Below are 115,343 nucleotides of genomic sequence, written 5' to 3' on the forward strand. Positions count from 1 at the left end.
AAGACCAGCCACTGTTATCGGGTACAAACCACCATATTAGCGCGCTTAATCCACACATTATTATGGTTAAAAACAATACTGATAGCATTTTTGTCATACTATTTTTGCGCCTTTCTGATCGTGGCATTTAAACCGAACTTTACTTTCAATTCGTTATTTAATTTTCTTATTGCTAATAGATCGTTGCTGGCCTTAATTACCAGCTCAATACCGTGTTCATTTTGTTTAAGTGCCGTGCTGTACCCAGACTTATTGAGTATCGCGGCTAATTGATTTGCATCGGCTGAAGTCGAAAATACGGCAAGCAATATTTCCCAATCAACTTCATTCATATGACTGTGCATCATGCTTTCTTTTATTGAATTACCTGCATTTTCATTTTCAGCATCAATTTTCTGCTCAAGCGTATATTCATTTATCGACGCTGATGTTTTATCAATAAGCTGTGATTGGGCAATTATGGTTTGGCTACGGTTGTAGTACCAATATTCAGAAAATACATAGCCACTCACAATCAATAACCCAGCTAAGGCGGCCAGTTTTCTCATACTCCACATACGCCAAGGTTCTTTTTCAGTAGGCAAAGTTGGTGTTCTAGGTATTGGCAACACGCTTTCTGTGCGGTAATGCCTCAATACCTCATATACGCCAGACTTTATTTCATGCAAATCTGTTTCATCTTTGTGTCGATATCGACCTTTGAAACCCAACATCAATAAGACATATTGCAGCTCAATAAAATCAACTAATTTTGCGGGTTGTTCACAGGCTTTATCCAATAACTGGAAAAAAACTTCACCGCCATTTCTTTCTGAAAAGGTCTTACTCAACAATGAATGGTTTTCCCAGCGCGCCTTTTCACCCCATGTCGTGTACAAAATGGCTTCATCAAAGGCGGCGCAGAGCACAAAACAGCTTTTTTCGATGATACTGGGATGATAATCAAGATGAACACCTTTTTGTCGAAACGAAGCAATCGCATTGATAAGACTTTGCCTAAATCGATCGATATCCAGTGGAGAGCCTTGCCTTGGAATAGTCACTAAAATTCCAATTAACTCTGTCACGGCATTGAGTAAAGGGCTTCCATATATGTTTAACCCTTCGATCAAACGTTCAGCTCCGGTTAGATCGATCTTAAAAGACTCATGCACAGCTTCATTTTGCTCAAGGTTAAAGTTCGAACGTCGCATAACAACAGTCGGTTCTTCATTGAATAATCCGCTCATTGTTTACCTACCTAATCACATGGAATTCGACGTTAATATCTTCAATGCGTTCATCAATGTGCAACGCAATAGGTTCGTCTTTCTTAATGAGTGCTTGCCACAGTTCAGATTGAGTATCCACTTCAAAATATGCGGCGTCATGTTTGGATTTCAGCTCTGATGGAGCGTAAGGCAAGTTTCTGAGTGCAACACCAGACAATGCATTTCTCACTAATTCGGCGATTGCACTGTTACCAGCCAATTTTGCGGCTTTAGGAAAGTTTTCGCTTAAACGAGCAGAACCAAGGCTTGAGGTAACAACGAGCACAAACTGCCCTTGTTGATATAAACTTCTGTCCTTAATTAAGGTACGTAGCAAACGACGGCTCGCGAATAAATTAGTATCCCATTTTAAAGTGGTAACATTATCTATTTGCACTTCACGCAGCAGTACGAGTAACTCTGAGAATACCGTAGAGAAAATGCCATAAAGATCGTTAGTGTTCCACGCAAGAAACTCTTGAGGTAATTTCCCCTCTAAACCTTGCATTTGACCAACCATAGAGATGCATTCTTGATATAAATGTCTCGTAAGTAGCATACCGTCACCCAACCAGTGCTTTAGTTTTGGTAACCACCCACTTAATGCCTGTAACCACAAGTAATCACGCATTAATGTTTGATAGCTCTTACTACCACTTTCAGCTTGTATACGAATCGCTAAGGTATTCGCACGATATTGCATATGAGCAAGTACATCAGCCACACAATCTTTTAAATATGGTGAGACACCAAATTGTAAGCAGTTAGGCACAAACGCTTGATTTAAGACGACCCCACTTTCTGCTTTAAATTCACTGACTAGAGCCACTGGCAGTAATGTGTAATCTCTCAGTTCATCGCCTTCAAGCTTTAATGTCACGTTAGGTACCGCAAGATCTAAAGATATAGGCTCGCTTTGTTCACGACTGATATCAAATACCTGATGTTCAACTTGTGAATAACGTAAACGTTCATCGTCCCCTACGCTCACAGCGCCACTTCGTGAAACGGGCAAAGCAAGATAAACAAGTTTGCCATTAGTGTTCTTAGGGATATCAAGTACTAACTCTTCTTTAACCGTAAAGGGTGTACCGTCAGGGAATATACCTTTAGCGAGTCTTACTCCGACTTTTCCTACATTAAATAAAGCGGTATCAATCTCGAGTTGTGATAAACCATAGAAATTGGGCGCTACTTGGCTCGCATATTCACGGGTGAAATGCTCAAGGTAACGTTCTTGTTGTTGGAAATGTTGCGGGCTTAAGAACATCCCTTCACTCCAAACAATTTTTTTAGTATCCATTATTCTTCACCTGTAACAGAAAGACTTAAACCATCGATTTCAATCGTAATGGCTGTAGCACCTAGAATGATCGGTTGGAATAACGCTTTATTTTTTGCTTCTCGATAATCAGCAAAACCTGCAATCACTGCAATAAATTTGGTTTCCGCTCGCAGTGGTATTACTTCGCGTCGTTTTTCACCAGGCAATATGCTCTGTAAATGCCTTGATGAAAGCATCCCTGTTTTCAGTACGCCCTGTTCATCCGTGTATAGTTGGAGAAAGTCTGCACGACTAAATGCTTCGCTGTCTGCAAGTTGATATATGCGTAATTCAACCGGCGAAGACTTGCCTTTCACATTAGGATTAATATTCTGCGCCGCTTCAATGTTTACAATTAATTGTGAATGCAGTTCTACATCACCAGACCATAGACTCGATATGGTGCTGCACCCGCTTAACAAGTTAAGACAGGCAAACATTAATATAAATTTTTTCATGTTAGGTTTTTTCACCTGCATTTCGCTGTTGCCTCAAAGAATCTTGAAAATAGGCATGAAACTTGACCTGCCAATCTCTATTTTTCTGCTGCCGCTCAAAATATCGTTTATACATTTCCCAATATTTTGGTTTACCAGAAAACATGCTCGGTGACGAAATATCATTAAACATGCTTTCAATGTACTCAGGAGACATTTCTTTGAGTAAGCGAGTTATGGCCATTTCAATCGCTGTATCCGTTTGAGCTTTCATTTGCTCTTCAATATGCCTAAGTTGGTTTATGGCAAAGTTCATATCAAATTGTGAAAGTGATTGAACTGGGGCAGGTGCAGTTTGAGGTTCACGCATAGGAAAAGATAAAGACCCTTTCAAGTCTTCTTCTTTAAACGGATCATCATCAACACTATCAAAATTGGTAGAAAATGAGCTGTGTTGTTTTTCTTTTATTTCAGTGTCATTGAGGAAAGGATCGTCTTCAACGACATTATCAGTGGTAATGGTGAAGTTCACATCAGAATGTTGTTGCGATTGTCTCTGCTTCAATGTGGTTTGAGCCTTCATTGAATCATCAATAATGGTGTTTTCATCCGAGCTAAATGGATCATCGTCTAACTCACTATACTCTGAAGGCTGTTGCAGCTTCTGAGACCTTGCTGATTCAGGTGAAAAACAGGACACTAACAAACGATATTTCCCGATACTCAGAACATCACCATCGTTTACCGTCGATTGATTTCCTTTCCCCAATGGCTTATCCGAGCCATTGATGAATAAGCCATTAGTGCTGTTGTCTAATATCTGATAACCGCGGTTGGATTTGCGAATAATGGCATGTGTGCTTGAAATTGTACGTGTAGCATCATTCAATTGCATGACACTACCGTATCCACGACCGATTTCACCACCATTTTCAGGAAAGGCGGTTGTCCACTCTGAAATACTTTCACCGTCTGGTGAGCAAATTATTCTTATGGATAGCGACATGTTTATCACTCTTTACTAGTTAATTTCGATTGTGAATTTACCATTCTCGGAAAATACCTTCACAGCCTTAATAGGTTGAGCAAGACTCATTCTTTCGATACATTGATTCGCCATTTGTGGCATCAAGTTTCTATTGATGATCTGCTCAATCGCCCTTGCACCCGTTTCAGGTGAATTATTGAGTTTCACTAAATCATTGATGACGCTCTCGTCATATTCGAAACTGGCGGCATAATGTTGACGAACACGTTTTGCAATACGCGCCATTGAGAGTTGCGCAATTTGTGACATTTCGTCTTCATTAAGTGGAAAATATGGAACGATTGTTGTCCGGCCTAAAAATGCCGGTTTGAAGAAGCGCTGTAAATCAGGAAATATTTGCTGTGTTAAATCAGAAACTGACGGCCTTTTATCTTCACAGGCTGCAACAACCGCGCTGTCTGCTGCGTTTGAAGTCATAATGATGATCGTGTTTCTAAAGTCGATGTTGCGGCCTTCACTGTCTGAAATGCATCCTTTATCAAAAATTTGATAAAAAATATCGTGCACACCTGGATGCGCCTTTTCCATTTCATCAAGTAGTAATACGGAGTATGGGTTTTTTCTTACCGCCTCGGTCAGCACACCGCCTTTACCATAACCAACGTATCCAGCAGGAGAACCGAGTAGCATGGAAACTTTATGTTCTTCTTTAAACTCAGTCATATTGATGGTGGTAATATTTTTTTCACCGCCGTAAAGTTCATCTGTTAGTGCTAATGCTGTTTCTGTTTTGCCGACACCACTTGGCCCGCACATTAGAAATACGCCAACCGGTTTTCTTGGATCGGTTAAACCAGCACGGGACATACGAATCGCTTTTGATATTTCAGAAATAGGCGCTGTTTGACCTATTACCCGTTTACCGATAAATGATTCCAAACTCAGCAAACGATCAACCTCTTGCTTTAGCATGTTGCCAACTGGCACACCCGTCCAAAGCGAGATAACCTCAGCAATGGTTTGCTCTGTTACTTGTGGAATAACTAATGGCTGCTCTCCCTGAAGCTCTCTGAGCAAAGCCATTTTACTTTTCAATCTAGTTCGTTCTTCACTGTGTGTTACGTCTTCTCCATCATTAATTCTGCTGTCTAACTCAGTCTGAAGTGTAATGATTTCAGTCACTATGGCTTTCTCTTGCTCCCACTTTTCAGAAAGTCGTTTTTGCTCAGTCGAAAGTTCAGCTAATCGTTCTTGTGCTTTACCTAACTTCGAAGAATCAATCGACCATAAGGATTCTTCGTGAGAAATGGCTTTGATTTCATTTTCGGTATAGCGAATTTGTTCAACCAAGAATTCCAATTTTTGTGGGCACGCGCTTTGGCTCAATCCAATTCTTGAACAGGCGGTATCCAAAAGACTGATGGCTTTATCTGGAAGCTTTCTTTCAGGCAAATAACGGACTGAAAGCGAAACTGCAGCGGTGACAGCCTCTTGCATGACTTTCACGTTGTGATGAGATTCAAGACTATTTTTTACTCCGTTCAACATTTGAACAGCATCATCTTCACTGGGTTCATTAATTGCAACGAGCTGAAAACGACGTGTTAGTGCGGCGTCCGTTTCAAAATACTGTTTATATTCTGCCCAAGTTGTTGCCGCTATTGATCGGAACTCTCCCCGAGCTAATGCTGGTTTCAAAATATTGGCCGCATCATTTTGCCCAGCTGTACCACCAGCACCAATCAAGGTATGTGCTTCATCAATAAACATGATTATTGGTGTTGTGGATTGCTTAATTTCGCTGATAATATCTTTTAAGCGATTTTCAAATTCCCCCTTGATACTGGCGCCAGCTTGCAACAATGATAAATCAAGGCTTCTTAATTCAATATTTGCCAAAGAAGGCGGTACATTGCCATCGACAATTTGTTGCGCCAACCCTTCAACAATGGCTGTTTTTCCCACACCAGGGTCGCCAACAAGTATTGGGCTGTTTTGGCGCCGACGACACAAGATATCAATCGACTTTCTTATTTCTAAATTTCTGCCTGAAATTGGGTCTAGTTCGCCATTTCTAGCTACTGCTGTTAAATTTTTTGAATATTTATCTAAAGAAGGTGTATTAACACTAACGTCAGTATTGGAGCGACCAGCAATACTGCCATGATCAACTGGCAAAGGTGCAGTCTTATATTTATTCGACTGTGCCTTCAACCATTCTGATGATAAACCCTCAATCCAATTACTGAGTGAACCATTATAAGCACCTTGGGTAATACGCTGTTTTAGAACAAGTAAAAGATGATATTCGTTAATCGAGCCTTCTGAGTGATTTAATGATGCTAACATCCAAGCATCTTTCAGTAATTCAACTAAATTAGCTGAAAGCGATGGCGCTTCTTTGTTACCTTTAGAGAGCGAATTTAACGATTCATTTAAGCGCTCCAGTAAAGTGTTTTTATTGGTTCCGCTGTATTCAGCCGTTCGATGCCAACCCATTGCAGTTTCTTGCAACAATTTAAAGAACCAATGTTCCAGTTCGATGGAGTAATGTGAACGCGCTAGACACTCACCTGCTGCACTTTCTAAGCTTGCTTTCAGTTCGGGTGTGAGTCGTTTGACTAAGCTTTGTAATTCTACTGTTATCATAAAGTTCCCTAGTTCGCACTGAACGGCATTTCTACAAACTGCTGTATCATTCCACTGTTATCCATCCATGCTGTTTGCCCAATTTTGATATCATTATCAGCAGCACTTGACAGTTTAATTCGTGGTAAATAGCAGCTATTTACTTTCATATAGAGCTTAAATTTAAAGTTAATCCCCATGTACGATCTAACCATATGCTCAATAGCGGGTACCATATTGGGATCATTGTGAATTTTTAAGTAATTTTGGTAATCTTTCGGACAGATTTTTATTTTTAATTTTTGTCCTACTAAAGCTGCGTTTTTTCCAATAAGCGCATCACAACCAAGACGGTTATTTTGACCTGCACGACCTAATGAGGTAAGTGAGCAAGGCGTTAACGGTTGGTACTCAAGCCCTGAATGCTCAATCTCAAATGTTGATTGAAAATAATCAGTTAACATATTCTGCAATGTTACTGGACATGTTAGCTTAAGCCCCATGATTCCCGTGTATTGAATAAAATGGCTTTTCGGAATTGAGTCAATATCTTGATCCATCCCACTTAAGTTAGACAGCAAGCTGCTAATCGATTTCGCATCAGAATTCCAATCAAAACACTCCTCTTCCATTTGACTGGTCAGGTCGTGCTTAATTTCAGCTTGGCATTGCAATGAATAATATCGATTATTGAAACCGTTAAAAAAGTCTATGGAAGCTTCATCACCTAAATCAAACAATGATGAAAGTGCTTTTTTATACATACTTCTTGGTATCGAGCCATTGTTACCCGATAAAGCTGGCAGACCGGTTAACATTGTCCACCCCGAACGATCACTATGCTGTACATTCGTTACTTGGCTTTGATAATACGCAGGCAAGATTTCGCTACCAAAGCGAACTTTTGGCTTTATACCATCATGTTGAGCCATGTGCTTTATTAACTGCAAAGTACGCGCTAATTCAGCGCCATCACCAAGTTGGAGTTCTTTACCTATAAGAGACTTTTGCAACCCGCCCTCCTAGGAAATTGTAAGTAAGCTCGATCTTGGCCTTCAATTCTGATATCAACTTGGGTAAAGCTATTGAAGCCAGCAAAATACGAAAAAAATCTATCTAACATTCGACTAAACAAAGCGACACCACCGTTTACATCTGAGGTGTCTAATGTAACGGTAATTTTCGTACCATAGGCAAAGCAGCTTTTACCCGATACTCTGATAGGAGCAACAACCTGCTCTTGCTCTATATTCACAACAGATTCAATGTAGGCGCTATTTTGTGAGCTTTTATTATGGTTATACAAATAAAGGACATTTTTGAGTGTTCTTCTTGGGTGCTTGCTGCCTAAAATACTGTGGTAATTAAAATGTAAATGACATAATAGTGCCCATACACTTTGACTGATATCTTCGTTTCTAAATGGCAAAGATGGGCGTTTTAACAGTTGCATTTTTGCCGGAATCGTTAACGAATCTCTGCACTTAATTTGGCTTGAAATAGGCAGTTGCGACGCTTTATTTCCGTGTGTAGCTGTTGCTTGTATTGACCAAGTTCTTGTTTGTCCACGTGCGCTAACATGCTCTAAATCGGCGACTTGAAGTGAGCTTTCTAGTTGACCGTTTTCATGCATCTCTTGGTTTAACTGCCAACGTAACCCTGTTTCAGATGAGTGGTATTTCTCTCCATAAATTTTAGGAACCGTAACCACTTTCTCATCAGTTACGTCCAAAACTGTGTCCACGGAAAAGAGTTCAATGCCTTCAATTTGGGTGGAGTCGAGCACGATTGGATACTGTTTTTTAAAAAAATCGATAACCACTGGATCGGTAGTTGTTCGATGTAAATCCACCACTGGTGTGCAGAATAATGAGAAGTTATCAATCGACAGACTTCTCGCTAAATCGACACTCAGCTCATCCAAAAATAATTGCAGCTTGAAGGTATTGCCTTTCACTTCAGAAAGTGCATTTTTAAGATCAAATTTAAAACCATTAAACCGTTCTGCGAACATGAAAAACTCTGTCAACAAAACAAAACCACCGAAACTAGCCGCCTGTGACGGTAACACAGTATCTTTTTCGTCAAAACCAACAGGGCTCATCACCTGACGGCCGAGTAATATCGCTTGCTCATCATCAAAGACTGCAATTTCAGATACCGATTGTGATAACACATCATAAAGCTTCAATGCAGAATTGGTTTCACCTTTTAAATGCAGTTTTAGCGAATCGATATCAAGTTCAGCTATCGACATACCTTCATCTACGGTTTCAAACTTTATTTCTAACAAGGCTTTAGCCTGTTCTGCTTTTTTGGGTTTAGCAAAAATAAATGGCGCAAAATACACATTTGCTGACGCCATTTTGATTGGATAAAGCGTTACATCTTCAGTTGTCCGTAGGATGGCTTTAGTATCATCTTTGCCTTTAACATCAAACTCGGTTTGTGCTGGTATCACATGATTTGCACTCGCTGAATCATCAATCACAAAGTCCAACATGCTATAAGACGGTATTGCTCGTAAGTAATGTGGAAAAAGTATCCTTACGAGGCTTTCAGTAAACTCAGGAAAAGAGCCATCTAATCGATGCTGTAATTTGCCATTAAGTAGAGCCACACTTTCTATTAAACGAGCGATTTGTGGATCGTCTATACCATCTTTACTCAGCCCTAGCCCACTGGCGGCATTAGGATGTTTAGCCGCAAATAACGCTCCCTCTTTTTGAATAAAGCGAAGTTCTTGCTCAAAATAGGAAAGCAATGAATCAGACAAAATTTGACTTCCTTACATCAAGTTTATTTGAGCTAAAATTTAATACTGAATCGAATATGGTCGTTTCTGAGCCTGCTGCTGAATGCATAATTGCTGATATTCTGAACTGCAAATGATTAAATGTGCTTGATTTATTAGTCAATTCGAGTGACACCTGAGTGAGCCTTGGTTCATATAAACGGATCAATTCACTAATATCTGCCAATATAACTTCAACATTCGCCTTACTTTGTGAAGGCGTGAAATGACGAATACCAAGATGAACAATTGAACCTTGAATTGTTTCTACTTCCGTATCACTATAATCACGCCACAGCGGAGCTCGACTCGAAATTAATGCACAAACATTATCGATAATCGCATCTCGAATTGAATCTGTATCATCGTTAACCCATGTTTGGGTTAATTTAGCCATTATGCTCATAACGACTCACCGACTTCTTTACTTGAAAGGGATGTACTCAGTACTACTTGAGCATCCAAAATCTCATACTGATATTGAGGTTGAAGCGTGATTTGGCATAGATATCGTGTTTGATCTGCAGGATCAACTTTCATCAACACTTCACTGGACTTTAAGGGATACCTAGCCATGACAGAATCTTCGCCGTAATCCAATTCACTGATGTATTGCTGCAACCAACGCTCTAAACTCCGTTTGCAGTCGTTGACGCTATCATAGCCGCCGACTTGATCTCTGGTTTGGGCTTTTATGTAATGCCCAAAACGGCATGCCATTAAGTTTGTTTGCAACATCCCTAACACACGATCGGCTTCAGTAGGTGATTTCCAAACGGATTGATTACTAAAAAAGCCTTTTTGTTCTGTTAAATACAAACTGGTGAGCGGTATAAAACCTTTTTCTGACCAAAAACCATCTTCTTCACTGAAAATATCAACTTTTGCTTTTGTAGGAGTCTGGAATTCTTGATCAACAATAGCACCATAGTGACCTGTTTGATTGTATGATCGTAAGAAACCAAACCAACTTATTCTATCGAACTCTCTAATCACGTTAATCGCCATAAGATATGGACTATTGCCCCATAACGCGTTGGTATTTGTATTACTCTCATTAAACACAAAGCCGGCTGTATGATTTCTGTATGGCCCACGCAAGTAATATTCTGGTAAGACTAAATGCAAAAAACGCGATGAGAGTTTTTCACGCAATAAGCTCCACGACCGATAGTCATTGCTTTCTAAAATTCGACTGATACGTTTTCCGTCGTGCAAAAGCCTGTTCGGATCATCACCAAAAAAATATTCATCCACTCCAAGAAGTACCGGACATAAGGCTTTTTCACCTAATTCAGATAACAGTTGTAGTGTGTATAAGTCGTCATAGTCACAGTCGTCGACAAATTCAGGGTTAACTTTATGGTCAACAACAAGCAGTCCATAAGGTGTTCCACCTGCTGTATCAAGCTCTTTCGAATAAATTTTTCTAAAAAGCGATGTGTATTTAATATCAAACGATAAATTTAGATCCGCCGATATGCTGTTCCAATCAAAATCTAATACTTTAATTTTTACACGACGTTGCGAGACAGGGAGTTGAACTAAACTCTCCAGCCCAAGCCAGCTGGCTTCTAATCGTTTAAAGTTTTGATCTTGAATTACGGATGATAATTGAGAACTGATCGTGTTATCGAGCAAGGCAATAAGTTTTACGAGTGTTGCATGAAATCGTGTGTGATCCTGCGCCTGCGCACATTCATTTAACTTTAACCAAAATGGTGCTAAAAAAGGCAAGTCGTTTATCATCTATAACTTCAAATAGTCTTATTAACTCTCAGAAAAACAAGGATGCAAAAATGCACCCTTGCAGGAAAACTCGCTGTCGATTAACCCGGAATATTAGCAACCATACGCAGTGAGGTGCTCAGTTCTTCCATTTGCAACCACGGGCGTAAATAAGCTACAGCCGAATACGCACCTGGACGACCAGCTTGCTCTTCAACGGTTACTTTTGCTTCAACCAATGGATGACGAGCTTTTGATTCATTACCAATTGCATTTGGATTGACATACTGATGAATCCAAGTATTCAGCTCTTTTTCGACATCACTTGGCTCTAGATGCGAACCAATCCGGTCACGTCCCATTACTTTTAAGTACTGGGCAATTCGGCTACTTGCCATCGTGTATGGTAAACGGGCAGAAATGGCTGCATTAGCAGTAGCATCAGGATCTGTGTATGTTTTCGGTTTATGAGCCGTTTGCGCTCCCATAAATACCGCATAGTTACTGTTTTTATAATGTACTAATGGTAAGAAACCTAAATCACTGAGTTCTTTCTCACGTTCATCAGTTAAATTAACTTCTGTTGGGCATTGTTGGATTAAATCACCTGCTTCAGAGTTATAAGTAAAGTTTGGTAAGTTTTGAACTTTACCGCCATTATCCATGCCACGAATCGCTGTACACCAACCGAATTGAGTAAATGCTTGCGTCATCAACAAACCATGTTCATAGGCAGCATTGCTCCAAACAAAATCTTTGTCTGAAGTCACAATCGCTGAGCCATCGGCACGGGTTTCAAGCTCTTCAAAATCAAACGATTTAACTGGTACTGAGTTAGCCCCGTATGGAAGACGTGCCATTGTTTTAGGCAGTGTTAATGCAACATAGCGGGAATCATCACTGACTCTAAATGCATTCCAACTGGCATAAGCTGGAGAGTCAAACCCTGCGGCAACAGGCTTGCCGTCAGCAAAGGTTGAAAATGATTCAAAATCAAACATGCTAGCATTTGCCGCAGCAATAAATGGTGAATGAGAAGCCGCAGCTACTTCACCCATGTAACGAAGCAAAGCAACGTCTTCATCGCCGTAACCAAATTCGTAGTCACCAATCAAAGCACCATAAGGTTGACCACCAGCGGTACCAAATTCTTCTTGGTAAACCATAGTGAAAAAGCGGCTACGATCAATGGCTGGCGCATCCTCAAACTGCTCAAGCAATTCGTCTTTGGTGTAGTCAGCAAGTTTAATTTTTAGATCTGGGCCTAGTTCACTATTTTTAATCAGTTTTTGTAATCCTAACCAAGTACCTTCTAACTTTTGAAAGTCACTATTTTGAAGTACGTCTGATAACTGAGCCGAAATATTACGATCAATTGCTTTAATCGCTTTTTCTATTGTTAGTGTTAAGTTTTTATCCCATGTCACAGTGCCATCAAGCGCCTGTGCAGTAAGAATTGATAGTAATTCTTTTGTTGAATCAGCAGGTGTTTGAGCTGTCGCGGAAATAGCACGTTCAAGAATACTCGTTTGTTCAACGGTTTCTGCTGCTTCTGAAGCTTGTTGTTCAGTAGACATTATTCATCTCCCTCTTTTTTCACACCTAACTCTTCAGCCAAACCTTGGATGGCATCGGCGCTCTGAAGCACTTCTTTTAGTAGGCGTTCAAGATCACGAGAACGATCTGCTTTACTTAATAGAACCTTTAGTTGGTTACGGATTTCTACCAAATTTTTGAGAGGTTCGATTTTCTCAACCAGATTCTCAGGATGGAAATCTTTCATTGAGCTGAAGCTAAGATTAACTTCAAACTGGCTATCATCATTGGCAAGTTTATTGTCGACTTTAAATGATAATCTAGGATTAACTTGACCCATTACTGAGTCAAAATTGTCTTTATCAATTCCTGTGAACTCTCGTTCTTCCAAGTCAACCTTTTCTGACTCAGGTTTATGGCCAGAAAAATCACCGATAACGCCAACGACAAATGGCAGTTCTTTGGTTTCTACTGCTCCGTTTGTTTCCACATCGTAGGTAATGCTAACGCGGTTTTTGCTCACGCGCTTATGTTGTGAATTCAATGCCATGATTAATTCCCATTTACGATACTAATAAAAGTTAAGATGCTAAAAATAGGAGCATCGCAACGGCGAGGCTCCTAACTGTTTTATGTTACTGGTTACTTAGCACCAGATAGCAGCTTACCTTGTGGCAAGTTGTAAGTGACGATGCCACCTTCTTTCACTTCACCGCCTTCAAGCTCGTAGTTGTGTTTCTGTGAAATTTCAGTGTATGAAAGAGATACACTTTCACTAGGCTGAGAACCATCAGAACCCGTTACGTTGTAAGACACTAAGCGCGCTTGTGTAAGTTTGATTTGGAAATATAACTTTGCACCTGAACCGTCAGCTTCTGGTTTAGTGAAAGCTATTTCTACTGTTTTACCTTCTTTACCTGGGTTAAATAGGTATGAAAGTAAGTCTTCTGACGCCCCATCAACTTGCTTAGTTAAATTAACTTCAGACAATGCCACCATGCCCGCGTCGGCGTTATTACCATTACCGATATCCATTGCAACATTACGCACGCCACCCCAACTATATGAACGAACAGCGAACCAACCTGTACCGTCCAAACCTTCAACTGTGGCACCGCCTTTAACATCAACACCATCAATTCGCATATAGATACTAGCCATATATAAGTCCTTACTTCATTTATTTATGTTTGTTCTACCAACTCAACGCTGTTGATTTAGCAGGGCTCCCATTTTTAGGGTTTTGGTTTATTTGAGTATCAGCTCTTGGAACATCTGACACTGATGCTTCTACAGGTTTTGACCCAATTGTTGCGGCCACATTTGCAACCTTAGAAGCCGCTTTTACACCGCTGGATTGGTTCGAAATTTCAGGTAGTAATACCTGATCACTTTGATCCAACCCTGCTGTATTAAAAATTTTGTTGAGAAGACCACCTTCAGGCTCTTCCAGCATTTCTTTAAGTAAATCTGGCAGTGACATCCCTCCCCAACGGATAGCCTTTTCGATTAGGAAAGACACAGGACTGTGTGGTTCACTTTGTCGAAAGTAGTCAGAGATCTCTCGCAATTGATGCAATGCAACATTTCTATTAATACTATTCATTGCAGCGGTTTGAGACATATTTTGAGATTGTGTCATCATAATCTGCTGCTCCTGTTGAATAGCTTGTGTTTCCGTTGTAAGTTTTTCACTGCTGAGTTCGTCTTTGCTTACTTCATTTTTTAACTCTGTTTCTGTAGAGGACTCAGTATTCACTGCATTTTCCATTGCAGGCTTTAATCCAGTAAGGTATTGAATCGCTTTATCAAACTTACCAAGCAGTGTTTTCACAAAGTTAAAATTTGGAGACAATACTCCGGCGCTTTGACAATGTTTATCGCAAACTAGAGACATACGGTCGATTTCAACAATTGCTCGTTGCAAATTATTTAATTTTCTTTGAACCGTTGTTCTTTCCGCGCCCAATAACTGAGCGGCATTTTGTTTGATAAGTCCAATCTCGCCACGACGTTCTGCACTCTGATATTGATAAAAACTAATATCTCCAATTAAAGGCAGCATCAATACTGGCGCGTACAATAAGCAGCTTTCTTCACTGTCACCAAGCAATTGAAAAAAGGCTTTTGCTTTTGCTTTTGCCTGTTCGGCCGTATGCTCTTCTATCGAGTCGCCTTTTAGCTTTTCGATAGGCAGAACCGGATTTAAAACGCCCCAATTCGTGTCAAGCAGTTCTGCGAACCATTCCAGTGATTTTGTAAAACTTGCAACCGTTGAATCCATGAAAAGTTGAGACGCTAAAAACCAGCCAATCAGCTCGATATCACGGCTCGATTTACGAAATACTTGTAATAACTCATTGGCTAAAGCTGACCAATTTTCTGCGTTTTCTTCTTGCAAAACATCAAGTTCATTACCATCAGGGTTTTGACTGAGCTTTCGCAGTGATGTTTGCGCCAAATTAAAGGCATTACGTAGCTGTCTAAAAGCAGCTTTATCCCCTTTTATGTAATAACCGCAAAATGATTCATCATTGATTGGTTGTAATAGCTCTTGGCGTAAGTCTTCAGAAAACAATGGACATTCCTTACAATTCGTTTACGGGTTCATTCCAGCTAATGTTGCTTCTGCACTCGCCTGCCTTGCTCTTGAATCTTTAAATAGACCCGCTTCTGAGTCATGCAGTGCTGAAAGTGCAAGCCCTGCTGCCAATCTTTGCTCAGGAGTTTTAATCGCCCATTCTGGGATTACTGCAAATTCATGTCCGTCGAGCAATGCTTTGCCACCTGTTAACTCATCCAAGCGGGCATTGACGATGCCATCTTTGCTAGTAAATGCGATGCCATAACCATCGATATAATCCTGAACATAGGATCCTGAAAGTGATTTAAGTTTTTCTATGTAGCTCACACCCTTATCATATTTTTCTTGATACTTTTTCTTATGAACATCAGGGTTATTCAATGCATCTCCCGAGCTCAATAACTGAAGAAACTTTTGTGGATGCGCAACAAAGCCAGACCCCATTACCATTGCAGCTATAACCGGAGTAGTAACGACAACATTCTGAAACCAATACGAAAATTCTTTATGATTATTGATAAGCGCCGTTGCATCTCCTCGACGATCCCATTCCTTACTTGCCTTATTCAGCACTCGTTTAACTAATGCGAATTGGACAAGTCTATCTAAGGCATCAACAATGCGTTCAAGTATTCCTGTCACCAAACTAACAATAGAGCCTGCTCCTCCTGCAGCGTCACCAGCAGCTTCAAGCCCTATGCTTGTCATTCCTAATGCTGTAGATTTAACTCCACCAGCAATTCCTGTAATAGAATGACGCGCAAGCGCGTTAGCAATTATTGAAGGGTGCCCTCCTAGTAATTCAACACCTCGTCCAGCGTATAACTGAGTCACTAAATCTTTCGATTTTAAAATCGCCTGTTTAACGCCTGAATAAATATCAGCGGCACTTTGCAAATAGCCAAGCCCTGGAATTAAAGACGATAAATCTCCTGCAAATTCAGAAACAAGAAACATTCCAAACTCAGTTACCCATTCGGCAGAACCAAGTATTGCACCGTGAACTGACTTTACTTTTTCAATCAATTCGTGAAAAAAGTTAGATAACATCCCTTTAATTTTTTCAATTACTGCTGAAGTTGCCTCACCGATCACTGAAACACCGCTAACAAACTTTTTACCTGCAGCCGATTTTTTCAATAACTTTGCGGCAAAATTTTTCGCATCTGTTAAAGGTTCGGTATTGATTACAAAACTATCAACTAATGGAAGCGAAATAGAAACTTTGGCCATGTCTGTCTTCGCAAGAAAGTACATTGCTCCATATCTTGCATCAGCCATGCTTTTTAACTGAGCTTCTACTGCTGAATTATCAGCATTACCAAATAAAGTATTTTTTATACGGCGTTTGAAAACCTTAAACTGCATATTAATATTTCCTTAATTAGTAAATGCTATTTTATAGAATTGCACTGGCTGTTATATGAAAATGTTGTACAGAGAATCAAATGACGCCCTCTACAGTGTATAATCAAAGTTAAATTAACAGACCTCATGAAATACAAATATATTTCATACCACCCCAATATTTCAACATTTATAAATAGAGTTTAAAGTCTATTATCTTTTTATAAGCAACCAATTTGATTTGCGCACAAATAAAATATCAAGCAATATGAAACTCAAATAACAGTTGAAAAATTAATGAACTTTTAAAGTGAAGACTTTGATTTTAATTTTACTGTTACGCAACATCAACCGTCAAGAAAATAGTAAATCGACCCACTGTAAAACAACAACCTGAAATCACAAACCCCAAGCAAGATAACACAAGATGTTGATATTAAAAGAATATGCCAACCAAGTTAGTCAGAAATTTTATTAACTTAACCCATTATATAATTTTAAAACAAAAACTATATACTTTATAAGATTTTATTTATATCATCCCAATTGTTAGCTCAACATATATCAATGTTAAACTTACTGTCTTACCAACAAATACAAAACCTTAATTTGCGCACAAATAAAAATAAGAGTAAATATTCAAATTTGATTATTTTTCGCTCTATGCTTTGATTGTTTTTGACTCTATATTTTGTTGCCCCAATATTATTCAATATTTTATTATTGCAATTTCTTGACCTACATTTAAAATATTAACGTTTAATTTTTATAGCCATTGATATTTTTAGAAATAAAAAACAAATAACACTTATAACTTAACAGTCTTTAACTATCAGGGTAAACGCATGAATGTTTTTCGAGAAAAACCGTAGACTTTATAATCCGTCATTCCCGTGAAAATGGGAATCCAGTGACTTTGAGTATTCTAATATAAGGCACTAGATGACCGACATACAAAACTGTCGTTATTTCATTGCCTACTTTCGTGGAAATGACGAAATTACCACATGGAGTTGTGCATATATCACTCGTGCGGTTGCACTGATTTAACTATTAAGGAAGTTTATAAAATATGGCCAAAAGTCAGTTTTCAGCATCACCCCGACCATTAACTGCTAAAATTGATAGCAAAGGCCCCTATATCGCCACAAAGCTACTTTGTAAAGAAGCGATTTCTTCAACAAGTAAGCTTATTATTTCGATTGTTACTGAATCTGTTATTGATGACAACGTATTAGGGAAACCCATAAGCATAGATGTTAAATATAAAGATGAATCCCGCCAGTTTCATGGGCTTGTTCTCAGCATAGAACAAACAGAATACAGCCAAGAAAAAGAATTGTACTATTTTCAAATAGAAGCTTGTGATCCTCTGTCTTTGTTGGCATATCGAACTAATACCCAAATTTTTCAAAATTTAACGACTAAAAGAGTCATCGAAACTCTTTTAGAAGATGCTGACTTTAAAAGCTACGTTAAGCTATCAGTTTCAGGCTCTGGACAAGAGCTCGAATATTGCACACAGATGAACGAAAGCGATTTAGCATTCATGCGTCGATTAATGTCAATGGAAGGCTGGCACTACCGTTTAGATCACACAGGTTCTAAGCCTGTTGTCATCATATCAGATTCTAATCAAGGCTTCGAAAGCACTGATAAAAGTACTTTCTATTACAGAGATGGTTCAATTGAACCAGAGCGAGTTATCGTACAATGGCATCACAAAAACCAAATCGGCACAGCGAAAATTTCTATAGCCGATCATACCCAAGCGCTTGCTGAAGTATTTGAAAGCGATGAAAGGAAAAGCACTGCAACGGGCAACCTCACTAGCTTGACGAGTTATCAATTTGGACAAGGTTTAAATGAAAAAAGCGTATTAAGAAACTCTGCCAAGCTACAAATGGAAGCCTTGGATGTCGAACGATTATCTTCCAGAGTGGTTTCACGTATCGCTGTGCTTTCATGCGGCTCAAAATTTAAATTAGCCAAACATCCTATTTCTGAAACTAATCAAGAATACGTAGTAACTCAAATTACTCATAAGTTTGAACACTCCGAAACGGGTTCTCAAATTCAGTACCAAAACCAGTTTAAGTGTATTCCCCATTCAGTCACATATCGGCCTGCTTATATTTCTAAACCAACAGTCCAAGGTATACATAGCGCGACGGTTACAGGCCCGAACGGTGATGAAGTATATACAGATAAGGCCGGCCAGATTAAAGTTCAATTCCACTGGGATAAAACCGGCACAAATGATGAAAACACTTCTTGCTGGCTGCCTGTAACCCAAGGATTTGCCAGTAAAGGTTTTGGTATGCAGTTTCTACCTAGGATTGGTGATGAGGTGCTGGTGCAATATATTGATGGTAACCCCGATCGTCCTGTAGTGGTAGGGTCAATTTATAATAAAACCAATGAAGCACCATATTCAGAAGCCACACAGTGTGGAATAAAAACTCGTACAACACCTAATGGAAGTAGTGAAAAAGGCAACGAATTAAGATTTGAAGATCAAGAAGATAAAGAAGAAGTCTATCTGCGAGCAGAAAAAGATTTGCTCCTTGAAGTTAATAATGATTCCACCACCACCATTACAGGGCTGCAAGTCACAACGGTTGAAAAAACGTTAGACATGAGCAGTAAAGAAAATCTCACATTAAAAACCGAAAAAGACCTCTTAGCGAACAGCAAAGGAACACTAACAGCTTCAGCAGATAAAGACACAATAATTGAAGCCGGCTCTAATGCAGAAATCACGGCAAAGTCTTCGATAAAAGTGGATGGGCAAGAAGTATCTATAAGCGGTAAATCAAAAATAGAACTTAAAGTCGGCGCATGCACATTGGAAATCAGTGCCAGCGGCATAAAACTTGATGCGCCTCAAATAGAGATATCAGGCAAAGCCAAAGCTGAAATGAAAGCCGCGATGGTAACGATTGAAGGGCAAGGAAAAACAGACGTAAAAGGTGCAATGGTAACAATCGAAGGTAGCGCTATGACACAAGTTAAAGCAGGCGCGATGGTTCAAGTGAAAGGCGGAATAGCCATGGTAAATTAATGAAACTACTAAAAGTACCCTATGAAAAACCACAAGACATTTTTTCTCTATATGAGCCAAAACCAGAAATAGTAAAACTGAGTGAAAATGCAGAGTCACCCTATGATTTGATCACTGAGGCATCGAAAAATTCGCTTTTTTCAGATGTGATCATATTTCTCGCCCATGGACTTCCTGTTAGAGAAGCGGTTTGGTGGGCTGCAAATTGCGCCAGTTCAAGAACCGATTGGAATGAACACGAACAAAACGCAATTAGAGCAGCAAAAGCATGGGTTCACACTCCTGACGAAACAAGCAGGCGCTTCGCTGAAGAAATGGTTAAGTTAGCAGGCCTAGAATCAGGTGCCGGTTGGGCGGCACAAGCTGCTTTTTGGAGTGGTGGAAGTATGATTGAAGCTAGCGCACCAATTGTTGCACCACCAGCTTATATCTACTCTCAAGCTGTTGCAGGTTGCATAAACCTTACTGCTGTTCTTCCTGATGCTTCTCAAGCCATAGAAAGATATAAGACTTATCTAGATATAGGAATTAATATCGCATTCGGTGGAAATGGACAAAGTTAATGACACCTTAACCTCTAATTTTAAAAAACTATAGGAATTTAAATGTTTCCAGCAGCAAGAGCAACTGACATGCACGTTTGCCCAATGCAAACACCCGCAATTGTACCAATACCACATGTTGGAGGGCCGCTGCTTCCCATGCCTTCAACGGTATTAATTGGTAACTTACCTGCGGCTACAATGGGGCAAATGGCAGTATGCGTTGGACCGCCTGATAGCGTAATAAAAGGTAGTGGTACAGTACTATTCGGTAATATGCCTGCTGTAAGAATGCTAGACTCAACGGCACATGGTGGAACAATTATTTTAGGCTGGCCAACGGTTTTAGTTGGTGGTTAATTCGGAGATACCAAACTCTCCTGTTTTAACTCAGCCAGTCAGTCGCTTTTTTTGATTCCAAGGAGAGTTTGAACTGAATGTAGCGATATAAAGTTCTTCAACTTGAGTTCTTGCCCACTGCTCTTTTCGTAAAAACTTAAGAGAAGACTTAATAGACGGATCATTGCGAAAACAATTTATTTTAATTCGCTTCGCAAGACCATCCCAGCCCAAACGCTGCTCCAACTTTGTTACTACCATTTCTAACGTTATTCCATGCAATGGATTGTTCGCTTGCGTTATAGCCATTATTTTTCTCAATAAATTGTGTCGAAGTTACTCGTTGCAATCAAACCGTTGAAAGCAAGAGTTTGATTTGATTCAGATCACGGAAAGAGTTATTTTAACTAACTTTGCATCGGCAAAAAAGAAGAGAAATGCATAATCCTATATAAATCGGTTGAACGCAAAATTTAACTTTAATTTATTGAAGTTAAATACAAAATTAAACAACTCAAATTCACCCATCAGGTGAGTGTTGAACATTCATATACTTACCAAAATCACCGCTAGCTACGTTGAGATAATTTTGTGAAGTAATTTTTGCACATACATAGCTCTGAGTTGAGCATTTACGTTGCTGTCTCTGGTTTATGGCCATGTAATCGCTTGGCTGCGTATACGTTGAGACAAATCCCGCAACAGAATAAAGCGCTTCGTGGCGCTCCCTAGAAACATCAGTTGACTGCGTTCTCAAGCGTAGAAAAAATGGCTGATAATAAGGCGTAGCTTGCAGCAAGTAGTTATTCTACTTGCAAAAGTTACAACGCGGATAGCAGTCATTTTAGCAAGCTTGTGAGCGTAGAGCACTTCACTCATTGGGTGAAAGCCATGATGATAAAATCATCATATTGCTCAAACAGTTACTCATATACTCAGCGTTCAACTGATGATTTTAGGTTGAACAGATAAATGCTCAAATAGCACAAAATTTAATCCTGAAAGATCAACAGACCCTAATGCTTTATTTATAATATAGTTAATTGGTACAAATGGTATAAGCTACTTTTTTAGTTTATGCACTTGTCGCTTCAAACTGTGTGCTATTCCATTGAAATTTAAAGATATTAAAGCATCATAAAGTTGTTCTACTTTAACCCGTTCGAAATAAGGGGTAATTTTGTTAAGCAAACTCAACTTAGAAAAAGGAATTAATCTTCCATTTTCATCTTTCACATTCATATATACTGCTATTTTAACTAATTCTTCGGTCTTCATGTCAACAAAAATTTGAGTAAACTGTTCCTTACCAAGTGAAATGGCTTGGAGTTTCCAATTAGGATTTTGATCAGCAACACTTGGATATTGTGTTCTTGTTTGTGGATTTATGCCTTGTGGGTATTGAGCTTCAATACCCTCTGCAACTCCGTTAATTCCGTACTTTCTAAGTTGAAGGGTTAGTGTATGCCAGCTTTTTGGAGATACAAGATTTCGCTCATCACCATTAATCCAAGCATCTAAAATATATAACAATTTGAGACCTTGAGGGTATCGAGAAATTTGTGATATAGGAATACCAAGCGAACTCCCGAAGGTTTGAAAATTAACAATCTCATCGAGTAAAACTGATAGTCGCCCTAAATCAGTAGATTGAATAATCGCATTAGATGCCCGTTTTGGAGTAACTGCATCATCAACCTGCCTCACATTAGGAGCTGTATGTGATTCTCTTGTAGTTGAAAATGGCTGAGACTGTGTTCGTGGAACAATAGCCTTATTAACAGAACCATGAGGTTCGACATTTTGCATATGACTGGCTGTTTGACTCTGTTGCTCTGTTGCATATTCTCTACACAATCGTTCAAGTTTTTGTACTTTACCGCCTTCACCAATTTCTTGTAGTTTTTTCTTCAAATTTTTTAAGTTAAAACGTAGGCGATCAGAACCATATGACCCAACTTTCCATGCGTGAGGCATCCGTGTTGAAAGGTGTTCGAAATTGTTCGATACATAGGCATGCCCCACCATCCCAATTGCATTACACAATTTTGCACAACATTCATTCGAAAGACCATTAATAATCGTTCTAGCAATACTTTCTAACTTAAAATCATCCTTAACATCCCTTTCTAGTAAACCTTTTAATTGACTATCCTCTAATTCGTTAAGAGTTACGCTTGGCTTTGCTAGGGTTAAGGGTACTTCGGTTTCACCTATAACGGCTGGATACTGTTTAGAAACATCTTCAGCCAAGCCCAATTGTCCGATTTTATACAAAGCTTGTGCTAAAACATTAAAACACGGATATTTAGAGTGTGATAAAACTTGATCACAGCAATCTAACCAAGATTGAATCAAATCAAATAGATTACTTTTTTTATCAGCAATCCTTATTTGAGCTAACCCTAGCATTGCAAAGAGTTTGCAGTAATCATCAGGGCAAAGCTGACCTATTAAGTCACTAACACGACAAAAGTCACTTGAATCTAACAAAGTATTTGATGCTTTAGGGGTGACATGTTCAGGAATTTTGGCTAGCATTTCCCCAGCTTGAATAGATTGTGTTATGTATTGAGCCAGTCTGTTTTCATCAATGCCATTAAGCGCTACTATTAAGTTACTCCATGTCGGAACTCCAGTACAATTCAATACATTATCGGCTTTGCTTAACCAGCGATTTACTACGACCACTCTAAATTTCTCATCATCAATGTCTAATTTACTTAGTTCATCTACATTAATCCCTAAGTCAACGCCTAAAAGTAATAAAGAATCATATGGAAGTTCTCTTAATTGTTTGTGAACTAGAGGAAAATCATTAAGTGTTAACTCTTCAACTAAGGAACTAATTCTCTCCAAATCATTAGGAGCCTTAGATGCTGAGCTAGTTTGCTCTCCTGCATAAGGCATAAAGCGATCTGAACCATAAGCTGATACTGACATAGTGTCACTCCGAAACAATTTGATATTTTTCGTTCCAAATATGCATTACTCAGAGAGTAAGGCAAAGTGATAGGCTTCAAAATTGGAACGAACCAGAAAAAATTTACACAGATAACTAATCGTAATATAGAGACAATATGCTGAACCGCCCTTGAACCTAAAAACATCAGTTGACTGCGTTCTCAAGCGTAGAAAAAATGGCTGATAGTAAGGCGTAGCTTGCAGCAAGTAGAAACGAAGTAACGACAGTTTTGTATGTCGGTAGCCACTACTTGCTGCTATTCATGCCTTGCTATCAGTAATTTTTTCTGCGTATATGAACGCTCCCAACCGATTTATTTAGATTAAACTATCCAAGGTAAAGTAAGAAAACCAGCTAGAGTAAGCATCTCAGGAGGAACTTCCTAGATGGAAGAACAACAAAGCAAAAAGGCTACTCAATTGAGTAGCCTTTTCTTAATGTGGCGGAGGAGCAGGGATTTGAACCCTGGAACGGGATAAACCGTTGCCGGTTTTCAAGACCGGTGCATTCGACCACTCTGCCACCCCTCCGAACGCCGACAAAGATACTGATATTCAGATCCTTTGTAAACAAAAAAAACATTATTAATGGTTGAATGATTATTTAGCGTTCAAAATCTAAAGCTTAAAAAGCTAAAAATTAAATGCCACGCCCATTCGCATTACTGAAAGGGCGTGTTTTTCACTCAGTTTATTGCCAAAATATCACGCAACAAATCGGTAAGGCCTACGCCGACGTAGCGCCACAGCAAGTAACGTAACCAAGAAAATACCTCCAACAGAACCACCGCTTTTCTTTTGAGGTTTGGGTTCTGGCTCGTTTTCTGGCGGTGGAGTCGTTGTCTGAACATTATTGATTGTAACCTCAATTGTTTTGGGTGTGGGTCTTTTAAAACGACGAAGTTATCCACATCTGTATAACCTCTGTTTGGATTGCTTTTTGTGGAACCCATCAGATACGGGTAACAAATAAATGAGAAAATCTGAGGAGAAAAACGTTATTTATTGAGATAATAAGCCGACTAAAACTATTCTCAAAATAAAATGCCGATACTCGACCGAACACCGCTTAACTCCTCAGACAAATTCGAACTTCTCTTAAAAACTATCGCTTGCCAAGTGCATGGTGCAGTTTCTTCTCTTTCTGATGAATTTAATGTTTCTCGTAAAGCCGTTTACTCCGCTAAATATGCGGCTCAATCGGCACTAAAGTGCCTTGTTACTACCAACGACGAATCTGATGTCATTACATCTGTAAATGTTGACGTACCACATCTTCGCCGTTCTATTGTGGCTTTATCAATCACAGCACCTAACTCTATTCGAGCAATTGAAGAACAAATCCCACTCATTTATCCAGGCTGTAAAGTCAGTTACGGTTACATTCAAGGCGTTATCGTTGAAGCTCAAGAGCAGGCTAAGTTATTTAACGAAAAAGTGTCGCTATCAGCCATAAAGAGTGTGGCCATCGATGAGATGTTCAGCCAAGGTGACCCCGTACTTGCTGGGATAGATCTCGAAAGTGGTTATTTATTTTCACTCTCTCACGAACAAAAGCGTGACGGTGAAACTTGGGCACGAGTTTTAGGTGAAGCTAAATCACAAGGATTATCACCTCAGCACGTCGTTAAAGATGGAGCAAAAGGAATAGCGAAAGGCGTTAGCATGAGCTTTGAACATGCAGAGCAACGTGATGATGCTTTCCATGCGTTGTATATCGTAGGTAAGGCGCTGAGAAAGGTTGAACGTCGGGCGTACTACTACATTGATAAAGAGGCTAGTTTGGAAAAAAGATTGCATAAAGATGTATTCGATACAGAGAAAAAGCAGCAGGCAATGGTTGATTTCTTAGGCGTGCAAGCGAAATGTGAGCAAGCGATTGAGCAATATGAAAGTGGAACGAAAAGCAGAAATCATCTCCACCAAGCTTTGACCAGTATTTCCATGAAAACGGGTAGCCTCATGACGAAAAAACAGGCTGAAGCCTTGCTAACGAAGGCTGTTGATGGCTTAAAAAATACTGAGCATAAAGATGGCATCACCGCTGCTAGATACATAAAAAATCGTTTGAAAGGACTGACATTAGCAACTCAAGCACTTCACGAAAAGTTACTGAAACTTGGCGAACTTTATCCTCAAGAATGCGTTGAAGTGGCTTGTCGCTTCTCTGAACGAAAGCGCCAATTACGAAAAGCTAAACCTTGGAAAATAGCGCGGTATCAGAAAGAATTAGTTGGCAGTTATCAGTGGTTGCGACTCCGTTTAGGCAAGAGTGCCAGCGAACTTATGCTGCAAGTGGAAGCGTTGCATCAAACTCGCCACAGAGCATCAAGTGCCATTGAAGGATTTAATGCCACTCTACGGTCTTACCTTTATGTCCGTAAAGGAGTCAATCAAGGTTTCCTCGAGTTATTTAAAGCTTGGTACAACCTTCGCTCAAGACGCTGGGGGAAACATAAAGGAACTTCATCGTATCAGAATATCACAGGGAAAAAAGTTGATGACTGGCTAACAATGCTGAATTTTCCACCTTCGGATTTACACCACTAAGCACTCACAAACTTTGTGTGATTTACGGTAGCGGTTCAACTGAGGTTGAGCTGGCGATCTCTCTTTGATTTGTTACCTTTAAGACCTATGTTTTGATCAGTCCTGATTTTTTTAAAAATGCCACATTCAGTGACAATTTTTCTCATGGCTTTTTGTACTCCGCCCTTATCCATTGGTTGGTTAGAGTGGCTATGTTTACTGGGGAATAACCAATTGCGATGTCGATGTGTTTGCCAATAAGCTCGAAGTGCTGCAAGCGTTCTTCGAGGAAGTGGAACCAATCGGTCTTGACCACCTTTGCCGTCACGCACATGGACTTGCATACTGGCCTTGTCGATGTCACCGATTTGTAAATGAATGCCTTCATTGAGTCGAAGTCCTAGGCTGTATAATGTCAACAAGAACACTTGATATCTCAGCTGCTCGGTACGACTTATTATCAAAGCGACTTCATCAACGGATAACGTATCAGGTAATCGTTTTACCTGCTGAGGTTTAACAATATCGAGCCATTGCCACTTCTTATTGAGGGTGAACGCATAAAAGAATTGCAAGCCGTTACGGTCAACCTTGACGGTGCTCCATGAGTGCGAAAGTATTAATGCATTAAAATAATCTTTGAGTTCTTGGGTACAAAGGTTATCAGGACACCGACCGAAATGGTTGGCAATGCGCCTAACGGCACGACTGTAACTGTCAATCGTTGCCTTGCGCTTGCCTTGCAGTCGTAAGTTGGTAATATGTTGTTTATATAGAAAATCAAAACGTTGTTGTTCGTAGGGTGTCATAAAATACTCCTCAAGTTATCCAGCCACATGGCGGTAAGAGAAGTATTACTCAGAGCTTATAATGATATGATTAATTGTTGTTTAACCGCTGTTTCTGCCGCACAGCGGCTTCGTTCAACAAGCAAATCAACAGGACAAATACTGTTTGGCTTTTGTCGCTGCGCTCCAAAATTTTAGCCAAACACCATTTGCCCGTTATTTGGGCGTTATGCATTTCAATAAAGGGAAGTTATGAAGTCACTAAAAATTACATTTTCAATTTTGTTTATTTCTTTTTTAAGCGCATGTGTTTCAACAGACGTTTATATTCCAAATTCTAGTGACATGAAAAATGCTGATTATGGTTCTTATCCAAGCAATTACCAAGAGTTGGTAAAAAGCTATATGCAGCGTCGCTTAAAAGATCCTGAATCCGCTAAATATAGGTTCAAGGGTAAACCTATAAAATGGTATGAACCATCTCAAACATTAGCTACTACAGTTTTTAACTACCAATTAACTGTCTTTATAAACGCAAAGAACAGTTATGGTGGTTATGCTGGGGAAAGTGAATATCGTTTTAGCATTAAAAATGGTGTTATAACTAAGTGCTCTGATATAACAGAGGCATCAAGTGGTCGTATATCAAGTAACTGGCAATGCTAATTTATGTTGCATAGGTTATTGTAAACCAATGCATAACAAATAAGGATAGGCGTAGCGAAGCCTGCGCCTTATCCAGTTGTTGAACAAGCCCGGTGCCACTTATATATGCAAATATCTCTGATATGTTTTTAAGATTGGAGTGAGCCATTTCTCGACTCACTTTTTAAAAGGTGTAACTCATCCTTGATGGCGATCTTGCGATTCTTGTTACCATCAATACCTTGTTTCGTTTGATTGTCGTTTTTTGCTTATTTATGCCCTCTAAAATTAACCATTACATTATCCTTATTATTCGTTTCAATCGTATTTTCAGCCATAGCCGAACGGTCTAGTAATGCCTAAAAAGATCATAGGCTGCTGACAACAACGGCACAGGCATTGTGCTTTTTTCCGAGCGACTGGCTTTATAATGCTTAAATCCAACTTGTGCGCCATTATTAAACACAGCTGAATTTTCTTGAGCGTCTTGCTTGCTCCGCCATGCAGTAATCCATAATCTCTGACTCGCCGAAATCCTTTAGGGATGACGTGTTGCAGTATTTGCCACAAGAACTTAAGTGTCGGCAATGTCTTAATCTGTGTTTGTTTGGTTTCACTGTCGATGTAGCGAAAGCTAACGGTGTCATCGGCTACCTTAACGATATCTCTGTCGGGTAATACACCACGGTAAAGGTATCGAGACAGATACTTAAGCGCAGGCAAACCTTTACCCACATGGCGACAATTCACGACCCATTTTTTAGGGATTTTACTGGGCAGCTTAAGCTTGAGTTGATGGTTCAAGGCTTCGAGCATTCTTGCTCGCCAAACCTTGGCAAGGCTATCCGTATTAAACAGATAGTCTCCTTTATTTTTGCGCCATTCATTACGGCCTTTATGGTAGCCGCCAGCGGGTATTATCACGTGTATGTGTGGGTGAAATTGACGCTGGCGACCATGGGTGTGCAACACGCAGGTGAAACCGATATCGGCCTGCCAGCTTTTTTTATTGCGGCCAAAGTCTTTCAAAATACTGGCTACTACTGCGAACATGGCATCAAACACGGTTTGCTGATGTTGAAATGTCAACGCTCGCAACTGTGATGGCAAAGTGAACGTATCCATATAGTAATCGACAGGCAACAATTTCATTTGCTGACGATTAAGCCAATCTTGAGTCGTATTGTGTTGGCATAAATTACAGCTGCGATGACCGCAGGACAGTGGCAAGTCTTGATAACGATGACAGTCATCGCATTGCCATTGGCTGCAACCTTTATTGAAGGTCTTGCAACTGAGCATGGCATTCATGGCCTGATGGTGTTCATTGGTGAGCTTATGCTGATATTCAAGTTTAAAGGCGTCAAGGTGCTCAGATAATATGTCTACGAAGTGCATCACTTATCCCTCCAAGTGAGAGGAAGTGAGTCGGTTAAGTCATTAATGGTGTCTCTTGTAGATTGTGATTTAACTTCGGTCAGCTTGGTATAAATGAGTGTGGTGTTGAGGCTTTTGTGACCGAGCGCCACTTGAATGCTGCGTAGGTCAACGCCTCGCTCAAGAAGATGGGTTGCATAGCAATGACGTAAAGAGTGGGGACTGATTTTTTTTAAAAATGCCACATTCAGTGACAATTTTTCTCATGGCTTTTTGTACTCCGCCCTTATCTATTGGTTGGTTAGAGTGGCTATGTTTACTGGGGAATAACCAATTGGGATGTCGATGTGTTTGCCAATAAGCTCGAAGTGCTGCAAGCGTTCTTCGAGGAAGTGGAACCAATCGGTCTTGACCACCTTTGCCGTCACGCACATGGACTTGCATACTGGCCTTGTCGATGTCACCGATTTGTAAATGAATGCCTTCATTGAGTCGAAGTCCTAGGCTGTAAAGTGTCAACAAGAACACTTGATATCTAAGCTGCTCGGTACGACTTATTATCAAAGCGACTTCATCAACGGATAACGTATCAGGTAACCGTTTTACCTGCTGAGGTTTAACAATATCGAGCCATTGCCACTTCTTATTGAGGGTGAACGCATAAAAGAATTGCAAGCCGTTACGGTCAACCTTGACGGTGCTCCATGAGTGCGAAAGTATTAATGCATTAAAATAATCTTTGAGTTCTTGGGTACAAAGGTTATCAGGACACCGACCGAAATGGTTGGCAATGCGCCTCACGGCACGACTGTAACTGTCAATCGTTGCCTTGCGCTTGCCTTGCAGTCGTAAGTTGGTAATATGTTGTTTATATAGAAAATCAAAACGTTGTTGTTCGTAGGGTGTCATAAAATACTCCTCAAGTTATCCTGCCACATGGCGGTAAGAGAAGTATTACTCAGAGCTTATAATGATATGATTAATTGTTGTTTAACCGCTGTTTCTGCCGCACAGCGGCTTCGTTCAACAAGCTGAATAAAAATAAAAAATAACCTGATATATTGAATGGCAAGTTTCATCTAACCTGCCAATCTTTACATAGTTTAATTGCCTAAAAATTAAGCAAGAAGTTAAGTTTCTCTTATATTCTAGCAATCTAAACCTTATCATTTATAGATGAACACTTTATTTCATTATCTGGAAGCATGTTTTTGTGCAAATATCAAAGTAAACAATATGATAAAATTGTGATTATTTAAGAGACTAAACACGCTTCTTTTGGATTGGCTACATACGTTGCAAAACGCTATCCTCTAGGGTAAACGCATGAATATTTATCGAGCATAAAACGTAGACTTTATAGTCCGTCATTCCCGCTGAAAACGGGAATCCCAGTGACTTTGGGTATTCAAATATAAGGCACTAGACCTGACATTGAGCACATCTATTAAAAACCCAGAATTAATGAATGGTTACTCACTTTTGTGTTGTAAAAATGTTCACATTGGTTAATTTCAAGTAAAATATAGATAAAAGGTGATTTATTATTCACCCTTAACCACATAAGTATTTCGTGTGCGCAATGTCAGCTAGACCACCGACATACAAAACTGTCGTTACTTGGTTTCCAGCCTGCGCTGGAGTGAGGAGAACTCATCGGTATACTTTCTTCGGCAACTTTTCTAAATACCAGCCTGCGCGGTTATGGCTGTATAAAAGCCATACAGGTTAATGAGTTATTTCATTATAACTTTGGGTGAACTTGATGGGTAATTACATATAATCCATAATGGAAAGCTCATCCCCACGGTTCGCGGCATTTTTAATTAAAATGGTTTGTTGCTGAATCTCATATGCATTATCTAGTTGTTTGACTAACCTACTATCGACATCACTGCTTATTCTGCTCAGCATAATTGTTAATTCTGAGAGGGTAAATTCTTCAATACTAGCTAACAGCACCTCAACGTCTTCTTTACCCAGTTGAGGCTTGTCTAAAAGTGGGTTAGGGTTTGCTTCAGGCGGTAAATCTACAAATAAACTGCTGGCCCATTCCTCATCAAACTCAGTTAATTGCACAGGCGGATTATCCTTGCTTAACGAGGCCGTACTCCAAATGGCATCGTCATCCATCAAAGACAAAATAGCCTCATTTTCATCACCTTGGCCGTCGCTCGTTTCCATAGGCTCAGGCTCTTGCGCCGTGTCACTCGTTGTTGCACTATTCTGATGCCATGGAACGAGCGGTATGTTTTGGTACTGCACGGATGAACTTAATCTCTCTCTTAATTCGCTAGGCATGTCGGCGAGGGTATATTTCTCAACGAGCGCTTTTACTGTAGGGGTGCTCAAAGAGTCTGCATGATATACGAGACTGCGGCAGACTTTCTTGTTCAAATACAAGCCTTTTTGTACACACGTCTCAATGAAGCCCAAATCAAGCCAGCTTTCCTGCAATGTCTCCGTGTTGCCTGTGGCTGTTGGCGCTTGCTTTTGTGATAATCGTTCGTTTCGTCGTGTAACGTAAGTACTGACAACTCTTTGTTCATTGCTGTCAGCAAACTCAACCGGAAAGTCACTACTTAATGTATCAATAAACAAAGAAAGCTCATCGGCAGACCAATTGCGAATAGTGATATTTTTTGGACGACTTTGGCTTAACTGAGGAAATGGCAGCTCAATCACTTCCTCATCAATATTGAGCAGCGTCATTTGAGCTTGAGTTATATGGTAAGGAGTCGGGGCGCTGGCAAAGGATAAGCTGAACCAATAACAAAAAAGTACCATGGGGCAATCTGTTTTTTTTGCTAGTGTATCAATGCATAATGTGACCCCTTTTTCAGTATCCATACTGTTAGTGGATACACTAAACGTCACAGCATTTAATGTTGTAGGATGCTTTACTGGCAAGACTAACCCTCTGGTGGCCAGCCCCAAATTCAGTGTGTTCATGGTTTTCACTTTGGGTTTTACGGTCGTGTTTAGATACTGACCGTAATCTTTCCCTGCTAGGCAAAGGGTATGAAATTTCTTAGCTGGTAATGACATTGATAATTGATATAGGTCATTAGCGGTACTGAACACTTGGCATAACACCCGGCAACAGTTGGTATCGTTAATCAATTTCTTAGTTTCAGGCGTAGGTGAAAGCAGGCAGGCCGCAATTAAATACGCCTGAATCTGATTCACATCTTCATCCTCAACGCCCTTTAGGACGACAGGATACAATGTCTTATCCCATTGTTCTAATGTGGGACGTGAGCGAGTTACCCTGCAAAAGTGAAAGTAATGGCTTACACTCTTATGGCTCAGGTCTTTCAAATCAAGCGCACTGGATAGAATGGTTTTATTGAATGGCTGACTTAGCAATCGTGCCCAATAGGAAGATTCACTCACTTTCTCAGCGCTCGTAGGGCGACTTCCCTCTGGGCAAGGCGCATTTGCAAAGAACAATTTTAATCCCAGCTGACCGTTGGCAAAACTGATTTTACCGAGCACGCTCAATATCCCTTGATGGCTTTCTATTGCGCATGGGAATGTTAATTCTGGTATTTTTTTTGAACTCAACGAGCAGTAGTTACGCAATTTTTTCAGCATCTCAGGCTCACCTTTAATGGCCAATGCCAGTGCTTTTAGCGATGCTAATTCATCGTTATCTTGAAAATGAGTGAGCAATTTGGCGACAGGTGAACAGGAAAAAGCCTCTTTTACGGCTAAAAAGGATGATTGTTTCCATTCCTGAGCGCAGAGTTGCAGTAGTTGATCGTCAGGTTTACCATCAATGCTTAATAAAGACAGCAGCTTAGCTACCTCATCCTCTGTCGGCGGCAACGAGAAAATCGCAAAGACACAAGCTAATCTGAGAAGGTGGAACCGACCGTTTTGTTTCAGATCAGGGTTTTCAAGCAAGCAAAACCAGCCGTCTGCCTTATCTGGTCGACTCATCACCTTAACTAATAACAACCTATACAAGGGCAGATTTAATCTGCCACCCTCCTGCAGCTGCGGTAGTTTTAGTAACTCAATAATGCGTGCCATTATCGCTTGGTCAGGCAAACCACGGCCATGAAATATCGACGACAGGATCTTAAGCAGCGGCAGACTTAATCTGCCTCCCTCCTGCAGCTGCGGTAGTTTTAGCAACTCAATAAAGCGAGTCATCGCCGTTTTGTCAGGCAGGCCGCAGCGATGAAATATCGACGACAGGGACTTGAGCAGCGGCAGACTTAATCTGCCATATTCTTGCAGTTGAGGTAGTTTGAGTAACTCAATAATGCGATCTATTGTCGCTTCGTCAGGCAGACCGCGCCGACTAAGTATCGACGACAGAGATTTGAGCCGCGGCAGACTTAGTCTGCCGTCTTCTTGCAGCTGCGGCATTTGTAGCAGCTCAATAAAGCGAGTCATCGCCGCTCCGTCAGGCAGACCGCGGCCACAAAGTATCGATGACAGGGATTTAAGGCGCGGCAGATTTAATCTGCCACCCTCATGCAGCTGCGGAAGTTCCAGCAGCTTAATAAAGCCACTCATCGCCGCTTCATCAGGCAGACCGCGGCCATTAAATATCGACGACAGGGATTTGAACAACGGCAGGCTAAGTCTGCCGTTTTCCTGTAGCAGCGGCAGTTCCAGCAACTTAATAAAGTCACTCATCGCCGCTTCGTCAGGCAGACCTCGACCATGAAATATCGACGAAAGGGATTTGAGTAACGGCAGGCTTAATCTACCGCCCTCTTGCAGCTGCGGCAATTTCAACAGCTCAATAAAGCGCATCATCGTCACTTCGTCAGACAGACCTCGTCCACTAAATATCGACGACAAGGATTTGAACAGCGGGAGGTTCAATCTGCCGCCCTCCTGCAACTGCGGCAGTTTCAGCAACTCAATAAAGCGCCTCATCGCCGTTTCGTCAGGTAGACCGCAGCCATGAAATATCGACGACAGGATCTTGAGCAGCGGCAAACTTAATCTGCCACACTCCTGCAGCTGCGGTAGTGTTAGCAACTCAATAATGCGATCTATTGTCGCTTCGTCAGGCAGACCGCGGCGACTAAGTATCGATGACAGGGATTTGAGGCGCGGCAGACTTAATCTGCCGTCTTCTTGCAGCTGTGGCAGTTGCAGCAACTCAATAAAGCGCATCATGGCCGCTTCGTCAGGCAAACCGCGGCCACAAAATATCGACGACAGGGATTCAATTCTCGGCAGACTTAATCTTCCATCCACTTGTAGCTGTGGCTGTTCAAGCAGCTCAATAAAGTGCGTCACCGCCACGTCGTCAGGCAGACCACGGCCATTTAATATCGACGAAAGGGATTTGAACAGCGGCAGATTTAATCTGTCGTCTTCCTGCAGCTGCGGTAATTCCAGCAGCTTAAAAAAGCGCACAATTTCCACTTCTTCAGGCAGACCGCGGCCATTAAATATCGACGAAAAGGATTTAAACAGCGATAGGTTTAATCTTTCGCCATCCTGAAACTGCGGCAGTTCCAGTAGCTTAATAAAGCGCGCCATTTCCACTCCGGCAGGTAGACCGCGATTACCAAGTATCGACGAAAAGGATTTAAACAGCGGCAAGTTTAATCTTTCGCTATCCTGAAACTGCGGCAGTTCCAGTAACTCAATAAAGCGCGCCATTGCCACTCCGTCAGGTAGACCGCGGCCTCTAAGTATCGATGACAGGGATTTGAACAACGGCAGGCTTAGCCTTCCGCCCTCTTTCATCTGCGGCTGTTTTAGCAGCTTATTAAAACGCTCCAACTCCGATATATTAGGCAGACCAAGTTGATGATATATCGACGACAGGGGTTTCATTGGTTTGATTTTCGCCAACTGAACGATGTGTTTATCACTGAAGCTAAAGAAAGTTTCTATCTTATTCTGAGCATGAATCATCCCAGTAAAAAAGCCGGTGTCTTTTACCTTTGTATCGACTATGTTAATAAAAAAAAGTTGTAGTTTATTGCTGTACTGGGTTCGTTGCGCTTCTGATTTAATGTCGACTTTTGATAATAACTTTGTAAATGCTGATAAAACTTTAATGCCTTTGCTATTCATTGCTCGCTGAAGTTCTTCTGGTAGCTGATTATCCTGCGATACTAAATAACGTTCACTCGTTGTAGTTGTGGTACACAACCTTTTAGGATCGGGGTTGCCCTCATTATTAATCCTCACTCTCTTACGGCTTAAATTATTAGCGTTGTTTGAGCGCGTGAGAGAGTCATACATGGCATCAAAAACGGTATTTGAAATGTAGCTCAGTGCCATGTTTACTGCCTTCTTTAAGTACAGCAGCCTTTGAGTTTATATACGGGTATAGGTTGATGAAACCTATTGTCTTCCTTGCTAACCATCCTCATTTCACTCATGTTTTCTCATCGCAAATCGGTTTATTTCCCCGCTTGAACTCAGGCCGCAACTAGCTGCAGGGATTTAGAATGGTAAATGTCATTTTAAATGAGTACAAATGAAATATATTTAAGACTTACAAACTGCGGCAAGGGCTCAAGGGAACGAAATCAATAAATCGCAAATCCAAGTATCACGGGTATATCAGTGCGAAATGACAGATTTATACTCGATAAAAGTATCGACTTTGGTTTTATTCGATGTATGTAATGGTAACTCTAGGGGGCTTTGCAATGATTGTTCATGAACTCGGCCAGAATCGGAAGTTATACCGATTACAGTAATTATATGCAATCAGAAAAATCCATAATGGAGAATTCGTCTTCATGGTTCTCGGTATTAAAATGTAATCTGGTTTGTTGCTGGATATCATATGCACTTTCTAGTTGTTTGACTAACCTACTATCGACATCACTGCTTATTCTGCTCAGCATAACTGTTAACTCTGAGAGGGTGAACTCCTCAATACGAGCTAACAGCATCTCAACGTCTTCTGTTTCCAGTTGAGGCTTGTCTAAAAGTGGGTTAGGGCTTGCTTCTGGCGGTAAACCTACAAATAAACTGCTGACCCATTCCCCATCAAACTCATTCCATTGTCTAGGCTTATTAACCTTACTTAACGAGGCCGTATTCCAAAAGGTATCGTCTTCCATAAAAGACAACAAAGCCTCATCTTCACCATCTTGGTTGAAGCTCGTTTCCATAGACTCAGGCTCTTGCGCCGTGTTATTCGTCGTTGCACCATCCTGATGCCATGAAGCGAGTGATATATTTTGGTACTGCACGGATGAACTTAATCTCTCTCTTAATTCTCTAGGCATGTCGGCGAGGGGATATTTCTCAACGAGCGCTTTTATTGTAAAAGTGCTCAGAGAGTCTGCATGATATACGAGATTGCGGCGGATTTCCGAGGTCAGGTTCAAGCCATTTTGTACACACTTCTCAATGATGGCCAAGTCAAGCCAGCTTTCCTGCAATGTCTTCGTGTTGCCTGTGGCGCTTGGCGCTTGCTTTTGTGATAAACGTTCGTTTCGACGTGTAACATAAGTACTGACAACGCTTTTTTCATTGCTGTCAGCAAACTCAACCGGAAAGTCACTGCTTAATGTATCAATAAACAAAGAAAGCTCATCAGCAGACCAATTGCGAATAGTGATACTACTTGGACTACTTGGGCTTAACTGAGGAAAGGGCAGTTCAATCATTTCCTCATCAGTATTGAGTAGCCTCATATGAGCTTGACTAATATGGTAGGGAGTCGGGGCGCTGACAAAGGATAAACTTAACCAATAACAAAAAAGCACCATGGGGCAATCTGTTTGTTGTGCATGTGTATCAATGCATAATGTGATCCCTTTATTTGTATCCATACTGTCGGTGGACACATGAAACGTCACGGCATTTAATGTTGTAGGATGCTTTACTGGCAAGACTACCCCTCTGGTGACCAGCCCCCAATTCAGTGTGTTCATGGTTTTCACTTTGGGTTTTACGGTCGTATTTAAATATTGACCGTAATCTTTTCCCGCTAGGCAAAGAGTATAAAATTTCTTAGCTGATAATGACCTTGATAACTGATATAGATCATTAGCGGTACTGAACACTTTACATAACACCCGGCAACAGTTGATATCGTTAATCAATATCTTAGTTTCAGGCGTAGATGAAAGCAGGCAGGCCGCGATTAAATACGCCTGAATCTGATTCATATCTTCATCCTCAACGCCCTTTAGGACGACCGGATACAATGTATTAATCCATTGTTCTGATGTGGGGCATGAGCGGATTACTCTGCAAAAACGGAAGTAATGGCTTACACTCTCATGGCTCAGGCCTTTCAAATCGAGCGCACAGGACAGGATGGTTTTATTAATTGGCTGACTGAGCAAACGTTCCCAGTGGGATAGTTTCTGCACTTCCTCAGCGGCCAGAGTGTGCCCTCTCTCTGGACAAGGCGCATTTGCAAAGAACAATTTTAATCCCAGCTGGCCGTTGGCGAAACAGATTTTACCGAGCGCGTTCAATATTCCTTGATGGCTTCCTATTACGTGTGGGAGCCCTAATCTCGTTGTTTTTTTCGAACTCAATGAGCAATAGTTACGCACATTTTTCAGTAGTTCAGGCTCACCTTTAACGGCTAACGCCAGCGCTTTTAGCGATGTTAGCTCATCATCGTTATCGCGAAAGTGAGTGAGCAGTTTGGCGACGGGTGAGCAGGAAAAAGCATTTTCCACAGCTAAAAGAGATGACTGTTTCCACTCCTGTATGCATAGTTGCAGTAGTTGATCATCGGGTTTATCATCAATGCTTAATAAAGACAGCAGCTTAGTTACCTCATCCTGTTTCGGTGGCAACGAGAAAACCGCAAAGACACAAACTAATCTGAGAAGATGGAACAAACCGTTTTGTTTCAGCGCAGGGTGTTCAAGCAAGCAAAACCAGCCATCAGAATCATCAGGTCGGTTCATCACTTTAACTAATAACAACCTATACAATGGCAGATTGAATCTGCCACCCTCCTGCAGCTGCGGTAGTTTTAGCAACTCAATAATGCGTGACATTGTCGCTTCGTCAGGCAAGCCGCGTCCATGAAATATCGACGATAAGGATTTGAACAATGGGAAGTTCAATCTGCCGTCTTCATGCAGCTCCGGAAGTTCAAGAAGCTCTATAAAGTGCGCCATTGCCACATCGTCAGGCAGTCCACGACGAGCAAGTATCGACGACAGAGATTTGAATAACGGCAAGTTCAATGCACCTCTTTCCTGTAGTTGCGGCAATTTCAGCAGCTTAATAAAGCGCGTTATTGCCGCTTCGTCAGGTAGACCGCGGCCACTAAATATCGACGATAGGAATTTGAGTCGCGGCAGGCTCAATGTGCCGCCCTCCTGCAGTTGCGGCAGTTTCAGCAACTCAATAAAGTGCTCCATCGTCACTTCGTTAGGCATGCCGCAGCCACTAAATATCGACGAAAGAGATTTGAAAATCGGCAGACTTAATCTGCCGCCCTTCTGCAGTTGCGGCAGTTCAAGCAGCTTAATAAAGCGTGATATCGCCATTTCGTCAGGCAGACCGCGGCCATGAAATATTGACGACAGGGATTTGAGTAACGGCAGGTTTAATTTGTCGCCCACCTGCAACTGAGGTAGATTCAATAGGTCAATAAAGCGCTTCATCGCCGCATCACCAGGCAAACCACGGCCATTACATATCGATGACAGGGATTTGAGTAACGGCAGGTTTAATTTGCCGCCCACCTGCAACTGAGGTAGATTCAATAGGTCAATAAAGCGCTTCATCGCCGCATCACCAGGCAAACCACGGCCATTACATATCGATGACAGGGATTTGAGTAACGGCAGACTTAATTTGTCGCCCTCCTGAAGCTGCGGTAGTTCCAGCAGTTCAATAAAACGTGCCATCGTCGCTTCGTCAGGCAAACCGCAATTATGAAATATCGACGACAGGGATTTTAGCCGTGGCAGACTTAATACGCCATCTTCCTGTAGCTGCGGCAGTACCAGCAGCTTAATAAAGCGCGTCATAGCTGCTTTGCCAGGCAGGCCGCGGGAATTAAATATCGACGACAGGGATTTGAGCCGCGGCAGACTTAATGCGCCGCCTTCCTTTAGCTGCGGAAGTTCCAGTATCTTAATAAAGCGTGTCATCGCTGCGTTGACAGGCAGACCGCGACCATGAAATATTGACGACAGGGAGGTAAGCAGCGGCAGACTTAACGTGCCGTCCACCTGCAGCAGCGGCAGTTTAAGTAAAGTATTAAAGCGTTCCATCTCCGATTTGTTAGGCAGACCGTGCCCATAAAATATCGACGATAAGGATTTTAGCCGAGTCAGGCACAATGTGTCTCCTTCCTGCAGCAGCGGCAGTTTAAGTAAAGTATTAAAGCGTTCCATCTCCAATGCATCAGGCAGACCGCGTCTATGAAATATTGACGTTAAGGGGGCCATAGGTTCCGTTTTCGCTACCAGAATGATGTGCTTATCACTGAAGCTAAAGAACTTTTTTATCGTATAGTCATTAACCATGCTGGTAAAAAAGCCTGTACTTTTTACCTTTGCGTCGGCTATTTTTATGAAAAAAAGTGTTAGTTTATTGCTGTACTGCGTTTGTTGCTCTTTAGATATAATTTCGACCTTTGATAACAACTTTGTGAATGCAGGTGTAACTTTAATGCCTTTACTATTCAATGCATCCCGAAGTGTTTGAGGTGGTTTTTCATCCTGCGATACTAAATAACATTTACTCGCCGGAGTTGTGATACGCAACCTTTTAGGAGCAGGGTTGCCTTCATTATTAGTCCTCACTCTTTTACGGTTTGGCTTCTTAGCGTTATTTGAGGTAGAAGGAGTATCATACATGGAACTGGAAGTAGCATTTGAAGTGGAGGTGAGTGCCATGTTTGTTACCTTTTTTAAGGACAGTTTTTTTTGAGTTTATACACGGGTATAGATTGATGAAACCTATTACCTTCCTTGCTAACTATCCTCATTTTACTCTGGTTTTCTCAAGGTAAATCGGTTTATTTCCCGCTTGAAACCAAGCCGCAACCAGTTGCAGGGATTTAGAATGGTAAATATCATTTTTAATGAGTACAAATGAAATATATTTAAGATTTACAAACTGCTGCAAGTAGTTAATTGTGCAAAATTAATAATTTGTAAAGCCAAGGCATAAGGAGCTCATCGGTATACTTTCTTCGGCAACTTTCCTAAATACCAGCCTGCGCGGTTATCACTGTACAAAAGCCATACTGATTAATGAGTTATTTCATTCATTATAACTTTGGGTGAACTTGATGGGTAATTACATATAATCCATAACGGAAAGCTCATCCCCACGGTTTGCGGCATTTTTAAGTAACATGGTTTTTTGCTGGATATCATATGCATTTTCTAGTTGTTTGACTAACCTATTATCGACATCACTGCTTATTTTGCTCAGCATAATTGTTAACTCTGAGAGGGGGAAGTACTCAATACTCCCTAACAGCACCTCAACGTCTTCTGTACCCAGTTGAGGCTTATCTAAAATTGGGTTAGGGTTTGCTTCAGGCGGTAAATCTACAAATAAACTGCTGGCCCATTCCTCATCAAACTCACTTAATTGCACAGGCTGATTATCCTTGCTTAACGAGGCCGTACCCCAATGGTCATCGTCATCCATAAAAAACAACATAGCCTCATTTTCATCACCTTGGCCGTCGCTCGTTTCCATAGGCTCAGGCTCTTGCGCCGTGTCACTCGTTGCTGCACCATCGTGATGCCATGAAACAAGCGGTGTGCTTTGGTATTGCACAGATGAACTTAATCTTTCTCTTAATTCGAAAGGCATGTCGGCGAGGGGATATTTCTCAACGAGCGCTTTTACTGCATGAATGCTCAGAGAGTCGGCATGATATACGAGATTACGGCGAATTTTCTGGTTCAGGCGCAAGCCTTTTTGTACACACTTTTCTATGAATGCCAAATCAAGCCAGCTTTCCTGCTGTGCCTCCGCGTTGCCTGTTACGCTTGGCACTTGCTTTTGTGACAGCCGTTCTTCTCGTCGTGTAACGTAAGTACTGACAAGGCTTTGTTCATTGCTGTCAGTGAACTCAATTGGAATGTCACTGCTTAATGTATCAATAAACAAAGAAAGTTCATCGGCAGACCAGTTGATAATAGTGATACTTTTTGGACGGCTTTGGCTTAACTGAGGAAAGGGCAACTTAATCACTTCCTCATCAATATTAAGCAGCGTTATTTGAGCTTGACTAATCTGGTAAGGGGTCGGAGCGTTGGCAAAGGATAAACTGAACCAATAACAAAAAAGTACCATGGGGCAATCTGTTTGTTGTGCTAGTGTATCAATGCATAATGTGACCCCTTTTTCAGTATCCATACTGTTAGTGGATACACTAAACGTCACAGCATTTAATGTTGTAGGATGCTTTACTGGCAAGACTAACCCTCTGGTGGCCAGCCCCAAATTCAGTGTGTTCATGGTTTTCACTTTGGGTTTTACGGTCGTGTTTAGATACTGACCGTAATCTTTCCCTGCTAGGCAAAGGGTATGAAATTTCTTAGCTGGTAATGACATTGATAATTGATATAGGTCATTAGCGGTACTGAACACTTGACATAACACCCGGCAACAGTTGATATCGTTAATCATTCTCTTAGTTTCAGATGTAGGTGAAAGCAGGCAGGCCGCAATTAAATACGCCTGAACCTGATTCACATTTTCATCCTCAACGCCCTTTAGGACGACCGGATACAATGCCTTATCCCATTGTTCTAATGTGGGACGTGAGCGAGTTACCCTACAAAAACGCAAGTAATGGCTTACACTCTCATGGCTCTGACGTTTCAAGTCGAGCGCACTGGATAGGATGGTTTTATTGAGTGGTTGACTGAGCAATCCTTCCCAGCGGGAGGATTCCCTCACTTTCTCAGCGCTCATAGGGCGGCTTCCTTTTGGGCAAGGCGCATTTGCAAAGAACAATTTTAATCCCAGCTGACCGTTGGCGAAACTGATTTCACCAAGCGTGCTCAATATCCCTTGATGGCTTTCTATTACACATGGGAACGTCAATCCCGTTATTTTTTTCGTGCTCAACGAGCAGTAGTTACGAAATTTTTTAAGCATCTCAGGATCACCTTTAATGGCCAATGCCAGCGCTTTTAGCGATGTTAGCTCATCATCGTTATCGCGAAAGTGAGCGAGCAGTTTGGCGACTGATGAGCAGGAAAAAGCCTTTTCCACCGCTTTAAGAGATGATTTTTTCCACTCTTGAATGCAGAGTTGCAGTAGTTGATCGTCGGGTTTACCATCAATGCTTAATAAAGAAAGTAGGTGAGTTATCTCCTCCTGTTTCGGCGGCAGAGGGAAAATCGAAAGGACACAAGCTAGACTGATAAGGTGGATTCGACCATTTTTCTGCAATTCAGGGTGTTCAAGCAAGCAAAACCAGCCGTCTGCCTTATCTGGTCGACTCATCACCTTAACTAATAACAACCTATACAAGGGCAGATTTAACATGCCGCCCTCCTGCAGTTGCGGCAGTTTCAATAGTTCAACAAATCGCATTATTGTCGTATCTTCAGGCAGACCGCGAGAATGAAATATCGATAATAGGGATTTTAGCAGCGGCAGACTCAATGTGCCCCCCTCCTGCAGCTGCGGCAGTTTCAGCAACTCAATGAAACGCATCATTGTCGCTTTATTAGGCATGCCGCGGCTACTAAATATCGACGACAGGGATTTGAGCAACTGCAGACTTAAACAGCCGTCCTTCTGCAGCTGCGGCATTTCCAGCAGTTCAATGAATTGCGTCATCATCGCTTCGTCAGGCAGACCACGGGTATTAAATATCGACGATAAGGATTTGAGCCGTGGCAAACTTAATCTGCCGCCCTCCTGCAATTGAGGAAGTTTCAACAGTTTAATAAAACGCACCATTTCTGATTCGTCAGGTAAACCGCGGCCATTAAATATCGACGAAAGGGATTTGAACAACGGCAGGCTAAGTCTGCCGTTTTCCTGTAGTTGCGGCAGTTCCAGTAGCTTAATAAAGCACGTCATTTCCACTTCGTCAGGCAGGCCGCATCCATTAAATATCGACGAAAAGGATTTAAACAGCGGCAGGTTTAATCTTTCGCTATCCTGCAACTGCGGCAGTTCCAGTAGCTTTATAAAGCGCGCCATTTCCACTTCGTCAGGCAGACCGCGACCACTAAATATTCATGATAGGGATTTAACCAACGGCAGACTTAATCGGCCGCTATCTTGCATCTGCGGCAGTACCAGTAACTCAATAAAGCGCGTCATTGCCACTCCGTCAGGTAGACCGCGGCCACTAAGTATCGACGATAGGGATTTGAATAACGGCAGACTTAATGTACCGTTATTTTGCAACTGCGGCAGTTCCAGAAGCTCAATAAAACGCCTCATCGCCGTTTCGTCAGGCAGGCCGCAGCCATTAAATATCGACGACAGGGATTTGAACAACGGCAAGCTTAGTCTGCCACTAACCTGCAGTTGTGGCAGTTCCAGCAACTCAATAAAGCGCGTCATTACTGCGTCCTCAGGCAGACCGCGTCCATTAAATATCGACGCCAATGACTTGAGCCGCGGCAGGCTTAATGTGCTGTCTTCCTGAAGCTGCGGCAGAACCAACAGTTTAAAAAAGCGCATCATCGCCGCGTTACTAGGCAAACCGCAGCCATTAAATATCGACGACAGGGATTTGAGCCTCGGCAGACTTAATTTTCCGCCCTCCTGCAGTTGTGGCAGTTCCAGCAGCTTAAAAAAGCGCGTCATCCCCGCTTCGTCAGGCAGACCACAGCCATGATATATCGACGACAGGGATTTAAGCAGCGGTAGATTTAATGCATCGCCCTCTTGCAGTTTCGGCCGTTTCAGCAATTTATTAAAATCCTTCATCGTCGATTCGCTAGGCAGACCGCGGCTATGAAATATAGACGAAAGGGTTTTCATTGGTTGGGTTTCTGCCACCAGAACGATATGTTCATCATTGCAACTAAAGAACTTTCTTATATTACATGCTGAATTAATTATGCTGGTAAAAAAGCCGGTGTCTTTTACCTTTGTATCGACTATGTTAATAAAAAAAAGATGTAATTTATTGCTGTACTGGGTTCGTTGCGCTTCTGATTTAATCTCGACTTTTGATAATAACTTTGTGAATGCTGATAAAACTTTAATGCCTTTGCTATTCATTGCTCGCTGAAGTTCTTCTGGTAGCTGATTATCCTGCGATACTAAATAACGTTCACTCGTTGTAGTTGTGGTACACAACCTTTTAGGAACGGGGTTGCCCTCATTATTAATCCTCACTCTCTTACGGCTTAAATTACTAGCGTTGTTTGAGCGCGTGAGAGAGTCATACATGGCATCAAAAACGGTATTTGAAATGTAGCTCAGTGCCATGTTTACTACCTTCTTTAAGTACAGCAGCCTTTGAGTTTATATACGGGTATAGGTTGATGAAACCTATTGTCTTCCTTGCTAACCATCCTCATTTCACTCATGTTTTCTCATCGCAAATCGGTTTATTTCCCGCTTGAACTCAAGCCGCAACTAGCTGCAGGGATTTAGAATGGTAAATGTCATTTTAAATGAGTACAAATGAAATATATTTAAGATTTATAAATTACCGCAAGGGCTTAAGGGAACGAAATCAATAAATCGCCAAGCCAAGTGTCACGAGTATATCAGTGCGATATGACGGATTTATAGTGAGTGGAGCATGGGTTTCTCCTAAAGCTAAAAATCCAGTTAAAATTGATTTTTACTAAAAGTCGATAGCTTGTGAATTCTAGTTGGGATTATTGTCCAATCAAAACGCAATATTGTGAGTTAGTTTTTAAAGGGACAGCAGGAAACTGACTTTAAGATAATACCAATTACAGTAATTAAATTCCCAGCTCAGAGCTGTGTATGTGTTCAAAGTACAAGTGAAATTGATGAAGACATAAGTACCTGACGATAAATTATTAAACATTTTGCTCATATCTTAAGCACTCTACAGCGTTGTGTCTCAGGTTGCATAGCTACGGCTATGCGTCCCTCCCCACGTCTTGTATTGCACTCAATCTATGAACAAAAAAGTACTCAATAACTTATACTCAGGTACTTAGTTATTACCGACATACAAAACTGTCGTTGTTACATTGCTACGTTGAGACAGTTTTGCGTAGTAATTTGGACACATACAAGCTTCCGAAGGGCAAAGCTAAAGGATTCCATTAACTACGTTACAAGTTTTTGAATTATCCCGATAGTACTTCAAACTTGCGCCTTGTACTGAAATCCTTTAGCTCTTGCTGAGTGGGAAGTTAATTACTGTAATTGGTATAACTAGAAAAATGTAGCTTAACTATCAACCAAATGGTGACAGGTGTTTTGAAAACCACTGCTAATATCAGTTATGTATGTATCAGGTATCCCTGATTTTGATATGTTAGAAGAGTTATGTATAAAGCATATTCGCAAAAACAACTTTTTACATGAAGCGATGCTATTTTCCTTTTTCTATGTTGCCAACGATTGTCTCAGAAAAGTCTTTCGGACTATTGTTCAGATAGATTTTTGAGTTTTGTGCTCAAACTACTGCCAGCTTGTTCTGTTGGTATACTTCTGCCCTCTTTCCTTACAATCTAAATAAATCGGTTGAACGCAAATTTAGTTTTAATCTATTGAAATTAAATACAAGATTAAGCAACCTGAATTCCCCTATCAGGTGAGTGCTGAACATTCATATTCTTGCTAAAATTATCGCTAGCTGTGTTATAAATTTTACAAGTAGAAACGAAGTGCCGACAGTTTTGTATGTCGGTAACCACTAATTACTGCTATTCACGCCTTGCTATCAGTAATTTTTCTGTGTATATGAACGCTCCCAACCGATTTGATTAGGTTTAAGTGATCGGCTCACAACAAAAACAGTGAAGGCTCAAAAGCATCAAAGACAGCATAAATACAATCACGAAATATCAACACGCCCTCTAGATATATAAACTTTAATTTTACGAGTAAACTGTGAGTGATAAAAGATTAGAATAGGAATTAACATCAAAAATCAATGTATAAATTAAATCAAAAGGTTGTTACCCCATCAAATCCATGTACTCTTCTTCATCTGGTAACATTATGTCGCGGATATACCGTAACCCTAAGCTACTTAAAACGGCTTTAGAGCCTTCATTTTCTGGACGAACCACCCCCATAATTCGATGGACTCCTGATTGATAGCCATGCTCAAAAACTGCTTTTGCCGCTTCTTTGGCGTACCCGTTTCCCCAGAATGGAGGTAAATAAGCGTAACCAATTTCCACAAAAGATAAAAACTCTCGTTTGGTTAGTCCGCAAACACCAATGGGTACTGATGTGTCTTTTAACATGACTAGATAGAGCCCAAATCCAAATTGTTGGTAACTGGTTTTAGGCCCATTAATGATATAGGCCTTAGCATGCTCAATAGTTCGGACTTTGTTGTCACCAATAAACTTAATATATCCGGGAGTGTTTACCAACCGAAAAATAAAATCTCTATCATGATCTTCTATTCGTCTTATCGAAAGTCTTTCAGTGGTTAAAAACGCCATCAGTACTACCTTATTTTCTGAAGGATATATACCCATGTTTACCTGAAAATACACCTTCAAATATCATGGGCGAGTGTAATACCAAATATACTAATTAAATGATCTATTCAGAGCGTTGTACATGTTCAAAGTACAATCAAGATTGGTGAAGACATAGTCATTACCGACATATAAAGCTGTCGTTATTACATTGCTATGTCAAGACAATATTGAGCCGTAATTTGGTCACGTACACGCTCCATAAAGTCAAGGCTAAAAGCTTTCATTACTGTGTTGCAAGTTTTTAGATTATCCCGACAAAAGCACTAAGTACGTTGAACACCAGTTTTGTATGGCGGCCGTAGAGAATATAGTAACGCAAACTTGCGCCTTGCACTGAAACCTTTTAGCTCTTGCTGAACGATCAATTAATATAATTGGTATAAATTATCTACAAGTATGGTTGCTTTACAGGAACCTCGCAAAGTCATTACCTGATTTACTTGGTTTTATTGGTGCTTTAACCATAGGAGTCCCTATGTATAAGAAACCGACAATATCATCTGACTCTTTAATTCCTAATGCAGATTTAACATCACGATTAAATGCAAAATCACCCGTTCTCCAGACTCCTCCAAGACCAAGGGCAAAGGCTGCTTGTTGCATGGCCATGGTTGCACAACCCGCTGCAATACTTTGTTCTATAATTGGCACTTTCGGATGATGTTGGTACTTGGCTACAACCGTAATCACCATTGGAGCTCTAAATGGCATTTTTGCCGATTTTGCTACCATCTCGTCACTTTCACCTGATTTTTCAGCTGCATTTACAAAGGCAGCAGCCAACTTATCCAAACCAGCTTCTTGAGCAATAATAAACTCCCAAGGACAAAGTCCTGCATGATCTGGCACTCTAACAGCCGAATCCAAAATAAATTTTAATTGTATTTCTGTTGGTGCTGGAGTGGTTAAACGCGGTGTTGATTGACGGGTCAATAGTAGCTGTTCAGCGTTCAAAGGGAATTCCTTATGTTACTTTTATTTAAGCCAAACTATACCTACGCACTACTTTGCTTTCAAATTAAAAAATCCCACAATAAATATGGGATTTTATCTTTATAACTATTTGCTATAGTTTTACTTTACTAAGCTATTTTTTTTGGCAATGAAATAATCAACACTTGTGTAACGTCCACCACCCACAGTAAATATCGCAAACAACATGATGAAATAAGTAATCGCGAATTCAACACCATTATTTAAGATAACGAAATTACCTGACGATGTTAGCCAGTCATAATTTCCGTGTTCTTGAAGAATTTCTTTAGCTCTCGCTAACTTGTCACCCGCAGCAATTACGTTGTCATTTGCCAACCATGAGCCACCATCTGCAATCGCTAACCAGCCTTTATCTATATGAACGGTAAATGCTGCCACTAACATTGTTATCATCAACGGAATCGCAACAAGTCTGGTTGCTAACCCAATTAACAATAAAGAAGCCCCAACGAGCTCGGTTCCTACAGCAAGTGTAGCCATAACTTCTGGCATTGGCAGGCCAAGTCCCCAATCAGGATTACCAAACCATGCAACGGTATCACTGAAATGCGAATACTTGTTGTAGCCTGCTTGTAGTAATACTGGTGCCAAATAAATACGTAATGCTAAAGGTGCTAAACCATCAATATGCGTGATCCAACCAAGAGCTTTTTGATAGAGCTTAGTGATTTCCATGAATATTCCCCATTAATAACCAAAACTTACTTTATTTGACTGAAAGACCCTGCAAATAGACATAGTATTTCAAATCAATGACAATTTTTAGAACAAACCACTCAATACGACGAATCCTTCGTAAACTATAGACTAGTTTTTTACTTATAGATTAGTCTGTTGTTCCAAAATACGGCGTTATAAAGTAAGATCATTTTAAATATGTTAATTATACCAATCCGCATCCAATAGTGATCGCTCAGCAAGATCGAAAGGCGACGCTTTGAAGGTTTTTAATTGTTTTTCTATTGTTCTTCAAACCTAGGGGCTGTTTATCTTTCGTGATTATTTTTGCAGCGATAAATTGGTCGTTTTATACAAGACAGAGCTTGTGCGGTTTGGTATTCCAAATAAGCAAGCGATAACGCAGTACCTTTTATTTAGAAAGAGCGACCAATTTACGCTCTCTCTTTTTTCGATGCTTTTGAGCGTTCACTGTTCTGTGTTGTAACCCGTTTACTTAGATGACTAAGCTTCACTGCTTACGCCTTGAATAGATAAACGCTCAAATAGCATAAAATTTAATCCTGCAAGATAAACAGCCCCTAGTACATATTGACATCTATTTAATCCTCAAAAATGCTACTTAGCTAACAAATTTCGCATTAACTCAAGGGTAATTTGATCCATTCACTGTTGCCAAAATTTTTATGTGTTAAAATAAAATCAAACCATTGGTAAGACCAATTTACCAAAAATTCAAATTGTGGCTAGATAATTCGTACATTTGATAATTAGATGATTTAGTAAGATTAATTTCATCCTAAATTTACTACACAGATATTATTTTTTAGTGTTAATTCCATTGACTTTTTTGAAAATCTCAATGGAATTAGTATTAAATTTTAGAAGGTATTTTTTTATGAAAACCGAACAATCAGAGTTGTATGCCGAAGCTTGGAAAGGCTTGATTTCAGGAAATTGGGAAACTACCGTTGACGTTAGAGATTTTATCCAAAAGAACTATACCCCATACGAAGGCGACGAGGCCTTTTTAGAAGGTGCGACTGAAGCCACGACAAAGTTATGGGAGCAAGTGATGCAAGGCATCACTCAAGAAAACCGTACTCATGCTCCAGTCGATTTCGACACTAAGCTTATTTCAACGATTACTTCTCATGACGCAGGTTACATCAATCAAGAATTAGAAACCATTGTTGGCTTACAAACAGAAGCACCATTAAAACGTGCTCTTCTGCCTAATGGTGGCATTCGTATGGTTGAAGGATCATGCAAAGCCTATGATCGTGAGCTTGATCCTACCGTTAAATACATTTACTCAGAACTACGTAAAACTCACAACCAAGGCGTGTTTGATGTTTACACTCCTGAAATAATGGCTTGTAGAAAATCCGGAGTACTGACTGGTCTACCAGATGCTTATGGACGAGGACGTATTATTGGTGATTATCGCCGTATAGCTTTGTATGGCATAGACTATTTAATGCAAGATAAAATTGCGCAATTCAGCTCACTTCAAGCTGAATTTGAAGCAGGTGATGAACTATCTAACACCATGCAATTGCGTGAAGAAATTTCAGAACAACATCGTGCGCTAGGTCAAATGAAAAAAATGGCTGAGAAATATGGTTTTGATATTTCTCGCCCAGCAAAAAATGCTCAAGAAGCGATTCAATGGACTTACTTTGGTTACCTTGCTGCAGTAAAAAGCCAAAACGGTGCTGCGATGTCACTTGGTCGCACAGCTAGCTTTTTAGATATTTATATCGAGCGTGATATCAAGAATGGTTTGATCACAGAGTTTCAAGCTCAAGAGATGGTCGATCATTTCGTGATGAAACTTCGTATGGTTCGTTTTTTACGTACTCCAGAGTATGATGAATTGTTCTCAGGCGATCCGATTTGGGCAACCGAGTCTATCGGTGGTATGGGGCTTGACGGACGTACTTTAGTTACAAAGAATAGTTTTCGATTCTTAAATACACTCTACACTATGGGAGCAAGTCCTGAGCCAAATATCACAGTGCTTTGGTCAGAAAAACTTCCTGAAACATTCAAAAAATACTGTGCGAAAGTATCTATCGATACCAGCTCAATTCAATACGAAAATGACGACTTAATGCGCCCTGATTTTGAATCAGATGATTACGCCATCGCTTGTTGTGTCAGCCCAATGATCATTGGCAAACATATGCAATTCTTTGGTGCGCGAGCCAATTTAGCAAAGACAATGCTTTATGCTATTAACGGTGGCATTGATGAAAAATCAAAAGTGCAAGTTGCACCAAAATCAGATCCCATCACAAGTGAAGTGCTAGATTATGATGACGTGATGCAGCGCCTCGATGGTCTAATGGAGTGGTTAGCGACACAATATGTAACAGCGCTAAATTCTATCCATTATATGCATGACAAATATAGTTACGAATCCGCTTTAATGGCGCTTCATGATCGTGATGTTCGCCGCACTATGGCGTGTGGAATTGCAGGTCTTTCGATTGCTGCGGATAGTTTATCAGCGATTAAGTACGCTAAAGTTAAACCGATTCGAGACGAAAACGGTATTGCGATTGATTTCGACATAACTGGCGATTACCCTAAGTTCGGTAATAATGATGCTCGAGTTGATGATCTAGCTTGTGAGCTTGTTGAGCGTTTTATGGCTAAAATTCGCAACAAGAAAATGTATCGCAATGCAATTCCAACTCAATCTATTTTAACCATTACTTCTAACGTAGTTTACGGTAAGAAAACCGGAAACACTCCAGATGGACGCCAAGCTGGAGCCCCATTCGCTCCAGGCGCGAACCCAATGCATGGACGTGATGAAAAAGGGGCAATTGCTTCATTAACTTCAGTTGCCAAGCTACCCTTTGCTCATGCACAAGATGGTATCTCTTATACTTTTTCAATTGTGCCAAATGCACTCGGTAAAGATGACAGCAGCCGTCGTAAAAATCTCGCTGCATTAATGGATGGCTATTTCTCTCATAACAATATGCGCGAAGGTGGGCAACACCTAAATGTAAATGTAATGAATAGAGAAATGCTCGAAGATGCTGTTGCTCATCCAGATAAATACCCACAACTGACTATTCGAGTATCGGGATATGCGGTAAGGTTCAACGCACTTACCACAGAACAGCAACAAGACGTTATTGCTCGTACTTTCACTAAAGGTATGTAATGTAATTGTAGCCGACTGGTCTTTACTGGTCGGCCTAAATATTTTTACCATCGATTTCAAGGTTATTTAATGACAACAACTGGTCGTATACATTCTGTAGAGTCATTTGGCACGGTCGATGGTCCCGGCATCCGTTTTATCACTTTTATGCAAGGGTGTTTAATGCGATGTCAGTATTGCCATAATCGTGATACATGGGATTTGGACGGCGGGAAAGAAGTCACTGTTGACGCCCTTATGGAGCAAGTCATTGCTTATCGCCCTTTCCTTGAAGCCAGTAATGGCGGTGTCACAGCCAGTGGCGGTGAAGCAATCCTACAAGCTGAGTTTATTGCTGATTTTTTTGAAGCGTGTAAAAAAGAAAAACTCCATACATGCTTGGATACCAATGGTTTTGTGCGCAAGTACACATCTTCAATAGATAAACTATTAGATAATACCGACTTAGTATTGCTCGACATTAAGCAAATGGACGATGACAAACATATTTTGCTTACCAAAGTCAGTAATCATCGCACTTTACAATTTGCAGAATATTTAGCAAAACGCAACCAACCAACTTGGATCCGGTATGTTGTTGTTGGTGGCTACACTGATGACATTGATTCAGCTATAAAACTCGCTGAATTTGTAAAGCCAATGAAAAATGTTGAAAAAATTGAATTACTCCCTTATCACGAATTAGGTAAGCACAAATGGGAAGCAATGGGAGAAGACTACCAGTTGAATGCAATATCTCCTCCAACACAAAATGAAATGGAAAAAATAAAAAAAGTATTCATCGATATGGAAATAAATGCCGTGTACTAAGCGAAAATTAAAGGTTTTCCCAATATTCGGCATCCAAGCGTTCAAATGCTAATTTTAAAAGAATGGCTATATCAAAATAGCATGCGGTGCCATTTAAAGGTTTACACGAAATACCCATTGATAACATTTTATTGCTAAGTTGTTGTCCCCAGTCAAGCATAGTTAAAGGTAATGGATGCCTAGCACGCCAACCTAACCAAATTAAGCCTTGCATAGGTAAGCTTATAAAAAACAAAGCGTAGATAATAGCTTGAGGCAAAGCACTCAAGCCCGAAAAATATAATTGGCTCGCTACTGTAACCGCAGCAAGCAATGGCATTGAAAAAATGGCCAACTGAGTCGCCTTAACCACTCGATACTCAGGAAAGAAATAACTTAATTGCTTAACCATTGGCCATGTTTTCATATAACGATGACCATCACGTAATTTTTTAATAATACTCATAGTTAATGTTTGTTCTCCGAGTAAAGTGCATCTTAACTGAGAATAGCATAACAAAAGTTTTCGCTAAACAGAGCCTCACTAATGCTGATATTTGGTGCATGTGAGGCAAGTTTGATTTTTTATACAATTGCATAAGGTTTTACCATGTCCAATCAACTCGTTTTAGTTCTTAATTGTGGCAGCTCATCATTAAAGTTTGCAGTCATGGACGCACAAACAGGTGAGGATAAAATTTCAGGCTTAGCTGAATGCTTTGGCCTTGAAGATTCACGTATAAAATGGAAAATCCAAGGCGAAAAACACCAACAAAACTTAGGTGCATTTACCGCCCACCGTGAAGCTGTTGAATACATTGTAAACGCTATTCTTGCCGCGCAACCAGAGCTTGCTGAACAAATTCAAGCCATTGGTCATCGTATTGTTCACGGTGGTGAAAAATTTACTCACTCAGTTATTATCGATGAATCGGTGATAAAAGGTATTGAAGACTGCGTATCACTGGCACCACTTCATAATCCAGCTCACTTGATTGGTATACGCGCTGCAATGGCATCTTTCCCAAAACTTCCACAAGTTGCCGTATTTGACACAGCATTCCATCAAACCATGCCTGAAAAAGCCTTCGTATATGCCCTGCCTTATAAGCTTTACCGTGAGCATAGTGTTCGTAGATACGGTATGCATGGCACCAGTCATTTATTTGTAAGCCGTGAAGCAGCAAAAATGCTCAATAAAAACATTGCCGAAACTAATATCATTTGTGCCCATTTAGGCAACGGTGCATCAGTCACTGCAATTAAAGGTGGTAAAAGCGTTGATACTTCTATGGGGCTAACCCCACTTGAAGGTTTAGTCATGGGTACACGATGCGGCGATCTTGATCCTTCAATTATTTTTCATTTAGTAAACCAATTAGGCTATACCCTTGATGAAGTAAATACTTTATTAAATAAGCAAAGTGGATTAATGGGGATTTCTGAACTCACTAACGATTGCCGAGGCATTGAAGAAGCTGTCGCCGAAGGTCACAAAGGTGCAACCCTAGCCCTAGACATCTTTTGTTACCGCCTAGCAAAATACATTGCATCTTACACTGTGCCGCTAGGACGATTAGATGGAATTATTTTTACTGGTGGTATTGGGGAGAACTCTGATCTAATTCGTGAGAAAGTTCTTACCTTACTAAGTATTTTCAATATAACTGTTGATGCTGAACGCAATAAAGCAGCCCGTTTTGGTAAACAAGGCATCATTACTGCTGATGGAAGTACAGCCGCGATGGTAATACCTACGAATGAAGAATGGGTAATTGCACAAGACTCTATTAAGCTAATTAATAACTAAATTTTTCTGACTTATTGCCACACTATAGAGTGTGGCTATTCTTTAGAGGTATATATGCCCCGTAAAATTATGCTTGTCCCGATGGGAACCAGCGTTGGCTTAACGTCAATCAGTCTTGGAATGGTTCGTGCTTTAGAGCAACATGGTGTTAAGGTTCAGTTTTTTAAGCCTATCTCGCAGCAAAGGCCTGAAGACAATGGTCCAGAGCGGTCGACTACGATCCTGAGTAACTCTCCAACGGTTAATCCTCTTGAGCCATTAAGCATGGAACATGCTGAAGAGTTAATAAGAACCGAACAAACAGATTCGTTGATGGAGCAGATCATTGCACGATCAGCAACCTGCACCCACAACACAGAACTTCTTGTCATTGAAGGTTTAGTTGCTACTCGCCAACACTCTTTTGCTGATGAAATCAATTCAAAAATTGCCAAAGCACTTGATGCTGATGTCATTTTTGTTGGAACACCAGGTAACGATACTCCACGGGTGTTTATAAACCGCTTAGATATTGCCCATAAATCATGGGGTGGAAAAAAGAACAAGCGTCTTGTAGGTGCCATCATCAACAAAGTAAACGCGCCTGTAGATGAAGAAGGCCGCACTCGCCCCGATTTATCAGAAGTTTTTGACACTGACAATGAAAGCAATACTGGTCAAAACTTTATTTTGCCAAAACGCACACCAGTTAAAATTCTTGGTCAAGTTCCATATAACGTTGACCTTGTTGCGCCCAGAGCATCGGATCTTGCCAAACATTTACAGGCAATGATTTTAAATGCCGGAGAAATGAATGTTCGTCGTTTAAGAAAGGTAACTTTTTGTGCGCGTAGTTTGCCGAATATGGTCACTCACTTAAAAGCTGGCTCCTTACTGGTCACTTCAGGTGATCGCTCTGATGTTATTGTGTCTGCTTGTCTTGCCGCGATGAATGGGGTCAAAATTGGTGCGCTTTTACTTACAGGCAGTTATGAGCCAGAACCTGAAATTCAAAAATTGTGTCAGCAAGCTTTTGAAACTGGTATGCCTATATTTATGACGGACACTAACACTTGGCAGACATCTTTGAATATTCAGCGTTTTGATCACGAAGTGCCTGTCGATGATTCTGTACGTATCGAATCTGTTCAGCAGTTCGTAGCCAGCAATATTGATGAAGATTGGATAAACAGCATTACTAAACACGCACAACGTGAGCATCGATTATCACCACCAGCGTTCCGTTATAAGTTAACCGAACTCGCTAGAGCAGCCGCCAAGACAGTTGTATTACCTGAAGGTGAAGAACCACGTACAATCAAGGCGGCCGCAGTTTGCGCTGAGCGCGGTATTGCTCGATGTGTGTTATTAGGTAATAAAGAAGAGATTGAGCGAATTGCTGAACAGCAGCAAGTTGTATTAGGGGAAAACATTAGCATTATCGAGCCTGAATTTGCTCGTGAAGGCTATGTTGAGCCTATGCTCAAACTACGAAGCCATAAAGGGTTAACCGAAGTAGTGGCGAGAGAACAGCTTAAAGACAATATGGTCTTAGGTACTATGATGTTGGCCCAAGACGAAGTCGATGGCATAGTTTCAGGAGCCGTAAATACTACCGCCAATACCATACGCCCTCCTCTTCAGCTGATTAAAACAGCACCGGGCTCAAGCCTTGTATCGTCTATCTTCTTTATGCTTATGCCGGACCAAGTATTCGTATATGGGGATTGCGCGATTAACCCTGCCCCTAATGCGGAGCAACTCGCAGATATTGCTATTCAATCTGCTGATTCAGCTAAAGCGTTTGGTATTGACCCTAAAGTAGCTATGATCAGTTACTCTACAGGCACTTCAGGCACAGGTAGCGATGTCGAAAAAGTCCGTGAAGCAACAGAAATTGCTAAGACTAAACGGCCAGATCTAATGATAGATGGCCCATTACAATATGATGCTGCGGTAATGGAAAATGTAGCGCAATCTAAAGCACCGAACAGCCCTGTTGCGGGTCAAGCGACTGTCTTTGTATTCCCAGACTTGAATACAGGCAATACTACTTACAAAGCTGTTCAAAGAAGTGCTGACTTAATCAGTATCGGCCCTATGCTGCAAGGTATGCGTAAGCCTGTTAATGATTTATCTCGCGGCGCTTTAGTAGACGATATTGTTTATACAATTGCTTTAACAGCAATTCAAGCGAGTCAATAACTTTTAGTTAACCCTGTATTTAAATGGGTAAAGCGATGAAACTATAAATTGCTTTACTCATTTAATTGCTTTACTCATTTTCACTAAACAGATATTAATAATAGAAACTAACAAGACTTAAATTAACTAACAAATAAAAATTCAAACCAATCAATTAAACCACAAAAGTAATATCACACGCAAAAGTCAACATACAAAACTATCAAACTAGAGCACAAAACACCTAAACAAACAAAAAACTTCAAACCACTCAAACTTAATATATTCCAGCAACAAATAAATCATCACAACAAAACGCAATCAATAAAAATGAATATTTTAAAGTTCAAAAAAACACTCCTTCATTAAAACAAAGGAGTGCTTACATCACTAACCTTATATTAATTACATACGTTATCACTCAACTTATATATCGAACTTCATGATAAGTGTAAAAAAATATAAAATATTAAGTAATATTAAGTAATATTAGTTACCGAAACGAACGTTAACTACAAAACCATTACCAAATTGATAAGGTAACATAGCGCAAGTCGCTTCTTCATCGCCTGAAGTCACAGCAGAAGAAGTGAATGTTTGAGTATCAGGAGAAAACTCGATTTTATAATCACATTTCTTACCTGTACCAGCTTCAGAAACTGTAAATCCAACACCATAATTACTTGCACCTTCTAAGCGCATGCCTGATCCTGAATACCCTACTGAAACATCAGCGCCCTGAAGAGCTCTATCGAAGAAAGCATCTGACTCCTCGATAAACTGTAAGTTAACTGGTGATACGTTACTTGCAGTTACTGTTGTTTGGACGTCACCACCCATTTCAATATTAATCTTGATTGCTGACTCTCCAGGATAGAAGAATTCATTTGTATCAGCAGCAAATGCTGAGCTCGAAAGGATAACCATTAGGCTGCTTAAAATAACTGATTTTTTGAACATACAACAAACCCCTTATTATGAGTTAATGACACTTTCTTTAATCATCAATAATTATTAAATCACCTATATTAAAAATTAATAAAGGTATTTCCGAAACCAAAGAATTAAAACAATTGTTAACGTGTTTTACCCCCTCATTTCAGTGGGGGTAGTAAAATATATTTTTTTTACAATGTCTATACTCAGAATATTAAGAACTTATCAAATTAATCTTATGCCATTCTAATAAACCTTTAATCCACAAGAAAAAAATTCCAACACAAACATAAAAACCACCAAAAACAACAACTTAAAACAAAACGGATGACTAATTAATTCTAAATTATGAAAAAAACAATTCCTGAATAATTGCTGAAAATATATCAATAACCAGATTTATATAAGATTAACCAATATAAAGCAGAAAAAATTAATTAGAAAATCGCACATTGAAAAACCATGGAATATGCACAATCGCACTCAACAAAACATAACAACGATAAGCAACAGCTGTAAAACCAAAACAATACTTTCTATTTTTTATCAAATCAGTATTTGCCATCTTTGCCTTTCCGCTATCAAGAGAACACTTAAATTACCGCTTTATAAGCGAACATAAAAATAAACCAAACTTATTTTAATATGTATCCATAAAAAGCTCGATAGTAATATACATCCTTGAATAGCTATTAACTCTCTAATTAAACCCTACTCATCTCAGCACCATCAATTATCAGTCCTCAAAATTAAATGTGCGACAATCTCTATATTCTAACTGGAATGATATACAAGAATGATGTGTTGAATAGTTTAAGCAATATCTTTTTCTGAATGCCAGATCAATATATACCAACTTATCTTTAAATATTTACTTCTACGCTTATGCTTCAAATAAATATCTTCAGCAAAGTCAGATTATAGTATTTTAAATGGTTTAATATATTAATTGTCAATTTTGACTTAAAGTTAATTTATTCTTGTTCAAGTTGAATATTCAGTTCTTGTTTGGACGAAAAAGAGCGCCCTGTAGGTTGTGCTCCATATGCTACTGACCAATGTGCGTGTCTTATTCTCCATGAGCCACTAGTAACATCTGCATAAATTGTTGTGCGCAAAGCAAGTATCTCAGTTTCATGGCTACCATTTAATTGATAGCAAATATTCCAATTACCTATTACCACACCAGATTTTTCTGTAGCAAACACTTTTGTGTCAGTCGGTGATATTTCAACTTTGCTTACTTCATTAAAGTCTCTTTCAAATTGAGAGCGTAAATCGTTTATATCACTGCCCTCTTCATCAATACCTGTTCCCCAAAAATGAATTTCTCCATCTCTGGCAAATAAGGCAAGCATATTCTCTGTCTTTTTTTGAGCGTGATGAACAATAAAATCATTTGCAAGTGATAATAATTTTTTTTCAGCATCGCTAGCGTTAGACATAATACACTTCTCTTTAAATTATTTCGGACTAAAGTTATACCTGAAAAGCTACTTAAACAATAATAGTTTACTGTAAATTATGTTTAATGGACTTTACGAACATAAACTTCAAATCGATGAGCGACTGAGTTTGGTGCGACCGATTCAATCTGTTTACTTTGTTTACCGTGAATGATAATTGGAGTCCAAGGTATACTATCACCATCAACCACAAACCCTTGAAGATCATACCAAGTGAATCGATATTGAAGTGATTGATCTTTTGATGAATCACTAATTAGCGTCGCAGAGCCTTGAAGTAAATCTCCAACTTGTCGCATTTGATTGTTTACAACACTTATAGAGCGAGCAACTCGAGTATTATCGACTTGACGGCTCCCATCAGATGAGAGTTTTACTCCAGCAGTATTTGGAGCACATGCAGATAAACATAACATAGATATAAATGCGCTCAGAATTGCTAACCTTTTTATCATTACAAGCTCCTTAATAACGTTTGTAAGCATATAAAAAATCTAATTTTACTTAGGGTCTGTTGATCTTTCGTGATTGTTTTTGCAGCGAAAAATTGGTTATTTTATGCAAGGTAGAGTTTGTGAGGTTTGGTTATTATCGACATACAAAACTGTCGTTACTTCGTTTCCAAATAAGAAAACGATAACGCAGCACCTTTTATTTAGAAAGAGCGACCAATTTACCCTCTCTCTTTTTTCGATGCTTTTGAGCATTCACTGTTCTGTGTTGTGACCAGCTCACTTAGATGGCTAAGCATCACTGCTTACGCCTTGAAAAGATAAATGCTCAAATAGCACAAAATTTAATCCTGAAAGATCAACAGACCCTAGTAAATACCAATGATAAAATTATTATAAAGTATAAATCGCCAATGAGCGCTGATATTTATTCAATCAAAAAATGGGCTCTAGCTGTAGCAATTAATTGTTTTCGATTGCTCTGCCAGCAATTTATATTTACATTAGCAACTCGTCGACCTTGACGTGTTATATGGCACTCCACAAATGTATCTTTGTGATACCCTGCCCGTAAATAATCTATCGAAAAATCTACAATTTTAGGAACTTTTTCTGTGTGCATAAATACCATAAGCTGGACAATGGCAGACATTTCCATAAATCCAGCTATAACGCCGCCGTGGATAGCTGGTAGAACAGGATTACCTATGTTGTGATCATTAGCAGGAAGACGAAAAACCAATTCATATCCAAAACGCTCAACAGACATCCCAATGAATTTTGCATATGGGACATGCATTAAAAGATAACTAAAATCGTTAAGCTCCGATGCTTTTTTAACAATTCCTTTCACATCCAGTGGTTCTTTAGTTTTAAGTGTTGTTGATGTCTGAGTAGAAAGTGCTAACTCTTCTTGTGAGTTCAATTTTTTAAATTGAGGACCATCCCCCTCGCCCATTAAAGCATCTCGAAATTCATCACCAATCATTTCCGAGCTTATTCTCATAAACGCACCCACGGCATGGGCTATAGGATCATCGATACTATCTTGGTAAGCAATCGCACGAGTAAAAGCGATACTTGAAGTGAGGCGATAACACTCAGCTAATACAAAAACAGATTGATTTGGCTTAGCCGATTTCATGTAATCAACACGTAGATCAAGTGTCGGAGATATTTCTAATGAGTCAAACTGCTTTTTTATCGCACAAATTGTTGCACACCCACAAGCTGTATCCATCAATGTCGTTATCACACCACCATGGATCACACCTGTATCTGGATAACCAATATGTTGTTCGCTATAAGGTAATTCCATTAACACATGATGCTCACTCGCCTCATGCACTTCAATTTCTAATCGGCGACATTGTGTCAACTGGTTCACAAAGCGCTTTGCTAACTCTGTGAGGGGGAAAAAATCTGGATCCGTCGGAGGCGTTATATTAGTCATTTCTACCAATTACTTCCTAGCTAACATTGGGCCAAGTGGTTTACCACCTACAAGGTGCATATGAATATGGAAAACTTCTTGCCCACCATCTTGATTGCAATTCATTATCAAACGATATCCATCATCAGCAATTCCAGCATCTTTAGCTAACTTGGCCGCTACGGTCATCATTCTACCTAACGCCGCTTCATCAGCTTGGGTTGTATCGTTTACCGTTGGAATTAACTTATTAGGAATGATTAATATATGTGTGGGCGCCTTCGGCTCAATGTCCCGAAATGCAGTGACCAAATCATCTTGAAATAAGATTTCGGCAGGGATTTCTCGACGAATAATTTTACTAAAAATTGTTTCTTCAGCCATTACTTTCAATTCCTTGGTTCAGATAATTTATTATCTCGCAATTTAAACCCGCGAGCAATGAAGATACTTGCAGGGCGGGATCGTGCTTTAGGTCTTGAAAAAATAATTATATATTTTGAGTTTTACTCCGAAACGATGATCAGATCGACAAATGATTACTGATTTGAGCCTTATTACGGACGTAATGAAAGAGGTTGAACAAATTGAAGACCATCGTGTTGAAGCTGGGGGTTGTTTATCTTCAGGATTAAATTTTGTGCTATTTGAGCGTTTATCTGTTCAAGGCGCAAGCAGTGAAGCTTAGTCATCTAAGTAGACGGGTTACAACACAGAACAGTGAATGCTCAGAAGCATCTAAGACAGCGTAAATTGATCATTTCTACTGCCTTATCGCTTGCTTATTTGGAATACCAAACCGCACAAGCTCTGTCTTGTATAAAACGAACAATTTATCGCTGCAAAAATAATCACGAAAGATAAACAGCCCCTAATAAAGAGTATGATTTAGCTGACATTATTTTTCTTACTATTGCAGCTGTACTTTGTGGTGCAACGGGCTGGAAAGCCATCAATATTTTTGGTGAAGCTCAATTAGATTGGTTAAGACAATATCGTTCATTTAGCAATGGCATCCCGACAAGACATTCAATCGGGCGGATAATTAGAGGCATTAAAGCAGAAAGCTTAATGTCATGCTTTATTAATTTGTTCCAATACGTTACGGGAAAAAGATGGCAAAGAGCATATCAGCTTTGATGGTAAAGTTGCTTGTGGCTCAAAGCACGGTGATGATATTGATGCTCTTCAGCTAATGACTGCAATGGTTGTAGATAATGGGCTGATAATCTATCAAAAAGAAACGTCGACTAAAACGAATGAAATCCCAGTAATGCAGTCCATGCTGAAACACATGGACATTGAAAATGCAGTTATTACCGCTGACGCTATGCACTGTCAGAAAGAAACGACAGCCTTAATACGTGAGGGAAAAGGTGATTACGTTCTTCAAGTGAAAAAGAGTCAAGGTAAATTACTTGCTGAAATAGAAGCCTACTTTCATAAGTGCTATCGAGACACACCAGAGCTTTTAAAGCAGAATCACTTTACAGAGTTAGACGGTGAGCACGGACGAATTAATGAAAGACTTTATCGGCTTTTAAGGAACTGTCCCAAAATAACTTCCGTGTTTACTTACTGTAAGGTGGTTCAATATAAGCCTTCTCCCCCGGCTTTCTCTGAAACATCATGAACACCTACTCTTCTACCGTAAAGAAACAAATGTTACGTTTTTACAAATCACTTAATCAACAAGATCGTAGACGATATGCTGCCATTGAAGCCATAAAATTTGGACATGGAGGTATAGAGTACATTTCCAACGTATTGAAATGTGACCCCAAAACTATAAGCCGTGGGATTAATGAGTTAGAAGATGAAGTAGAACTGAGCAGTTAAAGAATCCACCTTCTTAGAAGGTGGCTTTACCTTTCGTCCCCTATAAGGGGGCTGGGGCTTGCCCTCTCAGAAGGCAAGCTGTTGTCCCCGATACTTACGAATTAAAAATCAAATCTTTCTTGTCGCTTTTCAAGCTTTTCCTGATATTTGACATACTTTCTTATCATTTCTACGTCTATCCTTACTGTATCAACACAATATCCCTTAGCCCAAAAATGATTACCCCAATATGGCTTTTTCCGTATATGTGGGAACTGTTTAAATATCCTTATTGCTGCTCTACCCTTTACTGCTCCAAGCAAGTCCGATATAGAGCATTTCGGCGGTACTTTTACCAAAAGGTGAACATGATCCTCCTGAACATTTAGCTCTACTACTTGGCAACCTAACCTACCACAATATATTTGAATACAATTGAACACTTCATGTGCTACTTGCCCCTTAAGTATTCTAAATCGATACTTGGGAACCCAAACAATGTGATATTGGCAATGCCATAAAACGTGGGATAATTTTTCAATAAATCGGTTGAATGCACAATTTAACTATAAGTTATTAAAGTTAAATACAAAATTAAGCAACCCTAATTCACCCATCAGGTGAGTGCTGAACATTCATATACTTGCCAACCATAGATTTAGGATGATTGCCAACAACGCGTCAGAGCCTACTCTTGTAGTCGGATAAGGTGGATAATTTTTGTTATACATTTATAGAATGCCTTAAAGCTGAATAATTTTGTATTTATCTTTTCAGTGCGTTATTTCTTAGCTTGTTAATTCACTCACTTATTGAGTAATGTGATGGCGACAGTGCGCACTTCTGCTGAGCATGAATCAATATATAGATTCATGCTTAAAAGTCTCCAAGAATACCCAAGCGAAGCCATATCCTATCTGAACTTTGAGGTTTCAAGGTTTGATAGTGATGAAAACTTACAACAGTGTTATCAATTATTAAGCAAAACCGATAGACAAAAGTTGTATGATTTTTTCAACAAGGAACCATCGTCGACTCGCTCTAACTCTCGCACACGAGAGGCTCATTATTGTAAGAAGCCAAGTAATGCTTACCGACGTTTTGCAACCGAGCACCGCTCCATTACTCCAAAATCGAGCACTCAGTATCCCAAGCAAATACAGCAATCACCTTCCTCCCCTAATTCCTTTTTTACTCAGACCAGTGAGCTTATTCACTCTTGGAAACTTAAACAGAAAACCAAAAATCAACTGGGTATTGAGTTAAATGCATTAATTGGTGGTTGCACTAAACTTTCGCAGCTTATTGAAATCATTCACAGCCTAAAAAACGACAAACGGGTCATGGAAACATCATGGGACATAAGGTTAATCCATAAACTTTTACACAAAGCGGCCGAGTTTTCTGACAGCCGTTCATCTAATTTCGACGGCATTTTTAGTGACATAATACGATTTAATTCGTCCTATGAAGCGAAAACATGCATCCTATTACTGAAATTAATTAAGTTAAATCTAAATTTTTCAGATGCCAAAAAGTTGGTGCTAAGCAATGCCGCTGAAGCCAGCGTAATGCAACAATGGGGCATCAAGCCTGATGTTGCCATTTACAGCGCCTTTATCACGGTATGCGCTAAAACTGGCCACTTTGATAGTGCTTGGCAACTGGTGTGTGGTGATAAGCCCGTGATGGCACCTCATCTACCACTAAAGGCAGATTCAATCACCTGCATGAATTTGCTGACGGCCTGCGCTGAATCGGGGCGTTATGCAGAAGCCAAATCATTGGTGTTGGGCGATGGCGATACAGCTACAGATACTGCCAGCTTAATGCAGCAGTGGGGCATCAACCCTGATGTTGCCATTTACAGTGCCTTTATCACGGTATGCGCTAAAACGGGCCACTTTGATAGTGCTTGGCAACTGGTTTGTGGTGATAAGCCTGTGATGGCACCTCATTTGCCATTAAAAGCCAATCAAATCACCTGTCTGAATTTGCTGACAGCCTGCGCTGAAACGGGGCGTTTTAAAGAAGCCAAATCATTGGTGTTGGGCGATGGCGCTACAGCTAGCTTAATGCAACTGTGGGGCATCAAGCCTAATGTTGCCATTTACAATGCCTTTATCACGGTATGCGCTAAAACGGGCCAGTTTGATTGTGCTTGGCGACGGCTGTGTGGTGATAGGCCCGTGATGGCACCTCATTTGCCGTTAAAAGCCAATCAGATCACCTGCACAAATTTGCTGAACGCTTGCGCTGAAATGGGGCGTTATGCAGAAGCCAAATCATTGGTGTTGGGCGATGGCGCTACAGTCAGCTTAATGCAACAATGGGGCATTAAGCCTAACGTTGCCATTTACAATGCCTTTATCACAGTATGCGCTAAAACGGGCCAGTTTGATAGTGCTTGGCAACTGGTGTGTGGTGATAAGCCCATGATGGCACCTCATTTGCCATTAAAAGCCAATCAAATCACCTGCCTGAATTTGCTGGCTGTCTGCGCTGAAACGGGGCGTTATGCAGAAGCCAAATCATTGGTGTTGGGCGATGGCGATACAGATACAGCCAGCTTTATACAACAATGGGGCATCAAGCCTAATATTGCCGTTTACAGCGCCTTTATCACGGTATGCGCTAAAACTGGCCAGTTTGATAGTGCTTGGCAATTGGTGTGTGGTGATAAGCCCATGATGGCACCTCATTTGCCAATAAAATCTAATCACATCACCTGTATTAATTTGCTAACTGCCTGCGCTGAAATGGAGCGTTATGCAGAAGCTAAATCATTAGTGCTGGGTGATGGCGATACAGATACAGCCAGCTTAATGCAGCAATGGGGCATCAAGCCTGATGTTGCCATTTACAGCGCCTTTATCACGGTATGCGCTAAAACGGGCCGGTTTAATAGTGCTTGGCAACTGGTGTGTGGTGATAAGCCCGTGATGGCACCTCATTTGCCATTAAGAGCCAATCAAATCACCTGCATTAATTTGCTGGCTGCCTGCGCTGAAACGGGGCGTTATGCAGAAGCCAAATCATTGGTGTTGGGCGATACAGCTACAGCCAGCTTAATGCAACAATGGGACATCAAACCTAATGTTGTCGTTTACAGTGCCTTTATCACGGTATGCGCTAAAACGGGCCAGTTTGATAGTGCTTGGCAACTGGTGTGTGGTGATAAGCCTGTGATGGCACCTTATCTACCACTAAAGGCAGATTCAATCACCTGCATGAATTTGCTGACTGTCTGCGCTGAAACGGGGCGTTATGCCGAAGCCAAATCATTGGTATTGGGAGATGACGATGGCGATACAACTACAGCCAGTTTAATGCAGCAGTGGGACATCATGCCTAATGTTGCCATTTACAGTGCCTTTATCACGGTATGCGCTAAAACTGGCCAGTTTGATAGTGCTTGGCAACTGGTGTGTGGTGATAAACCCGTGATGGCACCTCATCTGCCTCTAAAGGCAGATTCAATCACCTGCATGAATTTGCTGACTGTCTGCGCTGAAACGGGGCATTTTGCCGAAGCCAAATCATTGGTGTTGGCCGATGACGATGGCGATACAACTACAGCCAGCTTAATGCAACAATGGGGCATCAAGCCTAATGTTGCCATTTACAATGCTTTTATCACGGTATGCGCTAAAACGGGTCAGTTTGATAGAGCTTGGCAACTGGTGTGTGGTGATAAGCCCGTGATGGCACCTTATTTGCCATTAAAAGCCAATCAAATCACCTGCACGAATTTGCTGACAGCCTGCGCTGAAACGGGGCGTTATGCCGAAGCCAAATCATTGGTGTTGGCCGATGACGATGGCGATACAGCTACAGCCAGCTTAATGCAACAATGGGGCATCAAGCCTAATGTTGCCATTTACAATGCCTTTATCACGGTATGCGCTCAAACGGGCCTGTTTGATAGTGCTTGGCAACTGGTGTGTGGGGATAAGCCCGTGATGGCACCTCATCTACCACTAAGGGCAGATTCAATCACCTGCCTGAATTTGCTGACGGCCTGCGCTGAAACGGGGCGTTATGCAGAAGCCAAAACATTGGTGTTGGGTGATACAGCTACAGCCAGCTTAATGCAACAGTGGGGCATCAAGCCTAATGTTGCCATTTACAATGCCTTTACTAAAGTATGTATTAAGGCAAAAGAATTTGATATTGGAATATGGTATTTAGAAAAAATTATGAACGAATGTAACATGATTACTCCTTCACAAATATATGCTCAACTTGCGCCGCTTGAAAAAGATAATTTCGCAAGCATGATTGATAAAGGGATAACACAAGGAATATATAAAAAAAGTGTTGGCTTAATGAATCATTGTATCGATTTGCATATGGATAAAATCTTCGAAGGACATTCAGGCGATGGTACACATATTCGAGGTGTTCCATTAGCTTTCGCAAAACTATTATTTTGTTACCACAAAAAAAACAATGAACCCAACATCACATCGATCATAACTGGATACCATGGCAATAATACGTTAAAAAATGGAATGATAAGTTTTCTCAAAAATGAATTTGGACTTGAGTTTATCGAGGATGAATTCAACTCAGGAATGATAGTATTGAGCGAGTCTACCCATTAACTTGATACTAGCGAGCACACTTTTTAGTATGATCGCATAATAAAATGAACATCATAGAACAACGACAATATTATAATGCTAAATGCATTTTTGTTTTAATGTTCTAAATGGTTTTGGGGGCAAAACTCTGCCAGCTTAGTAGCTGTCATGAGTCTGGTCAAAAACGTGTTTAAAATAAATCCTAATCCACTGACTTTAATTTCTTAAAAAATAATACCAATTACAGTAATTAATCTCTCACTCAGCAAGAGATAAAGGTTTTCAGTACAACCGACATTGCGCACACGAAATAGTTATGTGGTTAAGGTTGAATAAGAAATCACTTTTTATCTATATTTTACTTTAAATTAACCGATATTAACATTTTCACAACGCAAAAATGAGTAACCATTTATTAATTTTGGGTTTTTAATAGATGTGCTCAATGTCAGGTACAAGACGCATGTTCGGAATACTATCGGGATAATTCAAGAACGTGCAACGCAGTAATGGAATCCTTTAGCCTTGCCCTTCGGGAGCTTATATGCGCAAAAATTACTTCACAAAATTATCTCAACGTAGAATAACTATGTTTTCACCAATTTCGTTTGTACTTTGTGCGCATACATAGCTCTGAGTTGAGCATTTAATTACTGTAATTGGTATAATTATCGAATTTCCACTCACTTAAATCTGTTCAAAAAAGAACTTGCTTTACATCTTATTATGTATTACAAATTAACCTTGTAGTACATAGTATACTTGTAATACATAAAAGAGGCTATTTTGGAATCTTCAGAAAATAAATTAGACGTGCAATTTCGAAAAGGAACGCTTGAAATGTCTATTTTGGCATTGCTTAACCGTGAACCGATGTTTGGACTTCAGTTGCTTAAAAGGTTGCACGAATTCGAGACAATGAAGATAACGGAAGGAACGCTTTATCCATTATTAGATCGATTGAAGCGTGACAAAGTTGTCGAGAGATTTTGGGTTCAAGAAGGTGATGAGAGGCCGAGGAAATACTATCAATTATCAGTCGTTGGCAGAACTAAGCTTACCGCTTTAAAAATGAGATGGCTTAAATCAGTAAATGATATTCAATCACTTCTAGATCAATAACAATAATCATGGAAAGAGCAATGGCAAGAAACGAGTTAATACATACATATCTATCAGAGCTTGAAATATATCTTTCAAGAATTAATAAAGTTCAAGCACAAGAAATTGTAAAAGAGATCGAAAGCCATATTTATGATTCGCTCATGATGGAAGAAGATAATCATGATACTACCGAAGTAGTTTTGGGTAGGTTGGGCACTCCTCAAGAACTAGCATCAGTGTACATTGAACACATTAATATTGGTGTTGCACCACCAAAAGGTTTAAAGCCCATGACGAAAATAACAATGGAAATGAGTAAGAGCTTTTATTATCTCATTTTTGTTTTAGGAGGTAGCTTAGGACTATCGCTCATTGCAACTGCATTAGCAAAACTGATTGTTCCATCTAAGTTTGGAGTTTGGATTGCAGAGCATGGAAACAGCATCATTGTTTCATTTAGCAATAACAGCTATCACTCAAAAGAAATTCCAGCGATTTGGTTAGTGCCAATATCTTTACTCGCAGGGCTTGTAACTTTATATCTCACAAAACGTCTTACACAGCTGCTAAAAGTGTTCGTTTAAACCAATGATGACAAGGATTAAGTCGTGAAATTATTATTAACTAATTTAAAGCACTTCGGATTCACTTTCTTTATTTTACTCACCTTACTGATTCTGTTTGGGATTAATATTGGTGCTGATGCCAAATTACATGAAGATAAGCTGGCGTATAAATTAAGTGGTGAAACTCATGTCTTTTTTGATGATGATAAACTGATAAAGAAGGTATTAAGAGGAAGGCAAGATGATGGTTTTTATGTTGAAACAACAACGTATGATTCAACTACACCTATTAGTTTCCCAATCTCATTCCCACAAGATGAAAGTCAATTTTCAGTAACACTTAGCAATGAATTTGAAGTTCCATCATCTAGATATCATGATGGTGAATCTATTATTGCTGTTTCTGACTTTGAAAGTAGCTTTGGTGCTTTTAGAGACTTCTTAGTCACGCATGGCATTGTTGATAAACAACTTAACTGGACGTTTGGAAAAGGACATTTGGTATTAGTAGGAGATTTTGTTGATAGAGGAGCATCAACAACACAGTTGCTTTGGGGTATTTACCAGTTAGAACAATCTGCGAAAAAATTAGGAGGAAAAGTACATTACATCATCGGTAATCACGAAATTAAAAGCCTACAAGGAAACTACCAATCAGCTCATGAAAAGTATTTCTACATCGCAGGAATACTTGGCAAACAGCAGTATCAATTATTCGATCATAATTCATTTTTAGGCCGTTGGTTAGCATCCAAAAATGTTGTCGAAGTAATTAATGATGTTGCATTCGTGCATGGCGGTTTACACCCACAAATTCAAAACCATTCAGATACACTAGATGATATTAATCATATTGTTCGCAATGGCTATCGGCAGCTTTATTTTACTCCAGTGAAAGAGTCAAAAGAATCCTTTTTAAGGTCAAGTACAACAGGCTTGGCATGGTATCGTGGGTATTTTAAAGATGATCTGACTCATCAACAAATTGATCAAGGGTTAAAATCGATAAAAGCGAAATCAGTAGTTGTAGGTCACACAATTCAAAGCAAAGTTAATTCATTGTACGACGGAAAAGTAATTGCTATTGATGTTAAGCATCCACAAGACTATTTAACCAGTATTCCTTTTAGGAATATCGAAGGGCTTCTTATAAAGAATGGTGAGCGATTTAGACTATTAGATAATGGTGAGACCCTTTCACTGTAGAAAATATATGCCTCTGACACGTTTATGGACGTGCGACGTGAAGTCGTATGAAGCGTTGTTCACCGCTTAGAGTGAACTTGCCGTATCACCGGTTGAACCTAGGACTCTGAATAAAGTAGCGAGTCTGACAATGTAACGAAGTCGATTCGACTGGAAAATAATCGTGAGAGGACGTTCCTCCTGATAACCACATGAATCGGGTAAGTGCTAGGTAGTCAGTATGATGAAATATGTGAATCCATGCAAGGTGCGTTATGCGATAGAGCAGCGGAAGTGGTTAATACGCTGTGGTCAAAAGGCATTGAGAGTTGGCAAAGAAATTGTCCAATGTTCTTTCGTGATCAACAAATCTCTCCGCACTATAGTGGGCATCTAACCTGACATTGCGTGACATACGGAACACGGTAAAAAAGCAAACGTTTAAAAGCGGGCTGGGATGAAGAATATTTGATGAAGGTATTAACTGTGGGCAAACTGGCTGTCTAATTTAGACCCGCTTGCCCTACCAAGCAAGCGCAATACACTGTTATTTTTGAGAAATCTGCGTCAACTCATTAAAAAGCATGCAACTATGTCAGTAAACGATTTAATCAAGTTGTTGAATCCAAAGCTGAGAGGATGGGCAAATTATTATCGCCATTGCGTTGCAAAGAAAGTCTTTGACTATGTAGGACATCAATTATTTCAAGCGTTATGGAGATGGGCTGTTAGAAAACACATTACAAAAGGACGGTAATGGGTTGCAAGGAAATATTTTCTAGACCGAAATGGCTATTGACGATTTCATGGTCGTCAGAAAATAGCGGATATGGATTGTGCGTTTAACCTTGTTGAAATAGCAAAAACTCCAATTGAAAGACATGTAAAGATTAGAGGGGCTGCTACGCCTTATAATCCTGAGTACACCGCTTATTTACAAGAGCGCAAACTCAATAAGCAAAGCAGAAACTCTTGGTTTGAGCCTGTCATGCCTGCATTGTGAAGTTACTGGGTAACGTAATATGCCTTAGTGGAGGCTTGAGTCCAGTGCAGTGAAAGTTGCACGCTGGGTCCTTAGGAGAACGACATCTGGTAACAGGTGTCGCTTATCCGACAGAACCAATTTACGCACAATTTCATTATTTTTTGAGTCTGAAGTGCAGCTATGAGCTACGAAACTGCTCCCCGCGTGGTGGATAATTTTCTGTTATACATTTATAGAATGCCTTAAAGCTGAATATTTTTGTATTTATCATTTCAGTGCGTTATTTCTTAGCTTGTTAATTCACTCACTTATTGAGTAATGTGATGGCGACAGTGCGCACTTCTGCTGAGCAACAATCAATATATAGATTCATGCTCAAAAGTCTCCAAGAATACCCAAGCGAAGCCGTATCATATCTGAATTTTGAGGTTTCAAAGTTTGATTGTGATGAAAACTTACAACAGTGTTATCAAAGATTAAGCAAAACCAATAGACAAAAGCTGTATGATTTTTTCAACAATAAATCATCGTCGACTCGCTTTAACTCTCGTACACAAGATGCTCATTATTGTAAGAAGCCAAGTAATGCTTGCCGACGCTTTGCAACTGAGCCCCGCTCCATTACGCCAAAACCGAGCGCTCAATATACCAAGCAAATACAGCAACCACCTTCCTCCCCTGCTCCCTTTTTTACTCAGACCTGTGAGCTTATTCACTCTTGGAAACTAAAACAGAAAAGCAAAAATCAACTGGGTATTGAGTTAAATGCATTAATTGGTGGTTGCGCTAAACTTTCACAGCTTATTGAAATCATTCACATCCTAAAAAACGACAAACAGGTCATGGAAACATCATGGGATATAAGATTAATCCATAAACTGTTACACAAAGCCGCTGAGTTTTCTGACAGCTATTCATATAATTTCGATGGTATTTTTAGTGACATAATACGATTTAAATCGTCCTATGAAACGAAAACATGCATACTATTACTGAAATTAATTAAGTTAAATTTAAATTTTTCAGATGGCAAAAAATTGGTGCTAGGCAATGCCGCTGAAGCCAGCTTAATGCAACAATGGGACATTAAGCCTGATATTGCCATTTACAATGCTTTTATCACGGTATGCGCTAAAACTGGCCAATTTGATAGTGCTTGGCAACTGGTGTGTGGTGATAAGCCCGTGATGGCACCTCATCTACCACTAAAGGCAGATTCAATCACCTGCATAAATTTGCTGACGGTCTGCGCTGAAGCGGGGCGTTATGCAGAAGCCAAATCATTGGTGTTGGGAGATTTCGATACAGATACAGCCAGCTTAATGCAACAATGGGGCATCAAGGCTGATGTTGCCGTTTACAGCGCCTTTATCACGGTATGCACTAAAACTGGCCAGTTTGATAGTGCTTGGCAACTGGTGTGTGGTGATAGCCCTGTGATGGCACCTCATTTGCCATTAGAAGCCAATCAAATCACCTGTACGAACTTGTTGACAGCCTGCGCTGAAACGGGGCATTTTAAAGAAGCCAAATCATTGGTGTTGGGCGATACAGCAACAACCAGCTTAATGCAACAATGGTGCATCAAGCCTAACATTGCCATTTACAATGCCTTTATCACGGTATGCGCTAAAACGGGTCAATTCGATAGCGCTTGGCAACTGGTGTGTGGTGATAAGCCCGTGATGGCACCTCATTTGCCATTAAAAGCCAATCAAGTCACCTGCATGAATTTACTGACGGCCTGCGCTGAAGCGGGCCGTTATGCAGAAGCCAAATCATTAGTGTTGAGCGATACAGCTACAGTCAGCTTAATGCAACAATGGGGCATAAAGCCTAATATTGCCATTTACAATGCCTTTATCACGGTATGCGCTAAAACGGGTCAATTTGATAGCGCTTGGCAACTGGTGTGTGGTAATAAGCCCTTGATGGCACCTCATTTGCCATTAAAAGCCAATCAAATCACCTGCATGAATTTGCTGGCTGCCTGCGCTGAAATGGAGCGTTTTACAGAAGCCAAATCATTGGTGTTGGGCGATACATCTACAGTTAAAGCCAGCTTAATGCAACAATGGGGCATCAAACCTGATGCTGCCATTTACAGCGCCTTTATCACGGTATGCGCTAAAACGGGCCAATTTGATAGTGCTTGGCAACTGGTGTGTGGTGATAAGCCCATGATGGCACCTCATTTGCCATTAAAAGCCAATCAAATCACCTGCCTGAATTTGCTGGCTGCCTGCGCTGAAACGGGGCGTTATGCAGAAGCCAAATCATTGGTGTTGGGCGATGGCGATACAGATACAGCCAGCTTTATACAACAATGGGGCATCAAGCCTAATATTGCCGTTTACAGCGCCTTTATCACGGTATGCGCTAAAACTGGCCAGTTTGATAGTGCTTGGCAACTGGTTTGTGGTGATAAGCCCGTGATGGCACCTCATTTGCCATTAAAAGCCAATCAAATTACCTGCACGAATTTGCTAGCTGCCTGCGCTGAAACGGGGCGTTATGCAGAAGCCAAATCATTGGTCTTGGGCGATACAGCTACACCCAGCTTAATGCAGCAGTGGGACATCAAGCCTAATGTTGTCGTTTACAGTGCCTTTATCACGGTATGCGCTAAAACAGGCCAGTTTGATAGTGCTTGGCAACTGGTGTGTGGTAATAAGCCTGTGATGGCACCTTATCTACCACTAAAGGCAGATTCAATCACCTGCACGATTTTGCTGACGGCCTGCGCTGAAGCGGGACGTTATGCCGAAGCCAAATCATTAGTGTTGGGCGATGACGATGGCGATACACCCAGCTTAATGAAACAGTGGTGCATCAAACCTGATGTTGCCGTATACAGCACCTTTATCACGGTATGCGCTAAAACGGGCCAGTTTGATAGTGCTTGGCAACTGGTGTGTGGTGATAAGCCCGTGATGGCACCTCACTTACCACTAAAGGCTGATTCAATCACCTGCATAAATTTGCTGACGGCCTGCGCTGAAACGGGGCATTATGCCGAAGCAAAATCATTGGTGTTGGGCGCTACAGCTACAGCCAGCTTAATGCAACAATGGGGCATCGAGCCTATCGTTGCCATTTACAGCGCCTTTATCACAGTATGCGCTAAAACTGGCCAGTTTGATAGTGCTTGGCAACTGGTGTGTGGTGATAAGCCCGTGATGGCACCTCATTTGTCATTAAAGGCCTGTCAAATCACCTGCATGAATTTGCTGACGGCCTGCGCTGAAGCGGGGCGTTATGCAGAAGCCAAATCATTGGTGTTGGGCGATGGCGATACAGCTACAACCAGCTTAATGCAACAGTGGGGCATCAAGCCTAATGTTGCCATTTACAATGCTTTTATCACGGTATGCTCTAAAACTGGCCAGTTTGATAGTGCTTGGCAACTGGTGTGTGGTGATAAGCCCTTGATGGCACCTCATTTGCCATTAAAAGCCAATCAAATTACCTGCCTGAACTTACTGACGGCCTGCGCTGAAGCGGGGCGTAATGCAGAAGCCAAATCATTGGTGTTGGGCGATACAGCTACAGCCAGCTTAATGCAACAGTGGGGCATCAAGCCTAATGTTGCCATTTACAATGCCTTTACTAAAGTATGTATTAAGGCAAAGGAATTTGACATTGGAATATGGTATTTAGAAAAAATAATGAACAAATGTAACATGAGGACCCCTTCACAAATACATGCTCAACTTGCGCCGCTTGAAAAAGATACTTTCGCAAGCATGATTGATAAAGGGATAACACAAGGAATATATAAAAAAAATGTTGGCTTAAAGAATCATTGTATCGATTTGCATACGGATAAAATCTTCGAAGAACACTCAGGGGATGGAACACATATTCGAGGTGTTCCATTAGTTTTCGCAAAACTATTATTTTGTTACCACAAAAAAAACAATGAACCCAAGATAACATCGATCATAACTGGATACCATGGCAATAATATTTTAAAAAATGGAATGATAAGTTTTCTTAAAGATGAATTTGGACTTGATTTTATCGAGGATAAATTCAACTCAGGAATGATAGTATTGAGCGAGTCTAGCCATTAACTTGATACTAGCGAGCACACTTTTTAGTATGATCGCATCATAAAATGAACATCATAGAACAACGATAACATTATAATGTTAAATGCATTTTTGCTTTAATCCTCTAAATGGTTTTGGGACGAAAATAAGTTATAAAACAAAACACTACAGTTCATACAGCATGATGCTTTATTGCCCAGCATTAGACTTTATCACCTCACTACAATTCTTAAAAAACTTGGCTTTAAGTGCGAAGGAACATTGCGTGATTACTGTTTTTGGAAAAACAAATATCACTACTTGAAAATTCTCTCGCTTTTACGTAGTGACATTGCCAATAATCAGGTAGGGCAAACGGGTCTAAATTAGACAGCCAGTTTGCCCACAGTTAATACCTTCATCAAATATTCTTCATCCCAGCCCGCTTTTAAACGTTTGCTTTTTATTCCTACTTTTGCTGTTTTCTCATTTTTCAGCATGTTGAGTGCTGTTTTATTCATGATAGCCATGTTCTCTGCTGCGTTTCCACTTCTTAACCGACATGAATCTTCATCAAAGCTTACATCCAGTTGCCAGTGGAGCTTATTTTCAACAAACCAATGAGAACGTATTGCATTTGAGATAAACTCAGCTTTAGGTTTCAAATGACTACTGATGTAATAGCGTCTTTCCATGGTCTTCTCTATCCCTTTTTGTTCCCTAGTAGATTCTACGACTACAATGCTGTTTAAGCTTGACCATCTACTATGGCGTTTTCTGAGCCACTCTACGTCAGACGTGACCCAAACTTTTCTTTGTTCAATTCGACCGTGATCTTTATCGACTTCCTCAAACATATCGTAGTGAATTTTTTTAAATCTAGACTCGAGTTCTGTATCTAAAAATAATTTGATATCTTCAAAGAACTCACCTTGGCTACCTTTAAGGGCGAAAATATAATTAGCTTTTTTTTCAATGATTTTATCTGCAATTTTAAACTGGCAACCCATTGCATCAGTGGTAATGGTTGCCCCTTTAATATCGAGGAGCTCTAACAACTTAGGAATGGCTGTTATCTCGTTGCTTTTACCGTCAACTTTCATTTGCCCTAAGCAAAGATTATTTTTTACTGACCAAGCATTAACGATATGTATTGCTGGAACTTCATTCACTTTATCCAGAGTTCTTCTCAGTGTCTTGCCATCAAGAGGAATGATATCTTCGTCAATTGTACAAAGGTGTTGCGCCCACGCTATAAAAGTGGCATGAAAAGCCTTAGGGCATAAGCGGTTGAGAACATCGTTAAAGGTATCATGGCTTGGGACGCCATGAGGCATATCTAAAAAAGTTTCGAACCATTTTTTCTTCGATTTCCCATATTCTTCAATAGCATTGAAATTATCGCAGCCACAGATAACCGCACATAGAGTAATGGTTATAATGTTAATCAGAGGATGATGTAAAGTTCGTGACATACGAGGGTCGGGTAGGCCATCAAAAAAGTCGCTGATTGTCGTAGTTTTCATAGAAATTAACAAGCAAAGACTATTATAAACCACGATCGCTATAGTTTGGCAAACGATCAAATTTGATTGCTTATTTTTGACCCGTTTGCCCTAAATAATCAGGTGCAATGAATGCAAGGTTATAAAATTTCTAGTAACATCGATGACTTCGACATACACCCCGTGATACTTGAAGATGCAACTTTCAGGGCATTTTCAACGGTTCATTTTTAACCTAAACGTTCATGATAGGCATAGATGTCATATGCGTTTACTTTGACTACTATTTTTCTATCACCCTACACCATGAAAATTGTATTCGCTGAGATTTGAAGATTATTTCCAACCTAAGCTAAAGGCGAAGTGATTTTTAACTTTTATGCTTTCACTAACAGGCTTGGGAATAGGTGTTAGCGGCTATTTTCACAGTAAATCATCAGTTGAACACTGAGTATATGATTAACTGTTTGAGCAATACGATGATTTTATCACTCAAGTTTCGGAGTTCATTTTTAGCTAAAAATCATGGGTACTTTTCAGTAGAAATAGCCTCTTGACGTTATGCTTCGTTATCTTAATAGTGGCTTTTAGGGAAGGAAGTTTTTATTTTAGCGCCACCAAATCTTGATTCTTCAATGCTAATTTTTCCTGAGTAACTGAGTATAATTTCCTGACAAATTGCTAACCCAATACCATTACCGGGGTGTTTTGTATCGGCGCGAACACCTCTTTCCATAATTGTCTGTTTAATTTCGTCACTAATTCCTGGTCCATCATCTTCAACGGTTAAATGAAAAGTTTCATGTTCATCTGAAGCTATTTCAATGTGTATTTGTCGAAGGCATAGACGGAAAGCATTTTCTAAAATATTACCGCAAAGCTCGATAAAATCGTCTTTGCTACCAGGAAACGCCACCTTACTAGGAATGTCAGCTGTTACTTGTATTTCTTTTTCAAAATATATTTTTTGTAAAGTTGGAATTAATTCGTTCACGATAGGTGCCGCTTCGGTAACTTCATCTTTTAGAGAACTCTTGCCAACTAGAGCCCGTCTTAGATGATATTGAACTTTATCGTCCATTTGATATACGAGCTCGACCACCTGATCTTGGATTTGTTGTTTTTGTATTACTTTATCTTCAACCAGTGCTTTTATTGCTGAAAGTCGTGTTTTTAAACTGTGCGCTAAATCATCAATGGTATTTTTATAACGTTGTTGTTGAGAATGCGACTGCTGCATGAGACGATTGATTGCTTCTGAAACCCCATGAAACTCAGAAGGGTAGTCTTTTGAAAGTTTGTGAGCTTTTCCTTGCCTCATTTGATTAAGTTCACTGCTCATTTTTCTAAATGGTTGCATCGCCCAAATTGTACCAGTGAGTAATAAAATGAATGTGATTGTCAAAATAAGCATTAGCATTACATAGGTATGCTTACTGAATAACTGATACTCTTTGCTAAACCCGTGAGCATCTTTAAGTATGAGCAGTTCATATTTCCCAGATTGTGTATCAATAGGTAAAGAATAAATTAAGTAATCCTGACCATCTGAAAGATGTTGGTAATACGGTGGCGATTGCTCGCTGATTTGTTTATATCGGCTACAAGTGTCTTGTAGGTTTCTATGCTCTGCAAGTTTAGATGTCCACGTTTGATTGTAATTTTCGTCGCAGCTCACCATGATAAAATCAATAGGGTTTTTAGATGGTGATAAATTTTTAATTTGATCGTTCGCGGTATTCTTTTTCAGCTGATTTATCGCTTCGGGTATGTCTATCATCAACTCTTCGGTTTGACGATTATAGTTTTGTTGGGCATGCAACTGGTTTATTAACCAAGCGAGGCTGATACCAAGAGCGATAATGATTACCGAGATGCTAAAAAAAAGCCGAATAAATAAACTCTGCTTATATTTCGACTTTACAGGGATAGCTGATTTTAGCTGCATGGCTGGTTGAACTTATACCCTTGACCACGAATCGTGCTTATAGGGTTGTCTAATCCATTCCTTGAAAGTTTTTTCCTTAATCGACTGACCATAACCTCGATGGTATTTGGATCACCTTCACGATCGGCGTAAATCACGTCTAACAGACGACGTTTAGTGACTACTTCATGATTATGGCGCATTAAATACTCAAGTATTAAATATTCAAATGCAGTTACATCAACGGGAACGTCGCCGAGTGTCACTCGTTTGGCTGCGAGGTCAATTTCTAAATCACCACTGGTAATCAGCGGTTTGACAAAGCCTGCACTACGGCGGACTAATGCATCAAGTCGTGCAATCAGCTCTTCTTTTTGAAATGGTTTTACTAAATAATCATCTGCACCAGAATTCAGCCCTTCGACTTTATCTTTCCAGTGTAATCGAGCTGTAAGGATCAAGATCGGTGCTTTTAAGCCGTCGTCTCTTAACTTTTTGATAAGGTTGATACCGTCAAGATCCGGCAAGCCTAAATCAACAATCGCGACATCAATTGGATAATTGATGGCTTGATAATGTCCCTCTTTAGCACTGAGTGCAACTTGAACTTGATTACCAAGTTCACTGAGTTGTACTTTTAAATGGTGAGATAATAGCGGGTCATCTTCAACGACTAATATTCGCATTAATTTATTCCAGTATTTTGAGCCTTTAATGCCACGTTAGTGGTTGAAAAGCATAGTTTAACTGTAGTTACCTGAACATAGGCTAAACAAAGCATAGCAGATGCATTCAGCTTTGTACTTTGTGACGGTAAAAATTTGAGTGAATTATTGTTTGTTTTAAATTTAAATTAAGTTCATCTACTACATTTGTTGTCCATTAAATGTTAAATTTCGGCACGACTTTTTTGCAATTATCAATTAAATCAAATTGACTGGAGTGTTAAGTGAAGCAGCAGATTCTTGACGAAATGAAGGTATTACCCGAGATAAAACCAGAATTTGAGATCGATAGGCGAGTTAATTTTATAAAATCTATTTTGCTCCAAGCTCATAGTAAGTGTTTAGTATTGGGGATTAGCGGTGGAGTTGATTCATCACTAGCGGGACGCTTGTGTCAATTAGCCATCAATGACCTTAATAGCGAGCGAGATGAAGCCGACTACAGTTTTGTTGCAGTTCGCTTACCTTATAAAATACAAAAAGATGAAGATGAAGCGATGCTTGCTTGTGGTTTCATAAAGCCGTCACATACAGTGGTTGTCAATGTATCTTCAAGTGTTGATGCAGTTCATGAACAAGTACTTTCAGGAATACAAAATAGCCGTTTAGATATCGTTCCAACTGCAAATATTGATTTTGTAAAAGGCAATGTGAAAGCACGCATTAGAATGGTTTCTCAATATGAAATAGCAGGGTTAACTAATGGACTTGTTGTTGGAACCGATCATAGTGCGGAAAATTTAACAGGTTTTTACACTAAATGGGGTGACGGAGCATGCGATCTTGCTCCTCTGTTTGGGTTGAACAAGCGTCAAGTTCGACAATTAGCGGCACATCTAGGGGCACCTGAATTGCTTGTTAATAAAGCACCGACTGCGGACTTAGAAGATAATAAACCGCAACTTGAGGATGAGATCGCCCTTGGTTTAACATACGATCAAATTGATGATTTTCTAGAGAATAAAGCCGTACCTGAAGATGTTGAGCAACAGCTAATTTCTATTTATCAGCGCACTCAGCACAAGCGTTGTCCTATTCCTACAATCTACTCCTAACCTTTTAACTTCACTGCAACCTTATTAACTTCACTGAAGCTCAGTTTATTCGTTGATTGAGCTTCTTTTTAAAAAGTTACAGTGCTTCTAGATTGAAAAACGATAAGTTGCCTACATATCTACTTTACTAAGTATTGTATCCAGTACTTATGGCTGTTGTAATTTCATAAGATAAAAAAGTTTGACTGGAGTGTTATGCTGAGTTTTTCGAATATTAGGTGGCTTGACGACAAAGGTCGAATCAAACCACCTTTGTTTTTGTATTTAATTTTAATCTTTTTAGCTCGTGGTTGGTGTGTGTTTATTTTATCTCTTACACAAGCAGGTCAGCGAGATGGTCTTGTAAAGCTATTTTACCCTTTGAAAGATGATTTTATTGCTTCGATTATTGTTGGAAGCATTGGGTTAGGTATATATTTTTTGGTAACAGTAGAACGAAGAGGAAAACCTCTTTGGCTTATACCTGTATTCTCTAAATTAAAATTGTTGCTTTTTGCTTCAGTTTCTACAGAATTCGCGTTAATTGTTATTAGGTTATCTCATATCGATTATCAATTTAGTTGGATTTACGCCATTGAAATTTTGATTTTATTTTGGGGTATTATTTACTTGTTGAAATCGAAACATTTAAAGTATTACTCTCAAGGTTGGACAATAGATAGAGATAAGAAAACTGAGTAATTTAAAGCTTATTGTTAGATCAGGGAAACCGCAGGAGTGAGTGATATATGCACAACTCCATGTGATAATTTCGTCATTCCCACGAACGTGGGGATCTAGCGTCTTATATTTGAATACCAAAAACAATGGATTCCCGTTTTTACGTAAATGACGAACTATAAAGTCTACGGGTTTTGCCCGAAAAACGTTTACGCATTTACCTGACTGTTAGATTAACCAACGCATTGTAGGTCGATTGCCTTTATTAGTTAATTGTCACGTGCTTTCGTTTGTGGGCTCATATTTTAGACTAGAAACAAGTTTTGAATTAGAAAAATCGTCTTTATTGTTTCTCCGTGTGGCAACCGTTTAATTTAACTGCAATAATCAGTAGTAGACGGGTAATTAATAAAAAATTAAAAGGATTTGGTTATTTTGGGGGCAAAAACATCAGTTAAATTACCTGTATCCAAGCTAAAAATTGGCCAGACAGTAAAGTTGCCTTTGTCATGGACTAATCATCCTTTTTTACGCAATCGAGTATTATTAAAATCTGCCACTGAAATCGAGATGATCAAAGGGTTAGGCGTTCCTTATGTTTTACTCTTATCTGGAGAGCTTGAAGAAGAACAAGAACTTGAGCCTTCCACTGCGGACGATAAATCGGCAGAAAAAGAACCTGTTTCTGTTGCTATTGATGAAAGCTTGTTATTGAAAAAGTCAGTGAGATTAAGTCAAAATCGTTTTAATCAAAGTGTTGTAGATAATAAGACCGTTCACAGCAAAGTTGTTACTGATCCAGAAGGTGCTTACAGATTATCAGCGGCGATGGTTGAACATTTGGTTGAGCATATGCTTGAAGTCAAGCAACCATACTTAACGCTTGTTGAGAGTTTTGATGGGAGTGTCAGTGTTACTCAACATTGTGTTTCGGTCACAGTTATCTCAATGATGATAGGGCGTTCACTTCAGCTTGATAATGATCTTTTACGTGATATTGCTCTAGGTAGTCTGATGCATGATTACGGAAAGTTTAAGGTGCCAGACTCTATTCTACGTAAAAAAGGTGAGCTTACACAAAGTGAGCGTAACTTTTTCAATCTTCACCCAAACTACGGCGTTAATGTTCTCTCCGAAACGGGCCATCTCTCTGATGTTGCTTTAAAAATTGTTGAACAACATCATGAGTACATGGATGGCTCAGGTTATCCTAAGGGGCTAAAAGGGAAGCAAATTTCACTTCCGTCTCAAATTGTCAGCCTAGCTAACGAATTTGACAATTTGCTCGCTGATCAAAGATTCCCCACACCGCAAATTGCCTTGGGCCATATGTTTAAGAATGGAGCAAGTCGACACTCTGCTAAATTAATTTCTTCGTTAGTTAAAATTATGGGGATATACCCACCAGGAACACTGGTTCAATTATCAGACGATAGTTTTGGTAAAGTCATGATCACAACTGAAAGTGTTAAACAGCCAAACGTGTTAACCTGCGATGTTGAAGGAAATCACGCAAAACTACGATTACTTTCCCAAGAGAATTTGTCGATTAAAAAAGTGATAACCATTGATGATTTAAAAGAAACAGTTGCTAACACTTTAAAAGCTTACTCTCCAATCAGTTTTTACTTTACTGCTGGTTCTGCTTAGTCAACTTCAGTGATAATTAATCATTGATAAGCATTTTCTTTGCTTATTTTTGGATAAAACTCGTTAAACTGATTCTCTTAAGTTAGACATAAGTTCTGCTATACGGTGCCGCGATCAAAGTTAAAAGTTATTGTTTTTTTAATGGGTTATTCAATAAATTTGATGTTAAGGTTAAAAATGAAAAGTGTCACTATTGTAGGTTGTGGTTGGTTTGGTTTACCGATGGCTGTTGACTTACTCAATCATGATTACAGCGTAAAGGGGAGCTATCGTAAAAGTGAGAAATTACCACTGCTAAAAAATTTAGGCGTAAAACCATTTCAGCTGGATTTATCGGAGCGAGTGAAGCTTCAATCCTTTAATGATAATGAACTCGCTATAATTCGAGAACATTTACAGTCAGATTATTTGATTATAAATATACCTCCTAAGCTTAAACATAAAAATCAAAACTATTTAGAGAAACTAAACGCTTTAAAATCACTGACTAATATAGATAATTACAAAAGAGTGATCTTTATTAGTAGTACAGGAGTTTATCCTTCTCTAGGTATGGATATGCAAGAGGAGAGTGCTTGTGAGCATTCGGAATCAAGCACTACTTTACTTCAAGCTGAAAAATTATTTTTGAACTATTCAAATGTTTGCGTCGTGCGCTTTGCGGGTTTGATAGGTCCCTCAAGGGCACCGGGAAGATTTTTAGCTGGGCGAAAAGCCGTTGCTGGTGGAAATAACCCTGTTAACTTGGTTCATCTTTCCGACTGTATCAGAGCAATTTTAGCCATTATTTCGGCAGAAAAAGTGAGCCCTATTTATAACTTGTGTACACCACACCATCCCACAAAGAGTGATTTTTATTCCAAAGCGTCAATGGCACTTAGCTTACCGTCACCTGAATTTGTCAGTGATAATTTACCAGCAAAAACGGTAAATGGGTTAAGGTTATGTAATGAATTGAATTTTTCGTATAAATACCAGAATTTATACGATGCCATAAAAGATACGAATTAACTTGTTTCATTTTTGTGAGGTAACAACGTGATTAAAGCAGCATGTAAAATAGTATTTATAATTTTTTATGTAATGATTGGAAGTGCATCAGCGGCTGACTATATAAAAGGGAAAGACTACATTGAGGTGACGGGCATCCCAGAGCTTCAACAGCCCATAGTTAGAGAGTTTTTTTCATATAATTGTCCTCATTGTTATAACGAAGACTCAACAATGAATAAAATGGCTGAACTGCTTCAAGGAGATGTCACTTTTACTCGTACACCGGTTGGGGCTGGTAGATCGAGCTGGATCCTTGCACAGGAAGCATTTTTTGTAGCAAAAAAAATAAAAATTTATAAGCAAGTTCATAGCAAGATTTTTCATCGTATTCATGAAGAAGGTGGGCCGTTCACTACTTCAGGGCAACTAAAAACCTTTTTTATGAAACAGGGTGTCACAGCTGAACAGTTTGATAAAGCTTACAACAGTAGTGATAAGCAAGCGGTTTTATCAAACTATGAAACCAAAGTTCAACTGGCAGAAATTAGGGGTGTTCCAAGCCTATTAATAAATGGAAAATATGAAGTTAATCCGGGTAATCGCTCTGCGCAGGAATTAGCTGGGTTAGTTCGTTATTTGAGCAACATTAAGTGATTCTCACCATAATTTTGGGTGTTCAGCCTAATTGATGTTAGTTTTTTAACTTATTGATTTTCTGTAAGCGAACAAATAAAAATACCTGTAAATGGCTTTCACCTTTAAAACCACTTAGTCGCCATTTCGGTAAAAACATCTAGTTTTAAGCTTATTTTTAAGGTTAAAACAACAAAATCCGGCATTTTTTTGAATTTGAAATTTTAGCTAACATCATTTAGAAAGAACTAAATGGACATATTACCTTTACATATTCCTAACTTTTTGAAACAACGGAACTTTCTCCTTATATCTTCACATTATTTAGGCTGAGCCCCCATAATTTTTGGTTACATTTAGAACCTGTCATTTCTCAGTAATGCCTATTAAGTTGATATTAATCAACTTAATAGGATAATCTTATGCCTCTACCTGTAGTCTGGATAGGAGGAGCCATTTTTAGTGCTCTTCTGTTAGCTGAAAAAAACAATCAAAGAAAAAACGTTGAACTTCATAGACTAAGACCATTATCTAAAACTGAAAAAAAACCGAGTCTGAAGCTTACCCCGAGTTTGCTGAATAAAGGTGCCAGAAAAGCGAAATTAAAAAACGGAAGCATAGTGTGTTGCCATGTGTATGGCGTTATCTTACACACTGGTATTTGGATCGACGGGGCTATTGTTGAACTGCATGGTTCGGGTTTAGTGCGAGTTGTTTCACCTGAGCGCTTTTTAAAAGATCGCAGTGGTGAAAAAATATATGTGGCAACTCAAGCAAATGGGAAAGTTTTGTTTGATTTGATAGCGGCTAATAGAGGGAAAGAATTAGTGTATCAATATAGGGATTATGATTTGCTGAAAAATAATTGTTATCGATTCACTTACTCTTGTTTGTCAGACAGTGAAGAGTATATCAACAGCTTTACTGAGTTTAATGAGTATTTAATAAAACATTTTCAATGTGATATATATTGGGATGAAGCTTTAATACCGAAAAAATGGTAGTAATAAATTATCTACTGTAGTTGGGACGGGGTTGAAACCAAACATTTCATAGAGTGAATGTGCATCTTTTGTTGCAAGCATCATGCGTCGTAATCCTTGCAAGTCAAAGTGTTTAAGAATAACAGATATGAGCCATTTGCTCAGCCTAAACCTCTGTGTGCTTCTATGATCCTAAATAAATCGGTTGAATGCACAATTAAGCTTTAATTTATTGAAGTTAAATACAAAGTTAAACAACCCGAATTCACCCATCAGGTGAGTGCTGAACATTCATATACTTGCCAAAATCACCGCTAGCTGCGTTATAAATTTTGCAAGTAAAAACGAAGTAACGACAGTTTTGTATGTCGGTAACCACTACTTGCTGCTATTCATGCCTTGCTATCATTAATTTTCTCTGCGTATATGAACCCCCAACCGTTTTATTTAGGATGATAAATACGTCTGCAAGGTAGGCGAATGTGGCTTTATCTGTAATCACTCTAAAACCAACTTGTTCACCTTGTTCCTTCCGTCATCAAACTAAAAGCCATCGAGTTTTCTATTGGTTTAATCAGACATTGATCAGCCCCCTAGGTCACTTTTTTGATTTTATACAGTTTCAATGTGTGACCTCCAATTAGCTTTACTATTTTTTCCCTTAGCTCATCAAAGCCGTCTAGGCGAGCTTCATTGTCACACTGAAGTAAATTTATTCCTTCAAAACACTGAAATACCCAACGCAGTGTAGGATTAGAGGTTTCTTGATTAATTTGATTTGGTATCGTCGCTTTTAGCTTTTTCATGTTTGCTCTCATTCTCCTTTGAGCAATTGAGTACACCAAGAAGAGTGAGAGTGTCATCACCATCAACAGAGCATCGATTCTACTTGGCTTTTTGATAAATAATGAAGAAACGAAAAACAAGGGATCTTTTAAAAAACGGAAGCCTTTTTCTACTTCAGACTGAGCTTTGTAATGTTTAAGTAACTCTTCGGGCGACAATGTTTCTTTATCAATATTTGTCGCTAAAACAAAGCATGATTTTTGCTCTACTGCGTCATTAATTTTGTCTTCATTTTCTGCTATCTCAGCCGTTATTTGCCATTCAATGCGTTTCACTGGAGCATCTTTCTTTGGCCGACCTTTACCTTCATATATTTTATGCTCGATAACATTTTTTCCTGCTAGCTGATGATACTTCATTTTTTTTGTTATCTTATCTAACGCTCTTTGTGCATCTGTTTGGCAAGCAAAACGTTGAGCTTGTAAATGAAACAACTCTTTATCAATTCTCAGTTTTGCCCGTTCAACTTGTCTCACAATGCTCTTTTTCGCTCTGTAATTAGCGGCATTAGAATATATAACCACCCATCTTTGCTTTATTTCCATATGCTCGACGTCATTAACAACGTATTGGTAATTATCATCTATTTCAGTCCATTGATTAGTGTTAATGGCATTGGAAACGAGTGACTTTTCAAGAGATATAGTTGATGGAACCAACGTTAGAAATTTAATCTTAGTTAAAAACTCAGCATTTTTTTCATGATAAAGCTTACTGTCAGCAACAAGATATTTTGGTGAAGGGCTCTTTTTAAAAACATCAACAAGTGTTTTGCTTCGCGCTTTAAAAATAGCGGTGTCGGCGCTATTGCCATCCCAATTTTTACACGCCAGAAGAATACCTCCATCTTGGCTAACAATGACTTCTTGGACAACTTGTTTTAAATCTGGGCGGTGAGCTTTACTGTATCCATGAGTAATAGTAATAACATTTTCATCGGTATTTTTATCGTCAACATCGTACTCACCAGTTAATGAGTGACTCGTTGTGTCAAGGAATTGAAAGTTGCTCAAACTCACAAGCTTGAGCTGAGACTAATGAGAATAAGCTTTCACAACCAAAGTCTGAACACTGATCGAGTGTTCGCCCTAATTTGTGACGATTAAAATGTGAAGCTTCAACTCCTTCACGGAATAAATGTTCGAGTGGTAAGTTAGTGAAAAATTGAGGGCTAAGCGATAAAGGCCGGTTAGCAAAAACTAATCCGTTCATTATCATCCCCTTAACGGCTTCTTCAAGGGTGATTTCTTGTTTTTCATCTTGAGGGAGATACTGAACCCACATTCCGCACCTTTTAAATCAAATAAAAACATTAAAATTTCAACAGGTTAATAACCAACCTCAAATATCAATAACTTACGATTTATTAAAACTCCTATTTATTTTCAAATAGTTGAAATTTGTATTTTATATAGAATGAAGTTCCATTTGTTTTATCCATTTAAATTTAATTATTTTTCAATCGAATACAGGTGCGGAACGTGGGACTGATCTAAAAGACTGACGATTTTTAAGTCTTCAATAACACCTGCAACAATATCATGATGGTCTAACCGTTTGATTTTTAGTTTCATATTCACCTCAATTTTGAAGTGACATTTTATCAAGCTATTGAAAATATTACATTTAAATTAAATAGATTTTTTTGAGATTGCTCTGTTCAATGTCTGCTATAGATGTTCAATGTCCTCATTGCCACGGTGTCTCCATATCTAAGGCAGGTAAAAGCCCAAAAGGACAGCAAAGATATTTGTGTACTAATCCAGACTGCCCCAAAAAAAACATTTCAGTCTCATTATGTTAAGCACGCTTGGGAAGATGGTATGAAGGAAAAAAGTCATTGATATGGTTTTAAATGGCAGTGGAATTAGAGATACAGAAAGAGTGTTGAATATACATAAAGACACAGTGATAAACGCCATTAAACTAATTTATCGCTGCCAAAATAAACAAAAAAGATCAACATGCCCTAACACTCGCCCTGCCACGACAATATATCGTGAGTTTACGGCAGCATAGTGCAACTTTAACCCAATAATTTGATGTAATGATGGCAGATTAATTATCGGAGCCCATCATGCCAAATATAGAGCCATTAACTCGCGTCGCCACAGTCTTCGCCCATTGGCGCATAAATAAGCCGAGTCGCGGAACTAAAATACCAAACACTCTCCGCGAGCAAGCTATTTCATTGCTAGAGCATTACTCATCATCACAAATTTGCACCGCTTTACGTATCAGTGGCTCTCAATTTAAACAATGGTGCCAGGTATCAAACTCGGCAGAGTCCATTACAGACTTCATTGAATTACCCAACTTACCTGAGGTCATCAAGCCCAATTCCCCAGTAAAACTTGAGTTGAATCTATCTAATGGCGACAATATTCATATACAAGGTGTTGGATGTTCACTTTATTTGCGCCCTCATCGGGGCAATGAAATCATGATCTATTTAACTTCCAACAGTCGTATCTTCATTGCGACTCAGCCTGCTGATTTTCGCTGTAGTATCGATGGACTGGCGGCCGTGTGCCAACAGCGCTTGTCGAGTAATCCGCGTTCAGGCTCGATATTCGTCTTCATTAATCGCAACAAAACCATGATACGAGCCCTCACTTATGAGCATAATGGCTTTTGGCTGATGACCAAACGGTTATCAAAAGGAAAATTTCATGGATGGCCACGTCATCATGGCGTTATGCAACCGATGGCTGCGGCACAATTACGGCAATTACTGAGTGGTGAACCTTATTTATCTTCAAGTCGATTGAAATAAATCGCACTTACCGGTTGATTATTTTATTTATCGGATCATACTGCCCGCCGAATTCATTTTTCCTATTCGCCTAAGCTGGACTGTCCTTTAATGAGTAAACCGTTTACTGATATCGACCACAACGCGCTGGAAGCACTGATAGTTCGTGTTACTGAAGCCAAAGAGCATGAATTAGCACTGTCTCCAGAAGATTGTCAGTTGTTACTTGATGCCTTAGTGACGTTATCGACGATGCAGCAACGATTAACCAATCACGATGTCACCGTGCACAAATTGCGTAAGTTACTTGGCATTGAAAAGTCTTCAGAAGCCTTGTCTCGTGTCAGTAAAAGCAATAAAGGAAGCGGTAAACACACTGCGGGTAAAAATCGTAAACCCAAAGAGAGCGGTGAAGATTTCACTCCCGCTAAGCCAGTTGTGATAGTGCATCAGAGTACAGATGTGAAAAAAGGTGATAACTGCCTAGAGTGCCACATGGGTAAAATGTACAAAACCGACCCAGGCAGTTTACTGCGTATCACAGGGCAAAGTCCGTTTAAGCCAGAGCAGCATGTCATGGAGCGCTTTCGCTGTAATGCTTGTGGCGCTTACGCTACCGCCGCTTTGCCAGTTGAAGTGTTAGCCGACGGGAGCGAGCAACAAAAATACGGCTACTCAGCTCGGTCATTAATGGCCATACACAAGTATTTTGCCGGGTTGCCGTTTTATCGCCAAGGGAGCATTCAAAAGCTGCTTGGTGTCAAAATCACTGCGTCTACTGTGTTTGACCAAGTTGAATATGTGGCCAATGATATTTACCCTGTTTATCAAATGTTGGTTAACCTCGCGGCCGATGCGAAGCATTATTATCTCGATGACACGACTCACCGAATTTTGGATGCTACGCCAATAGAAAAACCGGTGCGTAACAGTGACAAGACACAAATGCGCAGCGGCGTGTACACATCAGGTGTTATTGCGACCACTCAAGCCAATGATAGTATCGTGTTGTTTGAAACTAATATTGGTCATGCTGGCGAATTCATCGATAGCCTGTTGCACAAACGCGGTACTCATCAATCTAGGCCGATAATGATGAGTGACGCTCTGGTCAGTAATCGCCCTACGGTAAGAGAATGTCTGCTGTCATTGTGTAACAGTCATGCCAGACGACAATTTGTTGATGTCATTAACCATTTCCCCGATGAAGTCGAGCACGTACTGACACGTTATGGTGAAATTTGGGCTTACGAGCAGCACACTAAAGAGCAAAAGTTTACGGCAACAGAAAGGCTGAGTTACCATCAGCAACATTCGTTGCCTGTAATGAAAACCATCAAGCAGTGGTGTACAACACACCTTAACGATGAAACAGTTGAAGAGAATAGTGGTTTAGGTAAGGCGATGCGATATTTTGTCAAACATTATGTTGGCTTGAGCTATTTTTGCCACTACGAAGGTGTATACATCGATAATAACCGTATCGAAGCCATGTTAAAAATCATCGTTCGTGACCGAAAAAATGCGATGTTCCATAAGACGTTACTTGGCGCTACGATTGGTGATGTCATCACGTCAATGATTGCAACAGCAAGTGAAGCTGGCATCAATGTGTTTGAGTATTTCACATTTTTACAGAGAGAGAAGGATAAAGTGAAAACCAATCCTGAAGAATACCTACCGTGGAATTATCGAGAAACAGTCGGCACTGAAAAATAATATAGCTGTAAAAAATGGACTTGGGCTAATCGCCTAGGTCTAGCTGTACCTGAAATAATTTAGTTTTTCACGCTATGCTGCCGTAAGCTCACAATATATCTCCTATATTTATATTTTTGTTCTTAATACCACCTGCAGCGAGTTCTAGTACTTTAGCCGCCCCTTTACACGCACTAGCTCGGAAAGGTTTTAGGTTTTTCTTTATTCTCAATACTTGATTTTGACTATTGAGATAAACAATATCGAGGCTATATCTCATGCCAATTGTATGTACCGAATAGCAAGGGGAGATCAACATAGCTTGATCATTGTTTAGTGATGGCCGACCTAACAATCCCCTGAGCCTTAACCACGGCGTATTTGCAATAAAAACTTGTGCTATTAACCTCCCGTTTTGATTGCTTAATCGAACACATTTCATTTTATACTCATATATAAATTTCATTTCTGTACATAATCATTTTTAGCGCAAAACTAGTTCTACTCGCCTGTTATTTTCCTTATTCGCATCACTGTTATTAGCGGCCTTAGGAGCCGCCGGGCCGACACCAATAGCTATTAGTCGTGACGCTTCAACCTTCAATGCCGTTAATTCTTTTATGACATTTTGGGCTCGCGCTTTAGATAATTGGGTATTAATCTCATAAGTACCTACATTATCTGTATGCCCTACAACATAAAATTGTTGCTTAGGATGCAATTCAAGGTACTCTGTTATCGCTGTCAAGGATGCTGTAGACGAAGGCAGTAATTCCGACTTGTTAAAAGCAAAGTTAAGCCCATGCAATACAACCCGACCTTTTTGCTCAATTTCATCATTTAAGTATTGTGGATCTATCGTCACTCTAGCCGTGCTCATTTCACTTTGTTCAACAATATCAACGACAATTTTATTAATATCATTACTGGTTAGCGCACCTTCTATAGCCACTAACAAGAAAATGTTTTTACCAGAAACAGTTAATTTGGCGCTAATAAATCTAAAATCGCTATCTGGGTAATTATTTGTTTTAACAGGATGAAAACGAAATTTATTCGCTTCTGAAGTGTATAAATCATCAAGTAAATCATGCCCACAAGATGCTAAACTACAAGTGAATAGAATCTCAAAGTCAGCAGCTTTTAACGCCGTTAAATAATTTTTATAAATCTGAAGTGTAGACTGACTATTACTTAGGTTATAACCAATGGTTGTGCCTTTTCCCTCTACGGTAATAGTTGGAGTAACGTCATTAATCGCAACTCCAGTAGGAATATACACCTTTTCAAATTCCCGTTGTCTATAGTCTGTAATATAAGCCCCTTGATACCGACTTATAACGGGATGATCTTGACTGCCCTCAGTATCTTCTCTATCAGCTTTTAAGCCGGTTTGTTCTGCTTGTATCGATATATTGCGATTAACACTAACCTGATCTAAAAGTAATGCTTCTGGTTCAACAATGGTTTGTTCGATTCCAATTTCGCCATCATAAACGTCGGTAATAATCCATTGATAATAAACATCTCCTTTTTCAGTGGGCTGCTTAGCCACTAAAAAACGAGTATTGTCATCATTGTCATCTGCAACCGAACTATTATAATTAGCCCAACTCTGCCAATAAAAATACAATGGTTGATAACCGCAAAGAACACCAACACAATCAACCAGCAACTCAGCACCTAATTTTTCTACTACTTGCTTATAGTTCAGACCAACTTCAAGCGTAGACTTATTCTTTTTAAGACTATAGCCATGAGCCGTGATTTTTCCGATAACTTCAATTAATTTAGTATCTTCGGTGCCAGGTACTACACTAACCGGTACCAATATCTTTTTGTAATGAATGACACCGCTGTTTTCAAGCATCGAGTCTTTATAGCGTGAAACTGCTGGGTGATCTTCTTCTAAGGCATGAGCTTTTGTCACAGTAAAAATAGACAAAGAGAAAATAAAGAAGATTATTACTCTATAAATCGATAGGTTCATCTGTACATCCTTGTGTGTCATCTACAGTCGGGTAACTTCTGCTCGTCGATTAGCACTTCGTCCCAACATTGTTCCATTGTTTTTTTTTGGACTCACTGCCCCCACGCCTTTAGACAGAATCAAATCAGGTGCAATATCATGTTTATCAACCAAATAATTTTTAATAGCATCCGCCCTTTCGATGGATAATTGCTCATTAAGTTCGTTTGAACCAATGCTATCCGTATGGCCTGTAACTATATATTTTGTCTCAGTATTATTTTTAATAACGTCGGCCACTTTGTCTAAAGTAATGACATTGATCTCACTTATTTCTGATGATCCATTTTTAAATGTTAATGATAACGGAAGTGATTTATTACTTTGCTTGATATCAATAGGTCTCGTTTCTACATAGTCAATAACCAATCTAGGCTCACGCTCAACATCCAACGCAACTATTTGACCAATTGCCACTTGATTAGCTACCATGGCACGATTGGTAATAGCGATAATATTCATATCCCTTGTCACCATATTTGTGGTGCTATAGGCAACATTATCAGCAGTGTTTTGCATTCTAATTCGTTCAGAAGCAACTATACCTGTGTCATACAATGAGAATACGGCTAGTGCAATAGCTGCAAAGACAGCAAGAAATAACACACTGGCATAACCAGTTTGCAATTTCAAAACTCTAGTGCTGTTGGGTAAAATATGATTATCACGACATTCCATGTCAATGACTCGCTTAATATATTATTCGTGTTATAAAGTATTTATATATGGCTAATTACTACAGTCTTTATAAATCAGAAAAGTTTTGTGGGTCTTGAGCAATACACCAATCCCATGCGACTTGTGTTATAGTAGATTCGTCACTACCTTGTTCATACCTCGCGACGTCAGCCATCTCAAAAGCCAGAACCATTATTTTTTGATTAACCACATCACTGAAACTCTCATTGTCAACGGGATATAAATCAAGGATGGTCTCTCGTATTAAATCAGGACTCTCTTTGTTTAGTTGAACTCCTAAAGCCATTCTGTAAGTAGCTGGTGCCATTCTTGAGCATTCATCCCATTGTATATTTTTATTTAACAACATTTCATCATCACTATTTTGTATTAATTCACGATAAATATTGCTGTCAAAATGCCATGGCTTTTGCTTAATTTCTGTAGCGCTACTTTGAGCACAAAATAATAATGAGATAATAACTAAAGAAGATTTGAGTTTTAAAAATTGCTTGAATTGCATAAAATACTCCTATAATTATTAATATAAAAAATGCGGGCAGGCCCGCACGATAATCGCTATTATTATTTTTTAATTGATGAACCAGCAGTCGCGTTATATTTATCTAAACCACCTTCTTTCCCTGCAATTTTTACTGCTTCCTTGCCCTGTTTAGTTGCTTGATTTGTCGCTTTAGTTGCTTCAGTTCCGTCACCACCTAATTCAGCAGCCATGGATGCCGTTTGGTTACGTACTACATCACCAAACATTGTAAATGCGCCGATAGCAGCAATTGCGATTAGGGCTACAATAATGATCTATTCAGTCATTCCTTGACCTCGTTTTGTAATGTTTAACATTATTCACTCCTTGAAATTAAGTATAAATCGTACTATATAATATCCTGCAGCCTAGATTACGCTATCACCCAAAGCTCTATATTTATGTATGCGATGACTCTAGGGGCTGATCTTTTCACATTGCAGCCAAATCATTGTGCAAGCTAATACGAGTATATTTTCAAAGTGCATTTACAATTTTTCTGTGTTCGACAAAAATTAGAGCACACAAACTGTTATTGGTAGAATAATTTTTACCTCCTTCAACAATATTAATTTATTAACTTATCGTCACTCCTGCCTAGGCAGAAAACGAAATTACGACAGTGTTGTATGTAGGTACTCTGCGTCTTTGAGAAATTAACAAAAGCCACTGGATACCAGCCTTCGCGGGTATGAAAACTGGTTGAAATCCCTTGCTCAGAATCATTTTTAGCGCAAAACTAGTTCTACTCGCCTGTTATTTGCCTTATTCGCATCACTGTTATTAGCGGCCTTAGGAGCCACCGGGCCGACACCAATAGCTATTAGTCGTGACGCTTCAACCTTCAATGCCGTTAATTCTTTTATGACATTTTGGGCTCGCGCTTTAGATAATTGGGTATTAATCTCATAAGGGAACTAGCGATTTAGAAAGTACCAATCAATATTTTAAATTTTTTTTGTCATACCTGCAAAGGCTGGTATCCAGTGACTTTTATAGAAAAGCTTAAAGGCACTAGACTCCAGCCTGCGCTGGAGTGACGAGGATTCATCGGTATACTTTCTTCCGCAGCGTCCCTAAGTACCTACATTATCTGTATGCCCTACAACATAAAATTGTTGCTTAGGATGCAATTCAAGGTACTCTGTTATCGCTGTCAAGGATGCTGTAGACGAAGGCAGTAATTCCGACTTGTTAAAAGCAAAGTTAAGCCCATGCAATACAACCCGACCTTTTTGCTCAATTTCATCATTTAAGTATTGTGGATCTATCGTCACTCTAGCCGTACTCATTTCACTTTGTTCAACAATATCAACGTAACCGTGCAGTAAACCCCATCTTTTCAGAGTAAAAACCATCCCTTAAAATCTTTGCCACTTTTCAACTATTGAGACGCGGCATGACAAACCGAAAAACACCTGAACAATGGCAAGCTCTGGTAAGGCAGCAAAGCGAAAGTGAATTAACCGTTACCGCTTTTTGCCGCAAGTATAAGTTGGCCATCAGTTGCTTTTACACTCACAAAAAAAAATCGAAGCAACAATCAAGTTTTACTCAAGCCGTTGTTACTACTGCATCAGCTCCCCCCATTCCAGCTCAACAGCCAGTGATCAAACTTGAAACCAAGATAGGTGATTTAATTTTCCCTGCTCAAATACCTCCTCAAATTATTATCGATGTCATCAAAGGATTGCAATCATGATTATGTTTCAACAATTGCCCAAGGTGTATTTATACCGTGACTTCATTGATTTTCGTAAATCGATTAATGGGTTAAGCGCCGTTGTTGAACAACAAATGGAATTGCCTTCTACCGATGGCAGCGTGTTTGTGTTCTGCAACAAAAACCGAGATAAACTTAAAATCCTTTATTGGGATAAAACAGGTTTTGCGCTTTGGTATAAACAACTGGAAAGAGACAAGTTCAAGTGGCCAGCCAAGATTGATACCGAGCAGATGGTGCTTTCTGAGCAGCAATTTCACTGGTTACTTTCAGGTTACGATGTCGTTGGTCATCAACAAGTTTTTGTTGAAAGTTATTGTTGAAAGTTATTGTTGATTGATCGCTAAAACGGATGTTGATTTCATTAATTAGATCACTGATATCGCCTATTAACATTTGGTTTTTGGTAAAATAATGCCATGACCAAAAGTATCCAATCTTTACTCGACGACAACGCCTTACTCCAACAATTACTGTTGAAGCAACAGGCTTTGCTTGAGAGTTAGGGCAAACGGGTCAAAAATAAGCAATCAAATTTGATCGTTTGCCAAACTATAGCGATCGTGGTTTATAATAGTCTTTGCTTGTTAATTTCTATGAAAACTACGACAATCAGCGACTTTTTTGATGGCCTACCCGACCCTCGTATGTCACGAACTTTACATCATCCTCTGATTAACATTATAACCATTACTCTATGTGCGGTTATCTGTGGCTGCGATAATTTCAATGCTATTGAAGAATATGGGAAATCGAAGAAAAAATGGTTCGAAACTTTTTTAGATATGCCTCATGGCGTCCCAAGCCATGATACCTTTAACGATGTTCTCAACCGCTTATGCCCTAAGGCTTTTCATGCCACTTTTATAGCGTGGGCGCAACACCTTTGTACAATTGACGAAGATATCATTCCTCTTGATGGCAAGACACTGAGAAGAACTCTGGATAAAGTGAATGAAGTTCCAGCAATACATATCGTTAATGCTTGGTCAGTAAAAAATAATCTTTGCTTAGGGCAAATGAAAGTTGACGGTAAAAGCAACGAGATAACAGCCATTCCTAAGTTGTTAGAGCTCCTCGATATTAAAGGGGCAACCATTACCACTGATGCAATGGGTTGCCAGTTTAAAATTGCAGATAAAATCATTGAAAAAAAAGCTAATTATATTTTCGCCCTTAAAGGTAGCCAAGGTGAGTTCTTTGAAGATATCAAATTATTTTTAGATACAGAACTCGAGTCTAGATTTAAAAAAATTCACTACGATATGTTTGAGGAAGTCGATAAAGATCACGGTCGAATTGAACAAAGAAAAGTTTGGGTCACGTCTGACGTAGAGTGGCTCAGAAAACGCCATAGTAGATGGTCAAGCTTAAACAGCATTGTAGTCGTAGAATCTACTAGGGAACAAAAAGGGATAGAGAAGACCATGGAAAGACGCTATTACATCAGTAGTCATTTGAAACCTAAAGCTGAGTTTATCTCAAATGCAATACGTTCTCATTGGTTTGTTGAAAATAAGCTCCACTGGCAACTGGATGTAAGCTTTGATGAAGATTCATGTCGGTTAAGAAGTGGAAACGCAGCAGAGAACATGGCTATCATGAATAAAACAGCACTCAACATGCTGAAAAATGAGAAAACAGCAAAAGTAGGAATAAAAAGCAAACGTTTAAAAGCGGGCTGGGATGAAGAATATTTGATGAAGGTATTAACTGTGGGCAAACTGGCTGTCTAATTTAGACCCGTTTGCCCTAGCTTGAGAGTAAGGACAGTGAAATTGCAGAGTTAAATCAATCATATCAAACCTTACTGGAGCAATTTCGTTTAGCTCAGCATCATCGCTTTGGTCGAAGCAGTGAAGTTTGTGAGGCTCAAGGTGAATTGTTTAATGAAGCTGAAACTCTGGTTGAAGACGATATTTTAGAAGCTGATACCACACCTGAGCGAGAAACCACTCCGCCAAAGACAAAAGAAAAGCCTAAACGCAAACCATTACCTAAACACTTACCACGTGTTCAAGTGATCCATGACATTGATGAAGCAGACAAACAGTGTGACTGTTGCGGTCATCAGCTTCAACAAATGGGCAAGGATGTCAGTGAAAAACTGGAGTTTATCCCTGCTAAAGTTAAAGTTATAGAAAATATTCGCTTAAAGTACAGCTGCCAGCATTGTGAGAAAAGCGGTACTCAACCCAACATCAAGCAAGCATCTGTGCCTAGCAGCCCAATACCAAAAGGTTATGCTACGCCGAGTTTGCTCAGTCAAATTATCACCAGTAAATATCAATATGCCTTACCGCTTTATCGACAAGAAACCATGTTCAAACAACATGGTATTGAAATCAGTCGACGCACCATGTCGGACTGGATGATGAAATGCGGTGCGTTATTTAAACCCTTGCATCAACGGTTGAGAGAAATACAGCTCTCACAACCCGTGATTCAAGCAGATGAAACTACGGTAAAAGTCATCAATGATGAACGAGCGAAATCGTATATTTGGGTGTACTGCTCAGGTGCTGATTCACCAGCATCGAGTAATGTCGCATTTAAAGGTATTCCCATCATGCGTAATATCGTGCTGTTTGATTATCAAAATGGCAGTCGCTCAGGTGCTTGTCCGCTGAAGTTCTTGGGTGATTTTAATGGTTATCTGCAAACTGACGGCTATGCGGCTTATCAAAAGGTTAACGCTGAGCTTGTCGGTTGCTGGGCGCATGCAAGAAGAAAGTTTATTGAAGCTCAGACAGCGCAAGGGAAAACCAAAGTTGGTAAGGTCAATGTCGCCATCAGTTTCATTCAAAAACTGTATGCAATAGAGAAAAACATTGCTGACTTATCTGTTGATGAAAAAATGAAAAAAAGACAAATTAAGTCCGAACCTATCTTGGCAGATTTTAAAGCTTGGCTGGATAAGTCAGCACTGCAAGTATCAAGTAAAGGCAAACTAGGTGAAGCCATTACTTACAGCTTAAATCAGTGGAGTAAATTAAAACGCTACACAGAAAGCGGCTTGTTGAATATCGATAATAATCGTGCCGAACGAGCAGTAAAACCGTTCGTCATCGGCAGAAAAAATTGGTTGTTCAACATCAATCACAAAGGTGCTGAAACCAGCGCCATGCTCTACAGCATAATCGAAACTGCAAAAGCTAACGGTCTAATTCCTTTTGATTACATCAATCATTGCTTAGAAGAACTCGCAAAATCACCGATCGAGCTTGAAAGCTTGCTGCCATGGAATGTTAAGCTGGGCTAGATGTAGTTCAGCGGACGTTTACATATCAACGACAATTTTATTAATATCATTACTGGTTTGAGCGCCCTCAATAGCTACTAACAAGAAGATGTTTCCACCTGAAGTAGTCAACTTGGCACTAATAAATCTAAAGTCGCTATCGGGGTAATTATTTGTTTTAACAGGATGAAAACGATATTGATTAGCTTTTGAAGCATACAAATCATCGAGTAAAGCGTGTCCACAAGATGCTAAACTACAGGTGAATAAAATCTCAAAATCAGCAGCTTTTAGCGACATTAAATAATTTTTATAAATCTGAAGTGTAGACTGACTATTACCGGTTACTTAGGTTATAACCAATGGTTGTGCCTTTTCCTTCAACTGTAATGGTTGGAGTAACGTCATTAATCGCAACCTCAGTTGGAATATATACCTTTTCAAATTCCCGTTGTTGATAGTCCGTAATATAAGCCCCTTGATAACGGCTCATAACTGGATGATCCAAGCTGCCTTCAATGTCTTCTTTTTCAGCTTCTAAAACTGTTTGTTCTGTTTGTATCAATATATCGCGATTAACACTAACCTGATCTAAAAGTAATGCTTCTGGTTCGATAATTGTCTGCTCAATGCCGATTTCACTATCATAAACATCTGTAATAATCCATTGGAAATAAACATCACCTTTATCAGTAGATTGCCTCGCGACTAAAAACCGAGTGTTGTCATCATCATCATCTGCAACCCTACTATTATAGTTAGCCCAACTTCTCCAATAGAAATCCAACGGCTGATAACCACAAAGTACATCAACACAATCAATCAGTAAGTCAGCACCTAACTTTTCTACGACTTGTTTATAGTTCCGGCCAACTTCAAGCGTAGACTTATTCTTTTTCAGACTATAGCCATGAGCCGTGATTTTTCCTATAACTTCAATTAATTGGGTATCTTCGGTGCCAGGTACCACACTAACTGGTACCAATATCTATTTGTAATGAATGACACCGCTGTTTTCAAGCGTCGAGTCTTTATAGCGTGAAACTGCTGGATGATCTTCTTCTAAGGCATGAGCTTGTGTCACAGTAAAAATAGACAAAGAGAAAATAAAGAAGATTATTACTCTATAAATCGATAGTTTCATCTGTACATCTTTGTATTATTGAAGATATTTTTCAACCTGAGCTTTGCATGAACAAGCAGTTATAATTGACTGACACTTCAATCCTCAAATTTATCCATATGTGTACACTGTACACTTTCAAATTTTACACCTACCATTTGCTAAAATTTGTTAGAAGTACTGCTGTAAATAACTTGAAGTGAAACATTACCGCCAAGCCGCGATGATTTAAATGGTCCATATTTTTTATTTAGCTCAGCTAAGCTTTTCGAGTTATGGTATTTAAGGTAGACAGGTATCCACGCTAGTGAAGATTGAACATATAAGTTTTTTATATTTTGTTCAGGCAACAGCTTATCTGTTACTGAATGTTGAAACGCCGAACTACTGTTCAACCCTAGACTTACATTATCAACTAATAAGTTAATCTCAGCTGATTGAGATGAAATCATATCATCACCATTAGCGTAAGCTAAATCAGCCATCATAACTAAAGGGATTAATGCATAATTATGATAGCTTAAAGCTCTAGAGTTTCGTTTTAACTCATTAGGCAAAAAACCATCGCTGGTGAGTTGTGACATTGCGATACGATAACGATTCAACGCCCATTGATAATAGTCATTATTATTAAGTAAAATCGCACTGTTCATCACAGCCCAACCTGCCCAGTAATCATGATTATTTATTTTATCAATTTTGCGATTACTCCATTCGGTTATAGCCTTATTCGTAATTCTATCAATCCAATGTGTAATATTGACAACTCGGGGATTATTCAAATCAATGTGAGATTTAAAAGCAATTAAATTTGAAGATATTGCTGCTAAACTCCATTTTCGAACAGACTTTCCAGTATGGTTAGTAGCATTACCCATTAAGGCATTATTGTTTGCCCATGGCTCGATAGTGTCTAGCATACAATCGAATAAACTTTGTGAGGAATACTTTCCTTCTGCATGCAGAGTCGCGAGTTTGCTCAAGTTTTTCTCGAACTGTCGAATGTCTGCTGTTTCTTGTTGATATAATGCAGCTGATTTAGTGTGGGTTTTATCACGCCCTTTGTTGTTAACATTGTCACGTGGTCCGTATTTTGAACTGAACTCAAGCGACTTTACATACGGCTTGGTGCTTATCATTTTTGAACAATCAAAATCACGAGTTGAGGTTGATTTCGGGATATCATAACTTGGACGCAAAACATGGCATCCCGTCATCAGTAATATCCCTAACGTCATCAATAAAACCTTTACACACACTATCATAGTTCCTTAGAGCACACTTTAGTGGTTACTTTGGTGCCTACCCATTCAGGATCAGTAACATTGATGGCAAGTGCCAAAAAATGTAACTCTTGTTCTGCTGTAATTACACTGGGATCAAACAAAAAATGCCCGTCCATTTCTTGCAGTCTACTATGTCCAATTTTTCTGTTTATTTTTCTATTTTCAACAAAGTGGGTAGTCAGTTTAAACTCTTTAACCGCTTTATTGCCGAAGTTAACATCAAATAAAAGTTGTTTTTGTTTCATTTTCTTGAAATCTTCACCGCCATTATATGCGACGATATTCTCACCTAATTTCAGCTGAACATTCGTTGAAATTACAGAGTCCAAGTCGCAGCTTTTATCTTCTAGCTTTGGTAAGGCTAAAGCAAACATTGAAGCTTTGATATTTGTTGCCGGATATTCCCATATGATCAGTTTAGGTGGATTGTTTTTAAATTCAGTAGAATGCACGTATTGAGTTAAAGCCACAACAAGCCCACCACCCGCAACCGAATAATTGTCCACTCCCGCTTGCATTGCTTCGCTTAAAAAGCCAGCAAAATGCAAACGTGGAATTGCCGAAAAACTAGTCCCAAGTAATACTACGTCACTGATTTCGTCCTCTTCAAATAACGCATTTTCTGCTTCTGAGTCAGAGGAAACATTTTGATATAGTTTATGATACTCTTTTGGATACCCTTGATCTTGACAATGAATCTTAAATCTTTTTTGCAGTTTACTTTCTAAACCGTAAATACCATTACTGTGAGTTAACACTTGTTGTTTCTTAATCTGCTGGTAAACAGGCAAATCTTTTACATATTCTTTTATTAAATTAGCGGTAACTTTTGCGCCTTCAGGTCGCCAATGAAAATCTCTTTTAAAAAAAAGCTGAGATTGTTTGGTGCTGAACATTGAAGTTAAATCCGCAACATGTAGACCTAATTGTTTAAGTGTTGTTATATGGTCTAGATATTTATTTTTTGCTATTTCAAAATCAAAGTTTGCAGAAACTGGAATTTTATGTGGGTACACGATATTGCGTCTTGGTACAGGCACTAATATTAGTGTACTGCCACGCTTTTTAAATTGCTGGTTGAGCTCTGCAAGCATCGAAGCTGCATCATCTGAAATTTCTGTATTAACGCTAAGTTGTTTTTCAGTAAATAACCAGTTGTCCAGTCCTTGAATGAATTTTTTGTTTTGATTGTTGTCGTCAATGCCATTTATCACTTCACATTCTGGAGTGGTGTAATTTGATTGCTGCGCATTTATAGTTAATGAAAACGTGAGTAATAATACCCATATTAGACACTTCATTCTTACATCCTTGTATTAATTTGGCTTGAACTTATAGCAATCGCAACACCATCCGAGGCATCAATAATAGCGATATTTTTTATCTTATCTTTCTGCAAGTGTTGTTTATTTGTTTCTCGTACTTTCGTTGTATCTTCAAAAATACCCATGTTGATTGACAAAGCATTGATTTCTCGGTAACCAGTAGCATTTGGTTTAACGTTTTCGATGATAGTCACTTTACCATTGGCAGTTTTTAAGCTTAATGTTTTCGCTTTTGAATAGTTATAAACGGCTATCATGGACTTACCTTTTTTATTTATTTTTTTGTCTACGGCAAAGGTTAAATTACCGTCTGGTTTAGTCACCACCGTATAAAACTGCCCTTGTTTCACATCTATTGATAACTCATGGCCATTAATGCTGAAGTTATTTTGGCCAGCACGCACTCGTATATAGCTGGAAAAAGTAAAACTGGCTGTATTGTTTATTTTTTTATTAACAGAAACAAAATTCGCAACGATACTATGCTCCGTAAGATTTAACACTCTCACTAATGCTTCATTCGCTTTAACTTGAGGATCATATAATGCAGTCTCATTGCTATATGCATTACTTGTGCTGATTAATAACAACGCTGTTATAAGCCTGATAAAACATTTCATATTGAACCTTCCTTGGGTTTTTCTGGGGAAATCACTATATAACGTTCAGGTATTTCCCATATGACGAGCTTTAATGGGTGACGCTTTAATTCTTCTGATTTAATAAACTCTGCCATTGGCATAAATGGGCCTTTACCATTTTGAGACATGTCTAAGATATTAAGCCCTGAATATTGTTGTAGTGCTCCAACAAAATTCCATTCTGGTTTCGCACTGTAACTTGTGCCTACAATAGCCACTGGGTACTCAATGTCATCAAATAACCCTATTTCATCCATTGATTGTGTTCGTTCTTGATTTAAGGCAGAAATTTGGCCACCTAAAAATGAAAAATAAGGCTCTAATGGTAAATAATTTAATAAATCACCGCGATAGGGTTTTCCCTCTAATGTTTTGGTAATAAAGCGGTGACTGTGCCAATTTAAATCATTGAATCGATTTTTTAGCTCAGCCGCTATATATCTTGCGGATAGCTTGGCACCAACTGGACTCCAATGAGTATCATTTTTTACAAATGTTTCTTGACTATTCTGTTGATTCAACACAGGTAGCAAACTGATATTAGGTACTTGATGTTGAGATAACCAATCAGTGAAATATTGATAACGAGATTTTGCGAACTTAGGTAAAGGTTTTGTGAGATATTCAGAATAAACGCGTGCTTTAGAAGGCAAAACAACAACGATGATCTGAATGCCTTGTTGTTGTAACTGAGCCTGTGTATTGGTAATCGTATTTAAACGATTTTGAATTTCAAGTGCATGTTGTGGCGTGTTATCAAATTCTTCAGCAGTAAATAACCAACCATTTTTACCAATTACAACACCTGACTGACCTTCGTTAAATACCACAAAATTAACTGCCGTCCAAAAGTTTAGCGCAAACTGATGTGCTGAAAAGGCTTGATCATATTGCTGTTCAATATTGTAAAATTGTTGACCATTAATCCAATTTAATTTGGGATCAATATTAATGGTTTGCCAATTCAAGTGGCTTAATATGGTAAAAGTTAACATTAACCCAATAAAGCCATAGGTATTTATTTTTCTATACATTGTCAGTTCATCCTAAAATTGAAAGTACAGAAATGGTGAATAACTTTGCGCCGAAAGCTTCAACACTGATATTGCAAACAAAGGCACAAGCATATAACTGGCAATCCTTGACCATTTAACTTGAACTTTTCGTTTTAGTTTCGGTAAAAAGCCAGCAATAACAATCGTTACATAAGCAAGCACTAACACTGAGGTTTGAATACTATCTAGTGCTATCGCTGATTGAGACGATAAGCCATTAAAACCAAACATGGCTTTATACAAACTTAATGCCTCTGATACTGAATTGGCACGAAACATCACCCAACCTAGGATAACGATAAATAATGTAAACAACCAAGCAACTGGATTAAATGATTTATATCGACCCAGTTTTAATTTTTTCTCAAGCGCTAACCAAGCACCATGCCACGCACCCCATAATAAAAAAGTCCAATTCGCTCCATGCCACAAACCGCCGAGTAACATGGTTAAAAATAAATTACGGTAGGTTTTAATTGTGCCTTTACGGTTTCCACCTAATGGAATGTACAAATAATCTCGCAACCAACTAGAAAGACTGATGTGCCATCTGCGCCAAAACTCAGTAATACTTTGGCTTATATATGGTTGATTAAAGTTATTAATAAATCTGAATCCCATCATCAACCCAAGGCCAATTGCCATGTCACTATAACCAGAAAAATCAAAATACAGTTGCGCTGTATAGGCAAATGCAGCGGTCCAAGCTTCGATTAAATCTGGTGAAGCAACAGCAAAACTGGTATCGACAATTGGGGCTAGCGAGTCCGCAATAAACACTTTTTTAATAAAACCAATCATGAACCAACTGCAACCTTGGCCAAATTTAGCTAGGCTATGTTGGCGACACTTGAACTGGCCAACTAAATCTTTATATCGCAAAACTGGACCAGCTATAAGTTGCGGGAACAAAGCGACAAAAGCGGCAAAATCAATAATGTTTTTGGTTGCTGGTGCATCTTTTCTATAAACGTCAACAATGTAACTTATGGATTGAAAAATATAAAAAGAAATCCCAATGGGTAAAATAATATTCACTAAATTAAAAGGTGCTATTCCAACAGTGGTTAACACCGTATTAAAGCTATCGACACCAAAGTTAGCGTATTTAAAATAAGCTAATACCAGTAAGTTACCCACAACACCAATTCTGAGCCAGAATAGCTTTTTTACAGTAGTGCTAATGTTAAGCCCGATGTAATAATTAAAGCCAGTTACTACAATGAATAACAACAAAAAATCAATTCGCCACCAAGCATAAAAAGCATAACTTGCAGCAAGAATGACCAAATTTTTATACTTATCATTGGTTAGATAATAAATTGATAAGAACAAAGGTAGAAAGCTGAAAAGAAAAATATTAGATGAAAAAATCACCCTATTCTCCTTTTTTTACAAACGCGACGGCTTTATTATCTTTTTCTATGGCCTTTAATATCTTTTGGTTAAATGGAGCATAACCACCTGTAAACATTGCACCAGACTTATCACTTGACACTCTTAAAAACGCACCAGAAACCACCAAGGGATAGAGCTTATCTGAGCCTAATGCACCTGATTTATTGTGTATAAATTGGTCATGGATTGAAGCATAACTGGCTTTTTTTACATAAGGGTCTAAGACGAGACCCCTTTCTTTACCATTCGGGTCAGCCGTGTAAATGTATACCCCTAATTGACCGTTTCCTTTAATAATATTTTTTGCTGAAGTGACATGCTGACTGTTGCGTATTCTAATACCATGCTTGCCATTATTGTGAATTACGTTGCCGTATATCAATGCGTCTGGGCTTTCGAAAAGCGTAATTCCATCACCTTTGTTGTTGTATGAATGATTGTAAGCAATGACGTTATTTTTACTTTGCCTGTCTAACACAACCCCATTACCGTTGTTATCAAAAGATTTATTATTAAATATCCAGCTGTCTTCAACTCCCCGAGATACGATGATCCCATGAAGCTGCCTTGTTTTGTGGGTAGTGTTATTAGCAATCACTAAACGTTTTGAATAATCGTGGGGATCAATCCCATAAACGATATTATCAAAGTACGTGTTTCCCACTATGACGGTATCCTCTGCTTCATAAGAATAAAAACCATAATAAATATCTTCAAAAAAATTATCAATAAACCAACCGTTAGGGTTGTCATGAACTGCATCACTATGTTTTTTAGGTACACTGGTTAGCAATACTCCATAGGATTTAGACTGAAAATAACCTAAATGTTTAAATGTAGACGCTACTAAGTGTGTATTCGATAAACCTTGCCCTGTTATAAAGGGCCTAAAGGATTTCTTATGTTTAAAAAAAGCAGGGGCATTGCGATGCTCATCCCAGCCAATGATTTGTGTTTCGATAAAAAATACATTTCCAGCATTTAATATAAACGCACCTTTCGTTTGACTTAATAATAATTTGTCAGCATTGGTGTCTTTACTAATGATGAGTGTTGCTTTACTCGAAATAATAATAGGCAGTCGCGATATATAAACACCATCAGCAAGGCGTTGAAAATATTTTCCATCCACTTGTTTGACTAAATCGTCTAATGTAGCCACACCATATTTAATTACAATTGCTTGTGGGTAAGTTGTTTGCCTTTTTACCCACTCAATGGCTCTAATACCTTTAGAGAACTCTTGAAATGCATTAATATCATATATTTTTTCAAGCGCAATTGTGGGCGGACTATCCAATTTAGGGCGTTTATTCTTAACCCATTGTAAATTGTACATGGATATATCGGGTAATGACGGAGCCATAATCGACTGCGCTAATGGTTGCGGCGGCAGCATTTCAACTGTTTCCGCCCTAGATAACCCTGCTAGAACCGAAAGTATTAAAAGTAAATATTTCATTAGATGTTAACTCTCCAGTTCAACCATATTCGATGTTTTTTCCCGTCTTGCTGGCTGTAAGCGTCCCCTGGATAAAAGCTCGAAAGCCGTAATTGTACAATACTGGCTTTAAAGAAATCACCGTTAACCGCATTGTTGTAATTAACAACAACATCAGCACCAACGCCTAGATCTTTTTCACCAACAACTAATGGCGAATTAATCCCAGAATAACCAATATTTAGATCTGAATTGACCCTAGAGAATTTGTTTACCACAAGATTAAGGTTTATGGTCTCGCTGAATTTTATGCCTAAATAAGTACCTATTATGCTGATGTTTGATAGTTCAGGACGAAATGCGTCGTTATACCGTGTAATACTGGTTCCGTTGGCCGTTATACGAGAACGGTTGCTTTGAAGGCCAGTTTGAAAAAAACGGCCTTCGGTGTCGGAATCACTGTTATCTGAAGTCGTAACGTATTGAACACCTAAAACGGGTTGATATTTTGAATTAAATTCTAACTGAAGGTCGCTTTGAACTAACCAAGCATCGACGTCCTTTTCTTGAGCCGTCGAGACTTGTCGATTACCAGTTTCATATCTGGTAACTTGACCTTTTTGTATTATGTACTGTCCGTTATAGCTAAGAGAAAAATTATCATTTATTGGATACTGCCCATGAGGATGAATGCCAATCCAATGTGTTTTGGGATCAAGTAGATCAATTCCATTGTTTACTTCATCTAACCTAGTATTTTTAGCTCCGCTATGATCATTAATATAGCTATAGTTAACATCAAAATAATGGTGATATTTCCATTGCCATGATGTGCCGGCCATTATTCTAAATATATCAGTATCTTTATTTTGATAATCACTGCCATCAGTTCGAAAACTATTCACTTGCTCTGCTATTGCCACGAAACCGCTGAACAAACTACGATCATAATTGACGCTTGCCATGGTGATATTACGATCCCACCATAATCCTGAGTTTTCTTTAAGCCGTTTATGACCAATAGAAGCGCTTAGAGTTGGAGTTAATATGTTCTCCATCGTAAAATATAACTGCTGAAGCGCTAAATAACCGTCTGAAGACTGCCCACCTTCTTCGGGTTCTAAATTAATGCTATTCGTGGAGTAAAATCCTCTTGCTTTTGCCATAAACAATAGGTCAGGTGTTACTTGATAATCGGCTTGTCCCGTAAGTCGAACATATCCGTTACGGCTTGCTCCACCATCAGAGTGCCCTAAATCTCTATCACTTTCATCAACATAACCTAAGTCAACGTTTACTTTATGATTCCAAGATGGAGATGAAGCTAACGTACTTGTTGATAAGCATAACAACACTGAACAAAACAAAAATGGTCTGCACATCATAACTGGTTGTCCTTTTCAGTTCCCACTGCTACGGCCATACGCTGCAAGCGCTCAACTTGAGCAAGTGATTGTGCTTGAGACATAACTTTGTCGGAAATTCCAAATCGTTGTTGCCAATCAACAAGAGTTTGCTCATCTGCATTCGATAATATTTGATGTTTTATTGCTTTCTTAAAATCAAGTTTAAAACCAAAACCTTTACTGTATATTTTGGCTAATTCTTTATCTGCTCGCTTATAGCCACCTTTAGCCGATTGGTTTAAATAGGCTATGCCTTTGGGGTAATCCGGTTCGCCCATGAACCCTCTGCTATACAAGGTGCCTAGTAAAAAATCTACATAAGGAGATGGTTCAGAAATGTTAAGTAACAATTGCTCTGCATGCCATGGGTCTTGAATTGTCATTATTCCGAAGAGTGACATTTCAGCCTCAAGCCCATAGCATTCAATGCTTCCGGCTTGTTTTCCTTGTTGTAGTATGTGGGTTATTTCGTCGAGTGTTTTACCAATAGTAGGTTTCACTATATATAATTTAGCTAATTGATAGTAAGCACTGAGCTCAGATTGTGCGGCCCATAATAGTAATTGTTCTGAATGACCGTGATTCCAATGAATAAACTGACCGTTTGAGATATGGCGAGCAATTTTAATGGCCGCTTTAGTTGATTTCTCGTCACTATACTTTTTTAAACTTGTAAAAAATTGTTCAAAACTGCCTATTTCTGGGTAAGTGTTGTACAAAGTGGCGAGACTAAAAAAAGCGTTGGATTTTTCTTTTAAAGCACAATAGGCATAATTTTTTGCTTGCTGTTGATCAATTTCTGTATATTTATTTTTAATAAATAGTTCAGCCAACAACTCACAAGCAATGGCATTTCCTTGATCCGCTTTTAATTTAATTTCTTGTATGTACTGTTTGGGAACAGCAATATTATCTAGCCTCAAATATAATTTAATTAATTCGTTAGATGCAGGTTCATAATTTTGTTCTATAAGGTTTAAAATGATTGATGTAGCTTGATTAATATCCCTAATCGTCTCATTTTCACTATAAGCCAGCACTCTTGCTCTTTTTAATTGCGCAGATATGTCCCCAGACTTTGCAGATTTGGCCAGCCAAGCAAGTGCTTGAGGTTCATCGCCTTTTTCTAAGTATATTTTTGCCAGTTTATTCTGCACTTTTGGCAATCCAAACTCTGCGAGATAGCGATAATGCTTATAAGCAGCATCATGCTTTCCCTGAGCCAATAGGTTGTCAGCTGTCCTTTCATCGTGCTGTATTGTAGAGCACCCACTTATAAACACTATTAAGGTACAGGTTGATAACAGTTTAATTGTCATTTGTTTTCACCAATCTCAAAGATTATAGCCACGACTTCAAGTAATCACTTGAGAAGTCATTACTGATAATCACTCGAGCAGGTTTATTAACATCTTTAAAATCAATTGGCTTTTCTGTTGCTATAAGCCCAGTGACATCAATATCGCCATCGATAACCGACAATTGCTGTATTTTTCCTTTTATAACTGCTGAGTCGCCTAATATTTTAACGAGCACTGACTGACCATTTTGAATGGTATTCGCGTCTTCAAAACTAAATTTTGCCGTAATATAAGGAATTGCATTATTATTTACTAAGGTAAAGGTTTCATCACCTTTTTGAAGATATTGGCCATTGAGGTTTTTCACTTCTAATATCTTACAATCACATGGACTGCTTATATTTCCTTTAGCCTTCGCTACTTCAAAAGACTCCGTTAATATGCCCATTGTTTCAGGTGGTAATTGTGAAATATCCGCTTCTAAATCTGCACCAGTAAAACTTGCCAATAATTGCCCTTTGGATACTTGGGTCGCACCTGAAGGAATTAATGTCTCTAAATTACCAGCTTTTGGCATTGTTAATGTGTACGATTTAATATCCACGAAAGCTTTGGTTGAGGATTGAATAAAATAAATAGAAAATAATTTGAATCCCACAAACGCTATTGCTGACAAACCTATCGCTAAAAACACTAAACTGCCAAAAATTGATTTAGCACGCTCTTTGTTAGTGATTTTCTTCAGCTGTTTTTTAACTCTTGCTCCCGTATGATTTTCTCGGCTCAATGTATTGATTAAATCACCTGTTGAAAGCAATGAACCGTTTAAAAATGCGGTAATAATATAACGTAAAGCTGAGTTGAATTGTTTATCAGCTTTACTAAATGTACATCCAATATTATTATTCGACCATTGATTAAGTGAGTTAAATTCTATTTGGTATGAAAAATCAAAACCATCAATATTTATCGTCAATAGCCCCTGATACATTGTGTTTGCTGTAATTATCTTAGCCGTATTATTTATGCTAAATCCACCCACTGAAATATCGTGAACTTTATAATCCATCTCATTGATTTTTATTGTTGCCGGAATATGAATTCTTGCGAATTGACGCTGGACTTCTGATTCATGCACGACGTTAATATTTTCTGTTTTCTGATTCATTATTAATTCCCAATTTAGTTCCCAATTTTCACACTAATACAAAAATGACAGCTGCAAATATGCTGGCACAAGCAAAAGTAACAGTTCTAGAAGACCAAAGATTTAATACCTGCTGAAGTGCCTCAGCTTCAATTGACAACTTCGCTGGCTGCCTTGTCCAAGATTGCCTGTCAAGTCTAAAAAAGACATAGATTTTCATTACTGCACCCATTATTTGGTTGTAATACAACATAATGGGATATATGGGGCCGACCTTATGCCCTCCGGCTAATATCGTGAGTGTAATCATCGTTCTGGTGATCATTATCCAAAGTAAGTAGATCACACCGTACACAATTGAATATTTTAGGCTTGCAAGTAAAGCTACAGAAAGACCAAATAAGCTTGTCCACATTGAAATTTTTTGATCGTTAACTACGTAATAAGCAAACCAACCTAATTTTTTAGGACCAAGTTTTACTGCGCGATTATTTTGACGTAGGTTATTTCCGTACCATCGAAACATCAATTGACGTGAGGATTTTAAGAAACTTTTATGCGGTGGATGCTCAACGGTACTCACAATGGCGTCAGGTACGTAAAATGTATCTAAACCCATTTTCATGATGCTAAACCAGCTTGACTTATCATCACCAGTTAAGAATCTGAAACGACCAAGGCGCCAGTGCTCTAAATTATCTAGCTGTATATCATCAATAAAGTCTGGGTTTGTTACCACACTCGCTCTGAACATGGACATGCGACCTGTTAGGGTAAGCACCCGCTTAGATAAGGCCATTGAGCACATATTGATATGACGTTGACCAAAGCGAAGCTTATGCCATTCACTCATAATATATGAGCCTTTCACCTCGCAAATTTCATTGGTGGTTAAAGCGGCCAGATTAGGAAGAGCACTAAAAAAAGGTACAGCCTTTAGAACACAATTATGTCCTAGCATTGTGTCCCCATCAATCACGGCGACAACGGCGTTTTCCGCTGGTAAATCACGACTGATATATCTAAACCCTGAAGCTAAAGCATCTCGTTTACCTGTTCCTGGAATACGCACAAAAACCAGTGACACTGTTTCAAGCATTTCTTGTTGTTCGAATAAATTTCGGATCAAAAATTCATCGCTTACCTCAACAATAGAAGCAACTATTGTGGTTGATATCCCACACTTATTAGCTTCTTCGAAAACTGAATTATAAACTTTTGCCGTTGTGGTTGAGTCGATTCTAAAACTCGTCACCATCAAATAAACATGAGGAGGAAGTGCATCCTTTCCCATTTTATTAATTTTTTCTCGCAATTTTGGAAAAGTCCAACGCATAAACCACATACCACGCACAAAATGGATTATACCGATTGAATATCGCCATATGCCTATAAGACCAATAATAAAAATGAACTTTTCCGATTCAGTATTAAATATTTCACTCGGCACTATTGTGGCAAGCAAGCCTATGGTAGCTATAAAAATTAACCACCCAGAAAATGTCCGAATTGATTTATGAGTGAAAATATTGCTCTGCATAATATTTACCAACAAATCCCTTGCTTATTTTCGTCAGAGGCATGTGTCATGAAACCATGCAGATCAACGATTTTCTTTTCTTGCGATAAATTTTCAAGAACGCCTTTAAAAGATTTATCACCGTTAGCGATCACTATAATTTCACCATGATCTATCGCTGCTTGTAGATCGCTTACTAATAAACTTGATACATGAGGAATGTGACAATTAATGTATTCTTTATTTGCGCCATGAACTCGAGCGTAATCAATATATTTATCGTAGATTTTTAAATCAAAGCCTTTACCGATCAATTGCTCTGCCAATTCCACAAAAGGGCTTTCGCGTAAATCATCAGTTTCAGATTTAAAGCTCAGACCTAATAAAGTAATTTTTCGGTGTTTAAGGCTTTTTACTATATTAATCGCGTTTTGAATTTGGTTCTGATTACTCGCCATGAGTTGACTGAGCATTGGCGTTTTAATATCTAACGACAAGGCTTTAAAAGTTAACGCTTTGACATCTTTTGGTAAACATGAGCCACCATATGCAAAGCCGGGACGCATGTAATAATTTGAGATATTTAACTTTTTGTCTTTACAAACTACTTTCATCACATCGCGACCATCAATACCTAAGCCACGACTAATATTACCAATTTCGTTTGCAAACGTTATTTTTGCAGCATGCCATACATTGCAAGTATATTTAATCATTTCAGCAACTTCGATGGGCTGACAAATTATTTCAGCATCTAATTCCTGATATAACGTCGCTATTAACTGTCCTGTTTCATCATCCATTTGTCCTATAACTGTCATAGGTGGATTATAAAAATCAAAAATTGCGGTGCTCTCACGGAGAAATTCAGGATTTGTCGCAACAAAAAAATCTCTTCCAGCTACTCTACCTGAAGCTTTTTCTAATGCGGGTATAACAATATCTTTAACGGTCCCTGGTAACACGGTACTGCGGATCACAACATAATGAGGCTCATTTTTACCTTTTAACGCCAAACCAATATCGTGACAAACTGCTTTAATATAATTTAATTCTAAATTTCCGTTCGCCATTGAAGGCGTACCAACACAAACCATTGTTACACTTGTGTTTTCAACGGCCTTAATAGAATTTGTTGTTGCGCTTAAATTTCCATTTTTAATACCTTTAGAAATCATTTCTGCTAGACCAGGTTCAACAATAGGAGAAGCACCTGAGTTGATAAGATCAACTTTTTCTTGTGAGACATCAACACCAATGATGTTATGTCCATTATTCGATAGACAAGCAGAGCACACAGCACCTACATAGCCCATACCAAAAATACTAATATCCATATAAAGCTCCAAATCTGGACTCCGTCCATTTATTTTCAATACAACTATGAAAACCTATTTAATAGCTCCAATAATTCATGAGTTTTTTGCCTCATTAAAGGAACGTTCTGTCTGCTCTCAACATTAAGCCTCACCACTGGCTCAGTATTTGATGATCGGAGATTGAATCTCCATAGCTCGAATTCCATGCTAATACCGTCCGTTTTATCGATTATGTTCGCACTTTCTTTATAATGGTTTTCGATGCTATCTACTGCTTTCTTAGCATCTTTTATCGTTAAATTTATCTCCCCTGAAGCTGGGAATAACTCGATACGATGATTAATGAGTTGAGAAAGAGATTTTTTGGTCGCCGACATAAGGGAAGCAACTAGAAGCCATGGGATCATGCCACTATCACAGTAAGAAAAATCTCTAAAGTAGTGATGTGCACTCATTTCTCCGCCGTAGATTGCATCTTCTTTCCGCATACGTTCTTTAATAAATGCATGACCAGTTTTTGACTGAATTGTTATCCCACCAGATGCTTGAACTAAGTCTTTTGTATTCCAAGTCAAACGCGGATCATGAATAATCTTTGAACCTGGATTATTGGCTAAAGATGCTTGAGCTAATAAGCCAACAATGTAATACCCTTCAATGAAACAGCCTTTTTCATCAAACAGAAAACAGCGGTCAAAATCACCATCCCAAGCAATACCTAAATCGGCTTGATGTTCAATGACTGCATTTGTTGTGATAGCTCGATTGTCAACTAATAATGGGTTTGGAATACCATTTGGGAAATTACCATCTGCTTCATGGCATATTTTAGTAAAACGAATCGGAATATTACTTTGAATAAAACTTTCTTCTAATGCATCAATCACATGTCCTGCTGCACCATTTCCAGCATTTACCACTAAATGCAAAGGTGTCACAGCTTCTTCTTGGTGCTTTAGGTAACTTAATAGATGCTTTACATAAGGCTTTAGAATACTTTTTTTGGTCAATGAACCTTTGTTTTTTACATCACCAAAATTGTTTGTTTCGGCCAAGGCTTTAATATCATTTAAACCAGTATCACCACTTATTGGAACAGCACCTCGTTTGACTAATTTCATGCCGTTATAATCTATAGGATTGTGACTTGCTGTGACTTCTATTGCACCATCAATATCCAGATATTGAGCGGCAAAGTATACTTCCTCAGTGCCTGTCATCCCAAGGTCAATCACATTTACACCTTCATCCATTAAACCTTGCGCTAAAGCATTTTTTAATGATTCACTACTGAGTCTTATATCTGCACCAAGAGCTACTACTGAAGGCTTTAAATACTGAGCGAATGCCCGACCTATTCTATAAGCTATTGTTATATTGAGTTCGTCACCTAATTGACCACGAATATCATAGGCTTTAAAACATGTTAAATTTGTCATATTAACCTTCTTCAGGTTCAAGTACTTTAGAAGGGGAAACGTTTGGTTCGCTTCGACCGTACATATCTTCAAAACGTACGATATCGTCTTCGCCTAAGTAACTTCCTGACTGAACTTCAATCAGCTCTAAATTAATTTTTCCAGGATTTTCGAGTGAATGAATATCTCCTATCGGAATATATGTTGACTCATTTTCTGATAGCAACTGCGTGCTATTGCCACAAAGCACTTTTGCAGTACCTTTGACAACAATCCAATGCTCAGCTCGATGATGATGCATTTGAACTGAAAGCTTTGCTCCTGGTTTTACAACAATACGTTTTACTTGGAAACGTGCTCCACTATCAATTGAGTCATAATATCCCCAAGGACGGAAAACCTGACGATGATCCTGTATTTCACATCGTTGCTTTTCATTTAAAGTTGAAACAATCTTTTTAATATTTTGTACTTTGCTTTTATCTGCGACTAAAATTGCATCATCTGTTTCTATAACAACTAAATTATCAATGCCTAACGTAGCGACAAGTTTTTTATTTGCTCTAATATATGAATTAGTACTGTTCACAGCTAAAATATCACCAAGACAAACATTATTGTCTTGATCTTTTTTGCTGATTTCCCAGAGTGAATTCCAACAACCAACATCACTCCAACCTGCATCTAGAGGT

Annotated in this window: 91 protein-coding genes, 1 tRNA gene and 4 pseudogenes (2 of these 96 cut by a window edge); 32 read left to right on the forward strand and 64 right to left on the reverse strand. The window is 39.3% G+C overall.

The features are described from left to right. From tssM to E2I05_RS12495, 15 genes are all read right to left on the reverse strand, one after another. Nucleotides 1-97: the beginning of a type VI secretion system membrane subunit TssM gene (gene tssM, locus E2I05_RS12425; protein ID WP_121853619.1), read on the reverse strand. It extends 3,368 nt beyond the left edge of the window; only the first 97 of its 3,465 coding nucleotides appear in the window; it begins with the start codon at nucleotides 95-97; its stop codon lies beyond the left edge, outside the window. A gap of 1 nt (nucleotide 98) precedes the next feature. Continuing rightward, nucleotides 99-1,229: a type IVB secretion system protein IcmH/DotU gene (gene icmH / locus E2I05_RS12430; RefSeq protein ID WP_121853618.1), complete on the reverse strand. Its 1,131-nt coding sequence runs from the start codon at nucleotides 1,227-1,229 to the stop codon at nucleotides 99-101. Between the two features lie 7 nt (nucleotides 1,230-1,236). Next, nucleotides 1,237-2,553, reverse strand: a complete 1,317-nt coding sequence (gene tssK / locus E2I05_RS12435) for a type VI secretion system baseplate subunit TssK (protein WP_121853617.1) — start codon at nucleotides 2,551-2,553, stop codon at nucleotides 1,237-1,239. Next, nucleotides 2,553-3,032, reverse strand: a complete 480-nt coding sequence (gene tssJ / locus E2I05_RS12440; RefSeq protein ID WP_121853626.1) for a type VI secretion system lipoprotein TssJ — start codon at nucleotides 3,030-3,032, stop codon at nucleotides 2,553-2,555. The genes tssK and tssJ overlap by 1 nt, the downstream gene beginning before the upstream one ends. Nucleotide 3,033: 1 nt before the next feature. Further along, nucleotides 3,034-4,017, reverse strand: a complete 984-nt coding sequence (locus E2I05_RS12445; RefSeq protein WP_121853616.1) for a type VI secretion system-associated FHA domain protein — start codon at nucleotides 4,015-4,017, stop codon at nucleotides 3,034-3,036. Nucleotides 4,018-4,032: 15 nt separating this feature from the next. Beyond that, nucleotides 4,033-6,648, reverse strand: coding sequence for a type VI secretion system ATPase TssH (gene tssH, locus E2I05_RS12450; RefSeq protein ID WP_121853615.1), 2,616 nt, complete (start codon nucleotides 6,646-6,648; stop codon nucleotides 4,033-4,035). A gap of 8 nt (nucleotides 6,649-6,656) precedes the next feature. Then, a complete protein-coding gene (locus E2I05_RS12455; protein ID WP_207805286.1) occupies nucleotides 6,657-7,640 on the reverse strand; it encodes a type VI secretion system baseplate subunit TssG in 984 nt (327 codons plus the stop codon). Next, nucleotides 7,622-9,403: a type VI secretion system baseplate subunit TssF gene (gene tssF, locus E2I05_RS12460; RefSeq protein ID WP_121853614.1), complete on the reverse strand. Its 1,782-nt coding sequence runs from the start codon at nucleotides 9,401-9,403 to the stop codon at nucleotides 7,622-7,624. Before tssF ends, E2I05_RS12455 begins: the two co-directional genes overlap by 19 nt. Then, entirely contained in the window at nucleotides 9,396-9,818 is a 423-nt protein-coding gene (gene tssE, locus E2I05_RS12465; RefSeq protein ID WP_207805285.1) for a type VI secretion system baseplate subunit TssE, read from the reverse strand. The genes tssF and tssE overlap by 8 nt, the downstream gene beginning before the upstream one ends. Nucleotides 9,819-9,823: 5 nt before the next feature. Continuing rightward, nucleotides 9,824-11,170: a type VI secretion system contractile sheath domain-containing protein gene (locus E2I05_RS12470; protein ID WP_121853612.1), complete on the reverse strand. Its 1,347-nt coding sequence runs from the start codon at nucleotides 11,168-11,170 to the stop codon at nucleotides 9,824-9,826. An 80-nt stretch (nucleotides 11,171-11,250) separates the two neighbouring features. Further along, nucleotides 11,251-12,726 carry a type VI secretion system contractile sheath large subunit gene (tssC, locus tag E2I05_RS12475; RefSeq protein WP_121853611.1) on the reverse strand — a complete coding sequence of 492 codons (1,476 nt, stop codon included), beginning with the start codon at nucleotides 12,724-12,726 and terminating at the stop codon, nucleotides 11,251-11,253. After that, on the reverse strand, nucleotides 12,726-13,235 hold the full coding sequence (tssB, locus tag E2I05_RS12480) for a type VI secretion system contractile sheath small subunit (protein WP_121853610.1): 510 nt from the start codon (nucleotides 13,233-13,235) through the stop codon (nucleotides 12,726-12,728). The genes tssC and tssB overlap by 1 nt, the downstream gene beginning before the upstream one ends. A 92-nt stretch (nucleotides 13,236-13,327) precedes the next feature. After that, nucleotides 13,328-13,846 carry an Hcp family type VI secretion system effector gene (locus E2I05_RS12485; RefSeq protein ID WP_121853609.1) on the reverse strand — a complete coding sequence of 173 codons (519 nt, stop codon included), beginning with the start codon at nucleotides 13,844-13,846 and terminating at the stop codon, nucleotides 13,328-13,330. Between the two features lie 34 nt (nucleotides 13,847-13,880). Beyond that, entirely contained in the window at nucleotides 13,881-15,263 is a 1,383-nt protein-coding gene (locus tag E2I05_RS12490; protein WP_121853608.1) for a type VI secretion system protein TssA, read from the reverse strand. A 21-nt stretch (nucleotides 15,264-15,284) separates the two neighbouring features. Next, nucleotides 15,285-16,637 carry a hypothetical protein gene (locus E2I05_RS12495; RefSeq protein WP_207805284.1) on the reverse strand — a complete coding sequence of 451 codons (1,353 nt, stop codon included), beginning with the start codon at nucleotides 16,635-16,637 and terminating at the stop codon, nucleotides 15,285-15,287. A gap of 1,051 nt (nucleotides 16,638-17,688) precedes the next feature. On the opposite strand from E2I05_RS12495, the gene E2I05_RS12500 reads away from it, so the two are divergent. From E2I05_RS12500 to E2I05_RS12510, 3 genes are read left to right on the forward strand one after another with little or no spacing between them, the layout of a single operon-like run. Then, nucleotides 17,689-19,680 carry a type VI secretion system Vgr family protein gene (locus tag E2I05_RS12500; RefSeq protein WP_121853607.1) on the forward strand — a complete coding sequence of 664 codons (1,992 nt, stop codon included), beginning with the start codon at nucleotides 17,689-17,691 and terminating at the stop codon, nucleotides 19,678-19,680. Then, a complete protein-coding gene (locus E2I05_RS12505; RefSeq protein WP_121853606.1) occupies nucleotides 19,680-20,243 on the forward strand; it encodes a DUF6931 family protein in 564 nt (187 codons plus the stop codon). The genes E2I05_RS12500 and E2I05_RS12505 overlap by 1 nt, the downstream gene beginning before the upstream one ends. 42 nt (nucleotides 20,244-20,285) lie before the next feature. Further along, nucleotides 20,286-20,582, forward strand: coding sequence for a PAAR domain-containing protein (locus E2I05_RS12510; protein WP_121853605.1), 297 nt, complete (start codon nucleotides 20,286-20,288; stop codon nucleotides 20,580-20,582). A gap of 30 nt (nucleotides 20,583-20,612) precedes the next feature. On the opposite strand, the gene E2I05_RS12515 is transcribed toward E2I05_RS12510, so the two are convergent. The 3 genes from E2I05_RS12515 to E2I05_RS12525 all read right to left on the reverse strand — a co-directional run bounded on the left by E2I05_RS12515 (nucleotide 20,613) and on the right by E2I05_RS12525 (nucleotide 24,056). Continuing rightward, complete coding sequence (locus tag E2I05_RS12515; RefSeq protein WP_121853604.1) at nucleotides 20,613-20,870, reverse strand: VF530 family protein; 258 nt, start codon at nucleotides 20,868-20,870, stop codon at nucleotides 20,613-20,615. A gap of 753 nt (nucleotides 20,871-21,623) precedes the next feature. Beyond that, nucleotides 21,624-23,504, reverse strand: coding sequence for a hypothetical protein (locus E2I05_RS12520; RefSeq protein WP_121855264.1), 1,881 nt, complete (start codon nucleotides 23,502-23,504; stop codon nucleotides 21,624-21,626). A 462-nt stretch (nucleotides 23,505-23,966) separates the two neighbouring features. Further along, nucleotides 23,967-24,056 (reverse strand) — tRNA-Ser (locus tag E2I05_RS12525). 513 nt (nucleotides 24,057-24,569) lie between these two features. Here E2I05_RS12525 and E2I05_RS12535 point away from each other — a divergent pair. Further along, the gene (locus E2I05_RS12535) at nucleotides 24,570-26,075 is read left to right on the forward strand and encodes a transposase (RefSeq protein WP_133309675.1); all 1,506 of its coding nucleotides are present in this window, start codon (nucleotides 24,570-24,572) and stop codon (nucleotides 26,073-26,075) included. 35 nt (nucleotides 26,076-26,110) lie between these two features. On the opposite strand, the gene E2I05_RS12540 is transcribed toward E2I05_RS12535, so the two are convergent. After that, nucleotides 26,111-26,863, reverse strand: coding sequence for a site-specific integrase (locus tag E2I05_RS12540; RefSeq protein WP_133309676.1), 753 nt, complete (start codon nucleotides 26,861-26,863; stop codon nucleotides 26,111-26,113). Between the two features lie 231 nt (nucleotides 26,864-27,094). Here E2I05_RS12540 and E2I05_RS12545 point away from each other — a divergent pair, with 231 nt between their 5' ends. Further along, nucleotides 27,095-27,508: a hypothetical protein gene (locus E2I05_RS12545; protein ID WP_121855324.1), complete on the forward strand. Its 414-nt coding sequence runs from the start codon at nucleotides 27,095-27,097 to the stop codon at nucleotides 27,506-27,508. 309 nt (nucleotides 27,509-27,817) lie between these two features. On the opposite strand, the gene E2I05_RS12550 is transcribed toward E2I05_RS12545, so the two are convergent. From E2I05_RS12550 to E2I05_RS12590, 10 genes are all read right to left on the reverse strand, one after another. Then, on the reverse strand, nucleotides 27,818-28,885 hold the full coding sequence (locus tag E2I05_RS12550; RefSeq protein WP_133309859.1) for an IS91 family transposase: 1,068 nt from the start codon (nucleotides 28,883-28,885) through the stop codon (nucleotides 27,818-27,820). Next, nucleotides 28,885-29,109, reverse strand: a complete 225-nt coding sequence (locus E2I05_RS22775) for a tyrosine-type recombinase/integrase (RefSeq protein ID WP_244935404.1) — start codon at nucleotides 29,107-29,109, stop codon at nucleotides 28,885-28,887. Before E2I05_RS22775 ends, E2I05_RS12550 begins: the two co-directional genes overlap by 1 nt. Further along, a complete protein-coding gene (locus E2I05_RS12555; protein ID WP_280525300.1) occupies nucleotides 29,045-29,773 on the reverse strand; it encodes a site-specific integrase in 729 nt (242 codons plus the stop codon). Before E2I05_RS12555 ends, E2I05_RS22775 begins: the two co-directional genes overlap by 65 nt. An 864-nt stretch (nucleotides 29,774-30,637) precedes the next feature. Then, entirely contained in the window at nucleotides 30,638-35,131 is a 4,494-nt protein-coding gene (locus tag E2I05_RS12560; protein WP_133309677.1) for a hypothetical protein, read from the reverse strand. 425 nt (nucleotides 35,132-35,556) lie between these two features. After that, nucleotides 35,557-39,690 (reverse strand): hypothetical protein, encoded by a 4,134-nt coding sequence (locus tag E2I05_RS12565; RefSeq protein ID WP_121853601.1) that lies wholly within the window; start codon nucleotides 39,688-39,690, stop codon nucleotides 35,557-35,559. A 406-nt stretch (nucleotides 39,691-40,096) separates the two neighbouring features. Then, entirely contained in the window at nucleotides 40,097-42,979 is a 2,883-nt protein-coding gene (locus tag E2I05_RS12570; protein ID WP_133309678.1) for a hypothetical protein, read from the reverse strand. 36 nt (nucleotides 42,980-43,015) lie between these two features. After that, on the reverse strand, nucleotides 43,016-44,224 hold the full coding sequence (locus E2I05_RS12575) for a hypothetical protein (RefSeq protein ID WP_121853599.1): 1,209 nt from the start codon (nucleotides 44,222-44,224) through the stop codon (nucleotides 43,016-43,018). A gap of 1,679 nt (nucleotides 44,225-45,903) precedes the next feature. After that, entirely contained in the window at nucleotides 45,904-46,401 is a 498-nt protein-coding gene (locus E2I05_RS12580) for a GNAT family N-acetyltransferase (RefSeq protein WP_121853598.1), read from the reverse strand. A gap of 447 nt (nucleotides 46,402-46,848) precedes the next feature. Continuing rightward, complete coding sequence (locus tag E2I05_RS12585) at nucleotides 46,849-47,397, reverse strand: NAD(P)H nitroreductase (protein WP_121853597.1); 549 nt, start codon at nucleotides 47,395-47,397, stop codon at nucleotides 46,849-46,851. A 120-nt stretch (nucleotides 47,398-47,517) separates the two neighbouring features. Then, nucleotides 47,518-48,114: an HvfX family Cu-binding RiPP maturation protein gene (locus E2I05_RS12590; RefSeq protein WP_121853596.1), complete on the reverse strand. Its 597-nt coding sequence runs from the start codon at nucleotides 48,112-48,114 to the stop codon at nucleotides 47,518-47,520. A 901-nt stretch (nucleotides 48,115-49,015) separates the two neighbouring features. Here E2I05_RS12590 and pflB point away from each other — a divergent pair. Further along, nucleotides 49,016-51,301, forward strand: coding sequence for a formate C-acetyltransferase (gene pflB, locus E2I05_RS12595; RefSeq protein ID WP_121853595.1), 2,286 nt, complete (start codon nucleotides 49,016-49,018; stop codon nucleotides 51,299-51,301). Between the two features lie 69 nt (nucleotides 51,302-51,370). Further along, nucleotides 51,371-52,111: a pyruvate formate lyase 1-activating protein gene (gene pflA / locus E2I05_RS12600; RefSeq protein WP_121853594.1), complete on the forward strand. Its 741-nt coding sequence runs from the start codon at nucleotides 51,371-51,373 to the stop codon at nucleotides 52,109-52,111. Between the two features lie 7 nt (nucleotides 52,112-52,118). On the opposite strand, the gene yfbV is transcribed toward pflA, so the two are convergent. Then, nucleotides 52,119-52,556 carry a terminus macrodomain insulation protein YfbV gene (gene yfbV, locus E2I05_RS12605; protein ID WP_121853593.1) on the reverse strand — a complete coding sequence of 146 codons (438 nt, stop codon included), beginning with the start codon at nucleotides 52,554-52,556 and terminating at the stop codon, nucleotides 52,119-52,121. A 144-nt stretch (nucleotides 52,557-52,700) separates the two neighbouring features. On the opposite strand from yfbV, the gene ackA reads away from it, so the two are divergent. Further along, nucleotides 52,701-53,900 (forward strand): acetate kinase, encoded by a 1,200-nt coding sequence (gene ackA / locus E2I05_RS12610; protein WP_121853592.1) that lies wholly within the window; start codon nucleotides 52,701-52,703, stop codon nucleotides 53,898-53,900. Between the two features lie 54 nt (nucleotides 53,901-53,954). Beyond that, complete coding sequence (pta, locus tag E2I05_RS12615) at nucleotides 53,955-56,084, forward strand: phosphate acetyltransferase (RefSeq protein WP_121853591.1); 2,130 nt, start codon at nucleotides 53,955-53,957, stop codon at nucleotides 56,082-56,084. 468 nt (nucleotides 56,085-56,552) lie between these two features. On the opposite strand, the gene E2I05_RS12620 is transcribed toward pta, so the two are convergent. The 5 genes from E2I05_RS12620 to hinT all read right to left on the reverse strand — a co-directional run bounded on the left by E2I05_RS12620 (nucleotide 56,553) and on the right by hinT (nucleotide 60,733). Beyond that, on the reverse strand, nucleotides 56,553-57,023 hold the full coding sequence (locus E2I05_RS12620; protein WP_121853590.1) for a hypothetical protein: 471 nt from the start codon (nucleotides 57,021-57,023) through the stop codon (nucleotides 56,553-56,555). Nucleotides 57,024-57,973: 950 nt separating this feature from the next. Further along, the gene (locus E2I05_RS12625; RefSeq protein WP_121853589.1) at nucleotides 57,974-58,444 is read right to left on the reverse strand and encodes a nuclear transport factor 2 family protein; all 471 of its coding nucleotides are present in this window, start codon (nucleotides 58,442-58,444) and stop codon (nucleotides 57,974-57,976) included. Between the two features lie 83 nt (nucleotides 58,445-58,527). Next, the gene (locus tag E2I05_RS12630) at nucleotides 58,528-58,920 is read right to left on the reverse strand and encodes a YcfL family putative periplasmic lipoprotein (protein WP_165905487.1); all 393 of its coding nucleotides are present in this window, start codon (nucleotides 58,918-58,920) and stop codon (nucleotides 58,528-58,530) included. A 424-nt stretch (nucleotides 58,921-59,344) separates the two neighbouring features. Continuing rightward, on the reverse strand, nucleotides 59,345-60,370 hold the full coding sequence (locus tag E2I05_RS23035; RefSeq protein WP_121853603.1) for a PaaI family thioesterase: 1,026 nt from the start codon (nucleotides 60,368-60,370) through the stop codon (nucleotides 59,345-59,347). A gap of 9 nt (nucleotides 60,371-60,379) precedes the next feature. Then, entirely contained in the window at nucleotides 60,380-60,733 is a 354-nt protein-coding gene (gene hinT, locus E2I05_RS12640) for a purine nucleoside phosphoramidase (RefSeq protein WP_121853587.1), read from the reverse strand. Nucleotides 60,734-60,884: 151 nt separating this feature from the next. Between hinT and E2I05_RS22060 the strand changes: the two genes are divergently transcribed. The 4 genes and pseudogenes from E2I05_RS22060 to E2I05_RS12655 all read left to right on the forward strand — a co-directional run bounded on the left by E2I05_RS22060 (nucleotide 60,885) and on the right by E2I05_RS12655 (nucleotide 62,188). Then, nucleotides 60,885-61,037, forward strand: coding sequence for a hypothetical protein (locus E2I05_RS22060; protein ID WP_165905486.1), 153 nt, complete (start codon nucleotides 60,885-60,887; stop codon nucleotides 61,035-61,037). 197 nt (nucleotides 61,038-61,234) lie between these two features. Continuing rightward, nucleotides 61,235-61,489: pseudogene (locus E2I05_RS23040) on the forward strand (ISAs1 family transposase); the annotation flags it as partial. Further along, complete coding sequence (locus E2I05_RS12650; RefSeq protein WP_121853586.1) at nucleotides 61,437-61,982, forward strand: ISAs1 family transposase; 546 nt, start codon at nucleotides 61,437-61,439, stop codon at nucleotides 61,980-61,982. The pseudogene E2I05_RS23040 and the gene E2I05_RS12650, both read left to right, overlap by 53 nt. Then, complete coding sequence (locus tag E2I05_RS12655; protein WP_133309679.1) at nucleotides 61,979-62,188, forward strand: hypothetical protein; 210 nt, start codon at nucleotides 61,979-61,981, stop codon at nucleotides 62,186-62,188. The genes E2I05_RS12650 and E2I05_RS12655 overlap by 4 nt, the downstream gene beginning before the upstream one ends. A gap of 101 nt (nucleotides 62,189-62,289) precedes the next feature. Here the strand turns inward: E2I05_RS12655 and tnpA (E2I05_RS12660) are convergent, their stop codons facing one another. Further along, nucleotides 62,290-62,709: an IS200/IS605 family transposase gene (gene tnpA / locus E2I05_RS12660; protein WP_121853585.1), complete on the reverse strand. Its 420-nt coding sequence runs from the start codon at nucleotides 62,707-62,709 to the stop codon at nucleotides 62,290-62,292. A 282-nt stretch (nucleotides 62,710-62,991) separates the two neighbouring features. Between tnpA (E2I05_RS12660) and E2I05_RS12665 the strand changes: the two genes are divergently transcribed. From E2I05_RS12665 to E2I05_RS12690, 6 genes are all read left to right on the forward strand, one after another. Continuing rightward, nucleotides 62,992-66,774, forward strand: a complete 3,783-nt coding sequence (locus tag E2I05_RS12665; RefSeq protein WP_133309680.1) for a pentatricopeptide repeat-containing protein — start codon at nucleotides 62,992-62,994, stop codon at nucleotides 66,772-66,774. A gap of 765 nt (nucleotides 66,775-67,539) precedes the next feature. Then, nucleotides 67,540-67,875, forward strand: coding sequence for a PadR family transcriptional regulator (locus E2I05_RS12670; RefSeq protein ID WP_207805328.1), 336 nt, complete (start codon nucleotides 67,540-67,542; stop codon nucleotides 67,873-67,875). Nucleotides 67,876-67,883: 8 nt separating this feature from the next. Beyond that, nucleotides 67,884-68,441 carry an HAAS signaling domain-containing protein gene (locus E2I05_RS12675; RefSeq protein ID WP_133309681.1) on the forward strand — a complete coding sequence of 186 codons (558 nt, stop codon included), beginning with the start codon at nucleotides 67,884-67,886 and terminating at the stop codon, nucleotides 68,439-68,441. A 24-nt stretch (nucleotides 68,442-68,465) separates the two neighbouring features. After that, nucleotides 68,466-69,629: a metallophosphoesterase gene (locus E2I05_RS12680; protein WP_121854981.1), complete on the forward strand. Its 1,164-nt coding sequence runs from the start codon at nucleotides 68,466-68,468 to the stop codon at nucleotides 69,627-69,629. Between the two features lie 532 nt (nucleotides 69,630-70,161). Beyond that, the gene (locus E2I05_RS22560; protein ID WP_279387045.1) at nucleotides 70,162-70,365 is read left to right on the forward strand and encodes a group II intron maturase-specific domain-containing protein; all 204 of its coding nucleotides are present in this window, start codon (nucleotides 70,162-70,164) and stop codon (nucleotides 70,363-70,365) included. 551 nt (nucleotides 70,366-70,916) lie between these two features. Then, nucleotides 70,917-74,669: a pentatricopeptide repeat-containing protein gene (locus E2I05_RS12690; protein ID WP_121854982.1), complete on the forward strand. Its 3,753-nt coding sequence runs from the start codon at nucleotides 70,917-70,919 to the stop codon at nucleotides 74,667-74,669. 344 nt (nucleotides 74,670-75,013) lie between these two features. Here E2I05_RS12690 and E2I05_RS12695 read toward each other — a convergent pair whose 3' ends face one another. The 3 genes from E2I05_RS12695 to E2I05_RS12705 form a co-directional block, all read right to left on the reverse strand. Continuing rightward, nucleotides 75,014-76,153 (reverse strand): ISAs1 family transposase, encoded by a 1,140-nt coding sequence (locus E2I05_RS12695; RefSeq protein WP_133309433.1) that lies wholly within the window; start codon nucleotides 76,151-76,153, stop codon nucleotides 75,014-75,016. A gap of 553 nt (nucleotides 76,154-76,706) precedes the next feature. Then, nucleotides 76,707-78,080 (reverse strand): ATP-binding protein, encoded by a 1,374-nt coding sequence (locus E2I05_RS12700; RefSeq protein WP_121854920.1) that lies wholly within the window; start codon nucleotides 78,078-78,080, stop codon nucleotides 76,707-76,709. Continuing rightward, nucleotides 78,071-78,745 (reverse strand): response regulator, encoded by a 675-nt coding sequence (locus E2I05_RS12705; RefSeq protein WP_121854921.1) that lies wholly within the window; start codon nucleotides 78,743-78,745, stop codon nucleotides 78,071-78,073. The genes E2I05_RS12700 and E2I05_RS12705 overlap by 10 nt, the downstream gene beginning before the upstream one ends. Nucleotides 78,746-79,008: 263 nt before the next feature. Here E2I05_RS12705 and nadE point away from each other — a divergent pair, with 263 nt between their 5' ends. The 6 genes from nadE to E2I05_RS12735 all read left to right on the forward strand — a co-directional run bounded on the left by nadE (nucleotide 79,009) and on the right by E2I05_RS12735 (nucleotide 84,779). Beyond that, complete coding sequence (nadE, locus tag E2I05_RS12710) at nucleotides 79,009-79,839, forward strand: ammonia-dependent NAD(+) synthetase (RefSeq protein WP_121854922.1); 831 nt, start codon at nucleotides 79,009-79,011, stop codon at nucleotides 79,837-79,839. A 195-nt stretch (nucleotides 79,840-80,034) separates the two neighbouring features. Further along, a complete protein-coding gene (locus E2I05_RS12715; RefSeq protein ID WP_165905563.1) occupies nucleotides 80,035-80,520 on the forward strand; it encodes a DUF2919 domain-containing protein in 486 nt (161 codons plus the stop codon). Between the two features lie 414 nt (nucleotides 80,521-80,934). Further along, a complete protein-coding gene (locus tag E2I05_RS12720; protein WP_121854923.1) occupies nucleotides 80,935-82,149 on the forward strand; it encodes a cyclic di-GMP phosphodiesterase in 1,215 nt (404 codons plus the stop codon). 177 nt (nucleotides 82,150-82,326) lie between these two features. Beyond that, a complete protein-coding gene (locus tag E2I05_RS12725; RefSeq protein WP_121854924.1) occupies nucleotides 82,327-83,160 on the forward strand; it encodes an NAD-dependent epimerase/dehydratase family protein in 834 nt (277 codons plus the stop codon). A gap of 27 nt (nucleotides 83,161-83,187) precedes the next feature. After that, complete coding sequence (locus tag E2I05_RS12730; protein WP_243641149.1) at nucleotides 83,188-83,796, forward strand: thiol:disulfide interchange protein DsbA/DsbL; 609 nt, start codon at nucleotides 83,188-83,190, stop codon at nucleotides 83,794-83,796. A gap of 401 nt (nucleotides 83,797-84,197) precedes the next feature. Next, the gene (locus tag E2I05_RS12735; protein ID WP_121854925.1) at nucleotides 84,198-84,779 is read left to right on the forward strand and encodes a hypothetical protein; all 582 of its coding nucleotides are present in this window, start codon (nucleotides 84,198-84,200) and stop codon (nucleotides 84,777-84,779) included. On the opposite strand, the pseudogene E2I05_RS23045 reads toward E2I05_RS12735, so the two are convergent. The 3 genes and pseudogenes from E2I05_RS23045 to E2I05_RS22340 all read right to left on the reverse strand — a co-directional run. Beyond that, nucleotides 84,759-84,961, reverse strand: a pseudogene (locus E2I05_RS23045) (GNAT family N-acetyltransferase); the annotation flags it as partial. The gene E2I05_RS12735 and the pseudogene E2I05_RS23045 sit on opposite strands and share 21 nt — an antisense overlap. A gap of 390 nt (nucleotides 84,962-85,351) precedes the next feature. After that, a pseudogene (locus E2I05_RS12750) lies at nucleotides 85,352-86,879 on the reverse strand (IS1634 family transposase); the annotation flags it as partial. A 176-nt stretch (nucleotides 86,880-87,055) separates the two neighbouring features. Beyond that, complete coding sequence (locus E2I05_RS22340) at nucleotides 87,056-87,178, reverse strand: DUF4277 domain-containing protein (protein WP_218939888.1); 123 nt, start codon at nucleotides 87,176-87,178, stop codon at nucleotides 87,056-87,058. 89 nt (nucleotides 87,179-87,267) lie between these two features. Between E2I05_RS22340 and E2I05_RS23050 the strand changes: the two are divergent. From E2I05_RS23050 to E2I05_RS12775, 3 genes and pseudogenes are all read left to right on the forward strand, one after another. Further along, nucleotides 87,268-87,530: pseudogene (locus E2I05_RS23050) on the forward strand (IS1/IS1595 family N-terminal zinc-binding domain-containing protein); the annotation flags it as partial. A 151-nt stretch (nucleotides 87,531-87,681) separates the two neighbouring features. Continuing rightward, nucleotides 87,682-88,380, forward strand: a complete 699-nt coding sequence (gene tnpB, locus E2I05_RS12770) for an IS66 family insertion sequence element accessory protein TnpB (RefSeq protein ID WP_133309683.1) — start codon at nucleotides 87,682-87,684, stop codon at nucleotides 88,378-88,380. A 90-nt stretch (nucleotides 88,381-88,470) separates the two neighbouring features. Beyond that, nucleotides 88,471-90,078 (forward strand): IS66 family transposase, encoded by a 1,608-nt coding sequence (locus E2I05_RS12775; protein WP_133309504.1) that lies wholly within the window; start codon nucleotides 88,471-88,473, stop codon nucleotides 90,076-90,078. Nucleotides 90,079-90,166: 88 nt separating this feature from the next. Here the strand turns inward: E2I05_RS12775 and E2I05_RS12780 are convergent, their stop codons facing one another. The 7 genes from E2I05_RS12780 to E2I05_RS12810 all read right to left on the reverse strand — a co-directional run bounded on the left by E2I05_RS12780 (nucleotide 90,167) and on the right by E2I05_RS12810 (nucleotide 94,666). Next, nucleotides 90,167-90,523, reverse strand: a complete 357-nt coding sequence (locus tag E2I05_RS12780; RefSeq protein WP_244935386.1) for a DUF192 domain-containing protein — start codon at nucleotides 90,521-90,523, stop codon at nucleotides 90,167-90,169. 18 nt (nucleotides 90,524-90,541) lie between these two features. After that, nucleotides 90,542-92,047, reverse strand: coding sequence for an OmpA family protein (locus E2I05_RS12785; protein WP_165905584.1), 1,506 nt, complete (start codon nucleotides 92,045-92,047; stop codon nucleotides 90,542-90,544). A gap of 21 nt (nucleotides 92,048-92,068) precedes the next feature. After that, nucleotides 92,069-92,764 (reverse strand): OmpA family protein, encoded by a 696-nt coding sequence (locus E2I05_RS12790; RefSeq protein WP_121855172.1) that lies wholly within the window; start codon nucleotides 92,762-92,764, stop codon nucleotides 92,069-92,071. A gap of 67 nt (nucleotides 92,765-92,831) precedes the next feature. Further along, the gene (locus tag E2I05_RS12795) at nucleotides 92,832-93,287 is read right to left on the reverse strand and encodes a hypothetical protein (protein ID WP_121855173.1); all 456 of its coding nucleotides are present in this window, start codon (nucleotides 93,285-93,287) and stop codon (nucleotides 92,832-92,834) included. Nucleotides 93,288-93,349: 62 nt separating this feature from the next. After that, on the reverse strand, nucleotides 93,350-93,535 hold the full coding sequence (locus E2I05_RS12800) for a hypothetical protein (protein WP_207805342.1): 186 nt from the start codon (nucleotides 93,533-93,535) through the stop codon (nucleotides 93,350-93,352). A gap of 501 nt (nucleotides 93,536-94,036) precedes the next feature. Beyond that, the gene (locus tag E2I05_RS23055; protein WP_121855174.1) at nucleotides 94,037-94,213 is read right to left on the reverse strand and encodes an OmpA family protein; all 177 of its coding nucleotides are present in this window, start codon (nucleotides 94,211-94,213) and stop codon (nucleotides 94,037-94,039) included. Nucleotides 94,214-94,384: 171 nt separating this feature from the next. Then, nucleotides 94,385-94,666: an OmpA family protein gene (locus E2I05_RS12810; RefSeq protein WP_121855175.1), complete on the reverse strand. Its 282-nt coding sequence runs from the start codon at nucleotides 94,664-94,666 to the stop codon at nucleotides 94,385-94,387. Between the two features lie 41 nt (nucleotides 94,667-94,707). Between E2I05_RS12810 and tnpA (E2I05_RS12815) the strand changes: the two genes are divergently transcribed. From tnpA (E2I05_RS12815) to tnpC, 4 genes are all read left to right on the forward strand, one after another. Then, nucleotides 94,708-95,010, forward strand: a complete 303-nt coding sequence (tnpA, locus tag E2I05_RS12815; RefSeq protein ID WP_133309533.1) for an IS66 family insertion sequence element accessory protein TnpA — start codon at nucleotides 94,708-94,710, stop codon at nucleotides 95,008-95,010. Then, the gene (gene tnpB, locus E2I05_RS12820) at nucleotides 95,007-95,354 is read left to right on the forward strand and encodes an IS66 family insertion sequence element accessory protein TnpB (RefSeq protein WP_133309532.1); all 348 of its coding nucleotides are present in this window, start codon (nucleotides 95,007-95,009) and stop codon (nucleotides 95,352-95,354) included. The genes tnpA (E2I05_RS12815) and tnpB (E2I05_RS12820) overlap by 4 nt, the downstream gene beginning before the upstream one ends. A gap of 273 nt (nucleotides 95,355-95,627) precedes the next feature. After that, nucleotides 95,628-96,767 (forward strand): ISAs1 family transposase, encoded by a 1,140-nt coding sequence (locus E2I05_RS12825; RefSeq protein WP_133309433.1) that lies wholly within the window; start codon nucleotides 95,628-95,630, stop codon nucleotides 96,765-96,767. A 41-nt stretch (nucleotides 96,768-96,808) separates the two neighbouring features. Continuing rightward, on the forward strand, nucleotides 96,809-98,293 hold the full coding sequence (gene tnpC / locus E2I05_RS12830; protein WP_133309684.1) for an IS66 family transposase: 1,485 nt from the start codon (nucleotides 96,809-96,811) through the stop codon (nucleotides 98,291-98,293). Nucleotides 98,294-98,311: 18 nt separating this feature from the next. Here the strand turns inward: tnpC and E2I05_RS12835 are convergent, their stop codons facing one another. From E2I05_RS12835 to E2I05_RS12905, 15 genes are all read right to left on the reverse strand, one after another. Next, entirely contained in the window at nucleotides 98,312-98,572 is a 261-nt protein-coding gene (locus tag E2I05_RS12835; protein WP_121854200.1) for a hypothetical protein, read from the reverse strand. Nucleotides 98,573-98,609: 37 nt separating this feature from the next. Continuing rightward, the gene (locus tag E2I05_RS12840; RefSeq protein WP_121854201.1) at nucleotides 98,610-99,242 is read right to left on the reverse strand and encodes a hypothetical protein; all 633 of its coding nucleotides are present in this window, start codon (nucleotides 99,240-99,242) and stop codon (nucleotides 98,610-98,612) included. A gap of 314 nt (nucleotides 99,243-99,556) precedes the next feature. Further along, nucleotides 99,557-100,633: an alginate lyase family protein gene (locus E2I05_RS12845; protein ID WP_165905519.1), complete on the reverse strand. Its 1,077-nt coding sequence runs from the start codon at nucleotides 100,631-100,633 to the stop codon at nucleotides 99,557-99,559. A 23-nt stretch (nucleotides 100,634-100,656) separates the two neighbouring features. Then, nucleotides 100,657-101,982, reverse strand: a complete 1,326-nt coding sequence (locus E2I05_RS12850; protein ID WP_121854203.1) for an alginate O-acetyltransferase AlgX-related protein — start codon at nucleotides 101,980-101,982, stop codon at nucleotides 100,657-100,659. 2 nt (nucleotides 101,983-101,984) lie between these two features. After that, nucleotides 101,985-102,626 carry an alginate O-acetyltransferase AlgF gene (locus E2I05_RS12855; protein ID WP_121854204.1) on the reverse strand — a complete coding sequence of 214 codons (642 nt, stop codon included), beginning with the start codon at nucleotides 102,624-102,626 and terminating at the stop codon, nucleotides 101,985-101,987. Further along, the gene (locus E2I05_RS12860; protein WP_121854205.1) at nucleotides 102,623-103,681 is read right to left on the reverse strand and encodes an alginate O-acetyltransferase AlgX-related protein; all 1,059 of its coding nucleotides are present in this window, start codon (nucleotides 103,679-103,681) and stop codon (nucleotides 102,623-102,625) included. The genes E2I05_RS12855 and E2I05_RS12860 overlap by 4 nt, the downstream gene beginning before the upstream one ends. A gap of 12 nt (nucleotides 103,682-103,693) precedes the next feature. Continuing rightward, nucleotides 103,694-105,079: an MBOAT family O-acyltransferase gene (locus E2I05_RS12865; protein WP_121854206.1), complete on the reverse strand. Its 1,386-nt coding sequence runs from the start codon at nucleotides 105,077-105,079 to the stop codon at nucleotides 103,694-103,696. A 1-nt stretch (nucleotide 105,080) separates the two neighbouring features. Further along, on the reverse strand, nucleotides 105,081-106,562 hold the full coding sequence (locus E2I05_RS12870) for a right-handed parallel beta-helix repeat-containing protein (RefSeq protein ID WP_121854207.1): 1,482 nt from the start codon (nucleotides 106,560-106,562) through the stop codon (nucleotides 105,081-105,083). Next, nucleotides 106,562-107,926: an alginate export family protein gene (locus tag E2I05_RS12875; RefSeq protein ID WP_121854208.1), complete on the reverse strand. Its 1,365-nt coding sequence runs from the start codon at nucleotides 107,924-107,926 to the stop codon at nucleotides 106,562-106,564. The genes E2I05_RS12870 and E2I05_RS12875 overlap by 1 nt, the downstream gene beginning before the upstream one ends. Then, nucleotides 107,923-109,266, reverse strand: coding sequence for a tetratricopeptide repeat protein (locus E2I05_RS12880; RefSeq protein ID WP_121854209.1), 1,344 nt, complete (start codon nucleotides 109,264-109,266; stop codon nucleotides 107,923-107,925). Before E2I05_RS12880 ends, E2I05_RS12875 begins: the two co-directional genes overlap by 4 nt. A 22-nt stretch (nucleotides 109,267-109,288) precedes the next feature. Next, nucleotides 109,289-110,416 (reverse strand): HlyD family secretion protein, encoded by a 1,128-nt coding sequence (locus E2I05_RS12885; protein WP_121854210.1) that lies wholly within the window; start codon nucleotides 110,414-110,416, stop codon nucleotides 109,289-109,291. A gap of 28 nt (nucleotides 110,417-110,444) precedes the next feature. Further along, a complete protein-coding gene (locus E2I05_RS12890; RefSeq protein WP_280525301.1) occupies nucleotides 110,445-111,950 on the reverse strand; it encodes a glycosyltransferase family 2 protein in 1,506 nt (501 codons plus the stop codon). Next, the gene (locus E2I05_RS12895) at nucleotides 111,941-113,251 is read right to left on the reverse strand and encodes a nucleotide sugar dehydrogenase (protein ID WP_121854212.1); all 1,311 of its coding nucleotides are present in this window, start codon (nucleotides 113,249-113,251) and stop codon (nucleotides 111,941-111,943) included. The genes E2I05_RS12890 and E2I05_RS12895 overlap by 10 nt, the downstream gene beginning before the upstream one ends. A 44-nt stretch (nucleotides 113,252-113,295) precedes the next feature. After that, nucleotides 113,296-114,672 carry a phosphohexomutase domain-containing protein gene (locus tag E2I05_RS12900; RefSeq protein ID WP_121854213.1) on the reverse strand — a complete coding sequence of 459 codons (1,377 nt, stop codon included), beginning with the start codon at nucleotides 114,670-114,672 and terminating at the stop codon, nucleotides 113,296-113,298. Nucleotide 114,673: 1 nt separating this feature from the next. Beyond that, nucleotides 114,674-115,343, reverse strand: partial view of a mannose-1-phosphate guanylyltransferase/mannose-6-phosphate isomerase gene (locus E2I05_RS12905; protein ID WP_279387037.1) — the final stretch only. The gene runs 773 nt beyond the window's last position; only the last 670 of its 1,443 coding nucleotides appear in the window; the start codon falls outside the window, past its right edge; the stop codon is at nucleotides 114,674-114,676.

Origin of the sequence: Parashewanella spongiae, from assembly GCF_004358345.1 — a bacterium.
Taxonomy (GTDB): domain Bacteria; phylum Pseudomonadota; class Gammaproteobacteria; order Enterobacterales; family Shewanellaceae; genus Parashewanella; species Parashewanella spongiae.

What these genes read in the sequence shown, in the direction of transcription:
- icmH (WP_121853618.1), bottom strand. Translation starts at nt 1,229, where the DNA reads ATGAGCGGATTATTCAATGAAGAACCGACTGTTGTTATGCGACGTTCG.
- tssK (WP_121853617.1), bottom strand. Translation starts at nt 2,553, where the DNA reads ATGGATACTAAAAAAATTGTTTGGAGTGAAGGGATGTTCTTAAGCCCG.
- tssJ (WP_121853626.1), bottom strand. Translation starts at nt 3,032, where the DNA reads ATGAAAAAATTTATATTAATGTTTGCCTGTCTTAACTTGTTAAGCGGG.
- E2I05_RS12445 (WP_121853616.1), bottom strand. Translation starts at nt 4,017, where the DNA reads ATGTCGCTATCCATAAGAATAATTTGCTCACCAGACGGTGAAAGTATT.
- tssH (WP_121853615.1), bottom strand. Translation starts at nt 6,648, where the DNA reads ATGATAACAGTAGAATTACAAAGCTTAGTCAAACGACTCACACCCGAA.
- tssE (WP_207805285.1), bottom strand. Translation starts at nt 9,818, where the DNA reads ATGGCTAAATTAACCCAAACATGGGTTAACGATGATACAGATTCAATT.
- E2I05_RS12470 (WP_121853612.1), bottom strand. Translation starts at nt 11,170, where the DNA reads ATGATAAACGACTTGCCTTTTTTAGCACCATTTTGGTTAAAGTTAAAT.
- tssC (WP_121853611.1), bottom strand. Translation starts at nt 12,726, where the DNA reads ATGTCTACTGAACAACAAGCTTCAGAAGCAGCAGAAACCGTTGAACAA.
- tssB (WP_121853610.1), bottom strand. Translation starts at nt 13,235, where the DNA reads ATGGCATTGAATTCACAACATAAGCGCGTGAGCAAAAACCGCGTTAGC.
- E2I05_RS12485 (WP_121853609.1), bottom strand. Translation starts at nt 13,846, where the DNA reads ATGGCTAGTATCTATATGCGAATTGATGGTGTTGATGTTAAAGGCGGT.
- E2I05_RS12495 (WP_207805284.1), bottom strand. Translation starts at nt 16,637, where the DNA reads ATGCAGTTTAAGGTTTTCAAACGCCGTATAAAAAATACTTTATTTGGT.
- E2I05_RS12500 (WP_121853607.1), top strand. Translation starts at nt 17,689, where the DNA reads ATGGCCAAAAGTCAGTTTTCAGCATCACCCCGACCATTAACTGCTAAA.
- E2I05_RS12505 (WP_121853606.1), top strand. Translation starts at nt 19,680, where the DNA reads ATGAAACTACTAAAAGTACCCTATGAAAAACCACAAGACATTTTTTCT.
- E2I05_RS12510 (WP_121853605.1), top strand. Translation starts at nt 20,286, where the DNA reads ATGTTTCCAGCAGCAAGAGCAACTGACATGCACGTTTGCCCAATGCAA.
- E2I05_RS12515 (WP_121853604.1), bottom strand. Translation starts at nt 20,870, where the DNA reads ATGGCTATAACGCAAGCGAACAATCCATTGCATGGAATAACGTTAGAA.
- E2I05_RS12520 (WP_121855264.1), bottom strand. Translation starts at nt 23,504, where the DNA reads ATGTCAGTATCAGCTTATGGTTCAGATCGCTTTATGCCTTATGCAGGA.
- E2I05_RS12535 (WP_133309675.1), top strand. Translation starts at nt 24,570, where the DNA reads ATGCCGATACTCGACCGAACACCGCTTAACTCCTCAGACAAATTCGAA.
- E2I05_RS12540 (WP_133309676.1), bottom strand. Translation starts at nt 26,863, where the DNA reads ATGACACCCTACGAACAACAACGTTTTGATTTTCTATATAAACAACAT.
- E2I05_RS12545 (WP_121855324.1), top strand. Translation starts at nt 27,095, where the DNA reads ATGAAGTCACTAAAAATTACATTTTCAATTTTGTTTATTTCTTTTTTA.
- E2I05_RS12550 (WP_133309859.1), bottom strand. Translation starts at nt 28,885, where the DNA reads ATGCACTTCGTAGACATATTATCTGAGCACCTTGACGCCTTTAAACTT.
- E2I05_RS12555 (WP_280525300.1), bottom strand. Translation starts at nt 29,773, where the DNA reads ATGACACCCTACGAACAACAACGTTTTGATTTTCTATATAAACAACAT.
- E2I05_RS12560 (WP_133309677.1), bottom strand. Translation starts at nt 35,131, where the DNA reads ATGGCACTGAGCTACATTTCAAATACCGTTTTTGATGCCATGTATGAC.
- E2I05_RS12565 (WP_121853601.1), bottom strand. Translation starts at nt 39,690, where the DNA reads ATGGCACTCACCTCCACTTCAAATGCTACTTCCAGTTCCATGTATGAT.
- E2I05_RS12570 (WP_133309678.1), bottom strand. Translation starts at nt 42,979, where the DNA reads ATGGCGCGCTTTATAAAGCTACTGGAACTGCCGCAGTTGCAGGATAGC.
- E2I05_RS12575 (WP_121853599.1), bottom strand. Translation starts at nt 44,224, where the DNA reads ATGGCACTGAGCTACATTTCAAATACCGTTTTTGATGCCATGTATGAC.
- E2I05_RS12580 (WP_121853598.1), bottom strand. Translation starts at nt 46,401, where the DNA reads ATGGCGTTTTTAACCACTGAAAGACTTTCGATAAGACGAATAGAAGAT.
- E2I05_RS12590 (WP_121853596.1), bottom strand. Translation starts at nt 48,114, where the DNA reads ATGGAAATCACTAAGCTCTATCAAAAAGCTCTTGGTTGGATCACGCAT.
- pflB (WP_121853595.1), top strand. Translation starts at nt 49,016, where the DNA reads ATGAAAACCGAACAATCAGAGTTGTATGCCGAAGCTTGGAAAGGCTTG.
- pflA (WP_121853594.1), top strand. Translation starts at nt 51,371, where the DNA reads ATGACAACAACTGGTCGTATACATTCTGTAGAGTCATTTGGCACGGTC.
- yfbV (WP_121853593.1), bottom strand. Translation starts at nt 52,556, where the DNA reads ATGAGTATTATTAAAAAATTACGTGATGGTCATCGTTATATGAAAACA.
- ackA (WP_121853592.1), top strand. Translation starts at nt 52,701, where the DNA reads ATGTCCAATCAACTCGTTTTAGTTCTTAATTGTGGCAGCTCATCATTA.
- pta (WP_121853591.1), top strand. Translation starts at nt 53,955, where the DNA reads ATGCCCCGTAAAATTATGCTTGTCCCGATGGGAACCAGCGTTGGCTTA.
- E2I05_RS12620 (WP_121853590.1), bottom strand. Translation starts at nt 57,023, where the DNA reads ATGTTCAAAAAATCAGTTATTTTAAGCAGCCTAATGGTTATCCTTTCG.
- E2I05_RS12625 (WP_121853589.1), bottom strand. Translation starts at nt 58,444, where the DNA reads ATGTCTAACGCTAGCGATGCTGAAAAAAAATTATTATCACTTGCAAAT.
- E2I05_RS12630 (WP_165905487.1), bottom strand. Translation starts at nt 58,920, where the DNA reads ATGATAAAAAGGTTAGCAATTCTGAGCGCATTTATATCTATGTTATGT.
- E2I05_RS23035 (WP_121853603.1), bottom strand. Translation starts at nt 60,370, where the DNA reads ATGACTAATATAACGCCTCCGACGGATCCAGATTTTTTCCCCCTCACA.
- hinT (WP_121853587.1), bottom strand. Translation starts at nt 60,733, where the DNA reads ATGGCTGAAGAAACAATTTTTAGTAAAATTATTCGTCGAGAAATCCCT.
- E2I05_RS22060 (WP_165905486.1), top strand. Translation starts at nt 60,885, where the DNA reads ATGATTACTGATTTGAGCCTTATTACGGACGTAATGAAAGAGGTTGAA.
- E2I05_RS12655 (WP_133309679.1), top strand. Translation starts at nt 61,979, where the DNA reads ATGAACACCTACTCTTCTACCGTAAAGAAACAAATGTTACGTTTTTAC.
- E2I05_RS12665 (WP_133309680.1), top strand. Translation starts at nt 62,992, where the DNA reads ATGGCGACAGTGCGCACTTCTGCTGAGCATGAATCAATATATAGATTC.
- E2I05_RS12675 (WP_133309681.1), top strand. Translation starts at nt 67,884, where the DNA reads ATGGAAAGAGCAATGGCAAGAAACGAGTTAATACATACATATCTATCA.
- E2I05_RS12690 (WP_121854982.1), top strand. Translation starts at nt 70,917, where the DNA reads ATGGCGACAGTGCGCACTTCTGCTGAGCAACAATCAATATATAGATTC.
- E2I05_RS12695 (WP_133309433.1), bottom strand. Translation starts at nt 76,153, where the DNA reads ATGAAAACTACGACAATCAGCGACTTTTTTGATGGCCTACCCGACCCT.
- E2I05_RS12700 (WP_121854920.1), bottom strand. Translation starts at nt 78,080, where the DNA reads ATGCAGCTAAAATCAGCTATCCCTGTAAAGTCGAAATATAAGCAGAGT.
- E2I05_RS12705 (WP_121854921.1), bottom strand. Translation starts at nt 78,745, where the DNA reads ATGCGAATATTAGTCGTTGAAGATGACCCGCTATTATCTCACCATTTA.
- E2I05_RS12715 (WP_165905563.1), top strand. Translation starts at nt 80,035, where the DNA reads ATGCTGAGTTTTTCGAATATTAGGTGGCTTGACGACAAAGGTCGAATC.
- E2I05_RS12725 (WP_121854924.1), top strand. Translation starts at nt 82,327, where the DNA reads ATGAAAAGTGTCACTATTGTAGGTTGTGGTTGGTTTGGTTTACCGATG.
- E2I05_RS12735 (WP_121854925.1), top strand. Translation starts at nt 84,198, where the DNA reads ATGCCTCTACCTGTAGTCTGGATAGGAGGAGCCATTTTTAGTGCTCTT.
- E2I05_RS22340 (WP_218939888.1), bottom strand. Translation starts at nt 87,178, where the DNA reads ATGAAACTAAAAATCAAACGGTTAGACCATCATGATATTGTTGCAGGT.
- tnpB (WP_133309683.1), top strand. Translation starts at nt 87,682, where the DNA reads ATGCCAAATATAGAGCCATTAACTCGCGTCGCCACAGTCTTCGCCCAT.
- E2I05_RS12775 (WP_133309504.1), top strand. Translation starts at nt 88,471, where the DNA reads ATGAGTAAACCGTTTACTGATATCGACCACAACGCGCTGGAAGCACTG.
- E2I05_RS12780 (WP_244935386.1), bottom strand. Translation starts at nt 90,523, where the DNA reads ATGAAATTTATATATGAGTATAAAATGAAATGTGTTCGATTAAGCAAT.
- E2I05_RS12785 (WP_165905584.1), bottom strand. Translation starts at nt 92,047, where the DNA reads ATGAACCTATCGATTTATAGAGTAATAATCTTCTTTATTTTCTCTTTG.
- E2I05_RS12790 (WP_121855172.1), bottom strand. Translation starts at nt 92,764, where the DNA reads ATGGAATGTCGTGATAATCATATTTTACCCAACAGCACTAGAGTTTTG.
- E2I05_RS12795 (WP_121855173.1), bottom strand. Translation starts at nt 93,287, where the DNA reads ATGCAATTCAAGCAATTTTTAAAACTCAAATCTTCTTTAGTTATTATC.
- E2I05_RS12800 (WP_207805342.1), bottom strand. Translation starts at nt 93,535, where the DNA reads ATGTTTGGTGATGTAGTACGTAACCAAACGGCATCCATGGCTGCTGAA.
- E2I05_RS12810 (WP_121855175.1), bottom strand. Translation starts at nt 94,666, where the DNA reads ATGGTTTTTACTCTGAAAAGATGGGGTTTACTGCACGGTTACGTTGAT.
- tnpA (WP_133309533.1), top strand. Translation starts at nt 94,708, where the DNA reads ATGACAAACCGAAAAACACCTGAACAATGGCAAGCTCTGGTAAGGCAG.
- tnpB (WP_133309532.1), top strand. Translation starts at nt 95,007, where the DNA reads ATGATTATGTTTCAACAATTGCCCAAGGTGTATTTATACCGTGACTTC.
- E2I05_RS12825 (WP_133309433.1), top strand. Translation starts at nt 95,628, where the DNA reads ATGAAAACTACGACAATCAGCGACTTTTTTGATGGCCTACCCGACCCT.
- E2I05_RS12835 (WP_121854200.1), bottom strand. Translation starts at nt 98,572, where the DNA reads ATGTCGCTAAAAGCTGCTGATTTTGAGATTTTATTCACCTGTAGTTTA.
- E2I05_RS12845 (WP_165905519.1), bottom strand. Translation starts at nt 100,633, where the DNA reads ATGACGTTAGGGATATTACTGATGACGGGATGCCATGTTTTGCGTCCA.
- E2I05_RS12850 (WP_121854203.1), bottom strand. Translation starts at nt 101,982, where the DNA reads ATGAAGTGTCTAATATGGGTATTATTACTCACGTTTTCATTAACTATA.
- E2I05_RS12855 (WP_121854204.1), bottom strand. Translation starts at nt 102,626, where the DNA reads ATGAAATGTTTTATCAGGCTTATAACAGCGTTGTTATTAATCAGCACA.
- E2I05_RS12860 (WP_121854205.1), bottom strand. Translation starts at nt 103,681, where the DNA reads ATGTATAGAAAAATAAATACCTATGGCTTTATTGGGTTAATGTTAACT.
- E2I05_RS12870 (WP_121854207.1), bottom strand. Translation starts at nt 106,562, where the DNA reads ATGAAATATTTACTTTTAATACTTTCGGTTCTAGCAGGGTTATCTAGG.
- E2I05_RS12875 (WP_121854208.1), bottom strand. Translation starts at nt 107,926, where the DNA reads ATGATGTGCAGACCATTTTTGTTTTGTTCAGTGTTGTTATGCTTATCA.
- E2I05_RS12880 (WP_121854209.1), bottom strand. Translation starts at nt 109,266, where the DNA reads ATGACAATTAAACTGTTATCAACCTGTACCTTAATAGTGTTTATAAGT.
- E2I05_RS12885 (WP_121854210.1), bottom strand. Translation starts at nt 110,416, where the DNA reads ATGAATCAGAAAACAGAAAATATTAACGTCGTGCATGAATCAGAAGTC.
- E2I05_RS12895 (WP_121854212.1), bottom strand. Translation starts at nt 113,251, where the DNA reads ATGGATATTAGTATTTTTGGTATGGGCTATGTAGGTGCTGTGTGCTCT.
- E2I05_RS12900 (WP_121854213.1), bottom strand. Translation starts at nt 114,672, where the DNA reads ATGACAAATTTAACATGTTTTAAAGCCTATGATATTCGTGGTCAATTA.